At 68.0% G+C, this 112,613-nt stretch carries 107 protein-coding genes, 1 tRNA gene and 3 pseudogenes (2 of these 111 only partly in view); 57 read left to right on the top strand and 54 right to left on the bottom strand.

Annotated elements, in window-relative coordinates:
- Window positions 1-1,182, bottom strand: partial view of an alkaline phosphatase D family protein gene (locus ACYVLQ_RS01885; RefSeq protein WP_460695584.1) — the 5' portion only. It extends 474 nt beyond the left edge of the window; the window shows 1,182 of its 1,656 coding nt (coding positions 1-1,182); the start codon lies at window positions 1,180-1,182; its stop codon lies beyond the left edge, outside the window.
- A gap of 187 nt (window positions 1,183-1,369) precedes the next feature.
- Here ACYVLQ_RS01885 and ACYVLQ_RS01880 point away from each other — a divergent pair, with 187 nt between their 5' ends.
- The gene (locus ACYVLQ_RS01880; RefSeq protein ID WP_460695583.1) at window positions 1,370-2,896 is read left to right on the top strand and encodes a phosphatase PAP2 family protein; all 1,527 of its coding nucleotides are present in this window, start codon (window positions 1,370-1,372) and stop codon (window positions 2,894-2,896) included.
- 129 nt (window positions 2,897-3,025) lie between these two features.
- The gene (locus tag ACYVLQ_RS01875; protein WP_460695582.1) at window positions 3,026-3,709 is read left to right on the top strand and encodes a haloacid dehalogenase type II; all 684 of its coding nucleotides are present in this window, start codon (window positions 3,026-3,028) and stop codon (window positions 3,707-3,709) included.
- A gap of 13 nt (window positions 3,710-3,722) precedes the next feature.
- Here ACYVLQ_RS01875 and ACYVLQ_RS01870 read toward each other — a convergent pair whose 3' ends face one another.
- Together ACYVLQ_RS01870 and ACYVLQ_RS01865 are read right to left on the bottom strand one after the other, a co-directional pair.
- Window positions 3,723-5,225, bottom strand: a complete 1,503-nt coding sequence (locus ACYVLQ_RS01870; RefSeq protein ID WP_460695581.1) for a carboxylesterase/lipase family protein — start codon at window positions 5,223-5,225, stop codon at window positions 3,723-3,725.
- Window positions 5,226-5,483: 258 nt separating this feature from the next.
- Window positions 5,484-5,597, bottom strand: a pseudogene (locus ACYVLQ_RS01865) (LysR family transcriptional regulator); the annotation flags it as partial.
- Between ACYVLQ_RS01865 and ACYVLQ_RS01860 the strand changes: the two are divergent.
- Window positions 5,591-5,902 (top strand): annotated as a pseudogene (locus ACYVLQ_RS01860) (LysR substrate-binding domain-containing protein); the annotation flags it as partial. The pseudogenes ACYVLQ_RS01865 and ACYVLQ_RS01860 sit on opposite strands and share 7 nt — an antisense overlap.
- A 6-nt stretch (window positions 5,903-5,908) precedes the next feature.
- On the opposite strand, the gene ACYVLQ_RS01855 reads toward ACYVLQ_RS01860, so the two are convergent.
- A complete protein-coding gene (locus ACYVLQ_RS01855) occupies window positions 5,909-7,138 on the bottom strand; it encodes a cytochrome P450 family protein (RefSeq protein ID WP_460695580.1) in 1,230 nt (409 codons plus the stop codon).
- Window positions 7,139-7,450: 312 nt separating this feature from the next.
- Here ACYVLQ_RS01855 and ACYVLQ_RS01850 point away from each other — a divergent pair, with 312 nt between their 5' ends.
- The 3 genes from ACYVLQ_RS01850 (at window position 7,451) to ACYVLQ_RS01840 (ending at window position 11,772) form a co-directional block, all read left to right on the top strand.
- The gene (locus tag ACYVLQ_RS01850) at window positions 7,451-9,787 is read left to right on the top strand and encodes a galactose oxidase-like domain-containing protein (protein WP_460695579.1); all 2,337 of its coding nucleotides are present in this window, start codon (window positions 7,451-7,453) and stop codon (window positions 9,785-9,787) included.
- A gap of 96 nt (window positions 9,788-9,883) precedes the next feature.
- Window positions 9,884-10,330 carry a hypothetical protein gene (locus tag ACYVLQ_RS01845; protein ID WP_460695578.1) on the top strand — a complete coding sequence of 149 codons (447 nt, stop codon included), beginning with the start codon at window positions 9,884-9,886 and terminating at the stop codon, window positions 10,328-10,330.
- A 71-nt stretch (window positions 10,331-10,401) separates the two neighbouring features.
- Window positions 10,402-11,772, top strand: a complete 1,371-nt coding sequence (locus tag ACYVLQ_RS01840) for a dihydrolipoyl dehydrogenase family protein (protein WP_460695577.1) — start codon at window positions 10,402-10,404, stop codon at window positions 11,770-11,772.
- A gap of 53 nt (window positions 11,773-11,825) precedes the next feature.
- Here ACYVLQ_RS01840 and ACYVLQ_RS01835 read toward each other — a convergent pair whose 3' ends face one another.
- Both ACYVLQ_RS01835 and ACYVLQ_RS01830 read right to left on the bottom strand, forming a co-directional pair.
- Window positions 11,826-12,149, bottom strand: coding sequence for a hypothetical protein (locus ACYVLQ_RS01835; RefSeq protein WP_460695576.1), 324 nt, complete (start codon window positions 12,147-12,149; stop codon window positions 11,826-11,828).
- Between the two features lie 9 nt (window positions 12,150-12,158).
- Entirely contained in the window at window positions 12,159-13,052 is an 894-nt protein-coding gene (locus tag ACYVLQ_RS01830) for a class I SAM-dependent methyltransferase (protein ID WP_460695575.1), read from the bottom strand.
- Window positions 13,053-13,133: 81 nt separating this feature from the next.
- On the opposite strand from ACYVLQ_RS01830, the gene ACYVLQ_RS01825 reads away from it, so the two are divergent.
- Together ACYVLQ_RS01825 and ACYVLQ_RS01820 are read left to right on the top strand one after the other, a co-directional pair.
- A complete protein-coding gene (locus ACYVLQ_RS01825; RefSeq protein WP_460695574.1) occupies window positions 13,134-13,715 on the top strand; it encodes a TetR/AcrR family transcriptional regulator in 582 nt (193 codons plus the stop codon).
- 28 nt (window positions 13,716-13,743) lie between these two features.
- Complete coding sequence (locus ACYVLQ_RS01820) at window positions 13,744-14,175, top strand: nitroreductase family deazaflavin-dependent oxidoreductase (protein WP_460695573.1); 432 nt, start codon at window positions 13,744-13,746, stop codon at window positions 14,173-14,175.
- 5 nt (window positions 14,176-14,180) lie between these two features.
- Here the strand turns inward: ACYVLQ_RS01820 and ACYVLQ_RS01815 are convergent, their stop codons facing one another.
- Entirely contained in the window at window positions 14,181-14,720 is a 540-nt protein-coding gene (locus ACYVLQ_RS01815; RefSeq protein WP_460695572.1) for a CGNR zinc finger domain-containing protein, read from the bottom strand.
- Window positions 14,721-14,775: 55 nt separating this feature from the next.
- Here ACYVLQ_RS01815 and ACYVLQ_RS01810 point away from each other — a divergent pair, with 55 nt between their 5' ends.
- Both ACYVLQ_RS01810 and ACYVLQ_RS01805 read left to right on the top strand, forming a co-directional pair.
- Window positions 14,776-15,978 (top strand): MFS transporter, encoded by a 1,203-nt coding sequence (locus ACYVLQ_RS01810; RefSeq protein ID WP_460695571.1) that lies wholly within the window; start codon window positions 14,776-14,778, stop codon window positions 15,976-15,978.
- A 175-nt stretch (window positions 15,979-16,153) separates the two neighbouring features.
- A complete protein-coding gene (locus tag ACYVLQ_RS01805; protein WP_460695570.1) occupies window positions 16,154-17,527 on the top strand; it encodes a glycosyltransferase 87 family protein in 1,374 nt (457 codons plus the stop codon).
- Window positions 17,528-17,636: 109 nt separating this feature from the next.
- Here ACYVLQ_RS01805 and ACYVLQ_RS01800 read toward each other — a convergent pair whose 3' ends face one another.
- Together ACYVLQ_RS01800 and ACYVLQ_RS01795 are read right to left on the bottom strand one after the other, a co-directional pair.
- Window positions 17,637-18,140, bottom strand: coding sequence for a hypothetical protein (locus tag ACYVLQ_RS01800; protein ID WP_460695569.1), 504 nt, complete (start codon window positions 18,138-18,140; stop codon window positions 17,637-17,639).
- A gap of 213 nt (window positions 18,141-18,353) precedes the next feature.
- Window positions 18,354-19,028, bottom strand: a complete 675-nt coding sequence (locus ACYVLQ_RS01795; protein ID WP_460695568.1) for a TetR/AcrR family transcriptional regulator — start codon at window positions 19,026-19,028, stop codon at window positions 18,354-18,356.
- 111 nt (window positions 19,029-19,139) lie between these two features.
- Here ACYVLQ_RS01795 and ACYVLQ_RS01790 point away from each other — a divergent pair.
- Window positions 19,140-19,283, top strand: a pseudogene (locus tag ACYVLQ_RS01790) (hypothetical protein); the annotation flags it as partial.
- Window positions 19,284-19,338: 55 nt separating this feature from the next.
- Window positions 19,339-19,680 (top strand): aldehyde dehydrogenase family protein, encoded by a 342-nt coding sequence (locus tag ACYVLQ_RS01785; RefSeq protein WP_460695567.1) that lies wholly within the window; start codon window positions 19,339-19,341, stop codon window positions 19,678-19,680.
- Between the two features lie 175 nt (window positions 19,681-19,855).
- Here the strand turns inward: ACYVLQ_RS01785 and fadD8 are convergent, their stop codons facing one another.
- The 7 genes from fadD8 to ACYVLQ_RS01750 form a co-directional block, all read right to left on the bottom strand.
- Window positions 19,856-21,472, bottom strand: coding sequence for a fatty-acid--CoA ligase FadD8 (gene fadD8, locus ACYVLQ_RS01780; RefSeq protein ID WP_460695566.1), 1,617 nt, complete (start codon window positions 21,470-21,472; stop codon window positions 19,856-19,858).
- 67 nt (window positions 21,473-21,539) lie between these two features.
- Window positions 21,540-22,736 (bottom strand): thiolase C-terminal domain-containing protein, encoded by a 1,197-nt coding sequence (locus tag ACYVLQ_RS01775; RefSeq protein ID WP_460695565.1) that lies wholly within the window; start codon window positions 22,734-22,736, stop codon window positions 21,540-21,542.
- A 29-nt stretch (window positions 22,737-22,765) separates the two neighbouring features.
- A complete protein-coding gene (locus tag ACYVLQ_RS01770; protein WP_460695564.1) occupies window positions 22,766-23,569 on the bottom strand; it encodes an enoyl-CoA hydratase-related protein in 804 nt (267 codons plus the stop codon).
- A gap of 46 nt (window positions 23,570-23,615) precedes the next feature.
- A complete protein-coding gene (locus ACYVLQ_RS01765; protein ID WP_460695563.1) occupies window positions 23,616-24,776 on the bottom strand; it encodes a thiolase domain-containing protein in 1,161 nt (386 codons plus the stop codon).
- Between the two features lie 48 nt (window positions 24,777-24,824).
- Window positions 24,825-25,901: a lipid-transfer protein gene (locus ACYVLQ_RS01760; RefSeq protein WP_460695562.1), complete on the bottom strand. Its 1,077-nt coding sequence runs from the start codon at window positions 25,899-25,901 to the stop codon at window positions 24,825-24,827.
- Window positions 25,894-26,367 (bottom strand): Zn-ribbon domain-containing OB-fold protein, encoded by a 474-nt coding sequence (locus tag ACYVLQ_RS01755; protein WP_460695609.1) that lies wholly within the window; start codon window positions 26,365-26,367, stop codon window positions 25,894-25,896. The genes ACYVLQ_RS01760 and ACYVLQ_RS01755 overlap by 8 nt, the downstream gene beginning before the upstream one ends.
- Window positions 26,367-26,819 carry a Zn-ribbon domain-containing OB-fold protein gene (locus ACYVLQ_RS01750; RefSeq protein WP_460695561.1) on the bottom strand — a complete coding sequence of 151 codons (453 nt, stop codon included), beginning with the start codon at window positions 26,817-26,819 and terminating at the stop codon, window positions 26,367-26,369. Before ACYVLQ_RS01750 ends, ACYVLQ_RS01755 begins: the two co-directional genes overlap by 1 nt.
- Window positions 26,820-27,038: 219 nt before the next feature.
- Here ACYVLQ_RS01750 and betT point away from each other — a divergent pair, with 219 nt between their 5' ends.
- The 5 genes from betT (at window position 27,039) to sigJ (ending at window position 33,635) form a co-directional block, all read left to right on the top strand.
- The gene (betT, locus tag ACYVLQ_RS01745; RefSeq protein ID WP_460695560.1) at window positions 27,039-29,204 is read left to right on the top strand and encodes a choline BCCT transporter BetT; all 2,166 of its coding nucleotides are present in this window, start codon (window positions 27,039-27,041) and stop codon (window positions 29,202-29,204) included.
- 31 nt (window positions 29,205-29,235) lie between these two features.
- Complete coding sequence (locus tag ACYVLQ_RS01740; RefSeq protein WP_460695608.1) at window positions 29,236-30,750, top strand: aldehyde dehydrogenase family protein; 1,515 nt, start codon at window positions 29,236-29,238, stop codon at window positions 30,748-30,750.
- Window positions 30,747-32,297 carry a GMC family oxidoreductase gene (locus ACYVLQ_RS01735; RefSeq protein WP_460695559.1) on the top strand — a complete coding sequence of 517 codons (1,551 nt, stop codon included), beginning with the start codon at window positions 30,747-30,749 and terminating at the stop codon, window positions 32,295-32,297. The genes ACYVLQ_RS01740 and ACYVLQ_RS01735 overlap by 4 nt, the downstream gene beginning before the upstream one ends.
- Window positions 32,298-32,401: 104 nt before the next feature.
- Window positions 32,402-32,599, top strand: coding sequence for a hypothetical protein (locus ACYVLQ_RS01730; RefSeq protein WP_460695558.1), 198 nt, complete (start codon window positions 32,402-32,404; stop codon window positions 32,597-32,599).
- Window positions 32,600-32,711: 112 nt separating this feature from the next.
- Entirely contained in the window at window positions 32,712-33,635 is a 924-nt protein-coding gene (gene sigJ, locus ACYVLQ_RS01725) for an RNA polymerase sigma factor SigJ (RefSeq protein WP_460695557.1), read from the top strand.
- Here the strand turns inward: sigJ and ACYVLQ_RS01720 are convergent.
- The 4 genes from ACYVLQ_RS01720 to ACYVLQ_RS01705 form a co-directional block, all read right to left on the bottom strand.
- Window positions 33,577-34,080 carry an endonuclease/exonuclease/phosphatase family protein gene (locus ACYVLQ_RS01720; protein WP_460695556.1) on the bottom strand — a complete coding sequence of 168 codons (504 nt, stop codon included), beginning with the start codon at window positions 34,078-34,080 and terminating at the stop codon, window positions 33,577-33,579. The genes sigJ and ACYVLQ_RS01720 overlap by 59 nt on opposite strands.
- A 67-nt stretch (window positions 34,081-34,147) precedes the next feature.
- On the bottom strand, window positions 34,148-34,624 hold the full coding sequence (locus ACYVLQ_RS01715) for a carboxymuconolactone decarboxylase family protein (protein WP_460695555.1): 477 nt from the start codon (window positions 34,622-34,624) through the stop codon (window positions 34,148-34,150).
- Window positions 34,625-34,878: 254 nt separating this feature from the next.
- Window positions 34,879-35,874, bottom strand: a complete 996-nt coding sequence (locus tag ACYVLQ_RS01710) for an alpha/beta fold hydrolase (protein WP_460695554.1) — start codon at window positions 35,872-35,874, stop codon at window positions 34,879-34,881.
- 29 nt (window positions 35,875-35,903) lie between these two features.
- Window positions 35,904-36,389: a DinB family protein gene (locus ACYVLQ_RS01705; protein ID WP_460695607.1), complete on the bottom strand. Its 486-nt coding sequence runs from the start codon at window positions 36,387-36,389 to the stop codon at window positions 35,904-35,906.
- Window positions 36,390-36,647: 258 nt separating this feature from the next.
- On the opposite strand from ACYVLQ_RS01705, the gene ACYVLQ_RS01700 reads away from it, so the two are divergent.
- Window positions 36,648-37,220 carry a helix-turn-helix domain-containing protein gene (locus tag ACYVLQ_RS01700; protein WP_460695606.1) on the top strand — a complete coding sequence of 191 codons (573 nt, stop codon included), beginning with the start codon at window positions 36,648-36,650 and terminating at the stop codon, window positions 37,218-37,220.
- An 8-nt stretch (window positions 37,221-37,228) separates the two neighbouring features.
- Here the strand turns inward: ACYVLQ_RS01700 and ACYVLQ_RS01695 are convergent, their stop codons facing one another.
- A complete protein-coding gene (locus ACYVLQ_RS01695) occupies window positions 37,229-38,728 on the bottom strand; it encodes a flavin-containing monooxygenase (RefSeq protein WP_460695553.1) in 1,500 nt (499 codons plus the stop codon).
- Window positions 38,729-38,991: 263 nt separating this feature from the next.
- Here ACYVLQ_RS01695 and ACYVLQ_RS01690 point away from each other — a divergent pair, with 263 nt between their 5' ends.
- The 7 genes from ACYVLQ_RS01690 to acs all read left to right on the top strand — a co-directional run bounded on the left by ACYVLQ_RS01690 (window position 38,992) and on the right by acs (window position 47,325).
- Window positions 38,992-40,191 (top strand): sensor histidine kinase, encoded by a 1,200-nt coding sequence (locus ACYVLQ_RS01690; protein ID WP_460695552.1) that lies wholly within the window; start codon window positions 38,992-38,994, stop codon window positions 40,189-40,191.
- 21 nt (window positions 40,192-40,212) lie between these two features.
- Entirely contained in the window at window positions 40,213-41,001 is a 789-nt protein-coding gene (locus tag ACYVLQ_RS01685) for a LytR/AlgR family response regulator transcription factor (RefSeq protein WP_460695551.1), read from the top strand.
- The gene (locus tag ACYVLQ_RS01680) at window positions 40,998-41,366 is read left to right on the top strand and encodes a hypothetical protein (protein WP_460695550.1); all 369 of its coding nucleotides are present in this window, start codon (window positions 40,998-41,000) and stop codon (window positions 41,364-41,366) included. Before ACYVLQ_RS01685 ends, ACYVLQ_RS01680 begins: the two co-directional genes overlap by 4 nt.
- A gap of 33 nt (window positions 41,367-41,399) precedes the next feature.
- A complete protein-coding gene (locus ACYVLQ_RS01675) occupies window positions 41,400-43,133 on the top strand; it encodes a sodium/solute symporter (RefSeq protein WP_460695605.1) in 1,734 nt (577 codons plus the stop codon).
- Window positions 43,134-43,285: 152 nt separating this feature from the next.
- On the top strand, window positions 43,286-43,642 hold the full coding sequence (locus tag ACYVLQ_RS01670) for a DUF485 domain-containing protein (RefSeq protein WP_460695549.1): 357 nt from the start codon (window positions 43,286-43,288) through the stop codon (window positions 43,640-43,642).
- On the top strand, window positions 43,639-45,267 hold the full coding sequence (locus ACYVLQ_RS01665; protein ID WP_460695548.1) for a solute symporter family protein: 1,629 nt from the start codon (window positions 43,639-43,641) through the stop codon (window positions 45,265-45,267). The genes ACYVLQ_RS01670 and ACYVLQ_RS01665 overlap by 4 nt, the downstream gene beginning before the upstream one ends.
- A gap of 129 nt (window positions 45,268-45,396) precedes the next feature.
- Window positions 45,397-47,325 (top strand): acetate--CoA ligase, encoded by a 1,929-nt coding sequence (gene acs / locus ACYVLQ_RS01660; RefSeq protein ID WP_460695604.1) that lies wholly within the window; start codon window positions 45,397-45,399, stop codon window positions 47,323-47,325.
- Between the two features lie 111 nt (window positions 47,326-47,436).
- Here acs and ACYVLQ_RS01655 read toward each other — a convergent pair whose 3' ends face one another.
- Window positions 47,437-47,904, bottom strand: a complete 468-nt coding sequence (locus tag ACYVLQ_RS01655; protein WP_460695547.1) for a hypothetical protein — start codon at window positions 47,902-47,904, stop codon at window positions 47,437-47,439.
- Window positions 47,905-48,152: 248 nt separating this feature from the next.
- On the bottom strand, window positions 48,153-48,911 hold the full coding sequence (locus tag ACYVLQ_RS01650) for a methyltransferase domain-containing protein (RefSeq protein ID WP_460695546.1): 759 nt from the start codon (window positions 48,909-48,911) through the stop codon (window positions 48,153-48,155).
- On the opposite strand from ACYVLQ_RS01650, the gene ACYVLQ_RS01645 reads away from it, so the two are divergent.
- The 12 genes from ACYVLQ_RS01645 (at window position 48,889) to ACYVLQ_RS01590 (ending at window position 61,786) form a co-directional block, all read left to right on the top strand.
- Window positions 48,889-49,365 (top strand): helix-turn-helix domain-containing protein, encoded by a 477-nt coding sequence (locus tag ACYVLQ_RS01645; RefSeq protein WP_460695545.1) that lies wholly within the window; start codon window positions 48,889-48,891, stop codon window positions 49,363-49,365. The two genes, ACYVLQ_RS01650 and ACYVLQ_RS01645, sit on opposite strands and share 23 nt — an antisense overlap.
- A gap of 249 nt (window positions 49,366-49,614) precedes the next feature.
- Window positions 49,615-50,454, top strand: coding sequence for an alpha/beta fold hydrolase (locus ACYVLQ_RS01640; protein ID WP_460695544.1), 840 nt, complete (start codon window positions 49,615-49,617; stop codon window positions 50,452-50,454).
- A gap of 309 nt (window positions 50,455-50,763) precedes the next feature.
- Entirely contained in the window at window positions 50,764-51,036 is a 273-nt protein-coding gene (locus ACYVLQ_RS01635) for a putative quinol monooxygenase (RefSeq protein WP_460695543.1), read from the top strand.
- 26 nt (window positions 51,037-51,062) lie between these two features.
- Window positions 51,063-51,404: a cupin domain-containing protein gene (locus tag ACYVLQ_RS01630; RefSeq protein WP_460695542.1), complete on the top strand. Its 342-nt coding sequence runs from the start codon at window positions 51,063-51,065 to the stop codon at window positions 51,402-51,404.
- A gap of 192 nt (window positions 51,405-51,596) precedes the next feature.
- Window positions 51,597-51,812: a hypothetical protein gene (locus tag ACYVLQ_RS01625; RefSeq protein ID WP_460695541.1), complete on the top strand. Its 216-nt coding sequence runs from the start codon at window positions 51,597-51,599 to the stop codon at window positions 51,810-51,812.
- A gap of 166 nt (window positions 51,813-51,978) precedes the next feature.
- The gene (locus ACYVLQ_RS01620) at window positions 51,979-55,875 is read left to right on the top strand and encodes a type I polyketide synthase (protein ID WP_460695540.1); all 3,897 of its coding nucleotides are present in this window, start codon (window positions 51,979-51,981) and stop codon (window positions 55,873-55,875) included.
- A gap of 394 nt (window positions 55,876-56,269) precedes the next feature.
- A complete protein-coding gene (gene dpgD / locus ACYVLQ_RS01615; RefSeq protein WP_460695539.1) occupies window positions 56,270-57,079 on the top strand; it encodes an enoyl-CoA-hydratase DpgD in 810 nt (269 codons plus the stop codon).
- Window positions 57,080-57,139: 60 nt separating this feature from the next.
- The gene (locus tag ACYVLQ_RS01610) at window positions 57,140-57,322 is read left to right on the top strand and encodes a hypothetical protein (RefSeq protein ID WP_460695538.1); all 183 of its coding nucleotides are present in this window, start codon (window positions 57,140-57,142) and stop codon (window positions 57,320-57,322) included.
- A 62-nt stretch (window positions 57,323-57,384) separates the two neighbouring features.
- The gene (gene dpgA, locus ACYVLQ_RS01605; RefSeq protein WP_460695537.1) at window positions 57,385-58,443 is read left to right on the top strand and encodes a 3,5-dihydroxyphenylacetyl-CoA synthase DpgA; all 1,059 of its coding nucleotides are present in this window, start codon (window positions 57,385-57,387) and stop codon (window positions 58,441-58,443) included.
- A 113-nt stretch (window positions 58,444-58,556) separates the two neighbouring features.
- Window positions 58,557-59,150: an enoyl-CoA-hydratase DpgB gene (gene dpgB / locus ACYVLQ_RS01600; protein ID WP_460695536.1), complete on the top strand. Its 594-nt coding sequence runs from the start codon at window positions 58,557-58,559 to the stop codon at window positions 59,148-59,150.
- Window positions 59,143-60,504 (top strand): enoyl-CoA hydratase/isomerase family protein, encoded by a 1,362-nt coding sequence (locus tag ACYVLQ_RS01595; protein WP_460695535.1) that lies wholly within the window; start codon window positions 59,143-59,145, stop codon window positions 60,502-60,504. The genes dpgB and ACYVLQ_RS01595 overlap by 8 nt, the downstream gene beginning before the upstream one ends.
- Complete coding sequence (locus ACYVLQ_RS01590) at window positions 60,488-61,786, top strand: aminotransferase-like domain-containing protein (protein ID WP_460695534.1); 1,299 nt, start codon at window positions 60,488-60,490, stop codon at window positions 61,784-61,786. The genes ACYVLQ_RS01595 and ACYVLQ_RS01590 overlap by 17 nt, the downstream gene beginning before the upstream one ends.
- Before the next feature lie 114 nt (window positions 61,787-61,900).
- Here ACYVLQ_RS01590 and ACYVLQ_RS01585 read toward each other — a convergent pair whose 3' ends face one another.
- From ACYVLQ_RS01585 to ACYVLQ_RS01560, 6 genes are all read right to left on the bottom strand, one after another.
- Window positions 61,901-63,076: an aminotransferase-like domain-containing protein gene (locus ACYVLQ_RS01585; RefSeq protein WP_460695533.1), complete on the bottom strand. Its 1,176-nt coding sequence runs from the start codon at window positions 63,074-63,076 to the stop codon at window positions 61,901-61,903.
- Between the two features lie 53 nt (window positions 63,077-63,129).
- Window positions 63,130-64,179, bottom strand: coding sequence for an isocitrate/isopropylmalate dehydrogenase family protein (locus tag ACYVLQ_RS01580; RefSeq protein ID WP_460695532.1), 1,050 nt, complete (start codon window positions 64,177-64,179; stop codon window positions 63,130-63,132).
- Window positions 64,180-64,187: 8 nt separating this feature from the next.
- Window positions 64,188-66,128 carry an aconitase family protein gene (locus ACYVLQ_RS01575; protein WP_460695531.1) on the bottom strand — a complete coding sequence of 647 codons (1,941 nt, stop codon included), beginning with the start codon at window positions 66,126-66,128 and terminating at the stop codon, window positions 64,188-64,190.
- Between the two features lie 37 nt (window positions 66,129-66,165).
- A complete protein-coding gene (locus ACYVLQ_RS01570; RefSeq protein WP_460695530.1) occupies window positions 66,166-67,428 on the bottom strand; it encodes a LeuA family protein in 1,263 nt (420 codons plus the stop codon).
- 205 nt (window positions 67,429-67,633) lie between these two features.
- Window positions 67,634-67,897, bottom strand: coding sequence for a hypothetical protein (locus ACYVLQ_RS01565; RefSeq protein WP_460695529.1), 264 nt, complete (start codon window positions 67,895-67,897; stop codon window positions 67,634-67,636).
- A complete protein-coding gene (locus ACYVLQ_RS01560; protein WP_460695528.1) occupies window positions 67,894-68,115 on the bottom strand; it encodes an SAM-dependent methyltransferase in 222 nt (73 codons plus the stop codon). The genes ACYVLQ_RS01565 and ACYVLQ_RS01560 overlap by 4 nt, the downstream gene beginning before the upstream one ends.
- Before the next feature lie 631 nt (window positions 68,116-68,746).
- Between ACYVLQ_RS01560 and ACYVLQ_RS01555 the strand changes: the two genes are divergently transcribed.
- On the top strand, window positions 68,747-76,984 hold the full coding sequence (locus ACYVLQ_RS01555) for a non-ribosomal peptide synthetase (RefSeq protein ID WP_460695527.1): 8,238 nt from the start codon (window positions 68,747-68,749) through the stop codon (window positions 76,982-76,984).
- A 4-nt stretch (window positions 76,985-76,988) separates the two neighbouring features.
- A complete protein-coding gene (locus ACYVLQ_RS01550) occupies window positions 76,989-77,852 on the top strand; it encodes a methionyl-tRNA formyltransferase (RefSeq protein ID WP_460695526.1) in 864 nt (287 codons plus the stop codon).
- Between the two features lie 19 nt (window positions 77,853-77,871).
- Here ACYVLQ_RS01550 and ACYVLQ_RS01545 read toward each other — a convergent pair whose 3' ends face one another.
- Window positions 77,872-78,885 (bottom strand): aspartyl/asparaginyl beta-hydroxylase domain-containing protein, encoded by a 1,014-nt coding sequence (locus ACYVLQ_RS01545; protein WP_460695525.1) that lies wholly within the window; start codon window positions 78,883-78,885, stop codon window positions 77,872-77,874.
- Between the two features lie 101 nt (window positions 78,886-78,986).
- On the opposite strand from ACYVLQ_RS01545, the gene ACYVLQ_RS01540 reads away from it, so the two are divergent.
- The 3 genes from ACYVLQ_RS01540 to ACYVLQ_RS01530 all read left to right on the top strand — a co-directional run bounded on the left by ACYVLQ_RS01540 (window position 78,987) and on the right by ACYVLQ_RS01530 (window position 81,447).
- Window positions 78,987-79,247, top strand: coding sequence for a hypothetical protein (locus ACYVLQ_RS01540; protein WP_460695524.1), 261 nt, complete (start codon window positions 78,987-78,989; stop codon window positions 79,245-79,247).
- A gap of 107 nt (window positions 79,248-79,354) precedes the next feature.
- Window positions 79,355-80,083, top strand: coding sequence for an amino acid--tRNA ligase-related protein (locus ACYVLQ_RS01535; protein ID WP_460695523.1), 729 nt, complete (start codon window positions 79,355-79,357; stop codon window positions 80,081-80,083).
- Complete coding sequence (locus tag ACYVLQ_RS01530) at window positions 80,080-81,447, top strand: hypothetical protein (RefSeq protein WP_460695522.1); 1,368 nt, start codon at window positions 80,080-80,082, stop codon at window positions 81,445-81,447. Before ACYVLQ_RS01535 ends, ACYVLQ_RS01530 begins: the two co-directional genes overlap by 4 nt.
- A gap of 202 nt (window positions 81,448-81,649) precedes the next feature.
- On the opposite strand, the gene ACYVLQ_RS01525 is transcribed toward ACYVLQ_RS01530, so the two are convergent.
- Both ACYVLQ_RS01525 and ACYVLQ_RS01520 read right to left on the bottom strand, forming a co-directional pair.
- Entirely contained in the window at window positions 81,650-82,459 is an 810-nt protein-coding gene (locus ACYVLQ_RS01525) for a terpene synthase family protein (protein WP_460695521.1), read from the bottom strand.
- A gap of 96 nt (window positions 82,460-82,555) precedes the next feature.
- Window positions 82,556-82,631 (bottom strand) — tRNA-Ala (locus ACYVLQ_RS01520).
- A 159-nt stretch (window positions 82,632-82,790) separates the two neighbouring features.
- Here ACYVLQ_RS01520 and ACYVLQ_RS01515 point away from each other — a divergent pair.
- A complete protein-coding gene (locus ACYVLQ_RS01515; protein ID WP_460695520.1) occupies window positions 82,791-84,197 on the top strand; it encodes an HNH endonuclease signature motif containing protein in 1,407 nt (468 codons plus the stop codon).
- Window positions 84,198-84,253: 56 nt separating this feature from the next.
- A complete protein-coding gene (locus ACYVLQ_RS01510; RefSeq protein WP_460695519.1) occupies window positions 84,254-84,514 on the top strand; it encodes a hypothetical protein in 261 nt (86 codons plus the stop codon).
- Window positions 84,515-84,608: 94 nt separating this feature from the next.
- On the opposite strand, the gene ACYVLQ_RS01505 is transcribed toward ACYVLQ_RS01510, so the two are convergent.
- A complete protein-coding gene (locus ACYVLQ_RS01505) occupies window positions 84,609-85,349 on the bottom strand; it encodes a DsbA family protein (RefSeq protein WP_460695518.1) in 741 nt (246 codons plus the stop codon).
- Window positions 85,350-85,434: 85 nt separating this feature from the next.
- Window positions 85,435-86,667 carry an MFS transporter gene (locus ACYVLQ_RS01500; RefSeq protein WP_460695517.1) on the bottom strand — a complete coding sequence of 411 codons (1,233 nt, stop codon included), beginning with the start codon at window positions 86,665-86,667 and terminating at the stop codon, window positions 85,435-85,437.
- A gap of 125 nt (window positions 86,668-86,792) precedes the next feature.
- Here ACYVLQ_RS01500 and ACYVLQ_RS01495 point away from each other — a divergent pair, with 125 nt between their 5' ends.
- Window positions 86,793-87,470, top strand: coding sequence for a DUF899 domain-containing protein (locus tag ACYVLQ_RS01495; RefSeq protein WP_460695516.1), 678 nt, complete (start codon window positions 86,793-86,795; stop codon window positions 87,468-87,470).
- 108 nt (window positions 87,471-87,578) lie between these two features.
- Here the strand turns inward: ACYVLQ_RS01495 and pgm are convergent, their stop codons facing one another.
- Entirely contained in the window at window positions 87,579-89,213 is a 1,635-nt protein-coding gene (gene pgm / locus ACYVLQ_RS01490; protein ID WP_068027632.1) for a phosphoglucomutase (alpha-D-glucose-1,6-bisphosphate-dependent), read from the bottom strand.
- Between the two features lie 124 nt (window positions 89,214-89,337).
- Window positions 89,338-89,736 carry a DUF190 domain-containing protein gene (locus ACYVLQ_RS01485; protein WP_460695515.1) on the bottom strand — a complete coding sequence of 133 codons (399 nt, stop codon included), beginning with the start codon at window positions 89,734-89,736 and terminating at the stop codon, window positions 89,338-89,340.
- Between the two features lie 1,110 nt (window positions 89,737-90,846).
- On the opposite strand from ACYVLQ_RS01485, the gene ACYVLQ_RS01480 reads away from it, so the two are divergent.
- Complete coding sequence (locus ACYVLQ_RS01480) at window positions 90,847-91,992, top strand: lipase family protein (protein WP_460695514.1); 1,146 nt, start codon at window positions 90,847-90,849, stop codon at window positions 91,990-91,992.
- Between the two features lie 7 nt (window positions 91,993-91,999).
- On the opposite strand, the gene ACYVLQ_RS01475 is transcribed toward ACYVLQ_RS01480, so the two are convergent.
- Complete coding sequence (locus tag ACYVLQ_RS01475; RefSeq protein ID WP_460695513.1) at window positions 92,000-93,409, bottom strand: amino acid permease; 1,410 nt, start codon at window positions 93,407-93,409, stop codon at window positions 92,000-92,002.
- An 83-nt stretch (window positions 93,410-93,492) separates the two neighbouring features.
- Here ACYVLQ_RS01475 and ACYVLQ_RS01470 point away from each other — a divergent pair, with 83 nt between their 5' ends.
- Complete coding sequence (locus tag ACYVLQ_RS01470; RefSeq protein WP_460695512.1) at window positions 93,493-94,443, top strand: FAD-dependent oxidoreductase; 951 nt, start codon at window positions 93,493-93,495, stop codon at window positions 94,441-94,443.
- 65 nt (window positions 94,444-94,508) lie between these two features.
- Here ACYVLQ_RS01470 and ACYVLQ_RS01465 read toward each other — a convergent pair whose 3' ends face one another.
- On the bottom strand, window positions 94,509-96,011 hold the full coding sequence (locus ACYVLQ_RS01465) for an MFS transporter (RefSeq protein WP_460695511.1): 1,503 nt from the start codon (window positions 96,009-96,011) through the stop codon (window positions 94,509-94,511).
- A 114-nt stretch (window positions 96,012-96,125) separates the two neighbouring features.
- Between ACYVLQ_RS01465 and ACYVLQ_RS01460 the strand changes: the two genes are divergently transcribed.
- Both ACYVLQ_RS01460 and ACYVLQ_RS01455 read left to right on the top strand, forming a co-directional pair.
- The gene (locus ACYVLQ_RS01460) at window positions 96,126-96,800 is read left to right on the top strand and encodes a TetR/AcrR family transcriptional regulator (protein WP_460695510.1); all 675 of its coding nucleotides are present in this window, start codon (window positions 96,126-96,128) and stop codon (window positions 96,798-96,800) included.
- Window positions 96,801-96,866: 66 nt separating this feature from the next.
- Window positions 96,867-98,165: a D-arabinono-1,4-lactone oxidase gene (locus tag ACYVLQ_RS01455; protein ID WP_460695509.1), complete on the top strand. Its 1,299-nt coding sequence runs from the start codon at window positions 96,867-96,869 to the stop codon at window positions 98,163-98,165.
- Here ACYVLQ_RS01455 and ACYVLQ_RS01450 read toward each other — a convergent pair.
- The 3 genes from ACYVLQ_RS01450 to ACYVLQ_RS01440 all read right to left on the bottom strand — a co-directional run bounded on the left by ACYVLQ_RS01450 (window position 98,132) and on the right by ACYVLQ_RS01440 (window position 99,778).
- Window positions 98,132-98,851: an alkaline shock response membrane anchor protein AmaP gene (locus tag ACYVLQ_RS01450; RefSeq protein WP_460695508.1), complete on the bottom strand. Its 720-nt coding sequence runs from the start codon at window positions 98,849-98,851 to the stop codon at window positions 98,132-98,134. The two genes, ACYVLQ_RS01455 and ACYVLQ_RS01450, sit on opposite strands and share 34 nt — an antisense overlap.
- A gap of 73 nt (window positions 98,852-98,924) precedes the next feature.
- Window positions 98,925-99,458 carry a DUF6286 domain-containing protein gene (locus tag ACYVLQ_RS01445; RefSeq protein WP_460695507.1) on the bottom strand — a complete coding sequence of 178 codons (534 nt, stop codon included), beginning with the start codon at window positions 99,456-99,458 and terminating at the stop codon, window positions 98,925-98,927.
- Window positions 99,455-99,778 carry an Asp23/Gls24 family envelope stress response protein gene (locus tag ACYVLQ_RS01440; protein WP_460695506.1) on the bottom strand — a complete coding sequence of 108 codons (324 nt, stop codon included), beginning with the start codon at window positions 99,776-99,778 and terminating at the stop codon, window positions 99,455-99,457. Before ACYVLQ_RS01440 ends, ACYVLQ_RS01445 begins: the two co-directional genes overlap by 4 nt.
- A 345-nt stretch (window positions 99,779-100,123) precedes the next feature.
- Here ACYVLQ_RS01440 and ACYVLQ_RS01435 point away from each other — a divergent pair, with 345 nt between their 5' ends.
- Window positions 100,124-100,348, top strand: a complete 225-nt coding sequence (locus tag ACYVLQ_RS01435; protein ID WP_460695505.1) for a hypothetical protein — start codon at window positions 100,124-100,126, stop codon at window positions 100,346-100,348.
- 56 nt (window positions 100,349-100,404) lie between these two features.
- Here ACYVLQ_RS01435 and ACYVLQ_RS01430 read toward each other — a convergent pair whose 3' ends face one another.
- The 9 genes from ACYVLQ_RS01430 to ACYVLQ_RS01390 form a co-directional block, all read right to left on the bottom strand.
- Entirely contained in the window at window positions 100,405-100,980 is a 576-nt protein-coding gene (locus ACYVLQ_RS01430; protein WP_460695504.1) for an alkaline shock response membrane anchor protein AmaP, read from the bottom strand.
- The gene (locus ACYVLQ_RS01425; RefSeq protein ID WP_460695503.1) at window positions 100,977-101,513 is read right to left on the bottom strand and encodes a DUF6286 domain-containing protein; all 537 of its coding nucleotides are present in this window, start codon (window positions 101,511-101,513) and stop codon (window positions 100,977-100,979) included. The genes ACYVLQ_RS01430 and ACYVLQ_RS01425 overlap by 4 nt, the downstream gene beginning before the upstream one ends.
- On the bottom strand, window positions 101,510-101,827 hold the full coding sequence (locus ACYVLQ_RS01420) for an Asp23/Gls24 family envelope stress response protein (protein WP_460695502.1): 318 nt from the start codon (window positions 101,825-101,827) through the stop codon (window positions 101,510-101,512). Before ACYVLQ_RS01420 ends, ACYVLQ_RS01425 begins: the two co-directional genes overlap by 4 nt.
- Window positions 101,824-102,012, bottom strand: a complete 189-nt coding sequence (locus ACYVLQ_RS01415; RefSeq protein WP_460695501.1) for a hypothetical protein — start codon at window positions 102,010-102,012, stop codon at window positions 101,824-101,826. Before ACYVLQ_RS01415 ends, ACYVLQ_RS01420 begins: the two co-directional genes overlap by 4 nt.
- Window position 102,013: 1 nt before the next feature.
- Complete coding sequence (locus tag ACYVLQ_RS01410; RefSeq protein WP_460695500.1) at window positions 102,014-102,520, bottom strand: Asp23/Gls24 family envelope stress response protein; 507 nt, start codon at window positions 102,518-102,520, stop codon at window positions 102,014-102,016.
- A 95-nt stretch (window positions 102,521-102,615) separates the two neighbouring features.
- Entirely contained in the window at window positions 102,616-102,933 is a 318-nt protein-coding gene (locus ACYVLQ_RS01405; RefSeq protein ID WP_460695499.1) for a hypothetical protein, read from the bottom strand.
- Window positions 102,930-103,307, bottom strand: coding sequence for an Asp23/Gls24 family envelope stress response protein (locus tag ACYVLQ_RS01400; protein ID WP_460695498.1), 378 nt, complete (start codon window positions 103,305-103,307; stop codon window positions 102,930-102,932). The genes ACYVLQ_RS01405 and ACYVLQ_RS01400 overlap by 4 nt, the downstream gene beginning before the upstream one ends.
- Window positions 103,304-103,888 carry an Asp23/Gls24 family envelope stress response protein gene (locus ACYVLQ_RS01395; RefSeq protein WP_460695497.1) on the bottom strand — a complete coding sequence of 195 codons (585 nt, stop codon included), beginning with the start codon at window positions 103,886-103,888 and terminating at the stop codon, window positions 103,304-103,306. The genes ACYVLQ_RS01400 and ACYVLQ_RS01395 overlap by 4 nt, the downstream gene beginning before the upstream one ends.
- Window positions 103,879-104,445 carry an RNA polymerase sigma factor gene (locus tag ACYVLQ_RS01390; RefSeq protein WP_460695496.1) on the bottom strand — a complete coding sequence of 189 codons (567 nt, stop codon included), beginning with the start codon at window positions 104,443-104,445 and terminating at the stop codon, window positions 103,879-103,881. Before ACYVLQ_RS01390 ends, ACYVLQ_RS01395 begins: the two co-directional genes overlap by 10 nt.
- Before the next feature lie 170 nt (window positions 104,446-104,615).
- On the opposite strand from ACYVLQ_RS01390, the gene ACYVLQ_RS01385 reads away from it, so the two are divergent.
- The gene (locus ACYVLQ_RS01385; RefSeq protein WP_460695495.1) at window positions 104,616-104,822 is read left to right on the top strand and encodes a CsbD family protein; all 207 of its coding nucleotides are present in this window, start codon (window positions 104,616-104,618) and stop codon (window positions 104,820-104,822) included.
- Window positions 104,823-104,919: 97 nt separating this feature from the next.
- On the opposite strand, the gene ACYVLQ_RS01380 is transcribed toward ACYVLQ_RS01385, so the two are convergent.
- Together ACYVLQ_RS01380 and ACYVLQ_RS01375 are read right to left on the bottom strand one after the other, a co-directional pair.
- A complete protein-coding gene (locus ACYVLQ_RS01380) occupies window positions 104,920-106,083 on the bottom strand; it encodes a methyltransferase domain-containing protein (protein WP_460695494.1) in 1,164 nt (387 codons plus the stop codon).
- 133 nt (window positions 106,084-106,216) lie between these two features.
- Window positions 106,217-107,032 (bottom strand): helix-turn-helix domain-containing protein, encoded by an 816-nt coding sequence (locus tag ACYVLQ_RS01375; RefSeq protein ID WP_460695493.1) that lies wholly within the window; start codon window positions 107,030-107,032, stop codon window positions 106,217-106,219.
- 101 nt (window positions 107,033-107,133) lie between these two features.
- Between ACYVLQ_RS01375 and ACYVLQ_RS01370 the strand changes: the two genes are divergently transcribed.
- Together ACYVLQ_RS01370 and ACYVLQ_RS01365 are read left to right on the top strand one after the other, a co-directional pair.
- The gene (locus tag ACYVLQ_RS01370) at window positions 107,134-107,676 is read left to right on the top strand and encodes a YceI family protein (RefSeq protein WP_460695492.1); all 543 of its coding nucleotides are present in this window, start codon (window positions 107,134-107,136) and stop codon (window positions 107,674-107,676) included.
- Window positions 107,677-107,776: 100 nt separating this feature from the next.
- Window positions 107,777-108,205: a nitroreductase family deazaflavin-dependent oxidoreductase gene (locus tag ACYVLQ_RS01365; protein ID WP_460695491.1), complete on the top strand. Its 429-nt coding sequence runs from the start codon at window positions 107,777-107,779 to the stop codon at window positions 108,203-108,205.
- Here ACYVLQ_RS01365 and ACYVLQ_RS01360 read toward each other — a convergent pair.
- Entirely contained in the window at window positions 108,202-108,804 is a 603-nt protein-coding gene (locus ACYVLQ_RS01360; protein WP_460695490.1) for a dihydrofolate reductase family protein, read from the bottom strand. The genes ACYVLQ_RS01365 and ACYVLQ_RS01360 overlap by 4 nt on opposite strands.
- Before the next feature lie 87 nt (window positions 108,805-108,891).
- On the opposite strand from ACYVLQ_RS01360, the gene ACYVLQ_RS01355 reads away from it, so the two are divergent.
- From ACYVLQ_RS01355 to ACYVLQ_RS01345, 3 genes are read left to right on the top strand one after another with little or no spacing between them, the layout of a single operon-like run.
- Window positions 108,892-109,227 carry an ArsR/SmtB family transcription factor gene (locus ACYVLQ_RS01355; protein ID WP_460695489.1) on the top strand — a complete coding sequence of 112 codons (336 nt, stop codon included), beginning with the start codon at window positions 108,892-108,894 and terminating at the stop codon, window positions 109,225-109,227.
- Window positions 109,224-109,733 carry an SRPBCC family protein gene (locus ACYVLQ_RS01350; RefSeq protein WP_460695488.1) on the top strand — a complete coding sequence of 170 codons (510 nt, stop codon included), beginning with the start codon at window positions 109,224-109,226 and terminating at the stop codon, window positions 109,731-109,733. The genes ACYVLQ_RS01355 and ACYVLQ_RS01350 overlap by 4 nt, the downstream gene beginning before the upstream one ends.
- Window positions 109,730-110,170, top strand: coding sequence for a VOC family protein (locus ACYVLQ_RS01345; RefSeq protein ID WP_460695487.1), 441 nt, complete (start codon window positions 109,730-109,732; stop codon window positions 110,168-110,170). The genes ACYVLQ_RS01350 and ACYVLQ_RS01345 overlap by 4 nt, the downstream gene beginning before the upstream one ends.
- Before the next feature lie 11 nt (window positions 110,171-110,181).
- Here ACYVLQ_RS01345 and ACYVLQ_RS01340 read toward each other — a convergent pair whose 3' ends face one another.
- Window positions 110,182-111,033: a helix-turn-helix transcriptional regulator gene (locus ACYVLQ_RS01340; RefSeq protein WP_460695486.1), complete on the bottom strand. Its 852-nt coding sequence runs from the start codon at window positions 111,031-111,033 to the stop codon at window positions 110,182-110,184.
- Between the two features lie 69 nt (window positions 111,034-111,102).
- On the opposite strand from ACYVLQ_RS01340, the gene ACYVLQ_RS01335 reads away from it, so the two are divergent.
- Window positions 111,103-112,613, top strand: the 5' portion of a protein-coding gene (locus ACYVLQ_RS01335; protein WP_460695603.1) for an AMP-binding protein. It continues 166 nt past the right edge of the window; only the first 1,511 of its 1,677 coding nucleotides appear in the window; its start codon is at window positions 111,103-111,105; its stop codon lies beyond the right edge, outside the window.

Raw genomic sequence — 112,613 nt, 5'->3', positions numbered from 1 at the left:
GCCGTCCCACGAATCGGTGCCCACCGAGATTCCCGGGCCGGGGTCGTAGTCTGATTGCGCCATCGCCACCTGGTTCCCGAGGATCTGCCAGCGGGCGGGCGAGTCCGCGAAGCCGTCGAGCAGCCAATCGCGCTGCCGGGCACCGAGTATGGTGCGGTCGGCGGCGAATCGCTCGGGGCAGTCGTCGACCAGGTTGCCGTCGCCGCACGCCTGCTCGGTGCGGTACTGCCGGGTGTCGAGCATGGTGATCTCGGCCAGGTCGCCGAAGCGGTAGCGCCGATGCAGCCGCATATCGGGCCCCGACGGCAGTTGGGCGAGCCGCAGCGGCTGATGCTCGTACATCGCCCGGAACGCCGCGGCGCGTCGCCGCCGGTACAGCGCCGGGATCCGATGGATATCGATGCCCAGGCCCGGGGAGTCACCCGCCCAGTTGTTGTCGACCTCGTGGTCGTCCATGGTGACCAGCCAGGGGAAGGCGGCGTGCGCGGCGCGCAGCGGCGCCTCGGCCTTGTTCTGCGCGTAGCGCAGGCGGTAGCCGGGCAGGTCGACCGATTCGTTCCAGAACTGCCGGTCCATCGTGGCCCCCGCCCGGCCCAGCATCCACACCTGTTCGTAGATGTAGTCGCCCAGATGTACGACCAGGTCGAGATCCTCGGCGCTCAGGTGCTCGTAGGCGGTGAAGTAGCCGGAGTGCCAGGCCTGACAGGAGGCGAACGCGAAACGCAGGCGCGCGGTCGGGCTGCCCGGCGCGGGGGCCGTGCGGGTCCGGCCGACCGGGGAGACCACCGAGCCCGCGCGAAACCGGTAGAAGTACCAGCGGTCCGGCGCCAAGCCGCGCACCTCGGGATGCACGCTGTGTGCGAATTCACGGGTGGCCACCGCCGAACCGCGGGCGACCACCTGCCGGAAGTGCTCGTCGTCGGCGACCTCGTAATCGACGGTCACCGGCGCCTGTGCCGTCCCGCCGAGCCCGTCCGGCGCGAACGGGTCCGGCGCCAGCCGCGTCCACAGCACCACACCGTCCGGCGTCGGGTCGCCGGAGGCCACACCCAACGAGAACGGGTCGTCGCCGCGCCACCGCGGCGCCGCGAATTTCGCACTGCCCACCGCCGAGACGCCGACGAGCAGCGCGGCCGACCCGGCGGTGCCGAACCTCAGCAACTGCCGCCGCGACAGAACCATAAGCCAGGGTAACCCAACTAGAGAATCCCTCCGATTCGACGGGGGACCTCAGCGATGCCTTTCCTCCTCATATCCCGCGCCCGTCTTTCCGTATCACCTGGGCGCCTGTCTTCCCATATCACCTGTGCGCCTTTCCTTCTCGTATCCCCGAGGGGCTTTTGACCGGGGCGGCGGTACTGTCGGTTCGGTGAGGAAGTGGTTGCGTCGAAAGTCTCGCCGGGTCGGCCGGTTCGACCGGGCCGTCAGCGGTGCGGTCGCGGAGCTGCCGATCTCGACGGTCGACCGCGGCATGCTGCGGTTGACCAGGTCCGCCGACAACGGCGTGCTCTGGCTGGCCATCGCGGCGGTCCTCGCCACCCGCAAGGGCGCCACGCGCCGGGCGGGGCTGCGCGGGGTGGTCGCGCTGGGCGGCGCCACTGTCGCCGCCAACACGTTCAAGACCGTCGTGGGCCGCCGCCGCCCGGCCGCCGAACTGCTGCCGCTGGATCGCCGGCTGATCCGCCGCCCGGCCTCCTCGTCGTTCCCGTCCGGGCACAGCGCCTCGGCTATCGCCTTCGCCACGGCGGTAGCCATGGAGAGCCCGCGCAGCGCCCGGGTGGTGGCGCCGCTGGCCGCCACGGTCGCCTACTCCCGGGTGCACACCGGCGTGCACTGGACCTCCGACGTGCTGGTCGGCGCGGCGATCGGCGGCGGTGTCGCGCTGGCGACCCGACGCTGGTGGCCGGTGCGGCATTCGGACGAGGCGGCGGCCAGCCCGGTGCGCGAGGTGCCGGTGCTGGCCGACGGCAAGGGCCTGGTGATCGTCGTCAACCCGATGTCCGGCGCGCCCGACTACGACCCGACCCGCGACATCTCCCTGGCGCTGCCCGCGGCGACCGTGCTGCGCGCCGAACCGGGCGTCGACTGCGTCGAGCAACTGACGCGGGCGCTGGCCGAGCGCACCGACCGGCCCGCCGCGGTAGGCGTCGCGGGCGGGGACGGCACGGTCGCGGCGGTCGCGGCGGTCGCGCTGGAGCAGGGACTGCCGCTCGTGGTCGTCCCGACCGGCACCCTCAACCATTTCGCGCGCGATGTCGGCGTGTACGACCTGCGCGAGGTCGTGGACGCCACCGGCGCCGGGGAGGCCGTCTCGGTCGACGTGGCGAGCGTGGAGTTCGGCGTCGAGGGCCGCTCCCGCACGCAGTACTGGATCAATACCGCCAGCCTCGGCGCCTATTCGGATCTGGTGCGGCTGCGCGAGAAATGGCAGGAGCGGTGGGGGAAGTGGCCCGCCTTCGCCGCCGCCCTGGTGGTCACGCTGCGGCGGGCCGAGCCGATCCGGATCCGGCTGGACGGGCGGTGGCAGGAGGTGTGGTTCCTGTTCGCGGGCAACGGTTCCTACGATCCGCCGGGCGCGGTCCCCGCGTTCCGCTCCCGGCTCGATTCCGGCCTGCTGGACATCCGCTGGCTGCGCGCCGACCTGAAGTTCTCCCGCACCCGCGCCGCCGTCGCCCTGCTGCTCGCCGCCATCGGACACAGCAAGGTCTACGGCGAGCGCATGGTCCCCGCACTGACCGTCGAACTACCGAGGCAGCAGGCGCTGGCCACCGACGGCGAGGTGATCGGCGAGGCCACGCACCTGCACTTCAGCGTGCCCGGCCAGATCGCGGTGTACCGCCGCGACGAGGAGAACCCGCAGTGGGCGGACCGCGACCGCCCGCATCACCGGCAGTGAGACTCCACGACGCGTGAGGACGATCGAGGGCGGCACCGATGGTGTGCTCCCGATACGCATTGACCCGCGGCGCGATCCCAGGCAGTATTCGTAACCTATTGAACCGGTTACTTGGCGTTGGGAGGCACCGTGGGCGATATCGAGGTCGTCGTCTTCGACGTGCTCGGGACGATGGTCGATGAGCCGAGCGGGCTGCGGGCGGGGATTCGCGAGGCGGTGCCCGCCGCCGACCAGGCGTTCGTCGGCGAGTTGCTCAGCGTGTGGCAGCGGCATGTCGAGCGCGAGCAGCGGCGTATCGCGCGGGGTCAGCGGCGGTATGCCGGTACCGAGATCATCGACGCCGAGGCGGCGCAGCGGGTGGCCGATCGTGCCGGGCTCATCGATCCTGCGGTCATCGCCCGGCTGGCGACCGCGGGGCGGCGGCTGCCGCCCTGGGACGATTCGGCCGACGGTCTCGAGCGGCTGGCCCTGCGCTTTCCCGTCATCGGCCTCTCCAACGCCGGTCGCGTCGCACTACCGCGACTCAACGCATATGCCAGATTGCGCTGGCACCAAGCCCTGTCGAGCGAGACCGTCCAGGCGTACAAGCCCGCGCCGGAGATCTACCAGCTCGCCGTCGACACCGCCGGATGTCCGGCCGACCGCGTACTCATGGTGGCCGCCCACGCCTGGGACCTGCGGGGAGCCCAGGCGAGCGGCATGCGCACCGCCTACGTCCGGCGACCGGTGGGAGACCCGCCGATCGGCTCCGATGTCTTCGACTGGCACTTCGACAGCCTCGACGAGCTGGTCACAACGCTGACGGCCGGGTGATTGCGGCACCTCGCTACCGGTGCCGCGTCGTATGGGCCCGCCGCAGTGCCCGGAGTTCGTCGGCGCGCGGGTCGGCGACCTCGTAGGAGTCGGGGAAGCCGAAGGTGCGGACGGTGCGGGTGAGGGCATCGAATCGCGACCAGCCCGGATCGCCGTGTGTCGCAAAGCGAACCCAGGCCCCGTGCACCTCGTCGGCCAGGCGCTGGGGCGGGTTCGGGCCGGTCAGGGTGTGCGCCGCGGCGAGCTGGTCGAAGACGAACGGCACCTCCATGACATGGCAGGCGCCGAGGTTCTCGATGCCTGAGGGCCACTCGAATTCGTAGACGTAGGCCGGGTTCCCGGCCGTCGCGGTGGCTTCGGCGATGCGCATGACATCGTCTCGGAAGACGACATCGGTGATGACCGCGGCGAAGATATCGGCGGGTGCGGCGCCCGGGCGATTCGCGGCATAGCGTTCGGCGACCGAGGGGTCCAGTCCGTAGCGAGAGAGGACGAACGGCAGGGTCTCCTCGGTGATCCCCGCCGCGATACCCGTCGGGAAGGTGAAGAACCGGAACTCCTCCGCGGTCCAGCCCGCGATCAACGGGACCGTCCGATCCGGTTGCCCCACAATGACTTCCGTCGGCAGGCCCAGAATCAGATCGCCATCGACGACCGGGAAGAAGCTCAGGATGCCGAGCCCGTTGGCGACGACCGAGGGGCCCCACTTCCCGGGGTCCGGATCCGCTATCAGCGCCAGCGTGGTCCAATCCTGCACCGTGCGTAGCTGGTCCGGCGTCAGCTGGCCGAACGCCGCCGCGGTCGGGTCGATTCCCAGCTTCGCGGCGGCGTTCTCGGCGACCTTGCGCGCGTCCTCGGCGGCGGCGACCGCGGAACCGTTGGCGCTCTGCACGATCGCGCGCCGGAACAGGCCGCGGGCGGCGGGCGAGGCGATGAGGTTCACCACGCTCATGCCTCCGGCCGACTCCCCGAAGACGGTGACATTGCCCGGATCCCCGCCGAACGCGGCGACATTCTCCTGCACCCACTGCAGGGCGAAGATCTGGTCGCGCAGACCGCGATTGAGCGGCGCGCCCGGCACGGCAGCGAAACCGGAGATGCCGAGCCGGTAGTTGATCGACACCACCACGACGCCGTCGCGCGCGAACGCGCTGCCGTCGTAGATCTTTCGCGCGTTGGACCCGCGGGCGAAGGCGCCGCCGTGGATCCACACCAGCACCGGGAGTCCCGCGCTGCTGGTGTCGGGTGACCACACATTCACGTTCAGGTACTCGTCGCCGGGGATCCCATCGCTGCCGAGGAGGGCGTGGATGGGCGGTGGATACGGCGACTGCACGCAGGTGGGGCCGTGCGCGAGGGCATCGCGCACGCCGGACCACTCGCGCACCGGCTTCGGCACGTCGAACCGGGCGGGCCCGACCGGCGGCGCCGCGTACGGGATGCCGAGGAAGCTGCTGACTCCGCCCTCGGTCACGCCGCGCACCTTGCCGCCGGTCACCGACACAATAGTTTCCATAGGGACTCCTTCGTCACCCGTTCACCCCGGAGCCGAATTCCGGACACTACTCGACAGTACGGGTTCGGCCCCGGCGCGGCGGCGGGTTCCGGACTGTCGCGGGCCCGCAGCGTACGAGGCGCCGGTGACCATCCCGGCGCTCTCGGTGAGCAGGATCTGTTCGACGACCTGCTGTTCGGGGATGCCCTGCGGGCCGCCCTCCACCGCCGTCACCTTGGACAGTCCCTGGTGCGCGCCGCCCTGCCGCACATGTACGCGCATCGAGTCGATGAAATACACCAGCGGATAACGGGACAGGTCCTCGATGCGCTGCGGGACCCCGTGCTCGACTAGGTAGTCGCGCGCGCCGTACAGGCCCAGGCAGTAGTCGCCTGCAGGTCGACGATCTGGACCTGGCGTCGAGCTTCCCACCCATGATGCGCGAATCCGTCTCGTCCACCAACGTTTTCGTGCACGTCGAGGCGACGCGCGCGGCGGCGGGGCTGGGGCTGCTCCCCTGCTTCATGGCCGACCGCCACGCCGATTTGGTACGGGTGCTGCCCGACGCGGTAGCCGTCCGCCTGACCTACTGGCTGGTCGCCCGCGCGGAAACCCTGCGCAGGCCGGAGGTTTTCGCGGTGGTCGACGCGGTGCGGGCCACGGTGAGCGAACAGCGCGATGTGCTGCTGAAGCTGTGAATCGCGTCAGCCGGTCCGCAGGCGCACCGGGAGTTCCACCAGGCCGCGGATGAGCGCTCCGTGGTGCCACCGCGGTTCGAAGGCCGACTCCGCCAGGGCCAGGTCCGGGAAGCATCGCAGCAGAGCCGTGAACGCGATCTCCGCCTCCAGCCGGGCCAGCGGGGCCCCGACGCAGAAGTGGATGCCGTGCCCGAATGCCAAGTGCCCGCCCGGATCTCCGGCGATATCGAGGTTGTCGGGAGCGCGGTAGCGCGCCGGATCGTGATTGCCCGCGGCCAGCGAAACATAGACAAGCTCGTTCGCGGGGATGTCGACTCCGGCGATCCGCACCGGCTCGCCGGTGTAGCGCACCGTGGCCCAGCCGACCGGGCCGTCGTAGCGCAGGAACTCCTCGACGGCGGCGGGCACGGCGGCCGGGTCCGCGCGCAGCGCGTCGAACTGAGATCTGTTGCGCAGCAAGGCCAATGTGCCGTTACCGATGAGGTTCACCGTCGTCTCGTGCCCGGCGACCAGCAGCAGGAATGCCATCGCCACCAGCTCGGACTCGGACAACTGGTCGCCGTCGTCGCGCACGTGCGCCAGGCCGGACAGCAGATCCTCCTCCGGCTCGCGGCGCTTGGCGGCCACCAGTTTCCGCAGATACTCCGACATCGCGACCGAGGCGGTGTTGCGTTCGCGCACGCCGCCCACCGAGCCCACCAGCACCCTGGTCCACGCCTGGAACTCGGTGCGATCGCCGAACGGTACCCCCAGCAGCTCGCAGATCACGGTGACCGGCAGCGGATTCGCGAAGGCCTCCAGCAGGTCGACCTCGTCCCGGGTGGCCATCTCGTCGAGCAGCGCCGCGGTGATCTCCTCGATGCGCGGCCGCAGCGCCGCCGTCCGGCGCGGCGTGAACGCCTTGACCACCAGCTTGCGCAGGCGGGTGTGGTCCGGCGGGTCACTGTTCAGCATGTGCGCGGACAACGCCTGCGCATCCGCGTTCGCCACCAGCGCGGACTCGCGGCGCTCGTGGAAGATCTCATAGATGCCCGCGGCGCTCTTGCGCAGCCGCGGGTCGCTCAGCGCCGCCCGGCCCTCGGCATATCCGATGATCACCCAGCCGTCGACACCGTCGGAGAAGCGCACCCGGTGCACGGGCCCGCTCTCCCGCCAGCAGCGGTAGTACCGATGCGGATCGGTGTGGAAATCGTCGCCGACCTCCTGGATCCGGTTCGCGACCTCGCTGTCGACCATGCTGTCCTCGCTGTCTCCCGCGCGACCTGTGCGACGGCTGCGCCCGACCGGCTCAGCGGCGCCCCCTGCCCGCCCCAAACTACCGAAATCCGTGCTGTCGCGCCGTTTTCGCAGCTGGCGAACCGGACAGCCAAGCGCACGGCACACCCAAACCTCCCCTCTCGACACAGCTCACCCCTTCCCGGTACGCCTCGTTGATTTCCGGCATGCTTTAAGCCGGAATCCACTGGCACACTCGCGGGTTCCGGACCAAAGTGGGTGGATTCTCGTAGATCGCTCGACGGGGAAGGCGGGGAGGGTCAAACTGGCGGCGTGGCAGGACAATTCGTGCCGATCCCGGACTGGATGTCCGACCAGAACCAGGACTGCGGGGTCGCGATCGCCGATATCGGCGGCGACGGCGCCCCCGACGTCGCGGTGCTGCGGGTCGACGACCTCGACGGCCAGAATGCCGGGTACTACCGCATCGGCACCGCGTTACCGGCCGACGGCGATGTAAAGTCCTGGGGCCCATGGCTTTCCGTACCGGAATGGTGGGGTTGGCAGAACCAGGGCGCCGGGATAGCGATCGCCGACCTGAACGGCAGCGGCCGCCCGGACCTGGTGGTGTTCCTGGTCGACAATCCGGCGGGCCAGAACCAGGGATACTTCCGCATCGGGCGCGACCTCGCCGTCGACGGCACCGTGACCGGCGGCTGGACGCCGTGGCAGCGGATTCCCGACTGGTACGGGTGGGAGAACCAGGGCGCCGACATCTGCCTGACCACCATCGACGGGCAGGCCGCGCTGGTGGTGTTGACCGTCGACAACCCGGTGGGCCCGAACGCGGGCCGTTTCCGCCTGGCCAAGGGACTCACCGCCGAGGGCGCGGTGGCCGAATGGACCCCGTGGGTCGCGGTCCCCGACTGGTGGGGCTGGGAGAATCAGGGCGCGGGCGTCACCGCCGCCGATCTCGACGGTGACGGCCGCGCGGAGCTGATCGTATTCACCGTCGACCACCCGCAGCAGGGAAACGCCGGGATGTACACCATCGGCTGGGCGCTGGACGGCACCGGTCACTGCGTCGACGGATGGAGCACCTGGTCCGCGGTTCCCGGCTGGGGATTCTTCGAAAACCAGGGCGCGGCAGTGGCTCTGCTGCCCACCCCGGGCGGCCCGCCGGAGCTGGTGATCGCCACCGTCGATCACCCGCAGGGCGGTAACACCGGCTTTCTGCGCGTCGTGGAGCTGGATACCGACCTGGCGCAGGCCCCCGCCGAGGGACTGTGGCGCATTCTGGATTTCGACACCGAGATCAATCCGGTGCACGCCGCCCTGCTGCACACCGGTGACGTGCTGTTCTTCGCCGGTTCCGGCAACGACGCCGACCGGCTGGACGCACGCGAATTCCGTACTCGCGTCTGGCATTACCCGAACCCGGGGCTGAGCGCGCCCGAGACGCCGATCGATATGTTCTGCGCCGGGCACACATTCCTGCCGGACGGGCGGCTGCTGGCCGTCGGCGGGACCGAACGCTACGACCCCTTCTACGGCCTGCGCGACGCACTGCTGTTCGATGTCGCCGAGCAGGCCTGGAAGGTCCTGCCGGACATGGCATTCGGGCGCTGGTACCCCACGCTGGCGGAGTTGCCGGACGGCAATGTGGTCGCGACCTCGGGCCTCGGCGACGACAACTTCCTGTCGCAGGTCCCGGAGCTGTTCGACACCGCGACGCAGACCTGGTCGCAGCTGCCGGTCCCGGGGCCGATCCCGATGTACGGCCACCTGGTCCTGCTCGACGACGGACGGCTGTTCTACACCGGCGGCCAGCTGGGCGGCAACAACGGCATGCGCCCGTCGGTCTGGGATCCCGCCACCGGCGCGGTCACCGTGGTACCCGGACTGACCGACCCGGAGGCACGAAACCAGTCCAGCAGCGTGCTGTTACCCCCGGCACAGCGCCAGCGAGTGATGATTCTGGGCGGCGGCGGGTACGACATGCACTCGGGCGCAGCGGTTCTGGACGACACCCGGATCGTCGACTTCGGCGCACCCACCCCGGAATACCTGCCCGGGCCGCCGATGCACCATGCCCGCATGCATCTGAACGCGGTGCTACTGCCGGACCGGACGGTGCTGGCCGCGGGCGGCTCCGGGATGGAGGAGATGGCCGATATGGCTCCCTCGCACGCGGAGATCCTCGACCCCGAGACCGGGACCTGGACCGCCACCGCGCCGGAACGTGTTGTCCGCCTGTATCATTCGGTCGCGCTGCTGACGCCCGACGGCAAAGTGATCACGGCGGGTTCCAACCCGGCCCGCAAGACCGAAGAGTTGCGCATCGAAATCTACTGGCCGCCATATCTTTTCCGCGGCGCGCGCCCCGAGCTGACCCTGGCGTCCGACACCGTCACCTACGGCGCGGAACTCACCGCCACGACGACGGGCACGCTGCGCGACGCCTGCCTCGTGCACCCCAGCTCGTGCACCCACTCCACCAACAACGACCAGCGCCTGGTCGATCTGCCGCTCGCCGTCGCCGAGCCCGGGTCCGTCACCCTGACGCTGCCGTCCAATCCGGCCCTGGCCCCGCCCGGCTGGTACCTGGTCTTTGTCGTCGATACCGACGGGGTGCCCTCGGTGGGGCGCTGGGTGCGCCTGACCTCGTAGCGGCCCGAATCGCCGAACGACACCCGGTCAGCGTACGAATTGGCGTCATCGCGGCAAATCGGCGCACATCGGGCGCCGCGAGCAATACCGTGGAGTATGCGCACTTTCGTACACTTGGTGCTGTTCGCCTGCGCAGTGGCGATCGCCGCCGGGACGTTCGGCCCGCTCGTCGGCTCGGCCGAGGCCCGCGACGTGCAGTTCGCCGATCTGCGTGACGGCTTCGCCGCCGAGCAGACCCTCGACCAGATCGCCGGTCAGAACACCTCGATCCAGTCGTCGCTGGCGATTTTCCTGCTCGTGATCGCCGCCGTCGTCCTGCTGGCCGCGCTGTTCGGCTCGCGTGCCATCGGCTGGATCGGAGTACTCGGCGGTCTGGTCGTGCTCGGCGTGGTCGGCTGGCGGCTGGACGAGCGGTTCGGCGACCAGCTGCGCGACGACTACCGCGATCTGTTCGGCGGCGCCTGGGGCCTGTACGCGATCGGCGGCGGGCTGCTCGTCGCACTGCTGGCGCTGCTGGTTCCGCGCGAGCGCGCGGTGCGATAGGCGAACGCCGAACCACGCCGAGGCACGTGGGAGCCTGGAACAGTCAGTCACAGAACCGAAGGAGAGCGCGCATGTCGACCGAGACCGTGGACGCCGTGGTGATCGGGATGGGCCCGGGTGGCGAGGATGTCGCGACGCGGCTGGCCACGGCGGGGCTCGCGGTCGTCGGCGTGGAGGGCCGATTGGTCGGCGGCGAGTGCCCCTACTACGCGTGCGTGCCCACCAAGATGATGGTGCGCGCGGCCGAGACACTCGCGGAGGCTCGACGGGTCGGCGAGTTGGCGGGTTCGGCGCAGGCGCACCCGGATTGGCGGCCGGTGGCCGACCGGATACGCGACGAGGCGACCGACAACTGGGACGATACGGTCGCGGTCGAACGCTTCGAGAAGGCCGGTGGGCGGTTCGTGCGCGGCTGGGGCCGCATCAGCGCGCCGGGCGAGGTGACGGTGACCACCGCCGAGGGCCCCCGAGTTTTCCGGGCCGAGCGGGCGATCGTGCTGAATCCCGGTACGGCGCCGGCGGTTCCGCCCATCGAGGGCCTCGCCGATACACCCTACTGGACCAACCGGGAGGCCGTGACCACCACAGCGGTGCCCGAGTCGCTGATCGTGCTCGGCGGCGGTCCCGTGGGAATGGAGTTCGCTCAGATCTTTTCGCGTTTCGGCGCGGACGTCACGGTCGTGGTGCGGCACCGCATCCTGCCCAAGGAGGAGCCCGAGGCGGCCGACCTGCTCGCCGAAGTCTTTGCCGAAGAAGGGATTTCGATCCGCTCCGAGGTGGATACCACGCGAATCGAGCATGACGGAGAGCGGTTCACCGTGCACCTGGACGCGGGCGAACAGCTGCGCGCGCGGCAGGTGCTGGTGGCCACCGGCCGCCGAACCGACCTGGCGGCGTTGGGAATCGGCGCGGTCGGGCTGGACGAGTCCGCCCGCGGCATCGAGGTCGACGAGCATCTGCGGGCCGCCGACGGGGTGTGGGCCATCGGCGACATCACCGGCCGCGGCGCCTTCACGCACATGTCGATGTACCAGGCCCGGATCGCGGCCGCCGATATCCTCGGCGACACCTCGGAATCCGCCCGCTACCACGCGGTTCCCCGCGTCACCTTCACCGATCCCGAGGTGGGCGCGGTCGGCATGACCGAGGCTCGGGCGCGCGACGCCGGTCTGACCGTGCGCACCGGCGTCACCGACCTCGCGGCCTCCACCCGGGGCTGGATACACAAGGTCGGTAAAGCCGGGCTCATCAAACTGGTCGAGGACGCGGACCGCGGCGTGCTGGTCGGCGCGACCTCCGTCGGCCCGCAGGGCGGAGAAGTGTTGAGCGCCTTGGCCGTTGCCGTGCACGCGGAGGTCCCCACCCAGTCCCTGCGCCGCATGATCTACGCCTACCCCACCTTCCACCGCGCGATCGAAGCCGCCCTCGACTCACTGGCGTGAGAGCAGCCGGGCTCCCGGTACGACCCGGCAAGCGGGACCCGCTGCGGCGTGGCCTACTTGGCCGCTACGGCGGACCAGCCGTTGTGCGTGGCGGACGTCCCCGGAGCCACGCTCGCCACGGGGTCACCGGTGCAGTCCTTCGAGGCGTACACCAGGAAGTCTCGCCTGCTCCGGTTCTCGATACGGATGTCACGCGGGAAACCGCTGGCCCAGCACGAGTCCAGGTCGCTCAGCTCCAGCGTGTCATCGATGATCACCACCTCACGCCCGTCCCCGAACCCCGCCGAGCCGCTGGGAGCGGCGGAAACGAGGGGCGCCGCCACGGACATCGCGACGACGGCGAGAGCGCCTACCACAGAACACATTCCAAGTTTCATGGGATGACCCTATAGGCTCGCGCTCCGGCGGGACACGGTCGGTCGCCCGGTGCGCACGGCGGTGACCGCCACGGTCGCGTAGTGCATCGTGAAGCTGCCGCCGAGGGCATCGATCGCGCCGCCGGCGGCGGACAGTACGACCGCCAGCTGGTCGGGAGGCAGGGTGGTGAGGGTGCCGTGGGTGGGCATCTGGTCCAGCCACTCGTCGCGGGTGTAGGTCCGCTCCCAGTCGAATCGCCACTGCTCGGAGGCGCCGAAATCGCCCGCGGCCCGCATCCCGTCGACGGCCTTGTCGAAGATCGGCTGATAGGCCTCCACCATCGTCCGACCGGCCGCCACGGACTGCCGCATCGCCCGCACGTCGACCGGCGAGTCGGGCACCGCCCGCTCGAAGGCGTCGACGGTCGCGGCCGTCACCTCCTCCGGGGCCTGGAACACGTGCCAGAACACCGCCAGCCGACCACCCGGCCGCAACACCCGCGCCGCCTTGGCCGCGCCCAGTCCGGGATCCACCCAGTGCCAGGCGGTTCCGGCGACGACCGCGTCGAAGTCCCGGCCCGCCGGATCCCACTCCTCGAACGTCGCCACCTCGGCCTCGACCCCGCTGCGCCGCGCGAACTCGGCCATCCGCACATCCGGTTCGACCCCGAGCACACGACAGCCGAGCACCTGGAACTGCCGCGCCTCGATCCCGGTCCCACAGCCGACGTCGAGGACATCGAGGCTGGGAACGGAAGCGGTGTTCGCATCGCGGTCCGGCGTGGCGGCGATGATGCGTGCCAGGAGGGCGTGTGGGTAGGGCAGGCGGGTGCGGTCGTAGCGTTCGACATCAGCGCCGAAGGATTCGGCCATCTGCCGGGCGCGATGCGGCTCGGTGGCGGGTTCCGGGGATACAGTGGGCATGCGCCCACATTAAGTGGGCGGATGCCCACTCGTCAACCCGTGGTTGTCGCCAACCTCGGAGTAGAAGGAGAGATACGCGCTATGCCGACCGGAGTCGCCCTCCGCGATGTTCGCGAGCAGCTGTTCGACGCCGCCGAACGCGTGCTGCTTCGAGACGGCGCGAGCGCCGTGACCAGCCGGGCGGTCACCGCCGAGGCGGGCTGCGCCAAGGGCGTACTGCACCGGCACTTCGAGGATTTCGACGCCTTCCTGGCCGAACTGGTACTCGACCGCACCGAGCGGATGCGCGCCCGGGCCGCCGTCCTGCGCGAATCCGCGGGCGCCGCAACGGTTGTCGACAACCTCACCGAGGCGCTGGTGGCTGTCTTCGGCTCGGTGGCCGTGGCGATCGTGCCGCTGGTCACCTTCCGGGACGAGTTGCGCGCCCGGCTACGCCGGGCCGGGGCGACCGGCCTGCCGGTCCTGTCCGAAGCCGGGGCGATGATCGCCGAATATCTCACCGCCGAGCGCGATCTGGGCCGCATCGCGGCCGATGCCGACGTCGACACCCTGGGACTCTCGCTGATCGGCTCCGGCCATCTGGTGACGGCGGGCCACGGAATACCGGACCCCGAATCCGTCCGCAGGATCGTGACCACGGTGATCGGCGGCTGCTGTTCGTGACGCGGTGCGCTGCCGTATATTTCGCGACATGCCCAGTGATGCCCAGCTGAAGGTTCAAAACGCCCTCCACCGCGCGCTGCTCAAGGTCAGCGGCGGGCGGCTGGGCCGGACCGTCGTGGGGATGCCCGCCCTCGAACTCACCACCATCGGCCGCAAGTCCGGCGAGCCGCGCCGGGTCATGCTGACCGCACCGATCATCGACGACGACACGATCGTGATCGTGGCCTCGCGCGGCGGCGATCCCACGCACCCGGCGTGGTATCTGAACCTGCGGGACAACCCCGCCGTCGAGGTGTCGATGCAGAGCGGTCCCCGGCGGCCGATGACGGCGCGCATCGCCACCGAGGAGGAACGCGCCGCGCTGTGGCCCCGCGTCGTCGAGGCATTCCAGGGCTACGGCGACTACCAGCGCAAGACCACCCGCGAGATTCCACTGGTGCTGTTGACGCCGAAAGGCTGAGGCCCTCAACTCCTGCGACGGAAGGCCCGCACCTTCGCTCGGTTGCCGCAGGTCTCCATCGAGCACCAGGTCCGTGACCTGTTGCGCGAATGGTCGTAGTAGGCCCAGCGGCAGTCGGGGTTGCGGCACGCCTTGAGCCGATCCCAGGTGCCGTCCGCCGTCGCGGTCACCACGATCGCCAGCAGGCGCGCGAGGGCGGCGTCGGCCGACTCCGGATCGCGCGGCACCAGCCGTGCCGCGCCCGCCACCGACCGCATCACCAGCGGCAGTTCTCGTGCCAGGTCGTCCAGATCGCCGATGTCGGCGCCGGGGTCTTCCCGGCCGATCAGCAACGCCCGCAACCCTTCTCGCACACGGACCGCCCGCCGCAGGTCGGCGTCGCGCACCGGGCGGTCCGCGGCCAGCAGGTCCCGCTCGACCAGCCAGCGACGTAGTGCGCCCGCATCGGCGAGGTCGTCGGTGCCGTACACCAGGCTGCGCGTATTGATCAGGTCCTCCACCCAGCGCAGCGGCGGCGGCGCGGTCGACGGATCCCTCGAATGCATACCCCATCGTAACCATCTATTGACATATACCGGTGTCGTAACCAGCATTGGTTGTATGACGGTTACAGCCCGAACTCCTTCCGAGACCGCCCGGCGCGGCGGCTGGCTGGCGGCGCTGTTCATCGGCGCGTTCGCCGTGGCCTGCACCGAATTCGTGCCGGTCGGCCTGCTTCCGCAGATCGTGGACAACCTGCGCGTCAGTCCCGGCGCGGCCGGTCAGCTGGTGACGGCGAACGCCCTTGCCCTGGCCGTCGGCGCGCCGGTGCTCGCGGCGGTGTTCGCCGGGGTCGACCGCCGCCGCGTGCTCGTATCGACCCTGGCGGTTTTCGCCGCGGGCCACGTCGTGGCCGGACTGGCGCCGAACTATTCCGTGCTCCTGGCCTCCCGCCTGGTCAGCGGGGCCACGATGGGCCTCTACCTCGCGACCGCCATCGCCACCGCCGCCCGGCTCGCCCCCGAACCCCGCCGCGCCCGCGCGATCGCGACCATCGTCGCCGGTGTCAGCACCGCCACCGCGCTCGGCGTGCCGGTCAGCACCCTGCTCGGCCAGGGCCTGAGCTGGCGGCTCGCGCTCGGCGGCCTGGCCGTGCCCGCGCTCGTTGCCCTCGCGCTGAACCACCGCTTGCTGCCGTCGCTGAGCGGCGACGAAACCCATTCGCGGCGAGAGCGATTCGCCGCACTGCGCGCCCGCCCGGTGTTGCTCGGGCTCGCCGCGATCGTGCTGTTCTGGGGAGGCTCGTTCACCGTATTCACCTATCTCGCACCGCTTTTGGATACCCGCGCGGGACTGGGCGGCGCGGCGGTCACCGGCGTGCTGTTCCTCGCCGGGCTCGGGGCGGTGGCGGGCAATCTGCTGGGCGGGCGGCTCGCCGACGCGTGGCCCCGCGCCGCCCTCGCGGGTACCGCGACCGTGACCGCGGCGGCTCTGCTGGTGACTCTGCCGGCCACCTCGTCGGCCGTCGGAGCGGTTGTGCTCGTGGCGATCTGGCAGCTCGCGGCCTGGTCGTTCGTGCCCGTGATCCAGTCCGCGCTGTTCCGCGCCGCGGGGCCGGGCGGCGAGCTGGCGCTGTCGTTCGCGGTGTCCGGATTCAATATCGGCATCGTCCTCGGCGCGGGCCTCGGCGGCGTGGCCATCGACCGGGCGGGCCTGTCCGCGGTGGCGGCCCTCGGCGGCGGGCTGTCGGTAATGGCCCTTGCCCTGGTCGTCGCGCTGATCCGCGCCCAGCCGGAGCCGCTCGCACGAGGCGATGCGGTCTAGCGTCCCGACGTCGACACCTTGCGACGGCAACCGATGGCAGAGACGAGGCCATCGGTACGCGCGGACAAACAGCGGCCCTGCTCGACGATCCGCGCCCGCACCGGCTGGCTGGCGCCTGCGGCCCCACTGCCACTACCGTGGGGCCGGTTCGGAGCCCCGATCGTTGGGAGTGAGCGTGTCGGTATCGACGATCGAGGACGCGGCGACGCGGTCCTCGACCGGCGTCGTCCCGCAGCGCCGCCCCCTCCCGGCCGCGGCGGTCTGGACGCTCCTGGTGTTGGGCGCGGTGGCGGGCGGCTATTACGTCAAACAGGTCATCGAGGCACCGCCGATCCTGCTGCACCTGAAGGATCTGGGCGTCTACCAGATCGCCGCGAATCGCGTGGTCGATGGCGTCTCCGTCTACGACACCCCGCTGCTGGGCAATACGCGCGGCGTCTGGGAATTCGTGTACACCCCGTTCGCCGCGCTGGTGTTCCTGCCGCTGGTGGCGCTGCGCGGCGACCTGTTCACCTACGCCGGCGCGTTCGGCGACTTCGCGATGCTCACCGCGTCGTGCTGGGCGGCCTTGTCGATGCTCGGCTACCGGCGCGACCCGCGGCTGCTGGTGACGGGAGTCTCGGCCGCGGGCCTGCTGGTGTGGTGCGAGCCGGTGCGCGAGACGATGGCGTTCGGGCAGATCAACATCTTCCTGCTGCTGCTCGTGCTGGCGGATACGGCCCTGCCCGACTCCTCGCGATGGAAGGGCGCGCTGACCGGGATCGCGGCCGGAATCAAGCTGACCCCCGCGTTCTTCGTGGTCTACTTCCTGGTCACCCGGCGGTACCGCGCCGCCGCCACAGCCACGGCGACGTGCGTCGCGACCGTGCTCCTCGGGCTCGCGGCGCTGCCGAAGGATTCGCTGACGTTCTGGGGCGGCGCGTTCGCCGATCCGACCCGCGTGGGCGTGCCGGAGAATCCGCAGAACGAATCGCTGCGCGGGATGGTCGCCCGGACCATCGGCGTCGCGGGCACGCACCAGGTGCTCTGGCTGCTCGGGGCCGTCGCCGTCGCCGGGATCTGCCTGGTGCTGGCGCGGCGGCTGTCGCTGACCGGGCACGAGCTGCCCGCCGTGGTCCTGGTCGGCCTCACCACCACCGCGGTATCGCCGTACAGCTGGCTGCACCACTGGGTCTGGCTCGCACCGCTGCTGATCTACCTGACCGACCTGGCCGCGCGCCGCCGCGGACTCGCCGCACCGCTCGGCCTGGCGGTGGCGCTGGTGATCGCGTCGGGCGGGGTGCTGTCCTTCTACGACCCGACCATGAGCAGCATCATCGCCCTGCCCTCCCGCGCCCACCTGGGAGTCTTCTATCACAACGCCTACATCTGGCTGACCCTCGCGCTGTTCGTCGCGGCGGCTGTCTACCTACGGCGTGCGCACCCCGCCATCCCGCCACGACACTCCGTCATCCCGGCACGCTTTTCGCCGGGATCATCGCCCGTGGATTCCGGCCAAAAGCGTGCCGGAAATAAGAGTGAATGCGAGCGTGCCCGAAATAAGAAGTGAATGCGAGCGTGCCCGAAATAAGAAGTGAATGTGGGCGTGCCGGAAATGAGAGTTGATGTGCCACTGGAGGGCATGCGCCGGACTGGCGGGTCCGCTGCGGGCGTGGCGGTCACCTGATCGGCTGGGTGATGCCGTTGTGTTCGTCGTTGACCAGGTGGAATGCGGTTGCCAGGTCATCGATTACCGCCTGCCACGCGTCCTGGCTGCCGATGCCGTGGGGGTCGCGGGACAGGGCCAGCAACGCGGTAGCGGCGTCGACCGCTTGCACGGCGGCGGCCAGCAGCGCGGGGATCGGATCCGGTCCGCTGCGGGACACGAGGGTCGCGATGCGGTCGCGCAACCAGCGAGCATCGAACTGCGCCTGCTCGGACAGGCCCCGTTCCCCGGGCACGGCGGGCGCGACGGTACTGGCGGCCGACCACCGGCGCTCGGTCTCGCCGAGCGGCGCCGCCACGATCACCTGCCGTAATTCATTGCTGATCACGCGGTGCAGCAATCCGGCCAGCTCGGCATGTTCGACCGACGGATCCGGCGCTACCCCGCCGGTCGTCACATCGTTCGCGCCGACCTGCAGAACCGCCAGCACCGCCCGCAACTGCGCAGTCGTCGCCACACGACCCCCTCGTGTACCCGCTCTCCGGTCGGAGACCGATGTCGTCCCGTTCACCGCGACACGGACGGATGGGATCACCAGCCCGAACCGCCATCGCGCTCACGCGGGCATACTCTCAGCAATCAGAGGGGTTGTCTATCGGAATCGAACGCGAATCCCATAATCTGGACCAACTGCCGATATCGGCGGCAACCGTACAGCCGCAGGATGCGCTCAGGGCGAAGGTGGACCCGCGAGGATGGCGGTGACCACGTCCACCAGCTCGGCGAGCACCTGGTCGGGTTCGAGCTGCACACCGGAGATCGCGAGCAGGTCCTGTGTCTGGTGTAGGTCGCCCAGCACCTGGAAGGTCAGCGTCATGGCCTGGGCCAGCCGGAAACGCATTGTGCCCGAGGGTAGTTCGGGAACCGCGCGGCCCAGCAGCGACATGAACCGCACCGCCTGATCGGCGAAGCCGTCGGCCACGACGGTCAACGCCGGGTGTCCCCCGCCGACGATCCCCGCGATGAACTTCACCCAGGACGCCCCCTCGCCCGTGGCCATCTCCCACACCGGCAGCACGAACGCCTCGGCGAGCCCGCGCGGGGAGACGGCGCCCGAGCTCTCCATCTCGTCGAGCAGCGCGCCGCGCCGGGCCGCGACGACGTCGCTGCGCCGCCGTATCAGCGTCTCGATCAGCGCGTCCTTGGAACCGAAGTGATAGTGCACGGCCGCGACATTCGCACCGGCCGCGGACATCACGGCGCGCAGCGAGACGCCGTCGATGCCGCGCTCGGCGAACAATCGCTCCGCGGCCAGCACCAGCCGCCGGTCCGTCGGCATGGCCAGTTCCTCGTCGCTGACGCGAAGTTCGGTTCCGCCGCTCGCTGCACTCGTCACGTGGCGCATTGTAATCACCTGCGGACGTGCACCGTTCACGATCTCTATCAAGTGATGTAATCAATTGATAGCGTGCGTGCCGTGAGCACCACCGCCTCCGCGCACGACCTCGCCGACCTGATGAGCCTGGTAACCGGCGACCGCACCGCTACGGTGCCGGTGGTCGAGGTCTTCTCCGGCGAACCGGTGGCCCAGCTGCCACAGTCGGCGCCCGCCGATGTCGACGCCGCGTTCGCTCGCGCCCGGGCCGCGCAGGCCGAGTGGGCGCGGTGGCCGGTCCGGCGGCGGCTGGCCGTGTTCGAGCGGTTCCACCGCCTATGTGCACGAGTCCGTCTATCCCGCCTTCCGGGACCGGTTCGTCGAGCGGGTGTCGGCGCTGCGGGTCGGGCCCGGCTACGGCTTCGATGTGGAGATGGGCGGGCTGGTGTCCGCGGATCAGCTGGATCGCGTTGCGGCACAGGTGAATCAGGCCCGGGGCGACGGCGCGCGGGTGCTCACCGGCGGGCGGGCCCGCCCGGTCGTCGCGCTCTATTCGTTCTCGACCGTGGACGAGGCGGTGGCGCGGACCAACGACACCCGCTTCGGGCTCAGCGCGAGCGTCTGGGGGCGGGACCTGTCCGCCGCCGGGCCGTCGGGGTCCGTCTCGCGGCCGGACACGTGAACGTCAACGACAGCGCCGCCCTCGCCTACGCCGGAAAGAGCGCTCCCTCAGGCGGTTTCAAGGCCTCCGGGCTGGGCGTCCGCGACGGCGACGCCGGGCTGCTGAAGTTCACCGAGTCCACCAATGTGGCCACCCTGACGCGCCAGGTACTCGGGCCCGAGCCCGGCGTCTCGCTTCAGGATTCGCTGAGTGTGCCCAGGTGCTCCGCCGCGAGTACTCGGACGGCCTTCTTGTCCGGCTTGCCGAGGCCCGTCAGCGGGAGTTCGTCGACGACGATGACGTGCTTGGGAACCTGGACGGAACCTTTGCGCTGTTTGACGGTTTCCTGGATCTCGGTGGTCACCGTGGCGACGGCGGCGGGATCGGCGGCCGTCTCCGGCGTGAGCACGACGACCGCGGTGACGGCCTCGCCCCAGCGCGCGTCGGGCACCCCGACGACGGCGACGCTGCGCACCCGCTCATGTTCGGAGACAACGTCTTCCACCTCCCGGGGGAAGACGTTGAACCCGCCGGTGACGACCATGTCCTTGCTGCGGCCGACGATGTGCAGGAAGCCGTCGTCGTCCATGCGGGCCAGGTCGCCGGTGCGCAGCCAGCCGTTGCGGAAGGTCTCCGCGGTGATCTCGGGCAGATTCAGGTAGCCGCCCGCCAGCAGCGGCCCGGCGACGCCGATCTCGCCGACCTCGCCGGGGGCGACGATATTGTCCTCCGGATCGAGCAGTTCGACGCGCAGTGCCACCGACGGCCGCCCGCAGGAGCTCAGCCGCTGCTCGTCGTGTTCGTCCTTGCCGAGGTAGCTGATCGCCATCGGGGCCTCGGACTGTCCGAAGTACTGCGCGAAGATCGGCCCGAAACGGTCGATGGCCTGCCGCAGGCGCGTCGGATCGATGGCCGAGGCCCCGTAGTAGACGGTCTCCAGCGAGGACAGGTCGCGGGTCTCGATGTCCGGGTGGTCGAGCAGGGCGTAGATCATCGACGGCACCAGCATGGTGGCGCTGATCCGGTGTTCCTCGATGGCGCGCAACACTTCTCCCGCGTCGAAGCGTGGCACCACCACGCACTGTCCGCCCAGCAGCACCACCGGCAGGAAGAACGCGGCGCCCGCATGCGACAGCGGCGTGCAGACCAGGAATTTCGGCCGCTTCGGCCACTCCCACTCCGACAGCTGGATCTGCGTCATGGTCGCCATGGTGAGCGCGGTTCCGATGACGCCCTTGGGTTTTCCGGTGGTGCCGCCGGTGTAGCTGATCGAGATGACGTCGCCGGGCAGCAGTTCGGCGGCCACGACCGGTTCCGGCTCGAACTTGTCGGCGGCGGCGAGCAGATCGACGCCCACATCGGCCAGTTCCTCGGGCACCGGGCCCAGGACCAGCACGCGGGTCAGTTCCGGCACACGGTCGACCAGTTCCCGGGCGCGCTCGACGAAGGCGGGCACGGGGTCCAGCACCAGGGTCGTGATGCCCGCATCCGACAGCACGTAGACGTGATCGTCCAGCCCGCCGATGGGGTGCAGCGCTGTCCGCCGATGCCCGCGCACCTGCCCCGCGCCGATGGTGAACAGCACCTCGGGGCGATTCAGCGCGAGCACTCCGACCGGGGTGCCGGTGTCGACCCCGTGTGCCGCGAACGCGGCGATATAGCGGCTGATCGCGTCCAGCACCTGCGCGCCGGTCAAGACGGTGTCACCGAGCGTCAGTACCGGGACATCGCGATGGCGACGCAGCCCGGCCACCAGACTGTGGCCATTGTGCACAGGCAGTCGCAGCCGAGTATCGGGATCGATTGTGGTCATAGGTAGTTCAGCTCCAAGCTTCATCGATCGACATTTTCCGCCCCTCCCGACGCGCCTTCCTTCCCTGTCATGTGAGCGAAGGGGCGGCGTACAGGGTGACGACGCAGGCGCCGCCGAGGCCGAGGTTGTGCGCCAAGGCGATGCGGGCGTCGGGGACCTGGCGGGCCCCGGCCGTTCCACGCAGTTGCCAGGACAATTCCGTCGCCTGGGCCAGGCCCGTGGCGCCGAGCGGGTGGCCCTTGGAGATCAGACCGCCGGACGGGTTGACCACCCAGGCGCCGCCGTAGGTGGTGGCGCCGGATTCCACCAGCGCACCCGATTCGCCCTCGCCGCACAGGCCGAGCGCCTCGTAGGTGATCAGCTCGTTGATCGAGAAGCAGTCGTGCAGTTCGATCACGTCGACATCCGCGATGGTCAGGCCTGCGGTGTCGAGGGCGCGCCGGGACGCGGCTCGGGTCATCGGCGCGCCGACGACGTCGATCATCGATCCGGTGTCGAACGCGGACGTGTCGTCGGTGACCAGTTCCTGCGCCAGGATCTCCACGGCCTGCGCCTCGAGCCCATGCTCGCGGACGAAGTCCTCGCTCACGAGCACCGCCGCCGCGGCGCCGTCCGACATGGGCGAGCACTGCGAGCGGGTGAGCGGGCCGTGCACGGGCCGGTCCTCGAGCACCTGCTCCAGGGTGTACGCATTCTGGAACTGCGCCAACGGATTTCGGGTCGAATGCTCGTGGTTCTTCACCGCCACCCGGGCCAGCTGCTCGGGGGTGGTGCCGTAGCGCTTGCCGTGCTCGACCGCGGCATTGCCGAAGAACTGCGTCGTCATCGGGGCGGCGCCGAACTCGTACTGCGCGGACATGACGCGCAAGTGATGATCGACGGTCGTGACCGCGGGCTTGATCGCCGGACCCGCCATCGCCTCCTTCGTCATCTGCTCGAACCCGACGGCCAGCGCCACCTCCGCCAGCCCGGCCCCGACCCACTCGCGGGCCAGCAGCAGCGCCGTGGAACCGGTGGCGCAGTTGTTGTTCACGTTCGCCACCGGGATTCCGGTCAGCCCGATGTCGTAGAGGGCCCGCTGCCCGGCGGCCGACGGCTGGAACACATAGCCGACCGCGGCGCGCCGCACCCGGTCGTAGCCGATGCCCGCATCGCCCAGCGCGCCGCGGACGGCCTCGCCGACCATCTCGGGGTAGGTCCACTCGCGTGAGCCGATCTTCACGAACGACGTCATCCCGACGCCGACGACGAATACCCGCCGCATGCTGTCTCCTGTTCCGGTACGCCGGTGTCTCATTGCCCGGTGAACCTCGGTTCTCGCTTCTCCACGAAGGCCTTTCGGCCCTCGCGCGCGTCACCGGAGGTGAGCACCTCGCGGACGAAGCGGCCCTCGATCCGGCGGGCGTCCTCCTCCGGCAGCCACCCGCTGGCGAGCAGCGACGCCTTGGCGTGCCGCACCGCCAGGGGCGAGTTGCGCGCGACGCGGTCCGCGAGCTCGCGTGCCCGGGCCAGCCCGCCTCCGGCGGGGACGACATGCCCGACCAGCCCGAATTCGTATGCCTCACGGGCGGTGAGCGGGTCGCCGGTGAGGATCATCTCCACCGCCTTGGTGTACGGGATCTGCCGCTTGAGCCGCACGGTCGACCCGGCGCCGGGGATCAGCCCGCGCCGCACCTCGGGCAGTCCGAATGTGGCCTGTTCCTCGGCGACGCGAATATCGGTCTGTTGCAGCATCTCCAGTCCGCCACCCAGACACGCGCCGTTGACCGCGGCGATCAGCGGCTTGCGCAGCGGTGCGGTGAGCAGCAGGCCGCGGCCGATGGCGGCCGGATCGTAGTCGGCCCGCCCGCGCCCGCCCGTCATCCACCCGTCGCCGAGATCGCCTCCGACGCAATAGGTATCGCCCGCACCGGTCAGGATGGCCACGCGGACCTCATCATCGGCGTCGATCTCGTCCCACGTCCGGGCCAGCAGATTGATCATCGCCAGATCCAGGGCATTGTGCCGATGGGGGCGGTTCATGGTCACCACTGCCACGGGTCCGGTGCGTTCGACGAGAAGCGGCTCACCCGGCCCGAATTCCGCCGCGGTGCTCACATTTCCGCCCTTCCCCAGCCCATCGTCGCCGAACAGACAGCGCCGCTCATGACCTGGGCCGTTCGCTGCCGACCACCCACAGGGCGTGGAACTGCGAGGCGCCGCCCATGGCGTGGCCGATGGCGCGCCGGGCGCCGGGGACCTGGTGTTCTCCGGCCATCCCGCGCACCTGCAGGGCGGCCTCCAGGAAGCGCACCAGACCCGTTGCGCCCGTGGGGTTTCCGGACAGGACGCCCCCGGAAGGGTTCACCGGCAGTCCGCCCTCGAACCGGGTGGTGCCGTCGTCGACCAGCTTCCAGCCCTCGTGCAGGGCGGCCAGGCCGATGTTCTCCATCCACATCGGCTCGTACCAGCTGTAGGGGATGTACAGCTCCGCGGTGTCGATCTCCCGTGCGGGATCGGCGATCCCGGCCTGCCGGTACGCGTCGGCGGCGCATTCCGCGCCCGCGCGCGGGTTCACCTCGTCACGCCCCGCGAAATGGCCGGTCTCGGTGCGGAAGGACATCCCGTGGATCCACGCGGGCGGATGCGCCGGGCTCCCGACGTCCCCGGCGCCGGTCAGCACGATGGCGGCGGCGCCGTCCGAGGACGGGCACGACTCGAGGTATCGGATCGGGTCCCACAGCATCCGGGACTCCCGCACCTTCTCGACCGAGACGTCCGGCATGTGCACGTGCGCATAGGGATTGCGCAGGGCGTTGCGCCGGTGATTCACCGCCACCTGCCAGCCGATGTGCTCGGGCGCCCCCGACCGGCGGATGTACTCGCGGATGACGGGCGCGAAATGCCCGCCCGCCCCGGCGCCGAGCTTGGCGCTGAACGGCAGCCCACGCGACAGCGCCCAGGTGAAATTGCCTTCGGACTCTTTCGAATACGCCGCCACCAGCACCCTGCGCGCCAGACCCGCCTCGATCAGGTGCGCGCCGTAGATGGCGGCGTGCCCGCCCACGCTGCCGCCGGTGAACACCCGCGTCACCGGAAGTCCGCGCGCACCGAGCGCTTCGGCGAGATACAGCTCCGGATTCATCACGCCGTCGAACAGGTCGGGCGTCTTGGACAGCACGATCGCGTCCACGTCACCCAGTTCCAGCCCGGCGTCGGACATCGCGGCCGCGACCGCCTCGCGCACCAGGGCCCCGATGGTCACCTCGCGGCGCTTGGCCTGCTTGCCCTGCCCGATGCCCACCACCGCGATCGGCTCACTCATGGCGCCCGCCTTCCGAATCCGCACCCGTCCCGATTCCGGGCCCGGCGCTCATGCGCGGTCGCCTTCCAGGAGACAGACCAGATTCTGTTGCAGCGCTTGGCCGTTCGTCGCGTGCGCGAGGGCGAGTCGGGCGCGGCCGGAATGGATCTCGCGGGCCGCCGCGCCGATGCGCAGCAGGCCGGTCGCCGTCGCCGGCCGACCGGCGAGCGGCCCACCCGACGGATTGATCGCCGTCGCGGCGCCCAGGCCGAATTCGCGGACCAGCAGCGGCTCCTGCGCGGAGTATTCGACGTGCAACTCCGCGACATCGACCTCGCCGGGCCCGAATCCCGCTGCCCGACCGGCACGTTCGGCCGCGAGAGCCGCGGACGGGGCGCGGGTGAGATCCCGAGATCCCGGGTAGTGCGCGTCCATTCTGTGGTCCATCCCGCGCACCCAGGCGGGCCGCTCGCAGAGACCCCGGGCGGCGTCGCCCGCCGCGAGCACGGCGACGGCGGCCGCGTCGCCGATCGGCGAAATATCATGGCGCCGTAGCGGAGAGGCCACATACGGCGCCGACAGCAGCGACTCGGCATCGTGGTCACCCGACACCTGCGCGTAGGGGTTGGACCGCGCATCCGACAGGCTGCGGGCGACGATGCGCGCCATCTCGGCCTCGGAGGTCACCCCCGCCTGCACCAGCGCACAGGCCTGCACCCCGGCGATCGCGTCCTGGTGCGGCCGCAACGGCGTCAGGTAGTACGGATCCAGCTGCGCGGGCACGACCTGGTCCAGATCGCCGGGGAGCGAACCCCTTCCGATGCCGTACACCAGCGCGATATCGCCCTGCCCGAGTTGCAGCCAGGTCCATGCCTCGTAGAACGCCCACGCCGCATCCATTTCGACATGCGACTCCGCGATCGGGGGCCAGGCGCCGGCAGCGTCGAGCGAATCGATGTAGGCGAAGGTGCGGCCCTCGTGGAAGTCGTGGCTGCCGGAGCAGACGAAATCCACTCGGTCCCGGTCGAGTTCGACGGCGGCCAGCGCTTCCCGGATCACCGGCAGCAGGATGCCCGCCATATCGTCACGCCGGTTGGCGGCCAGGCACGGCGACTGGGCGAAGGCGACGACGGCTGTCTCACGCATGCCGCACCCCCGCCGTGGGCCGATAGTGGCTGATACTCATCCACGAGGGCTCCAGATCGCCTTCCGCCCATACGGGTTCGACCTCCATGCCGATGTGCACGTCGGCGAGATCCACCTCACGGATCAGGTGCATCAGCCGAGTGTCGGCGCCGTGCGGCTGGATGTAGCCGACAGCGTAGGGCGGATCGATCTCCTGCCCCGGGAACGGAAAACTCACCACGCAGAAGGTCGAGACGGTACCGCGGCCGTCCAGCTCCGTGGGGGCCTCCAGTTCCACGAGGCAGCGGGCGCAGAACTCCGGCGCCGGGAGATACACATGGCGGCACGACGGGCAGGTGCGCGCGAGGAGCTGGCGCCGGGCCAGCCCCCGCAGGAAGGCCGAGCGACCGGTCCCCGCGACGAAGGTGTACTCCATCCGCAGGGGCGTCGGCATCAGCCGAACCGGTTCGGGCAGTGGGGATTTCATCACGCGGTCGCCTCCGGTTCCCAGCACGCGAGATCCCCCATCTCGCCGCGACGCTCCGCCGCCCAGCGCGCCCGCACCCGCAGGCCCCGATGGATTCGCGCCGGATCTCCGCCCACGTCCAGCGCGTGGAAGAACGTGCCCTCGGCGCCGTCGACGGCGATCAGCGCCCAGGCGAAGTCGCGGTCGACCGGATCGCCCTCCCGGTGCGGCACCCACGTCCACGATTCGACTGCCCCCACCGGGTCCAGTTCCACCAGCCCGACGGTCTCGCGACCGGTCACCGGGTCGAATTCGGCGGGCGGGCAGACCAGGGTGCCGCGGTCGGTGCGCGCACCGATGAGCCGCCGCTCCCGCAGCCCGCCGAGAAATGTTCCGACGATCGGCCCGACCGTTCTCTCGAGCGGGAACTCGATCTCGTACGGCGCGCACAGGCTCTCCGCGTCATCAGCCATTCGGCAGCTCCCTTCCTCCACGGGAGTCTGCCGCAATCAATTGATTGAATCAAGTGCTTGAACCTCTATTACAGTCAGCCCGCAACGGAGGCTGTGGCGGATCCCGTGACAGCCCGCGAGCTTCGACCGCTTCGTCGGCGGGCCTCCGGGGCGGGGACACGCTCCGCGATAGCTCGCGCCTCGGACCTCCACGGGAAGATCACGACTAGCGTTCACCGCATGAGTGGTGTCAGCGATCCGCCGGACCCGGACAACACCGCGACCGCACACACCGACACCGGCCCGCTGCATCCCACGGCGGACCGCAGCGCGGTCAACAAGCCCGTGTTCATCGCGGCCGCGGGCATCGTCCTCGCCTTCGCGATCTGGGCGCTCATCTCGCCGGAAAGCGCCGAAACCGTCGTCGGCGAGGTCAAGACCTTCATCTCGACCTGGTTCGGGTGGTGGTATTTCGTACTCGGCACGCTCCTCGTCGGCCTCGTCGTATTCCTCGGCGCCAGCAGATACGGCAACTTCCGGCTGGGGCCGGAGGAATCCCGCCCCGAGTTCAGCCTCTTCACCTGGACGGCAATGCTGTTCGCCGCGGGCATCGGCATCGACCTGATGTTCTTCTCGGTGGCCGAGCCGGTCTACAACTACATCAAGCCGCCCGTCGGCCCGGCCGAGACCAACGACGCCGCCCGCGAGGCGGTGACCTGGACGATCTTCCACTACGGCGTCACCGGCTGGGCGATGTACGCGCTCATGGGAGGCGCGCTGGCCTACTTCGCGTTCCGGCGCAATCTGCCGCTCACCATCCGGGCCGCGCTGCACCCGGTCTTCGGCAAGCGCATCCACGGCCGCTGGGGCGACGCCATCGACGTCGCCGCCGTGCTGGGCACCATCTTCGGCATCGCCACCTCCCTGGGGATCGGTGTCGTGCAGCTCAATTACGGCCTGCACGAGATGTTCGGCATCGCCCAGGGCAAGGCGGCGCAGATCGGGCTCATCGCGCTGTCGATCGTCATCACGACAATCTCGGCGACGACGGGTGTCGACAAGGGCATCCGGCGGTTGTCGGAACTCAACGTGATCATGGCGATCGCGCTGCTGATCTACATCCTGGTGGCGGGCCGCACCGACTTTCTGCTCAACGGGCTCACCGTGAACACCGGCGACTACATCTCGACCTTCCTCGATCGCACGCTCGACACCTTCGCCTGGGACCGCAATCCGGAGACGGCCAACCAGCCGAGCGCCTGGCTCGACTCGTGGACGCTGTTCTTCTGGGCGTGGTGGGTGGCGTGGGCGCCGTTCGTCGGCCTGTTCCTCGCGCGCATCTCCCGCGGCCGCACACTGCGGCAGTTCATCTTCGGGGTGCTCGTCGTACCGTTCAGCTTCATCGTCATGTGGATCTCGATCTTCGGCAACAGCGCGCTGGACGTCGCCCGCGGCGACAAGGAGTTCGCCACGACCACCGCCGAGCGGGCGGAGGTCGGCTTCTACTCGCTGCTCGAGCAGTACCCCGGCGCGCCGCTGCTGCTCGGCATCGCGACCTTCACCGGTCTGCTGTTCTATGTCACGAGCGCCGATTCCGGATCGCTGGTGATGGGCAACTTCACCTCGCGGCTGCCCGACCCGATGGCCGACTGCGCGACCAGCACCCGCATCTTCTGGTCGGCGGCGATCGGCGTGCTCACGCTGTCGATGCTGTTCGCCGGGGAGGGCGGATCCATCACCACGCTGCAGAACGCCACCATCATCATGGGGCTGCCGTTCTCGTTCATCCTCGGACTCATCGGCTTCGCGCTGCTGCGCTCCCTGCACACCGAGTCCTACAAGCTCGACAGCTACCGCACGACGCTGCCGAAGGCGATCGCGGCCGGGCGCGGCACCGGGCACGGCAACTGGCGCCGCCGGTTGCTGGCGACCACCCAGTACCCCGGGGCGACGGCGACCCGGAAGTTCGTCACCAACACCGTCATTCCGGCGGTGCGCGAGGTCGCCGACGAGTTCACCCGCACCGGATTCACCGCGACGGTCGACGAATCCGGCCGCAGCGAGGGCATGCCGTCCCCGACCCTGCTCGTCGACCAGGCCAGCGACCCCCGCTTCGAATACTGCGTCTGGCCGGTGTCGGCGCCCGCCCCGACCTACGCGGTGCTCGCGCAGCGCTCCGCCGACCGCTACTTCCGCTGCGAGGTGTACCTGGCCGAGGGCTCGCAGGGCTACTCGCTCAACGGGTACACCCGCGAGCAGATCATCGGCGACATCCTCGACCAGTACGAGCGCCACCTCGCCTACCTGCACCTGCGGCGCTCCGCGACCGACCACTACGAGCCGAACCCCGACGATGCCGAAGTGACCGACAGCGATCCTGAAGGGACACCGACTGCACATGAGTGAGCGCAGCGAGCGAACATCGACGCAGGCGACCATGAGCGAAACCCTCTACATCGACGGCGCCTGGCGCCCCGCCGCATCCGGCGCGACCCGCGAGATCCGTTGTCCCGCGGACAATTCCGTCGTCGGCATCGTGGCCGAGGCGGACGCGGCCGATACCGAGGCCGCCATCGCCGCCGCCCGCCGCGCCTTCGACGGCGGGCCCTGGCGGCAGACCGCGGCGGCCGAGCGCGGGGATCTGCTGCTGCGGGTCGCCGCCGCGATCGACACGCGGCGCGACGAATTCGTCCGCGCCGAGACCCTCGACACCGGCAAGCGCCCGTACGAATCGGATATCGACATGTCCGATATCGCGAACTGCTTCCGGTACTTCGGCAAGCTGGCCGCCGAGGACGCCGGGCGCGTGGTCGATGCCGGGTCCCCCGATGTCGACTCCCGGATCGTGTACGAGCCGGTCGGCGTGTGCGGGCTGATCACCCCGTGGAACTATCCGCTGCTGCAGGCGGCGTGGAAGGTCGCGCCCGCGCTGGCCGCGGGCAACACGTTCGTGCTGAAACCCGCTGAGCTGACGCCGCATACCGCGATCCTGCTGCTGTCGGTGCTGCACGATCTCGAGGTGCCGCCCGGGGTGGCCAATCTCGTGCTCGGCGCGGGCGCCACCGCGGGCGCGCCGCTGTCGGCACATCCCGATGTCGACCTGGTCTCCTTCACCGGTGGCCTGGTCACCGGCAGGGTCATCGCCCGCGAGGCGGCGGCGACGGTCAAGAAGGTTGCGCTCGAACTCGGCGGCAAGAATCCCAACGTCGTCTTCGCCGACGCCTGCGATACCGACGAGCGGCTGGCCGCGACGGTCGACAACGCCCTGAACGCGGCGTTCCTGCACTCCGGCCAGGTGTGCTCGGCGGGCGCCCGGCTGGTGATCGAGGCGTCGGCGCACGACCGCTTCGTCGACGAGCTGGTGCGGCGCGCCGAGCAGATCCGGATCGGCCTGCCCTTCGCCGAGGGCACCGAGACCGGCCCGCTCATCTCCGCCGCGCACCGGGACAAGGTGCACGCCTACGTCGAACAGGCGCGCGCCGACGGCGCCGTCATCCGCACCGGCGGCGCGTTCGCCACCGGCGACCAGGGGTCCGGCGGCCTCGACGACGGCTGGTTCTACCTGCCGACCGTCATCGACGGCGCCACCCGTGCGATGGCGTGCGTGCACGACGAGGCGTTCGGGCCGACCGTGACCGTCGAGACCTTCACCACCGAGGACGAGGCCGTCGCCATCGCCAACGACACCGAATACGGCCTGGCGGGCGCGGTCTGGTCGGCCGATGCCGCGCGCGCCCGCCGCATCGCCGCCCGGCTGCGGCACGGCACGGTGTGGGTCAACGATTTCGGGCCCTACCTGCCCCAGGCCGAGTGGGGCGGATACGGGCGGTCCGGTGTCGGCCGCGAGCTGGGACCGTCCGGGCTGCACGAGTACCGCGAGGCCAAGCACGTCTACGAGAATCTCCGGCCGGGTGTCACCGGCTGGTTCGCCGAGCGAGGGGAGCAGAAGTGACCGAGCACTACGACTACGTCGTCGTCGGCGGCGGCTCCGCGGGTGCGGCCGTCGCGTCCCGGCTGTCCGAGGATCCGTCGGTGACGGTCTGCCTGCTCGAGGCCGGGCCCTCCGACGTCGGTGACGAGGCGATCCTGCGACTCGACCGCTGGATGGAACTGCTCGAGTCCGGCTACGACTGGGACTATCCGATCGAACCGCAGGAGAACGGCAACTCGTTCATGCGGCACGCCCGCGCGAAGGTGCTCGGCGGCTGCTCGTCGCACAACAGCTGCATCGCGTTCTGGGCGCCGCGCGAGGACCTCGACTCCTGGGAACGCGACCACGGTTGCGCCGGTTGGGGTTCGGACTCGGTGTACCGGCTGTACCCCCGGATCGAGACCAACGACGCGCCCGGTGACCATCACGGCCGCAGCGGGCCCGTGCACATCATGACGGTGCCGCCGGACGATCCGTGCGGGGTCGCCGTGCTCGACGCGTGCGAGGCCGTCGGGATCCCGCGGGCCGAGTTCAACTCGGGGCGCACGGTCGTCAACGGCGCCAACTTCTTTCAGATCAACAGCCGCGCGGACGGTACCCGCTCGTCCTCGTCGGTGAGCTACCTGCACCCGAATCTGGACCGGCCGAACCTCACCGTACGTACGGGCTCGTGGGCGAAGCGGATCATCATCGAAGACATGCGCGCCGTCGGCGTCGAGATCACCGACAACGCGTTCGGCCGCTCCACCCCGATCGCGGCCGATCGCGAGGTCATCGTCTCCGCCGGGGCCATCGACTCGCCGAAGCTGCTCATGCTGTCGGGCATCGGACCGGCGGACCACCTGCGCGAGAACGAGATCGACGTGCTGGTCGACTCTCCCGGGGTCGGCGCCCACCTGCAGGATCATCCGGAAGGCGTCATCGGTTTCGAGACGAAGCGGAAGATGTTGCGCCGCTCGACGCAGTGGTGGGAGGCGGGCATCTTCACCACCACCGTCGACGGGCTCGACCGGCCGGACCTGATGATGCACTACGGCAGCGTGCCCTTCGATATGCACACGCTGCGGCAGGGCTACCCCACCGCCGACGAGACCTTCTGTCTCACACCGAATGTCACCCACGCCCGCTCCCGGGGCACGGTCCGGCTGCGCTCGCGCGACTTCCGCGACAAGCCGCGCGTCGACCCGCGCTACTTCACCGATCCCGAGGGTCACGATCTGCGCGTGATGATCGCCGGGCTGCGTAAGGCGCGCGAGATCGCCGCGGCCGCACCGCTTTCCGATTGGGTGGCGCGCGAACTGTATCCGGGGCCGGACGCGCAGACCGACGGCGAGCTGGCCGACTACATCCGCCGCACCCACAACACCGTCTACCACCCGGCGGGAACGGTCCGGATGGGTGCCGTCGACGACCCGATGAGCCCGCTGGATCCGCAGTTGCGGGTGAAGGGCATCGACGGCCTGCGCGTCGCCGACGCCTCGGTGTTCCCCGAGCACACCACGGTGAACCCGAACATCACCGTGATGCTCGTCGGCGAGCGCTGCGCCGAACTGGTCGCCGCGCGCTGACCGGTGATGCGCCCGAGCACCGCCGAGGCGGCACCGATACACTGGCGGCCGCTCGAAAGATGCTGAATGCCAACGTATAGCGATCAACAGGTGATGTGACGGCGATGGGCGAGACAAGGACCCCGGTCCGCGTACAGATGCGGTTCGCGCACGGCGGAGTCGTGCTCCGCTATCGCGCCACCCCGACCATCGCGGCTCGCCTGGCGATTGAACTCCCCCAGCACGGCGTCGACGTCCACATCGACGACGAGGTCACCGATCTGCTGGCCGATCTTCCCCACCCCGAACTGTGGTCCTCATGACTCCACCACGCCCGTAGCGGTCAGGTTGCCCCGCCGGGCACCGATCTCACAATCCGGGGTGCTGTCTCGTCGTACAGGTGCGGACAGACAACCCAAGAAGGGCGGCGGGACCATGACCACCCCATCGGCATCGAACGACGGGCTCGATCCGGGCCTGAGCGCGATCATGAGCGAGCGGCGCCAGCTGATCAATGTGGCGTACCGGCTGCTCGGCTCGCTGTCGGAGGCCGAGGACGTGGTGCAGGAGACCTATGCCCGCTGGTACGCCATGTCCGAGTCGCGGCGGGCCGCCGTCGAGTCCCCGGGCGGCTGGCTGACCACCGTCGCCAGCCGCATCTGTCTCGACCTGTTGCGCTCGGCGCGGGTGCGCCGGGAAAGCTATGTGGGCGAATGGGTTCCGGAGCCGCTGCCCGAGAGCACGGAATGGCGCGCCGGGGCGGGCGGCGCCGATCCGGCCGACCGGATCACCCTGGACGAGTCGGTCACGATGGCCTTCCTCGTCGTGCTCGAATCGATGACCCCGGCCGAACGCGTCGCGCTGATCCTGCACGACGTCTTCGGCTACTCTTTCGCCGAGGTGGGCGAGATCGTCGGCCGCTCCCCGGCGGCGTGCCGCCAGCTGGCCGCGTCGGCCCGCCGCCGCACCCGGGCGGCGGGCGACCCCGGCGCCCCGGCGTCCGAGCGCGCCGAGGTCGTCCGGGAGTTCAAGCGGGCATGGGAGGCTCAGGACCTCGAGGGCCTTCTCGGCCTCCTCGACCCCGACGCCACGGTGGTCAGCGACGGCGGCGGCCTCGTCCGGGCGGCGCTGCACCCGGTCGAGGGCAGCGAGCGGATCGCCCGCTACCTCCTCGATCTCGCCGTCCGGGTGCCGGGCATGACGATCCTCGATCGCACGGTCAACGGCCAGCCCGGCCTGGTGCTGCGGCACGGGGGTCGCACGGTGACGGTCATGGCGTTCGACATCGCCGACGGCCGGATCAGGCATATCTGGGGAGTCCGCAATCCGGACAAGCTCCGGCCGTGGACGGCGAGTTGATCAGGCGTCCTTCGCGATGACCACGTCGACGACCACGCCGTAGTGGTCGCTGGGCCACACGCCGTCGGCGGGCCGATCGAAAGCGAGACTCGCGGAACGGATCTCGCGGCAGCGGCACCTCGGCCGCCAGTGTGCACCAGGGCACGTCGGCCGCGCCCGCCACGCGCAGATCCAGGACCTCCACCACCCTGTGGGGCCAGCGCGAGGCCACCGCGTTGCCGCCGTAGCGGTCCGCGAACGGCGGCGTATACGCCATGACCTCGGACTGATGGGTGCCGCGCAGGCCGGTACCCTCCAGCAGTTCCGCGAGGTGCCGGGTGTCGACAACCTCCTGCAGCGCAACGAGATCCGGTTCGAGGCGACGCAGCTCCCGGTTGAGCGCGCCGAGCCGCCGGGGATCACCCTCCCGGCTCTGCACATTGATCGTGACTATCCGCAAACGCATGTATTACTCCAGAGATTCGACGGGACGACGCCCGGGCACCGGTGGACGATGCCCGAGCGTCACGGCGCTAGACGACGTACTGCCCCGCTCTGTATTCGCCCCCGTGCTGCCGGGTGATGACATTGAGTCGGTTGAAGGCGTTGATATTGGCGATGAGCGCCACCAGCGCGCCGAGCTGCTCCTCGTCGTAGTGCCGCACCGCGTCCGCCCACACCTCGTCGGACACTCCCCCGGCGCCGTCGGCGAGCCGGGTGCCCGCCTCTGTCAGGGCCAGCGCCGCGCGCTCCGCGTCGGTGAACACCGTGGCCTCGCGCCAGACCGCGACCAGGTGCAGGCGCCCCGCGGTCTCCCCGTCGGCCGCGGCCTCCTTGGTGTGAATATCGACGCAGTGGCCGCATCCGTTGATCTGGCTGGCTCGCAGCCGCACCAGTTCCTGCGTCCGCCGCGGCAATGCCGTGTCCCCGAGCGCCTTGCCCGCGGAGACGAGATATTTCAGCGACCTGGCCGCCACCGGATTGTCGAACAGATTCATACGGGCTTCCATGCCGGGCTCCTTGCCGTTGTGACGGGATACATTCCTCCGACGAGAGAACCCGGCCGGGTGTGAGGCGTGCGCGACGCGGGTCGTCACCGACCTCAGGGTCGAGGTCGAGTATCTGGTGAAGGAGGACGAGGGCCACGGGTTCGTGAACCCGGACAACCGGATCGACATGTTCCGTGCGGTCGAGCGGTTCCTCGCAACACACCTGGGCGGCGAGCGATGACGCCCGCGAGTCGTGTTGCAGCGTCCGCGCGCGGTCACCCGTCGAGGAATCGGGACAGCTCCGCGGTGACGAACCCGGGGTTCTCCTCGACGAGCCAGTGCCCCGCGTTCGGCACGTCCACTGCGCGCACAATATCGGTCATGCGCGGGGCGGCCGTCGCCCGGACCGCGTCGATCTGTCCCTGTGCGCTCATGAGCAGGGCCGGGACGCGCACCGGCGCCGCCGCCGCGGTGTCGCGAACGTCCTTGTCGAGGGCACGGTAGAGCTCGAAACCGCCCGAGAGGACCTCGGGCCTGCTGTAGGTCCGCGCGTACTCGTCGATCTCGGCGGCGGTGAACGGGGAGCGGTCCGAGGTGCCGCCGAAGGCCGTGCCGCCGAAGGAGACCTGGGGGTAGAACAGCGCCAGGTACTCGCGGACGTCGTCGCCCACCACCGCCTCGGGTACCCGCCGCTGCGAGTGGAAGGCGATGTGCCAGCTCATCGTGCGATACGTGGCCGCGTCGATCCCCGGCCCGGGCAGCGGCAGGTCCAGATAGGCGAGAGCGGCTGTGTCGCCGGGGAATTGGCTGGCGTACTGGAAGGCGACCGCGGCGCCGAAGTCGTGCCCGACGACGCGGGCGTCGCGGATCCCGAGCCGGTCGGCGATCAGGGCGTGCACGTACCGCGCCAGGGTCGCCTTGTCGTAGCCGGTCGGCGCGCCGCTGCTGTCGCCGAGTCCGGGCAGGTCGACGGCGTAGACGGTGTGGCGTTCGGCGAGCGCGGGCATGATCGGCCACCAGCCGTACCAGGTCTGCGGCCAGCCGTGGATCAGCACCACCGGGCTGCCGCTGCCGCCCTTCACGTAATGCATACGGACGCCGTCGATCTCGGCGAACTCGTGCCGGAAGGCGCTGTCGAACTTCGGATCGCCCTGGGTGGCGGCGGCGTAGGGCGGGACACCGGCGGCGGTCGGTGTGGAGCAGGCGGCGTTGCCGACCGCGAGCAGCAGGGCGAGTGCGACGGTCGCCGCCGTGCGATGTTCGGTAGTCATATGTTCCTGTCCTCGAATGACTTTCGGGCTCAGCGCCCGGTCGTGCCGTCGATCAGTTCGCGGAGGATGTCCGCGTGACCGGCGTGGCGGCCGGTCTCCTCGATCATGTGGGTGAGTGCCCAGCGCACGGTGGGCGCGGCGCGGCCCCGCCGCGGGAGCGGCGCGCCGAGATCGGCGCATCCGTCGAGCACCGCGTCGGCGCGCTCGACCGCCTCCCGGTAGCGGGCAACGACCTCGGCCACACTGTCCTCCGGTGCGGCGCGAAAGGTCGCGGGCCAGTCGACGACGTCGTCCCCGAGGAATATCGCGCGTTCGACAAAGGTCAGGTGCGTGAGCAGCCCGAGCAGGGTGGTGCCCGAGGGCACGGCGGCGGATCGCACCTGCGGTTCGGGGGCGCCGTCGACCTTCGCGGCGATCGAGGCGCGCAGGTAGTCCAGGAAACCGCGCAGGACCTCGGTCTCGCTGCTCCCGGTGCGGGGCGGCGGGGTGTCGCGGCGCCACCTCCGCCGGGCCAGCCACAGCGCGTCGCCGCCGTCGCCGCAGCCGAGGTCCAGCGCGTCGCCGCCGGACAGCTCCGAAACCGCCTCTACGAGACGGATATTCGGCTTCGGATCGGTGGCGGCCGGTCGACCGGCGTAGACCCCGTCCCAGAACGCGACCGCATCGGTGGTGCTCATCGGACTCCTTCCGTCGGGAACTCGCCCAGTCTCGACGGAATCGATGCGATCTGGCACGCAAACTTGCCGTTCTGGCAAGGTGGAGTCGTGGACCACATGACCGAAGAGGTGCTCGACGCCGTGGGCCCCCGGCTGCGCGCGCTGCGCCGCGACCGCGGCATCACCCTCGCCGCCCTCGCCGCGACGACCGGGGTGTCGGAGAGCACCCTGTCCCGGCTGGAGAGCGGGCAGCGCCGCGCGACCCTGGAGTTGCTGTTACCGCTGGCCCGCGCCTACGACGTCCCCCTGGACGAACTGGTCGGCGCCCCGCGCACCGGGGATCCCCGGATCCACCTGAGACCGATCCATCGCTACGGGATGACCTTCATACCGCTGTCCCGGCGGCCCGGCGGCATCCAGGCGTTCAAGATGCTCATCCCGGCCCGCCCGGAACCGCTCGAACCGACCCCGCAGACCCACGACGGCTTCGAATGGCTCTACGTCCTCAACGGCCGCCTGCGGCTGGTGCTCGGCGAACGCGATATGACGCTGCCGCCGGGCGAGGCGGCCGAATTCGACACCTCCCTGCCGCACTGGCTGGGCAGCGCCGACGGCGGCGCGGTCGAACTGCTCATCCTGTTCGGCCTGCAGGGGATGCGCGCGCACGTGCGCGCCGACACCCACCGATAGTCCCGCGATTACCGGTTCGCGCCTGTGACAACCGAATTCGGCTGCCGGACCACCCGGTGGTCCGCGAGGTCCATCCGGCGCGTGCGGCGCGTGAACTGAGCCGCGAAGCCCGGCCAGAACGCGAAGACGCGGCCCGTCCGGCCCATGAAGTAGCTGCGGCAGCCGCCCGCGGCCCACACCGACGCGCTCAGCTCTCGGTCGAGCCGGGCGTTGAACGCGGCCTGCACCTCCGGCTTCACATCGATGCTGCCGATCCCGGTTCCGGTGACCTTGTTCAGCGCGTCGACGATGTAGGCGAGCTGCGCCTCGATCGTGACCACCGCGGAGGTGTACGGCACGGAATTCGGTCCCAGGAGCATGAACAGATTCGGCAGCCCGCTGACCATCGTGCCCAGGTACGCCTCCGGATCACCGGCCCACAGCTGTGCCAGGGACTTGCCGTCGCGGCCGACGATGCGTTCGCCGATGGGGTGATCGCTCACCCGGAATCCGGTGCCGTAGATGATCGTATCGACCGGGTGGTGCACACCGTCGGCGGTGACGATGCCCGTCGCGTCGATCCGGTCGATGGCGGAGGTGACCACCTCCACGTTCGGCTGGACCAGCGCCGGATAGTAGGTGTCGGAGAAGGTCGGCCGCTTGCAGCCGAATCGATACGTCGGCGTCAGAGCCTCCCGCAGCCGCGCGTCGCTGACGCTGCGGCGAATATTGCGGCGGGCCGATCCTTCCAGTCCCGCAAGCAGATTCGGATGCCTGGCGAACAGCGGCACCAGCGCCTCGAAGATCGTGGCGAGCATCCGGCGGGCCGCTCGCTGCACCGCGGGCACCCGCCGCCACAGGGCCCGCACCCGCGGGCTCGTCGGCTTGTCCATATTCGGGGCGACCCAGATCGGCGTGCGCTGGAAGACCGACAGGCGCCCGACCCGCGGCTGGATCTGCGGGATGAACTGCACCGCCGAGGCGCCTGTGCCGATGACCGCCACCCGGCGGCCGGTCAGGTCGTGGTCGTGGTCCCAGTGCGCGGAATGGAATGCGGTCCCGGTGAATTCGTCGATACCCGGGAACTCCGGCACCGACGGCGCGCTGAACGGGCCGAATCCGGCCACGACGAACTGCGCGTGCACCTCACCGGCATTCGTCCGCACGATCCACTGCTGCGCATCCTCGTCCCAGAGGCAGTGCGCCACTTCGCAATCGAAGCGGATATGGGTCAGCACCCCGAACCGTTCGGCGGTCTGCCGCAGGTATGCCTGGATCTCGGCCTGCAGAGGGTAGAACCGGCTCCACTCCGGGTTCGGCGCGAACGAGTACGAATACAACGGCGACGGCACATCACACTGCGCACCCGGATACGTGTTGACCTGCCACGTCCCGCCGACATCCGATTCCCGTTCCAGCACAACGAAATCGGTGAACCCGTTCTCCCGTAGCCGGATCGCCGCCCCGAGCCCCCCGAACCCTGCCCCGATCACCACCACCTGCACCCGATCCGGAATCCCTCCGGTCATTGTGCGTATCCGTCCGTCGAGTGAGGTGTGCCAGCCATGCGGTAACCGTACGGGCTGCGAACCATCCCGGCCAACCGACGCCGTACCCACCATTCGCCGCGGGCGAGTCCAGTTGCGTCCCGAGCCGACGCACCGCCACGAGCGTGAGCCGCGCCTTCTCGAAGACACTTCCCACGATCCGGCTCGACACTGCCGGGTGAATGCCCGAGGCCGCGCGATAATCGGCGGATGGTGTTCTCACGGCGTCGATGCCGGAGCGTCCGATGACGGCCGCTGTGGTCGGTGGTCTCGCCGCGGCGGGTCTGGTAGCCGGTGCGCTGCTGTTGTGGGTGCGCACGCGGCGGATGGTGTCGACGCCCGCGGAGCGGGCGGTGCACACCGCGCTGCACACGGCCTCGCTGGCCGCGGTTCCGTTGCGGCGCGGGCTGACCGAGGAGGCGGCGCGGGAGGCGGCGCCGCATCTGCGGGCGCTGACCGGAGCCACCGCGCTGGGCATCGCCGATGCCGACGGCACGGTCCTGGCGTGGGAGGGGCCGCACGCCGATCTGGCGGATGAATTCACGGCCGCGGCCGGGCGGGCGATGGCGGGCGAGCGGGCGGTGCTCGTCGCGGGATCGGAGAACGGTGAGCACGCGGGGCGGACCGTGGTCGCCCAGCCGCTTCTCATCGAGAGCACGGGCGTGGCCGGTGCGCTGGGCGTGGTGATCGCCGGATCGCCGGGGCCGGGCCAGCTCGGTGCGGTGGCGGAGGTGGCGCGGTACGCGTGCGGTCAGCTCGAATTGGCGGAGCTGGACGCCTCGCGGGCGCGGCTGGACCGTGCCGAAGTGCGGGCGCTGCGGGCGCAGATCAGCCCGCACTTCATCTACAACGCGCTCAACACCATCGCGTCGTTCGTGCGCACCGACCCGGATCGCGCGCGCGAACTCGTCCTGGAGTTCGCCGATTTCACCCGCTACTCCTTCCGGGCGGCGGGCGAATTCACGGTGCTGGCCGACGAATTGCGCAATATCGAGCGCTATCTCGTGCTGGAGCAGGCGCGCTTCGGGAACGCGCTGCAGGTGCGGCTGCAGATCGCGCCGGAGGTGCTGGGCGTCACGCTGCCCTTCCTCGCGTTGCAGCCGCTGGTGGAGAACGCGGTCCGGCACGGTCTGGCCTCGAGTCGAGGCGGCGGGACCGTCGTGATCGTCGCGACGGATGCGGGCACCGATTGTGTGATCAGCGTGGAGGACGACGGAGTGGGCATGGATCCCGATCTGCTGCGTTCCGGCGCCCTCGACGCGGTGGAGGCCGGGGCGGGTCCGGCAGGATCCGGCGAGGCCGTCCATATCGGGCTGGCCAATGTCGACGATCGGCTGCGCTCGGCCTTCGGCAACGACTACGGCCTGGTCGTCGAGACCGCACTCGGCGCCGGGACCAAGGTCAGCCTGCGACTCCCCAAATTCCGCGCCGGGATCAAGGCGTGACCCACATAGGATGACCGTGTTGTGACGTGGACCATCGAAGAGGCGGGCGGCGCGCTGCGGGCGCTGGCCGTGGACGACGAGAAACCGGCTTTGGACGAGTTGGTGTATCTGCTGCGCACGCAGCCGGAGGTCGGCGAGATCCACGCCGCGAGCGACGCGACCACCGCCCTGCGGCTGCTGCGGGCGCATCCGGTCGACGCGGTGTTCCTCGATATCAACATGCCCGGACTGGACGGCATGGAGCTGGCGGGCATACTGTCGGAGTTCGCGCATCCTCCCGCGGTCGTCTTCGTGACCGCGCACGACGACCGCGCGGTATCCGCGTTCGATCTCGGGGCGGTGGACTATCTGCTCAAGCCCCTGCGAGCGCAGCGCCTCGCCGAGGCGATGCGGCGTATCGTCGCCGCGCGCACCCCGGCGGGCTCCCCCGCGCGGACGGATCCCAACGAGGTCATCCCGGTCGAACTCGGCGGGGTGACCACGCTGGTGCCCCGGTCGACAGTGAGCTGGGTGGAAGCCGACGGCGACTATGCGCGCCTGCACACCAGCACCGGCTCGCATCTGGTGCGAATTCCGTTGTCGGCGTTGGAATCCCGATGGGAGAACGCGGGATTCCTCCGGGTACACCGGTCCTATCTGGTGGCGTTGCGCCTGGTGACGGGGCTGCGCACGACCGGTACCGCGACGGTGGTGTGCCTGCGCGCCGAGGGCAACGCCGCCGCGGTGGAGCTACCGGTCAGCAGGCGTCAGGTGCGCGAACTCAAGCAGCGCCTGGTACACGGGCCGCGGCAGAACTGGACCACCCGGTGACCGGCCCGGCACACCGTCCGGTCCGGCAGCGGGTGGTGCTGGCCGAGCGGCGCGGCGCCCGCCGGGTCCGGACCCGGGTCGAGGTGGCCGAGCAGACCGAGATCGGCGCGGCGCTGATCAGTGGACTGGTCCGCGCCCAGCTGGGTCTGGCGCTGCGGACCGGCCTGGTCACGGTGCTCGTCCTCGGGTCGCTGCCGCTGCTGTTCCGGATCGGCGCCCTCGGATCGATGGTCGTGCTCGGCGTCCGGCTGCCCTGGCTGCTGCTCGGCCTCGCCGCCTATCCCCTGCTGTTCGTCGTCGGCCGGATCTACATCCGTTCGGCGGAACGCAACGAGACGGACTTCCTCGAGCTGGCGGAGGACTGAGGTGACCCGAGCGTGAACACCGTGACATCGCCGATGCTCACCGTCGCCGCGCTGATGCTGGCGGCGCTGGCCACGGTCGCCATCGGCGTCTACGGTGTGCGGCTGGCCCGCACGACATCGGACTTCCTGGTCGCCTCCCGCAGCGTCGGCCCGCGCTGGAACGCCGCGGCCATCTCCGGCGAATACCTCTCCGCCGCCTCGTTTCTCGGGGTCGCGGGCCTGATCGCCAAGTTCGGCGCGGACGCGCTGTGGTATCCCGTCGGCTTCACGGCCGGATACCTGGCCCTGCTGCTGTTCGTCGCGGCGCCCCTGCGGCGGTCGGGCGCCTATACCGTGCCCGATTTCGCCGAGTTCCGGCTCGGGTCGTTGCGGTTGCGCCGACTCGCCGCGGTGGTCGTGGTGCTGATCTGCGGGGTCTACCTGATTCCGCAGTTCCAGGGCGCCGGGCTGACACTGCGCATCCTGCTCGGCGTGCCCAGTTGGGTGGGCGCGGTGGCGGTGGGGGTCATCGTGATCGCCAATGTGGCGGGCGGTGGAATGCGCTCGATCACCTTGGTCCAGGCGTTCCAGTACTGGCTCAAGCTCACCGCGGTCGCCCTGCCCGCACTGGTTCTGCTCGGCCACTTCCTCTCCGCCGACCGCCCGCTGGGCACGGCGGCTCCCCCGGTCGTCACCGAGCGTACCGCGGTCGACATCACCACCGATGTGGCGGTGCAGATCGGTGCGGCCCAACAGGTTTCGATCACGGGAACCCTCGACGGGCAGGCCGTCGACGGTCCGGTGCGGCTCACTCCGGGAGAACACGATCTCGCGTCGGGGACACGGTTGATCCTGGAGGCGGGCGATGCCGTCCCGATTGTCGCCGGTGCTCCGGCGGACGGCGACGCCTGGCTCTCGCCGGGCGGCGGATTCGGTGGGAATCATGCTCTGTACCAGGTGTATTCATTGATCATCGCGACCTTCCTCGGGACCATGGGCCTGCCGCACGTGCTGGTGCGCTTCTACACCAATCCCGATGGTCGCGCGGCCCGCACGACCGCGCTCGCGGTCATCGGCCTGGTCGGCGTCTTCTATCTGTTTCCCACGCTGCTCGGGGTGTTCGCGCGGTTGTACGTACCGCAACTGCTGATCACGGGCACCTCCGACGCGGCCGTGGTGTTGCTGCCCGGTTCGGTGCTGTCAAGCGTGCCGGGGCAGCTGCTGGCGGCGCTGGTCGCCGCGGGGGCGATGGCGGCGTTCCTGTCCACGTCCTCGGGCCTGCTGGTCAGCATCGCCGGTGTGCTGAGCACCGACATGCTGCGGGGGCGGATCCGCGACTTCCGGCTGGCCGCACTCGTGGCCGGGTCGGTGCCGCTCGGTCTGTCGGTCACGGTCGCGTCGCTGGATCTGTCTCGCACAGTGGCACTGGCGTTCTCGGTCGCCGCCTCCACCCTGTGCCCGCTGCTGGTGCTCGGCATCTGGTGGCGCGGACTGACCGCGGCGGGCGCCGCGACCGGGCTGATCGTCGGCGGCCTGACGGCGGGCGGGGCCACCGTGGTGTCCGTGCTGGGCGGCGTGTCCGGCGACCTCCTGGGCGGCTGGCCCGCGGTCGTGCTCGGCTATCCCGCGGCGCTCAGCGTCCCCCTGTCCTTCGCGGCGATGATCCTGGCCAGCCTGCTGACCCGACGTCAGGACACCCGGACGGTGGCACGCATTTTCGTACGGCTGCACGCACCCGAACGAATGGGCATGGGCGCCGATCGAGAGCGCGCGCTGCGCCCCGACTGAACGATCCCGCCGTGGCCGTTCGTCGCGCCCAGCCGACCGCTCACCGCACAGTCGGCCACCTTCACCGAGTGACCGCCGCCACACCGATACGGCTGCCCGGTCGGCTGGTTAGCGTCGAGGACAGTAAGCCCCGTCACATGCTAGGACGACCGATGACCGACATCGACACCTCCGCCGCGCCGCCGCAGCGGATGCCGAGTGCCGAAGAATTCGAGACCATGCAAGCGAGCCCGCAGTTTCAGGAACTCCGGAACCGGTTGCGCCGCTTCGTATTCCCGATGACCGCACTGTTCCTGCTCTGGTATCTCGCCTACGTGCTGCTCGGCGCCTACGCGCACGACTTCATGGCCACCGCGGTGTTCGGTGATATCAATATCGGATTACTGCTCGGCCTGGCGCAATTCGTGTCCACCTTCGCGATCACCGGGCTCTACGTCCGGTTCGCGGGCAGGCACCTCGACCCGCGCGCGGCCGCCATTCGCGAACAGCTCGAAGGAGGGCGAGCGTGAACGAGACGTACCTCGCCGCCGCCGCGGTCGGCAATCCGGCCGCGAATATCGCGATCTTCTGCGGCTTCGTGGCGGTCACCATGGTCGTGGTCATCCGGGCCAGCCGCAACACCCGCACGGCCGCCGACTACTTCACCGGCGGCCGGGGCTTCTCCGGCCCGCAGAACGGCATCGCCATCGCCGGTGACTACCTCTCCGCCGCAAGCTTTCTCGGCATCGCCGGGGCCATCGCGGTGTACGGCTACGACGGGTTCCTGTACTCCATCGGATTCCTGGTGGCCTGGCTGGTGGCCCTGTTGCTGGTCGCCGAAATGCTCAGGAACACCGGCAAATTCACCATGGCCGATGTGCTGAGCTTCCGGCTGAGGCAGGGGCCGGTACGCACCGCAGCCGCTCTGACCACGCTCGCGGTGTCGCTGTTCTACCTGCTCGCCCAGATGGCGGGCGCCGGGGGCCTGGTCGCGCTGCTGCTCGACATCTCCAGCAAGACAGGGCAATCCGTCGTCATCGCCGTGGTCGGCGTGCTCATGATCGTGTACGTGCTGGTCGGCGGGATGAAGGGCACCACCTGGGTACAGATCATCAAGGCCGTCCTGCTGATCGCCGGCGCGGCTCTGATGACCGCCATGGTCTTCACGAAGTTCGGATTCGACTTCTCCGGCATCCTGCGCTCGGCCCAGGACGCGGTCTCCGGCTCGTCGAACAAGGCGGTGGCGTCACGTGACGTGCTCGCCCCGGGAGCGCAGTACGGCGGCAGCGCCACCTCCCAGCTGAACTTCGTCTCTCTCGGTATGGCACTGGTATTGGGCACCGCGGGTCTGCCGCATGTCCTGATGAGGTTCTACACCGTGCCGACCGCGAAGGAGGCGCGCCGATCAGTCGTGTGGGCGATCGGACTGATCGGCGCGTTCTACCTGTTCACCCTGGTACTCGGCTACGGCGCCGCCGCCATCGTCGGACCCGACCGGATCCTCGCCGCAGCCGGTGGGCAGAACTCGGCCGCGCCCCTGCTGGCGTTCGAACTGGGCGGGGTGATCCTGCTCGGCGTCATCTCCGCGGTCGCCTTCGCCACCATCCTCGCCGTGGTCGCCGGTCTGACCATCACCGCCGCGACCTCATTCGCGCACGACATCTACGCGGGAGTCATCAAGCGCGGCAAGGTCGACGAGATCAAACAGGTGCGGGTATCCCGGATCACCGCCATCGTGATCGGGGTGTTGTCGATCGGCCTCGGCATTCTCGCCAACGGCCAGAACATCGCCTTCCTGGTGGCGCTGGCCTTCGCGGTCGCCGCGGCGGCGAATCTCCCCACTATCGTGTATTCGCTGTTCTGGCGGCGTTTCAACACCACCGGCGCGCTGTGGAGCATGTACGGCGGGCTCGTCTCCACCATCGTGCTCATCGTGTTCTCTCCCGCGGTGTCGGGAACGAAATCCTCGATGATCCCCGGCGCCGACTTCGACTGGTTCCCCCTGTCCAACCCCGGAATCGTCTCCATCCCACTGGCATTCGCGCTCGGCATCGTCGGCACCCTGCTCGGCAAGGACGACGAACCGAGCAAGGCCGCCGAGATGGAGGTCAGATCCCTCACCGGAGTCGGGGCCGAGAAGGCCGTCGCGCACTGACGGTCTGGACCCGCGACGGTGCATGGACCGCCTTGCACACCAACAACTTTGGATAGGAGCCGCACTTTGCCTGGCGCAGCCATCGACCGTGACGGGAACGACTTCGATTCCGCGGCAACCACACTCACGGTGACCTCCCATCCGCCGAGTGCGGAGTTCGCCGCCGCTGCCAATGCCGATGCGTCGCTGTACGATCGGGCCGCCGCCGACCGGGACGCGTTCTGGGCCGAGCAGGCCCGCCGCCTGTATTGGCATCAGCCCTTCACCCGCGTCCTGGACTGGGACGACGCACCGTTCGCGCGCTGGTTCGCCGACGGGAAGTTGAACGTCGCCTACAACTGCGTGGACCGGCACGTACTCGACGGCCACGGCGACCAGATCGCCATCCACTGGGAAGGCGAGCCCGGCGACTCCCGCGACATCACCTACAGCGACCTGCTGGCCGAAGTGTCCCGCGCCGCGAACTATCTCACCGAACTGGGCCTGGAAACCGGCGACCGCGTCGCCCTCTACATGCCGATGGTGCCCGAAGCCATCGTGTCCATGCTCGCCTGCGCGCGACTCGGGCTCACGCATTCGGTGGTGTTCGCCGGCTTCTCCCCCTCCGCCCTGCGCCAACGCGTCGACGACGCCGAAGCACGCCTGGTGATCACCACCGACGGACAATGGCGACGCGGCACCGCCGCGCCGCTGAAACAGGCCGTGGACGAGGCACTGTCCACCAGCGGACACAGCGTCGAGCACGTCCTCGTGGTGCGGCGCACCGAGATCGAAGTGCCGTGGACCGCGGGTCGGGACCTGTGGTGGCACGAGACCGTGTCGCATGCATCACCCGAGCACGAGGCACAAGCGTTCGATGCCGAGCATCCGCTGTACATCCTCTACACCTCCGGCACCACCGGCAAACCCAAAGGCATCCTGCACACCTCCGGCGGCTACCTCACCCAAACCTCCTACACCCACCACACCGTGTTCGACCACAAACCCGGCCGAGACGTGTACTGGTGCACCGCCGACATCGGCTGGGTCACCGGACACTCCTACATCGTGTACGGGCCACTGTCCAACCGCGCCACCCAAGTCATCTACGAAGGCACCCCGAACCACCCCGACGAACACCGACACTGGCAGATCATCGAAAAATACGGCGTCACCATCTATTACACCGCCCCCACCCTCATACGCACATTCATGAAATGGGGCCGCGACATCCCCGCCGCCCACGACCTGTCCAGCATCCGCCTCCTCGGCTCCGTCGGCGAACCCATCAACCCCGAAGCCTGGCGCTGGTACCGCGAAGTCATCGGCAGCAACACCACCCCCATCGTGGACACCTGGTGGCAAACCGAAACCGGCGCCATCATGATCTCCCCCCTGCCCGGCGTCACCGCCACCAAACCCGGCGCCGCCATGACCCCCCTACCCGGCATCTCCGCGAAAGTCGTCGACGAACAAGGCAATCCGGTGCAGCTCGGCGAGACCGAAGCCAACGGCTACCTGGTCCTCGACCAGCCCTGGCCCTCCATGCTGCGCGGCATCTGGGGCGACCCCCACCGCTACAAAACCACCTACTGGGACCGCTACGCCACCCACGGCTGGTACTTCGCCGGCGACGGCGCCAAACTCGACACCGACGGCGACCTCTGGATCCTCGGCCGCATCGACGACGTCATGAACATCTCCGGCCACCGCATCTCCACCGCCGAAGTCGAATCCGCCCTCGTCGGCCACCACGACGTCGCCGAAGCCGCCGTCGTCGGCGCCACCGACCCCACCACCGGCCAAAGCATCGTCGCCTTCGTCATCCTCACCAGCCAAGCCACCCACACCGGCCAACACCTCATCGACCAACTCAAAGCCGAAGTCTCCCGCGAAATCTCCCCCATCGCCCGACCCCGCGAAATCCACACCGTCCCCGAACTCCCCAAAACCCGCTCCGGCAAAATCATGCGCCGCCTCCTCCGCGACATCGCCGAAGGCCGCGAACCCGGCGACACCTCCACCCTCGTCGACCCCAACATCTTCGAAACCATCCGAACCCGCAAAGCGGGCCGATAAACACGGGATCGAATCGTTCCTGCGCGGGGAATCACCACGATCTCCCGCAGCACCCGCCAGCTAATCGCGGCCTACCTCGACCCGCTCAGCACCGTCCTGCTCGCCAACCGTTCACTGCGCCATGCGATCCCCGCTATCGTTGGCGCCATGACTGATTCTGATCCGTCTGACCTGCGCAACCGAGCTACTGCGGGCGATGCCGATGCCGTTTCCCAACTGATCGAAGTGGCTGTCGAGCGCGGCGACATGGCTGAGCTTCAGCGACTCGCGAACGCGGGAAACTCCGATGCGACCGACGAACTCGTCCAACTCGCCGCCGAACGCGGAGACATTGCGCAGCTGAAACTGCTCGCGGCGGCGGGGAATCGTGACGCGACCGACGAACTCGTCCAGCTGGCATCGGAGCGCGAAGACGTCGAGGAACTGAGGAGGCTGGCAGCGAGCGGGAACCGCGACGCCGCCGACCTCCTTGACGAGCTGGCGGATGACGGAGACGAGTGAGACGATGCGCGGCAAGACATGGATACCCGGCCCACCCGCTCCCACAGCCAACCGATCGGTGATCTCATGAATGCCCATCTGGCTCAGGGCAATGCCAACCAGGCGCTGGGCCTCATCCTTCCCCGGCCGCGCCCGAAGCGTTAGGAATTCCAAGAACGAGTCTCGTAGCCACGTGTCGAGTTTCGATAATGCCAGGTTTCCGCGCTGTGAGGACCTGGCTGAGACGCTACAGATCGCAGTCGTCGAAGCAGCACTGGAGCCGCGTGGTGGTGTCGTCGGTACCGCCAGTGACCGTAGGACGGGACACGTACCTCGTCTCAACAGCTCTACTTTGAGCGAGTGGCTGCCACGACGAATATCGGTACCGCCAGGAACAGTCTGCCTGTCTCTGCTCGATCGGCCTGCTCGGCGATCCAGGCATCGATGTGGTCGCGCGGGGCTACGCCGGCGGCGTAGGCGGCCTCGGCGATTCCGGTCGGCAGCGCCAGCAAGGCCGTGTCGGTGAAGACGCCTGTTCGCACGTCAACGGTGACGTCGGTGAACTCTGTGTCGAGCAGCATGTTTCTATAGCGGCGGGCGCTGCGTGGGCTGGCGATGGTATCGGCGCGGGCGTGCACGATTCGGCGGGTGAGTTCGGGGTCGTCGGAGTCGATCACGAGAGTGTCCCAGTCCTGGCCCATGAGCACGAGACGGCCGCCGGGTGCGAGCACTCGGCGCGCTTCACGGACGGCTCGCGCCGGATCAGTGAGATCGTGCAAAACCTTGTCCGCTCGGTACCCAGCGGCCACGCCGTCGGCGAGTGGTAGCTCGCAGGCGTCGCCGACACGGAAATCGTTGCCGGGCCAGCGCGATCGCGCGACGGCGATCATCTGTTCGTTCAGGTCTATCCCCAGGCCCTGAGCGCCGCGCTCGGCCAGTTCGGCGACGGCGCGGCCCGCACCGCAGCCAACGTCCACGACCAGTTCGCCTGGCCGCACACGGAGGAGTTCGTAGGAGTATTCGCGCAGTTCGGCCGCGCCGGGCAAGGCGTCGACCTGGTCGAGGACGGCGCGCAGGGCTTCGATGCCTTCGGTATTGGTGGCCATACCCACGATGGTGCGACTTAATGGTTACATGAAGTCAAGCGTTGCCGAGGTAATGACGATCGGGCAGGTGGCGGAGCGCTTCGACCTGGCGACGCATGTATTGCGGCACTGGGAATCCGAGGGTCTGCTGACACCGGCCCGTGCTGAGGGTTCGCGGCGGCGTTATGGTCCCGAGGATCTGTACCGAGTGGCGCTCATCCTGCGGGCAAAGTCGGCGGGTTTCACGCTGGACGAGATACGGAAGATGCTGTCTGCACTGGATCCGGTGGCGCGGCGTAGCGTCCTGCGCCGCCATCACACGATCCTGTCCCGTCGCATTGCCGAGGCGCAGGCGGCCCTGGACCTGATCGAGCGTGTGCTGGGTTGTGATCACGACGATTTCCTGAAATGCCCGAATTTCCAGGCGGCGATCGCCGAACAGATCGATACCGAGCAACCCTGCCAAAGCGGTTGACGCGCCGGGAGCGCCTTGCCGGTAATCTTCGAGACCGTCGTCGATCCCGGTCAGCCGATGCTGTCGCTTCTTCTGATCCGCCGATTCCACTACGGATTCGAGTGTCTCCGACATGGTCAGGCTTCCTGCCGAACCATCGAGCCCGGCTCATCGGACCAAGGCCGGATCCACTGGAGATCACCCTCCCGTGGTCTTCATGCGATGGTGAATCGGCCGTGACGGTCGACCGTTCGAAGAGAGGTGACACCTGTGCGAGAGTGGATGCTGAAGTACAGCTTCGAAAGCTCACTGGGTGAGGTCCGGTGGGGGCGGCGAGGTGATCCGGATGCGGCGCCCGTGGTTCTGCTTCACGGGACTCCCTTCTCGTCGTTCATCTGGCGTGATATCGCCGCCGCGTTGGCGGTGCGCCGGTCGGTGTACGTATTCGATATGCCCGGGTATGGCTCTTCGGCCCGTTTCGAGGGGCAGGATCTCTCCCTCGATGCGTTGACTGGGGTATTCCTGGAGTTGCTCGGGCACTGGGGGTTGCCTTGCCCGGATATCGTCGCGCACGACTCCGGTGGCGCGGTCGCGCTCGGCGCGCATATCGACCGCAATGTGGCCTACCGGCGTTTGGCTCTCGTCGATGCGGTCTCCCTGCCGCCGTGGGGGAGCGAGTTCTTCGCGCTGGTCGGGGAGCACACCGAGGTATTTCAGCACCTGCCGGCGCCGCTTCACCGGGCGCTGTTGCGCGAATACGTCGCCACGGCCAGCTCTGCCGGACTGCGCGCCGAAGTACTGGACGCGTTGACTGCTCCCTGGCTCGGCGCCGAGGAACAGGGTGCTTTCTATCGTCAGCTCACCCAACGCCGCGCGGATCAGACCTACACCGATCGCATCCACAGCGGCTACCACACCATCGAGATCCCCGTCCTCGTGTGCTGGGGCGCGGACGACACATGGGTACCGGTCGAACGCGGCCGCGAACTCGCCGACCTGATCCCAGGTGCGGAACTGCAGGTGATGGAGGCAGCGGGTCACCTGCTACCCGAAGACCGGCCCGCCGAACTCACCGGCACCCTGCTCGCGTTCCTGACGAACGAACCCTGAGCCGCGCCCGAGCGCGGGGCTCGACGTCGGCACATTGATGAGGAAAACGCACACGATACTTGCCATCGTCTCGCGCGACCTCCACCGCTCGAGCGGGCCAATCCGAAGACGCTGGAACACAAGCCAACCCAGTTCACTCCGGTCTGACGAACGTACGGAAATCCCCCCGACACCGCATGGAACCACCGTTACACGGCACTTTGTTCTCGATGGCTCGGCTACAGCCGCTACTTGACCTAAACCACAGTAGAGGTTCTACGATCCCGGTCCATTGACCGGAGTTCGTCCTCGAGAGCTGAGGAGCAGACAATGATCGTCACCATCGCCCGCGTTACCGACCTCGATCGGTTCCTCGAGGTCTTCGAGACCATCGGTACGCAGAAGCGGAAGGAGCACGGCTGCCGAAGCGCCCGGGTCTATCCAGACCCTGACGACTCACACCGGGTGTGGTGCGTCTTCGACTGGGACGCAAAAGATTACGACAAGTTCCTCGCAGACCCCGAAATCCCCGCCATCGCAGAACAACTCGGGCTCCAGGCACCGCCAGTACACGCGACCCTCGCGACCGAGCTCGACGCCTGACCCCCACGTGGAAGAAAGGTTCCGCCATGGCCATGACACCCTCGCGAGCCCGCAAGTTCAGCTCGAAGATCGGCGCCGACACCGTCCGCTTCGGCGACCGAATCCTCATCGCCCCCGCTCTCGACAAAACGGCCGGTGAGTCGATGAGCGCCTACACGGCGTTCCTATCCGCCGGTGCCCGCGCCGACCTGCCGGCCCCCTACGCGGAGGTCTGGGTGGTGCTCGACGGAACGCTACAAGTGGGCGATGAGAGCGACGCCGTGACGGTAATCGCAGGCGACTTCGTGCACATTCCGGAACACACGCCCGGGAGCGTCAAGGCCCTCGAAGACACCACAATGGTTTGCGTGTCGGTGCCCCCTCATTGATCGAGGCTGTCATCGACCATCTCGCCCAGATCGTGCGCGAACCGATGCCCGATACCTTCCCCCGCGTCACTGACCGATGCGGTCGCGGGCCGGGCCCCACCCCGGGCGTCGACCTCACACGAGCTGCCGCGCCGGTCCTCGATCAGACACCCGACAGACGAATCCGGTTTAGTCCGTGTTCCACCGAAATTGATGGCCCACGCTCGCGATTCGGCACGCAGCTACGGCAAGTCCGACCCGATCGATGCCACCCCGAGGCACGGGATCTGCTGGCCCGGCGCAAAGGCCAAAGGCGACGGCGGAATGGAAGCACTCCGGATCCTCGAGCGCCGGCTCTCCGACGTCGTTTACCGCGCCATGATCGCCGACCTCGACCACCAATCGGCCGAAACTCCTATCGCGGCTTGACACAGAAGCAATTGACATCCCGGCTGTTCGTGTGTCGTAACGTGGTTTCACGATGTTTCTATGCACTGGAACCTGTTGCAGGATATTGTATGGCTTTGGCCCGATTGCTGGGCCTGTTGTGCTGTAGTGCCGTGGCGAGCTCGAGCTGAACGGAAGAGGAACATCCGTGACGACCACCGAGGACGACCCCGTCCGGCGCCAGCACGAGGTGGCGTCGGAGCTGGAGGATGCCCGTCGTCGACTTGAAGAAGGGGAGCGGCGATCATCTGAACCTGTTGCAGTTGTGGCGATGGCGTGTCGCTTTGCGGGTGGGCTGGATTCGCCGGAAGCGTTGTGGGGTTTGGTGGATGCCGGTGCGGATGCGGTGGGGTCCTTCCCGGCGGACCGTGGTTGGGGCCTGGATGATCTGCAGCTGCCTTCGTTCCCGGACGGGGGGTTCCTTTCCGATGCAACGGGTTTCGATGCGGAATTCTTCGGCATCTCGCCGCGCGAGGCGTTGGTGATGGACCCGCAGCAGCGGCTGATACTCGAGGTGTCCTGGGAGGTCCTGGAGCGCGCTGGTATCCGGCCGGAAGCGTTGCGGGGCACGGCGACCGGTGTTTTCGTTGGGGCGTATTGGCCAGGCTACTTTCATCCGGGCTTCGTGGTGCCGGACGAGAGTGCCTTGCATCTCGCCACTGGTGTCTCGACGGCGGTGACATCCGGACGGGTGTCGTACTTGTTCGGGTGGGAGGGGCCCGCAGTCACCATCGATACCGCTTGTTCGTCGGGGTTGGTTGCGGTGCATCAGGCGGTTCGGTCGGTTCGTTCGGGGGAGTGCGATCTCGCCGTAGCAGGGGCGGGCACGGTGGTGAGTTCGCCGTTCACTGTGGCGAGTTCGATCGCGGCGCCGACTTCGGCTCCGGACGGCCGGTGCAAGTCGTTCGCGGAGGCAGCCGACGGTTTGGGGTGGGGTGAAGGTGTAGCCGCTGTGCTGCTCGAACGACTGTCCGACGCTCAGCGCAACGGGCATCCGGTCCTGGCGGTGATCCGCGGCAGCGCGATCAATCAGGATGGCGCTTCGCGCGGCTTGACGGCGCCGAGCGGACGAGCACAGCAGCGGGTTATTCGTGCTGCGCTGGCGGATGCGCGGTTGAGCGGCGCCGAGGTCGACGTGGTGGAGGCACATGGCACCGGCACCAAGCTGGGTGACCCGATCGAGGCACACGCGTTGCTGGCGACCTACGGACAGGATCGTGCCGACGGCAGGCCGCTGTGGTTGGGGTCGGTGAAGTCGAATATCGCTCATACACAGGCGGCTTCGGGGCTGGCCGGTTTGATCAAGCTGGTGATGGCGATCCGGCATGGCGTGCTGCCTGCGACATTACATGTTGACGCGCCGTCCTCGCGCGTCGATTGGTCGTCCGGCAATGTGCGGCTGCTGACCGAACCGGTTGTGTGGGACGGGAATTCGGAGCGGATCGGCGCGGTGTCGGCCTTCGGTTTCAGCGGCACGAACGCGCATGTCATCGTGTCCGCGCCCCCGGATCCCGAAGTGGCCGACGATCGCCATGACGACGACGCGGCACGAATGCCGGTGGTGCCGTGGGTGATTTCGGCTCGCAGCCCGGCGGCCCTGCGCGCGCAGGCGGCGCGATTGCGCGAATGGGTATCGGCTGATTCGCCACTCGATCCGACGGATGTCGGCTGGTCGCTGGTTGCGACGCGGTCACTGTTCGAACACCGGGCGGTGCTGCTCGGGACCGATCGCGCGGCATTGGTCGAGCAGGCCGACGCCGTGGCACAAGGTGCTGCCGAACTCACAGGGGCTTGCGCTGTTTCGCGCGATGTCGGTCGACCGGTTTTCGTGTTTCCAGGGCAAGGCGGCCAGTGGGCGGGCATGGGACTCGAGTTGCTGAAGTCGTCACCGGTGTTCGCTGCGGCGATGGCCGACTGCGACCGGGCGCTGGCGCGGTGGGTGGATTGGTCGGTGCCCGACGTGCTACGCCGGGCCCCCGGCGCCCCGCCGCTGGAACGGACCGACGTGCTCCAACCGGTGCTGTTCGCGGTGATGGTGTCCCTGGCGAAGCTGTGGATCTCCTACGGCGTGGTTCCCGGCGGGGTGATCGGGCATTCCCAGGGCGAGATCGCGGCCGCGCACATTGCGGGCGGGTTGTCGCTCGACGACGCGGTCCGGATCGTTGCGCAGCGCAGTCAATTGATGGTCCAAGGGGAGGGCCGGGGAGGGATGCTGTCGATCCTCTACCCCGCCACCGAGGTCGAACGACGGCTGACACGGTTTGGCGACGACCTGTCGTTGGCGGCGATCAACGCACCCATGGCGGTCACCGTCTCGGGAACATCCGCGGCGCTCGACGAGTTGACCGCCGAACTCGAGGCGCTCGGCGCCCGCGTCCGGCCCGTGCGCGGAGCTAAAGGCGCGGGGCACTCCGCTCAAGTCGACGCGCTGCGCCCGGACATCCTGACATCCCTGGCCGCAATCGCCCCGGAATCGTCGGAGGTCGCGTTCTATTCGACAGTAACCGGCGACACAGCCGACACGGCGGGGCTGGACGCCGAATACTGGTTCCGCAACGCACGCCGGACCGTACTGTTCGAACCCGCCGTGCGCGCTGCACTGGCACACGGGCACCAGGCATTTCTGGAAGTCGGCCCACACCCGGTGCTCGTCGCGGCCATCGACGCGATCACTGCCGACTCCACCGATGTGGTGATCGGCAGCTCACTGCGACGCGATGACGGGGGATTGCGAAGGTTCTTCCAATCGGCGGCGGAGCTGTTCGATGCGGGCGTGGATGTCGATTGGACGGCGGCATTCCGCGGAATCCCGGTCCGCCGCGTCGATCTGCCGACCTATCCGTTCCAGCGCAGCCGGTATTGGCTGCCGGACGCAGCGACCTCTGGCACTGCTGGGCGACCGCGCAGCCAGCCTTGGCCGACGCCTGCTTCGACAGTCGCTGCGGACACGCCGGACGGGCGGCCGTATTTGATAGACACGTTGACCGGACAGTCGGCAGTAGAGCAGGAACAAACATTGCTGGAGTTCCTCTGCGCCGAGAGCGCTTCGGTGCTCGGCTTTGGAGCGGATGCGACGGTGGAACCCACCCGGCCATTCCTGGAGATGGGTTTCGATTCGCTGATGGCCATGCAGTTGCGCAAACACGTGGCCGCTGCCACCGGACTGGAACTCCCGGCCGCGCTGGTCTTCCGGTACCCGTCTCCGATCGAGCTCGCCAGGCACCTGAGCACAGTACTCGCCGACACGGCGCAGGCAAGCTCGGAGCCGACCGCGACGCAACCGGTCGACGCCACGAATCTGACGATGGATATGGACGCGTTGCTGCGCACCGCCGCCGCGCGGCCGATCCTCACCCGCGTAGACGAGTCGACGGCGCTTCCGAAACCGTTGCGGCTGACCGAAGGCCCGGATGTCCCGGTACTGGTGTGTCTGTGTCCGTTCGTCGTCCAGGCCGGGCCGCACCAATACGCGCGGTTCGCCGCATCGTTCCGGGACACGCGGGAACTGTGGGTGGTGCCGAATCCGGGATTCGCTGCCGGAGAGCCACTCCCGGCCAGCTGGGATGTGCTGACACAAATCCAGGCCCGGGCTGTCCTCCACTGCGCCCGGGGCAGACCATTCGTCGTGCTCGGTTTCTCCTCCGGTGGCTGGATCGCCGACAGTGTGGCGGCCCATCTGGAAACCATCGGTTCTGCCCCGGCCGCTGTCGTCCTGCTCGATAGCTTCGCCCGCACCATCGAATTCGATGCGGTAACGCTCGCAGCGTTCACGCACCTGCGCACCGAACCGCAGGAGTTCATCGACATCGGCAACGGAGAACTCGTGACCACGGCCTGGTACGTGCGTGCCTTCGAAACATCGCCGACACCGTCGATCGCAACACCGAGGCTGCTACTGCGAGCCAGCGACCATCCAGCTGACAATCGCATCGCCCCACCCCCGGACGTCGACGACATCATCGCAGTTCCCGGAAACCACTTCGCACTGCTGGAACAACACGCCGACCTCACCGCGAGCACAGTCGAATCATGGCTGACACGTTGAACCGCCCAGGGCATGCGCCAACGGGGCGGTCCGGTGTCGGCTGCCAGGTAGAAGGGCCACTTCGGAGCCGGTTTGCCAGAAGAGGGGTTCTGGCGCACAAAGCGTCGTTGGTCCTCCGCAATACGGCAACCTCGCGGCGCAGCGCCTTCAGCTCCTCGGACTCTGGCACGCCCGCCGACGGCTGATCGGCGGGCGTGCTTCCTCGGTCTTCTCGACCCAGTCACGGGCTCTGACGAGGACGTCCGGCTCGCGAAGCGCCGGCATCACCTCCACCGCCAGCGATTATCCTTATGCGGGCATTGCCGTCAGCCACATGCGGCGGACGCGAAATGATCGGTTAGCTGAGCTGATCGGCTGTGGGCCAACGACTTCGACGCAGACATATGATGTGGCCATGGATTTCCAGGCCATCCGCTACGAGAAGATCGGTCGAGTAGCGCACATCACGATGCAGCGTCCCGAAGTGCTGAATGCGATGAATTCCCAGATGCACGAGGAATTGAGCGTGGTCTGGGACGATTTCGACGACGATGACGAAACTCGCGTGGCCGTCCTGTCCGGCGCGGGCGACCGAGCGTTTTCCGTTGGCCAGGATTTGAAGGAGTCGAGCGCACAGGCGCCCACCACTTTCGGCAGCTACGGAAAGCCGGGCTGGCCACGACTGACCGAACGCTTCGAGCTGTCCAAACCGATCATCGCCAAGGTACGTGGATATGCTCTCGGCGGCGGCTTCGAGCTCGCGCTGGCCTGCGACATCATCGTCGCCGCCACCGACTCCATGTTCGGACTGCCAGAGGCGACGCTCGGTCTGGTGCCCGGCGCGGGCGGCGTATTCCGGCTGTCTCGGCAGCTGCCATGGCACACCGCGTTGGGACTGCTCGTCAGTGGCCGGTCGCTCGCCGCGCCGCGCGCGTTCGAGTTGGGGCTGATCAATGACGTCGTGCCGCCGGACGAACTGGATGAGTGTGTCGCCGGCTGGGCCACCGATATCGCGCGGTGCTCGCCGCTGTCTGTTCGCGCCATCAAGGAGGCTGCCGTCAAGGCCGAGGGCAGGCCGCTGGCAGACGCATTCGCCACGCGCTATCGCTGGGAAGAACGCCGCGCGGCCAGCCAGGATCCGATCGAAGGACGACGTGCCTTCCGGGAAAAGCGTGAGCCGTGCTGGCGCGAACCGCCGGAGAACAATCAAGGCTCCCGGGGGTGACCAGCGAGGCCGGCCCGGACCACCGGTCCATCTCGGCTGAAACCGGCCCCGAGTCGGTAGATGGCGGACTCGAAACGGCTCCCGCGCATCCTGCGGACGTCCGGGAGCGCCGGTGACAACCTTGTCGAGTGCGTCGGGCAGCAGGTCTGCGTGGCGAAACCGTTGAACGCCAAGAACATCGGGGACAATTCCGTTCCCAACCGTGGGCAGGCCGCGCCACCGGGAATCGACACATCGAGCTAGGCTCCGCGAGCGACGATCCACTGGGTCCGATCGTGCCCGAGCCGGGCTCCCCGAGAATGGATATGATCACCATGGCCTCGCGAATTCTTGGTGTCGGAACGGCAGTCCCACCGACCTCCTACTCTCAACAAGAATTGCTGGACAGCTTCGGCATCACCGATCCACGTGTGCGCTCACTGTTTCTCAACGGCGCTATCGAACGACGCAATGTGACCCTGCTGCCGCGCACCGCGGGCCGCCGCACCGAAGAGACGCAGCGTCAACTATTGGACAAGCATCGGACCATCGGTACCGCATTGGGGCGTGACGCAGTCCTTGCCTGCTTACGCAAGATCGGTGCGACACCTGCCGATATCCGGCACCTGTGCTGCGTGACCAGCACCGGCTTCCTCTCCCCCGGCTTGGCGGCCTGGCTCGTTCACGACCTTCCACTCGATCGACATTGCCACCGACTGGACGTGGTCGGCATGGGCTGCAACGCCGGCCTCAACGCACTCGCCTCGGTAAACACCTGGTCCCGAGCACATCCCAGCGAGTTGGCCGTGCTGGTGTGCGTGGAGGTGGCGTCCGCCGCCTATCTGCACGACGGCACCCTCCGGTCCGCCGTCGTCAATAGCCTCTTCGGCGACGGCGCCGCCGCAACAGCGGTCATGACCCGCTCGGACCATGAAACCGTTTCCGCGCCTTCTATTCTCGGATTCTCCAGCATGATGATTCCGGAAGCGATCCATGCGATGCGTTACGACTGGGATGACAGTCACGGTAAGTTCAGCTTCTATCTGGATCCGGATATCCCGTACCTGATCGGCGCGCACGCAGAGCCGAGCCTGACCCGCCTACTCGATACATTCGCCCTCCGGCGCCACGACATCGCGCACTGGATCGTGCATTCCGGCGGCAAAAAGGTCATCGATTCCATCCGGGTGAACCTGGGATTGACCCGATATGATCTGCGGCACACCACCGCCGTCCTGCGTAATCACGGCAATCTGTCCAGCGGTTCGTTCTTGTTCTCGCTCGACCGGTTTCGCGAGGAGAACATCACGACGGCCGGAGAGTTCGGCGTAATGATGACAATGGGCCCTGGGACCTCGATAGAGATGGCCTTGATCCAGTGGTGACGGAGAGACCGAGGTGCGGGGTGGATGTGATCCAATCTGTGGCGGAAACGGGCGACGCGACCACATTGACAGTCCGACTGGATCAGACGAGATCATTGAGCGATCTCACCGAAATGCTGCTCGCCGTCACGGCCCGGCTGGCTGCCGAAACACATTTGACCAGTGCGCTTTTCGTCCTCGACGATCCCACTCAGGCTGAACTGCCCGGTTACCATGTGGCGGATATCCAAGAAGTACGGCGGTGGGAGCGGGCGGTCCGTAGGCTCGAGCAATCGAATGCCCTGACCCTGACGGTCGTGCGAACGACGTGCCGCGGCCCCGGGTCGGACATCCTGCTCGCCGCCGACTACCGGATCGGCACCCCCGAGGCACGACTACTGTTCGCAACGGGAGACGGCCACCTGTGGCCGGGCATGGCGCTCTACCGTTTGGTTCGACAGGTTGGCCAGGGCGTTGTCCGGCGACTGATGATCCGCGGCGCGACGCTCAATGCGAACGACGCACTCGAACTCGGTGTGCTCGATGAGCTGGCGGCCGATACCGAGGCGGTCGCCAAGCGGGTAATCCTCGGTGCGAGTCGGCTTTCCGGGCCCGAACTGGCAGTCCGCAGGCAGTTGATACACGAATCCGTCTCCGCTGAATTCGACGATGCGCTCGGCGTCCATCTGGCCGCGTGTGACCGCGAGTTGAGGCGCCGCCATGGGTAAGCCGAAGTCTGCGCCAGATTTCGTCGGCGACCTCGACCTCGATGCGACCCGCCTGGCGGAGTTCGTCGCGGGTTGTGAGGCGGTCATCGCCAGCTTTCCGTCGAAAGCCCAGCGCTCCGTTGAAGCGCAGCGTTCGGTGGATCAGGCATTCGCGGCCGCCAGGACGGCGCGCCGAGCGTTTCTGGCCAGATACGTGGATCCGGTGTACGACGCGTTGACCGCGCAGCTGACCTGTCATCGACGCCTACCTGAACTGATCCGTGCTGCGGCAGAGCGTTTTCCAGGCCTGGTGCCGACCGCCGCCAGCATGGCCGAAGAGCGCGGTCGCATTCAGGCCGAACGCGACGGACGAGAGACCGACCAGGCGATCTTCTGTGCGGCAATACTGCGTTCCCCGCGATCGGGTGCCCACCTCATCGATGCGATGCGCAGGCCGACCATGGGAGCGCTCGATCTGCTCGACACCTTTCGGTGTGACGGCAAGGTCGAGTTACCGACGGTCGCCGTCGAACGGATCGGGTACGCCGCGTATTTGACGTTTCGTGGCGGACATCCGCTCAACGCGGAGAGCGATCAGCTCGTCGCCGACACCGAGACGGCCGTGGACCTCGCGCTGCTCGACGACGACGTCCAAGTCGGCGTCTTACGCGGCGGGCCGAGCAGCTCGCCGCGATACCAGGGCAAACGCGTGTTCAGTGCGGGAATGAACCTCACCGATCTGCGCAACGGCGGAATCTCGTTCGTGGACTTCGTACTCGGTCGCGAGCTCGGCTTCATCAACAAGATCATGCGCGGCCTCGTCACCGAGCACGATGCCGGTACTTCGACCGCTACCGGCCCGCTGGAGAAGCCATGGATCGGTGCCGTCGACGCCTTCGCCATCGGCGGAGGCATGCAATTGCTGTTGGCCATGGATCGCGTCATCGCCGAGGAAGGGGCGTTCTTCAGCCTCCCGGCGGCCGAGGAGGGCATCGTTCCCGGACTCGCCAATCTGCGCCTGACGCGGGCGGTCGGCAGCCGACTCGCGCGCCGAATCATTCTGGGCGGCCTGCGGGTAGCGGCAACCGACCGGAACGCAGCGCTGATCTGCGACGAGGTGGTCGCTGCGGAGCGGATGGATGCCGCGATCACGACCGCGGTAGCGGATCTGTCCGAGCCCGCCGTGGTGGCCAATCGCCGGATGCTGACACTGGCGGAGGAACCGGTCGACGTGTACCGGTGCTATCTGGCCGAATTCGCAACAGTTCAGGCGGAGCGCACATACAGTGCCGACGTGCTGGCCAACGTGGAGCGACGCTGGCAGGAATCGCGCAGGCGCGAGCGCGCGGGAGGCAACCATGCAGTTGGCACGTAGCGTGTTGCACGAGTCGCTCCGCGATCCCGTGCTCGGCTCGGTAAGCTTCCTCAACGAGATCATGTCCCGGTATCCCGAGGCAATCTCCTTCGCGCCGGGAGCCCCGCATCCCGAGTTCTTCGACGACCTCGAACCACAGTGTCATGTCGAGCGTTTTCTCGAGCATGTGCGGCAAGACCGAGGCTACAGCCGAGAAAGGGCCAGGTTACTGCTGTTCGAGTACGGTCCGAGCCGCGGCATAATCAACGACATAGTGGCTGAGACGCTGCGGCACGACGAAGGCATCATCGCCGATCAGTCCGAGATCGTGATCACCGTCGGCGCCCAGGAGGCACTGTTTCTGGTGCTGCGGGCGTTGTCCACCACGTCGGCGCGGACAGCGGTGGCGGTCGCCAACCCGTGCTATCCGGGCATCGTCGGCGCGGCGCGGATACTCGATCTGCCCGTCGTGCCGATTCCCGAATCATCGAACGGCATCGACATCGATCGGCTCGCCGAAACATGCTCCGCTGCAGCATATTCCGGGCAGCCCATCCGGATCTGCTACGTGGCGCCCGATTTCGCCAACCCTGGCGGGAGCCGGATGCCGGTTGCGGCACGGCGCCAGCTGATCGAACTGGCCGAGCACGCCGACTTCGTTCTCCTGGAAGACAACCCGTACGGGTTCACCGCTCTCGGACAGGAGGTGTTGCCGCCGCTCAAGGCACTGGACACGAAGGGACGCGTGATCCACGTCGGGACGTTCGCCAAGACGTGTTTTCCCGGCGCTCGCGTTGGATATGTGATCGCAGGCCAGCAGGTGGACGGCGGTGGATCGCTCGCCGCGGGGATCGCAGCACTGAAGAGCATGGTCACCGTCAACACAGCCCCGCTCGCGCAGGCGGTCGTCGGCGGCATGCTGCTCGCGGACGGCCGCACGCGAGCCGAGCAGAACCGGCAGAAAGCCGCGCGGTACCAACGCAATCTCGATTGTCTGCTGTCCGCGCTCGACGCAGGCACGCGCGGCTGGCCCACGATCGAGTGGAATCGACCGAGCGGCGGATTCTTCGTCATCATGCGCCTTCCGGTGCGGGCCGACCTCGCACTCCTGGAGAGGTCAGGGTCCCGGTACGGCGTGCTGTGGACACCGATGGACCAGTTCTTTCTCGACGGGAACGGCAGCCACCGACTGCGCTTGTCGTGCAGCTACCTCGACGAAGCACACATCAGTAGCGGGATCGCGCGGCTGATCGTGTTCCTCGAGAACGAGGTCCTAGCCCACGCACCCCGGTGTCCGACGTGAATGGCCGGGTGTGGCATCTGAGCGCGAACGGATGGCCGGCGAGTCCTACTCCGCTGCCGCACAGGCTGATCCGCAGTCATAGACAGTCGGGACCGGTCGTCACTGCGTGGCCCACTATGACCTGTCGCGGCCACCGCGCTGACGACCGCCGAGCACGGCGGCCAAGCGCTCGACTCCTTCCCGGATCTCTGTGGGATTGTGCGCGCTGAACGACATCCGAAGTGTCGACGAATCAGCGGCGCCGGCGTAAAAGGGAGCCCCGGGCACATAGGCGACCCGCTCGGCTAAGGCAGCAGGGAGGAGGGCGGTGGTGTCGACACCGTCGGGCAGCCGCACCCATAGGAACATCCCGCCGTCCGGACGGCTCCAACTACTGCCGTGCGGGAGCGCCCGGGAGAGCGCATCCAGCAACGCGTCACAGCGTTCGCCGTAGAGGACACGGGCGCGGGCGATCCGCGCCTCCAAATCGCTCGTGGCGAGGTAGGCCGCCGCGGCGGCCTGGTCGATCGTCGAGCTGTGCAGGTCGATCGCCTGTTTGACGACCGCGCACGCCGTGCGCACCGGGGCGGACGCGCGCATCCAGCCTAGGCGCATCCCGGGCGCGAGGATCTTGGACAAGCTGCCGAGCAAGATGGTTCGGTCGGCGGCCTCCGGGTAAGAGGCGAGCAGCGGCAACCGTTCACCGCGAAACCGTAACTCTCCGTATGGATCGTCCTCCACGACCCACATGCCATGTGCGGCGGCGATTCGCGAAACGGCGGCACGTCGGTCGGCCGGTAAGGTATGACCGGTGGGATTCTGGAAAGTCGGCACTACATAGACCATGCGAGGCCGATGTTCGGCGACGAGTTCCCGCAGCGCCTCGACTACCATGCCGTCACTGTCGGTTGGTACCGGGACGACCCGAGCGCGCATCGAGCGGAACACCTGCAGCGCCGCGAGGTAGGCGGGGTTCTCGACGAGAACGACATCGGCGGGCTCCAGTAATGCGGCCGCCAGCACGTAGAGGGCTTGCTGGGCCCCGGTAGTTACCAGCAGATCGTCTGCGACCGTGGGGAGTTGGGCGCGGGTGAGCAACCGCGCGATGGCGTCACGCAGTGCCGGATCGCCATCGGTCACCGAGTACTGCAACACGCGCGAACCTGCTTCGGACAAAACCTGCTCGTAGGCGGACCTGATGCCATCGACGTCGAACAGTTCGGGTGCCGGGAGCCCGCCGGCGAAGGAAATCACATCCCGCCGCGAAGTCAGCGCGAGCGAATCACGGACGATGGCGCTCGCGGTTCCCACCTGGCCGGATCCCGTGGCGGGAGCGATACGACTGTGCATGAGTTGCCTTCGAGTCACGTGGTGGTGGCGGGGCCGTCCGTCTGGTCCGCATCGCCGCAGAGCTGGGCACCGAGCAGATCGATCACCGCGGCCATGCAGCTCTCGGTGGTGCCGCACCCACCTAGGTCGGGCGTCGCCCGCTTGGTAGCGGCAACTCGGAGGACCGAATCACGCAAGAGGACAGCCTCTTTGCCGTAGCCCATATGATCGAGGGCCATGGCGAGCGACATCGCCGCCCCGACAGGATTGGCGATCCCCTTACCGGCTATGTCCGGCGCACTGCCGTGCACCGGCTCGAACAACGCGCAGCCGGTCTCCGGGCAGAAACTCGCGCTCGCCGCAAGACCTAAGCCGCCCATCAGTGCGGCGCCGATATCACTGATGATGTCGCCGAATAGATTCGGCGCCAGCACGCCCTCGTACTGCGACGGATCGCGGACCAGGTGGTAGCAGAACGAGTCGACGTACTCTTGCCCGGCCGTCAGCTGTGGGAAAGCCGCCGCTTCGGTCTCGAAGACCTCTTGCCAGAGACGTCCGGTGTTCGGTACGGCGTTGGATTTGTGTACCAGGGTCACCTTCGTGCGTCCGGTGTCGGCCAGTCGCCGCATTCCGAACCGAACGAATCGCTCCACTGTCTCTTGGGTATAGACGCACTCATCGATGGCGACGCTGACCGAGCCGCGGCGCGTGATCGTTCCGCCGACTCCGACGTAGAGCCCCTGCGTGTTCTCGCGGAACAGATCGATGCGGCCGGTCGGCAAGTCGAGCGGACGGTAATTCACGTAGAGGTCGAGTCCGCGACGTAGTCCGAGCAGAATGCTGCGCCCGTGCGCCATATCCGGAATCCGCGGATCACCCAGCGCGCCCAGGAGTATCGCGTGATACTCTGCGGCAAGCGAGTCCAGAGCGCCGTCCGGTAAGCCGACGCCTGTCGCCAGCCATTCGTCGGCACCCCAACCGAATACGTCGTGCTCGATCCCCAGTGCGCGGGCTTCGTTGAGGAGGGTAAGCACCGGCAGCACCGCGCGGATGACCTCGGAACCGATTCCGTCGCCCGGAATCACCGCGAGCCTCATCGGTTTTCGCTCGCTTCCCCAAGCATCGCCGCGACGGAGCTGAGCCGTCCGGCTATCGCGGTGGCGGCCACCACATATGGCGACGCGAGATACACCTGCCCCGGCCCCGAGCGCCCGGGAAAGTTTCGGTTCTGGGCACTCACAGTGACCTCGGCGGAGCTTTCCGATACTCCGGGTCCGGCATTGATGCAAGCCCCGCACGATGGCGGCAACACGGTCACCCCGACAGCGGCGAACAACTCCAGATAGCCGCGAGCGGTGACATATCGCATGACATCCTCGCTGCCGACCTGGATGAACGCCTGGACGCCGGCGGGCACAGATGCGCCGTGCTCACGTGCTCGTGCGAAAACACTGGCATACATGTCCATGTCGTGCGCCTTTCCCCCGGTACACGAGCCGCCGTAGACCTTGTCTACGGGCACCGCATCGCGAATCGAGGACAGGGGAACCGAGTTACGCGGGTCGCCGGGGAGCGCCACCATCGGCTCGATGGCATCGAGCGCGAGTTCCACGACATCGGCATACCTCGCGCCGACGTCGGAAACGACAAGCTCGCCACAATCCGTCCGTCGGCGCCGCGGCCGCCCTGCCAGGTACTCACGAGTCCGGGCGTCCGGCTCCACCAGTGCCGTCATCGCGCTGGCCTCGACCGCCATGTTGCACAGTGTCGCTCGTTCGTCGATGCTCAGCCCGGCGACACCGTCGCCGCCGAACAGCAGAACCTTTCCCAGCGACCGGCCGCCTCGGATCTGTGCATGGGCGAGGAGCGTGAGCATGACGTCTTTCGCGCATACGCCTGGGCGCAATTGCCCCCGCAGTTCAATCCTGATCACCGCGGGGACCTTGACCAGTATCTCGCGGGTATACCACGCGTTGGCTATGTCCGTCGCGCCGACGCCGAAGGCGAACGCGCCGACCGCTCCGGCCGTACAGGTATGGCTGTCCGTGCCGATGATCACGTCGCCGGGCTCGGCGACATGCTCCACGATGTAGTTATGGCAGATGGCCCGGCTGCCACCGGACTGTCCTGGTCCGATGAAGTTGCCCCGGCTGCTTGTGGCGAACTCCTTCTGCCGCTTGCGCAATGTGTTGACGCGCCCGATCAGATCCGCGCCGTCGGCGCGACGGCTCAGTACAGATTCGGCGAGAGAGAGATGATCCTGGAAGTAGTAACAGGTCTCGGGTTGCAATGGGCTTGCCGCCGCTCCGAATTCCAGGGTGAACATCTCCGCGGCCATCGGCGTCACGTACTCGTGCGAAAAACGGATGTCGGTCGCCACGAAATACGACTCACCGACGGTGACCGCACTGTCAGGCGACTGGCTGTTGCGCGGTGAGAGCCGGCTCTGCAGCACCTTCTCGACCGCATTCAGCGGACGAGGCGGGGCGAACCGCGGCGCTATCGGCGTGGCGCCGGCTGCGGTGCTCGCGCGATTGAAACCGAAGAGCCCGCCGAGATCGATGATGGCTCTTTCGATCTCGTTGGCTCCGCCGGTGAACAGCTCGAGCGGCAGCGTTTCACCGGCGAGGATGGCATCGAGCAGTGCGAAATCGGTGCACGTTACGATGCCGATGTTGCGGCAGTTCTGCTCGTAGATGCGCTCGAACGAGCGGGCGAAAACCAGCTCGACACCCGCGTACTTCTCCGCGAGCGCGGCATGCTCACGGGACGAACCGCACCCCTTGGCCGCACCGCTGACGATGATCTGCGGGCCGAACGCACGCACCGCTCCCCGGGTAACCTTGCGCTCACGCAAGCCGAGATAGGCGAAATCACCGAGTTGGTCGTCGTACCAGTAGCAGCACCAACCGGGAATCATCTCATCCGTGGAGATATTGTCGCGCAACGGCTTTCGCAGAAGCTCCGGCGGGCTCAGCGGACTGTCACCGGCCAGCTGCGCAGCCACCAACTCGGCGTCATCGGTGATGATCAAGACTTTGCCGTGCAGTCGGAACGATTTCGCGCCCTGTTCAGTCTGTCTCCGCAATGATCTGCCTTATCAATTCATCGGTCAGTGGCGCAGTGCTCCGCTTGGCGTACCGGAGGATCTCTGCGACCAGAACCGGGTTTTCACCGACACCGTTCGTGGCCAGCCAGTAGCGAACATTGCTGGCCCCAGAAGAGGAGTCGATGACGACTTCTTGCCTCCGGCCGAAAAGGCTTGCCGGGACGCTGGAATACACCGTGTCCTTGGCCAGCAGATCGCCTTTGGTATGGGCCTTGAGGATCGCGGCTGCGTGCACACCCGCGCTTGTTTTGAAGACATCGCTGCCCATCGCAGGATAGTTGCGCGGTATGGCGGTGCCCAGCACCTCGGACGCGTACTCGCAGTATTTCCGCAACGCGGCGAGGTCGTAGTCCGCCTCCTCGTCCAGGTGGCTGTTCACGATCAACTGGTCTAGCGAGGCGTTGCCGGTTCGCTCGCCGATCCCCAGGATGGTGCCGTGCACCCGGACACAGCCCGCCGACAGGGCGGTGAGCGAATTGGCCAGGGCGAGCCCACGATCGTTGTGCCCATGCCATTCGAAGTCCGCCGGATGCTCATGTTCGGCGAAGTAACGGGTTGACCATGTGATAAGCGCCTCGGTGCCGCTCGGCAGCGCGGCGCCGACCGTGTCGCACAAACACACCCGCCGGACCCCGACGTCGATCGCGATATCGTAGATCTGCCGGAGTAACTGCGGCGGGCATCGAACGGTGTCTTCTAGAACAAGAACGACATTTACTCCGTCCTGGCAACAAATCCGCACCGAATTCTGAATATTGCGCCGGATGGAACCGATATCCCAACCCTCGATATCCTGACGAATGGGGCTGACTCCGATGAATATGTAGGCGTCGACCGACACACCGGCTGCCTGCGCTACCTCGCAGATTGCACCGACGTCTGCGACGTGCGTACGCCCGGCGTAGCCCTGGATCATATCGTAGCCATTAGCTTCGATATGTCTCGCGATCTCGATGCATTCTTTCAGAGCGTCGCCACCGGCACCGGGAAAGCCGAGGTCGGCGGCTCCGATACCCACTGCGACGGTATGGTCGACCAGGGTGAGCTTCTGCGCTAATGTCGGATTCCGCACGTTGGGTGCCTGTAGCCCATCACGGAGCGTTTCGTCGAAAAATGGTTTACGGCCCCTGCTGTTCCACGCACTGGCCATTGCCGGCGCATTCCAAGTGGACCAGGTGTCTTTTCCGATGTCGACACCGTCGGAGTTACGGATAAGATTGTACATCGGTCCGCACACCCAGCCTCCCGGAACTGATCCCCGGCAGACCAACCTCCCGACCAGGATGACCAGCTCCGCCAACGATTACGTGAGATGTCCAGCGTAGTCAGGCAATTCACGCGATCGTGCAGTGCCATTCCCGCTGCTGAGAAAGGCCAGGCGGCGAATCGGCCGACGCCGCTTGATGAGCCACAATGTCGGCCACGACTGGTCAGATCGGCTTGCGCACCAGGATCAGCTGGCAGTCCGGCAGATTCGGCGGCACCAACCGGACCACCTCGAACCCCGCCTCGCTGAAGGCTTTTCGCCAGCCGTCCGCGGTGAGCAGCGACTGCGCCATGAGTGCCTGGGTGAGCGAGTACTCCGGTGTCAGCACCTCGGCCACATTCTGTTCGGTCGCGGGCGGGATCTCCTCGGCGGTGAGCATGTGCGCGCCGGCAGGCAGCCGTTCGCAGAGCCCGCGCAGATAGTTCACCAGCACGTCGTAGCCGTGCTCCAGGACTTCGTGCAGGAAAAGAGCGTCACGACCAGTTGTACCGACTCCAGCAGCGGAGTTGTGGCGACCTCGACCCCGTCGGCCTTGTGAATAGTGATGCGGTCGGCCAGCCCGGCCTCGGCCACCTCCCGGAGAGCCTCGGCGCATGCGGCCGGGCTGATGTCCACCCCGACCCGCGGCCGCCACTGGCCTGACACGCCGCGATCAGGAAATGTGCCAGCGCGGTGCCGACCGCGACCCACCGCACGTCCCGATCGATGTCCGAACCGAACGTCCGCTTGCCGACCAACGAGTCGCCATAATGATGCAGTGCATCGCCGTAGCCACCGGACAGCCAGATCAGATAACCGCGGTCGGCGTACAACTGACGGCCGGCCTCGGTGAGCACGTATCGGTCACCGTCCTCGCGAATGACGATGTCGCGCTGGGCCATCCCGAGAGATGCGAAAACCGTGCAGGTTACGTGGCCGCGCAGGTAGTCGAATGCGCGCCGTTGGGAAATGTGCTGGATCATGGCTGTTTCGCGATCGTCCGAATGATGGATACCCCGCGTGGATCATCCAGGTCGAGCGTGCGCCAACCTTCCCGACAGTGAGAAACCCGCCCCGCAGACTGTCGACGCGCTGCTTCCCAGCCTCGAGCACACCCACGTTGTCCACGTGTTCCGCTCGGGTTATCGTCCTCGGCTAGCACCAATCACCTTGGCAGCCAGTCATCTCGGTGGCCCGCCCGGCAACCAGCGGTCAAAGCTGCTGTGCCGATGGGCTTTTGCCCTGTCGGCAACCGAGCCGTGGCAGCGACGACACGCGCGCAAGGGGTATCGAGATCATGAATCCGCAATCGGAGCCCGCGCTGCCGGAAACCGAGCGAATCCAGGTGGACGCCTTCGGCAATCGAGCGAACCTCGATGCTGCCGGCCAGGATCTCCGTTCGCTTCCCCAGTTGTTCGCGTCCCAGGTCGCGCGCACACCGGACAACCGAGCGGTGGTGTTCGGGGGCCAGTCGTGGAGCTATCGCGAGATCGACGAGCTGTCTTCTCGCTTAGCACATTTTCTGATCTCGCGGCAGGTCCGCCCCGGTGATCTGGTCGGTGTGCTGTTGCCGCGGTCTTGGCACTGGATCGTGGCGGTGTCGGGAATTCTCAAGGCCTGCGCCGCCTACGTACCGGTCGACCCGGATTACCCTGATCACCGAATCGCCTTCGTGCTGCAGGACACCGCGGTCAGCGCCGTGGTCACCACGGCGGCACTTGCCAGCCGCCTCGAATCGCTGGTGCGGCCGACCGCCCGGGGGTCTGTTCCTCTCGTGGACGTGTCCGATCCGGAGATCGGTCGCCGACCGAGCACCGCGCTGCCCTACCCCGCACCGCAGCAACTGGCTTATCTGATCTACACCTCTGGAACGACCGGGCAGCCCAAGGGGGTCGCCATCCCGCACGCCGGCGTCTGCGCGGTCATCACCTCGCACACCCGGCGACTGCACATCGACGGTGACAGCAAGGTGCTGCAATTCTCTCGATTGGTCTTCGACGCCTCGGTGCTCGACATGTGGTCGGCGTTACTGAGCGGCGCCACCGCGGTGGTGCCCACCGAGGAGCAAGCACGACCGGGCCCCGACCTGGCGCGCTTGATCGCGCGGCACCAGGTCACGCACGCGCATCTCACCGCATCCACCATCGCCGTACTGAGCCGGCAACAGTTGGCCGGCCTGACCCTGGTCGTCGGCGGCGAGACATGCGGCGCGGAGTTGGTCGACCGATTTGCGAACGACCGTGTCATGGTCAACGCGTATGGCCCTACCGAGACGACGGTGTACGTGTCGATCACCAAGCCACTGACGGCGGGGTCTGGAACACCGTCGATCGGATCGCCCGTGCCCGGAGTCACGCTGGCGGTGCTCGATGCTTCCCTACGCCGAGTACCGATAGGGGCGGTCGGCGAACTGTATGTCGGGGGTCACGGTGTGGCCCAGTGCTATTGGCGCCGCCCCGGCCTGACCGCCGCACGGTTTGTCGCGGATCCGATCGGCGCATCCGGTGGCCGGCTGTACCGCACAGGAGACTCGGTGCGCTGGAACCGGGCCGGCGAACTGGAGTACATCGGCCGCGTCGACGACCAGACGAAGATCCGCGGGTTCCGCGTCGAACCAGGAGAGGTCGAAAAGGAACTGGCCGCACATCCGGGAGTGGCGCGCGCGGTCGTGCTGGCCCGCGAGGTCCGACCTGGCGACAAGCAGCTGGTCGGCTACGTTGTGGCAGCCGCGGACACCGAGGCAGGTGCGGTCGACGCGGTGGCGCTCCGTCGCCATGTCGCACAACGATTGCCGCAGTTCATGGTGCCGTCCGCGATCGTTTTCGTCGATCACCTCCCGGTGACGATCAATGGGAAGATCGATCGGCAGGCCCTGCCGATGCCGGAATATCAGGCCGGGACGCGATATCGCGCGCCGGAAACCGCTGCGGAAGCAGCTCTGGTACGACTGTTCGCGGAAGTGCTCGACCACGAGCAGGTCGGCATCGATGACGACTTCTTCGAACTCGGTGGCCACTCGCTGGCAGCGACACGGTTGGCGAATCGGATTCGCGCGGTACTCGGCCGGGAACTGCCGATCTCCGCAATCTTCGACGCCCCCACTGTGGCAGGGCTTGCAAGAACGCTTGTCACAGGGTCGCGGCCGCGCCCTCCGCTCACGCCCATGCCGCGGCCCACAGTCGTACCACTGTCCTACGCGCAACGCCGCCTGTGGTTCCTGCACCGGCTCGAAGGTCCGTCGCCAACCTACAACATCCCCTTTGTCTGGTCGTTGACCGGGCCGCTGAATGTGCCCGCTCTGCGGGCGGCGATCCTGGACGTGGTGGCGCGTCACGAATCGTTGCGCACGGTGTTTCCCGAACTGGACGGGGTCCCCCGCCAGCAGGTCGTTGACGTCGACCAGATCGAATTCGGTTGGACCATAATGGACTCGAGTGGGTGGGACGATCATCGAGTGGCCGGCGAGGCCGCCGACATCGTCCACCACCGGTTCGATCTCGCTGTCGAAATACCGTTGCGCGCGCAGGTCTTTCGGCGCAGCGACACCGCGCATGTGCTGGTGATGGTGCTGCACCATATCGCCGCAGACGGCTGGTCGGGGGCGCCACTGGTCCGGGACCTGGTCACGGCCTATCGCGCGCGCCGCCACGGCCACGGTCCTCAGTGGGCCCCGCTGCCTGTTCAGTACGCCGACTACACGCTCTGGCAGCAGCAACTCCTGGGTTCGGCTACGGACCCGAACAGTCTGCTGACCACCCAAACAGCATACTGGCGAACCGAATTGGCTTCGGCACCCACCGATTCGGTGTTGCCGGCCGACCGGATACGGCCCGCCACGCAGTCGTATCGCGGTGATACCAGACCGTTCGTGTTGGACTCGCGACTACGCAGTGAGATCCTCCGAATGGCCCGCGATGCCGGTGTTTCGGCGCCGATGGCACTACAAGCAGGCCTGCTCGTATTGCTGCATCGGTTCGGCGCGGGCACCGATATCGTGATCGGGTCGCCCATCGCCGGACGCTCCGATCAGGCCGTCGATGATCTGATCGGGTTCTTCGTCAACACCTGGGTGCTACGCGCAACGCTCACCCCGGACCTGTCGGTGTCCGAACTCCTGGCCCAGATCAAGCGCAAGGCGTTGAGCGCCTACGAGAATCAAGAAGCCCCCTTCGACGTCCTGGTGGAACAGCTCAACCCCGACCGGTCCGTGGCCAGACACCCCGTGTTCCAGACGATGCTTGTTTTTCAGCATGACCCAGTCGGCGATTTCGAGTTGGAAGGGGTCGCGGCAACCCCGCTTCCGATGTACACCAGCACTTCCCGTTTGGATTTGTCCTTCGTAATCGACGATCACGGTGATCGCGGCGGCTGGGCCGCCCGCATCGAGTACGCTAGCGACCTGTTCGACCCGGCGACCATCGACATGTTCGCCGCGCGATTCCGCCAAGTGCTGGCCCGTATGGCCGCGGTTCCGAGTACCCCGATCGGGGCGATCGAATTACTCGACGAACGCGAACAGCGCCGACTGGACTTATTCGGCAATCGCGCGGCGCTTCGGACCGAAGCAGGCAGCACCGCATCTATACCGGAACTGTTCGCCGCGCAGGCGGCGCGGACGCCGGAAAACGAGGCACTCGTATTCGACGGCCGAACATGGACGTACCGGGAACTCGACCGCATGTCAGCGCGATTGGCGCACCGGCTGATCGGATACGGCATCGCTGCCGGAGATGTCGTTGGCGTTCTGTTGCCCAGAACGGCCCACAATTTCGTTGCGGTGCTCGCCATCTGGAGGATCGGCGCGGCCTACACTGCGATCGACCCCGCCTATCCAGATCACCGAATCTCATTCGTTTTCGACGATGCCGGCGTAGCGACAATCGTCACCACGACAGAGTTCGTGAGCCGAGCATCAGCGCTGCTGCCGAAGACCTCGCACAATGATCGCCTCGTTATCGACGTCCACGATCCGGTTGTCGAGAACCATCCCGACACCGCTCTTCCGTTTCCCGATGCTCGGCAAGTGGCCTACCTCATCTACACCTCGGGCACCACCGGCGTCCCGAAGGGGGTTGCGGTGTCGCATCGGGGGGTGGTCGATCTTGTCGTTGCCCATGTCCGGCATCTCGGTGTCGGTGGTGGAAGTCGGGTGCTGCAGTTCGCTCCGTTGGTTTTCGATGCGTCGGTGATCAATATGTGGTCGGCGTTGTTGTGTGGTGCGGTAGCGGTGGTGCCCACCGAGGAACAAGCGCGTCCGGGTGCGGAGTTGATGGAACTCGTTGCGTGCCAGGGGGTTACTCATGTTCATGTGACGCCCTCGACACTTGCGGTCTTGTCCCCGGATGGCTGGGATGCAGTGGAGTCGGTGTTGATGGGCAGTGAGGCGCTGCCTGCGGGCTTGGTCAAGCAGTGGGCCGGGCGGTTCCCGATGGTCAATACCTATGGCCCGACCGAGACGACGGTGTATTGCACCGTCACCGGCGAGTTGTCCACGGGTGCGGGCACGCCCTCGATTGGTTCACCGATGCCGCATGTGGCGCTGTTTGTGTTGGATGCCCGGTTGGGGCGGGTGCCGGTGGGGGTGGTCGGCGAGCTGTATATCGGGGGTTCTGGTGTGGCGTTGGGGTATTGGGGCCGGCCAGGTTTGACATCGGCCAGGTTCATCGCCGATCCATTCGGTGGTGACGGTGGTGGTGGCAGGTTGTACCGCTCCGGTGATCTGGTGCGGTGGAATCGGGTGGGGGAGTTGGAGTTCTGTGGCCGAGTCGACGACCAGATCAAGATCCGCGGGTACCGTATCGAACCCGGCGAGATACAAGCCGTCCTGGCCACCTACCCCGGCGTGAAACAAGCAGTCGTAGTCGCACGCACCGAACAACCCGTCGAACAACAACTCCTCGCCTACATCGTCACCGACGCCGCCGGCTGCGGAGTCGACATGGTTGCACTGAAACGCTTTACCGCGCAACGACTACCGGGGTTCATGGTCCCCGCGTCGATCACGGCTCTCGACGCGATACCGGTCACCATCAACGGCAAACTCGACATCTCGGCCTTGCCCGCCCCGCAGCACCTGCCTACCGCCCAGCACCGATCACCCCATACCATCCGCCAGCAATTATTGGCCGGACTGTTCACCGAAATCCTCGGACACGACCACATCGGTATCGACGACGACTTCTTCGAACTCGGCGGCCACTCACTCGCGGCAACGCGCCTCGTCAACCGCATCCGGACAACACTCGGGGTCGAAGTACCCATCCGCCAGATATTCGACACTCCCACCATCACCGGACTCGCGGCCAACATCGACGCCAGCCTGCGACCACGCCCACCACTGGTCGCCCAGCAACGGCCAGAACATGTCCCGCTCTCCTTCGCACAGGCGAGATTGTGGTTTCTTCATCGGTTGGAGGGGCCGTCGGCGACATACAACATCCCCATGGTCTGGACACTGAGCGGAACACTGGACGTGGCCGCCCTGCGGGCCGCGGTGACAGATGTGGTGGCCCGCCACGAGTCGTTGCGCACGGTTTTCACCGAGGTGGACGGCGTGCCGCAGCAACGGGTTCTCGACGCCGAGGGCATCGATGTCGGGTGGCAGGTGGTGGACGCGACCGGCTGGGGCACCGGGCGGCTCTCGGCGGCGATTCTGTCGCTGGCCCGATACGAATTCGATCTGGGCACCGAGGCACCGGTACGGGCAAACATATTGCGGCGCAGCGATACTGAGCATGTGCTGGTTCTACTGGTACACCATGTCGCCGCAGACGGATGGTCCTCGGTGCCGTTGCTGCGCGACCTCGCTCGCGCATACCGGTCACGGGTTCGGCACCAGGCTCCCCGGTGGGCGCCGCTGCCCGTTCAGTACATCGACTACGCCCTGTGGCAGCGCGCCTTGCTCGGATCGGAAACCTGCTCAGGCAGCGTGCTTTCGGCGCAGGTCGAGTACTGGCGTGCGGAGTTGGCGGGCGCGCCGCAGTGTCTGGATCTCCCCATCGATCGACCACGGCCGCGGGCCGTCTCCTACCGGGGTGACACCACCACCTTCGTGATCCCGCCGGTGCTGCGGACCGGCGTCCGGCAACTCGCACGGCAGCAAGGCGTGACGGTGTCGATGGTGTTGCAATCGGCGTTGGTTGCCCTGTGGCATCTGCTGGGAGCTGGTGACGACATCGTGATCGGCTCCCCCATCAGCGGACGCACAGACGAGGCCGCCGACGACTTGGTCGGATTCTTCGTCAACACCTGGGCGCTGCGCACCCAGGTCACCGCGCCGCTGGCGTTCTCCGACCTGCTCGCCCAGGTCAAGCGAAAAGCCTTGGCCGCCTATGAGAATCAAGACGCTCCGTTCGAATTGGTGATCGAGAAACTCAACCCGGTGCGTTCGGCTGCCCATCATCCGCTGTTCCAGACCATGCTGGTCTTCCAGAACAACGACGTCGCCGACATCGACATTCCCGGCATCGTCGCAGCCAAGATACCGGTGTCGGCCCGGGCTTCCCGGCTGGATCTGACCGTCACCGTAGAGGAGAGCGGCGACCGACTCGGCTGGCCTGTAGCGATCGAATATGCCGAGGACGTGTTCGATCGGGTGACCGTCGACGTACTGGCAGCACAATTCGTGCGCGTACTCGAAGCCATGGTCGCCGATCCGAGCGGAGCGGTGGGCGCCGTCGACCTGCTGGACGAACACGACAAAGATCAACTGGACGCGTTCGGCAACGGTGGCTTGCCGATCGTTGGTGACGATGTGTCGATTCCGAAGTTGTTCGCGGCCCAAGTCGCGCGCACGCCCGAGATCTGCGCAACCACATTCGAGTCCCGCTCGTGGACGTACGCGCAACTGGATGCCGAATCCGGCCGCTTGGCTACGCGTCTCGTCGCCGCGGGCGTGACACCGGGCGCACGCGTTGTGCTCCTGCTACCGCAATCGGCTAGCACCGTATTCGCCATCATGGCAGTACTGAAACTCGGCGCGGCATGCGTACCTATCGATGTGGCGTACCCACCGGAACGCATCCGCTTCGTCCTGCAAGACGCGACGCCTTCGGCGCTGATCACCACCGTCGATCGCATCGGTCAGGCCGAAGCGCTGCTGCAAGACAGCGCGGTCGCGACTGCCGTCGTCGACGTTGCGGATCCGACTACAGCCACGCTGCCGATCACGCCAGGCCTGAACGTCCCTGCCGAGCAGGTGGCGTATGTCATCTACACCTCCGGCACGACCGGCACTCCCAAGGGCGTGGCGGTCACCCACGCCAACATATGTCAACTGTTCACCGCTTTGAGCCGTCGAAGGGAATTCGGGCCGGGCCGGGTATGGACATCAACTCACTCGTACTCGTTCGACGTATCGATATGGGAAATACTGGGGCCGTTGCTCCACGGCGGACGTGTCGTCGTGGTTGCGGAGCCGGTCGTGAAGTCGCCACAGGATCTTGTCCGGTTGGTCACAGCTGAACGCGTGACCTTCTTCAGTCAGACTCCCTCCGCATTCGACGCGCTCCAGTCGGCGGCCAAGGAACTGATCGATACCCCGTTCGAGACGCTCGACACGATCTTTTTCGTGGGTGAAGCGTTGACACCGCACCGGCTGCGATCGTGGCTACCCGCCCATCCCGAGGTGCGGTTGTTCAACATGTACGGCCCGACCGAGACGACCGTGTACGCGACATGCCGGGAGATCGGTCCGGCCGACATCGACTCCCCCGCCAGCCCCATCGGGGGGCCGCTGGCCGGAGTGACATTCCATGTACTCGATGCCGGGTTACGTCGGGTGCCGATAGGAGTCACCGGTGAGCTGTATGTAGGCGGTGTCGGCGTCACCCAGGGATATTGGGCGCGCCCCGGCCTGACCGCGAGCAGGTTTGTCGCAGACCACGTGGGAGGCTCCGGGCGACGGCTGTATCGAACCGGTGACCTGGTGCGCTGGATTCGTTCAGGTGACCTGCAGTTCCTGGGACGAAATGACGACCAGATCAAGGTGAGGGGATTCCGCATCGAACCGGCGGAACTGCAGTCGGTGCTGAGTTCGCATCCCGACGTCGCACACGCGGCCGTCGTCGTCCGCGAGGAGCCGCCCGGAGACCGGCGACTCATCGGATACGTGGTCCCCGTCGATATCGGTCGCGGAATCGACGAGTCCGGACTCCGTCGGCACGCGGCAAGCCAGCTCCCGAAATTCATGATGCCCGGCGCGATCGTGGTGCTGGATGCGATGCCGCTGACGGTGAACGGAAAGCTGGACCGCCGCGCGTTGCCCGCACCGCGATATCAGTCGAATGGGGAGTATCGAGCGCCGGAAACGGCAACACAGAAAGCGGTGGCCGATCTGTACGGCGAGTTGCTCGGGATCGACCGGGTGGGTGCCGACGACGACTTCTTCGGCCTGGGCGGGCATTCGTTGTCGGTGGTGCGATTGACGGCGGCCATCCGACAATCGTTTGGCGCCGACATCCCGGTTCGGACGATATTCGAAGCGTCCACGGTTACCGAGTTGGCCGATGCCATCGACGTCACCGGCCAGGGGTGATCCCGTGGCCGATCGTCTTCGGATAGTCATCGCCGCCCGCGGCGCGAAAGAGTTCTCGCTGCTGCGCGAGGCCTGCGAACAGGCTGGGCACCTCCCGGTCGCCTATGCGTACAGCCGCTCGCGAAGGCCTGGCACAGCACCGGCGCCCGGTGGTGCCGGGACCATAGTCGAGATGCTCGAGTCCGCACCACCAGGAATGGATTTCCTGCTCCCCGGAACGGCTTCGGGTCTGGCCGGCATACTTGCCGGTTATCACGCGGATCTGCTTCTGGTCTGCGGGTTCAACTGGCGCATACCAACTTCCGTACTACAGATACCGACGCACGGGGCGCTCAATATCCACCCTTCGATGTTGCCCAAGTACCGCGGACCCGAACCCATCCACTGGGCTATACGCAACGGCGACACCGAATTCGGCATGACGCTGCACCGGATGGACGCAAATTTCGATACCGGCAACATCATGGCGCAACAGGACGGAATACCGATCGACGACGAGCCGACGCCGGAACGGCTCTGGCAGCACATGGCACCGGTGATGCGAAAGCTGCTGTGGCAGAGCCTCGATCGCGTAATCGACGGCGATCCCGGCGAACCGCAAGACGAGGCCCTGGCATCTTATGCGGGGCCTATGGAGCCCGAGTTCGGCCGCATCGACTGGCGGCACTCCGCCCGCGACATACACAATCAAGTTCGCACATTTCAGGCGATGCGGGCCGGATCCGGTCCGGTCGCTCAGGTGGGCGGGCGTTGGCTGAAGGTGCTACGCACCCGGCGCTCGCCTGGCACCGGCCCGCGTGTCGAATGCTCGGACGGGCCGCTGTGGATCGTCGAACACGTCACGGCCCCACCCCCGGACAGCCGGTAGTGTCGGGGGCACACGGCTCTCAGCAGTTCGGATCCGTCCGATCGGTCGTCCTCGACTCGAGCCGACGATGGCCGAAGCGACATTCCAGCATGATCGCACTTTCTTCCAGGACGATGGTGCGTTGATCACTCCAACCAGAGAACCGAAACCGGTTCTCCCCCAACGGAGTCATCGCAAGCACGTAACCTCTCGCAGTCTTCATGCAAACGTTGGGGCCGATCTTGCCCAGCTCGACCGATGTTCGCGGGTCCGGGGTTTCCAGTGGAATATCGTTGGGAAAATTCAGGAATGAGCTCGGGATATCGAACCTGCGTGCACCTGCCCATGGGCCGCCGTCGGCATCAACCGCAGCAAAGCGATTGAACAAAGCGCCGTGATCCTCGAAGAGTTTGTGAAATTCTGCTGGGAACAGCTGAATCAGATCCGAGGTCACCAGGGCGTCGACGACCAGGTGCACTCGCACCTCGCTACCCCTGTTCTCTACCCTGTGCAGGCGACCGAAATCTCCGTACCAGAGCTCACCGGGTGCCCAGCAGTGGCGAACGCCATCAAGAACAAGCGTAGCGTCCGGGTTCGTCAACACTGGGATGTGCAGCCGACAGAAACCGCGGCGGACATCGTATTTCGGATCACAGTGCTCATCCGAAGACGCGCCAGGACCGAGAGCCATCAATCGCACAGCGTTTAGCGGCGCCGGAATCGCGGAGACGACTTCGCGCATATAGGGTAGCCGATGCCACCATATGGTCGGCGCGTATCCCTGTCCCTCCGGTCCGCCCGGATCCGTGCGGTCCGGATCACCGCCGATACTCCACAGCGGAAGCACCCGCCAATCGAGTTCGGTGGGTGCGGTGACGGCGTCCAATTCCTGTTGTCCATCGATGTCGATGACATGAGTTCGCTGCTTCTGCCAGGAGGCAGCGGAGACCGAGTCGAGCTCGTCCGCCAGTCGCACTCCATCGATGCGGCAATCGAGTTCGACGGCGGCAGGGACTCGGGAAACTTCCGAATATGTAGAAGGAAGAGCAGTCATCGTATGACCTCGCAAGAAACGTAGAGCAGGCGCGGACCAGCCAGGATTCGACTCGCTGTTCGACCGGCGAATAGACTTCGTACTACTGCCCGTCCAGCGTCATGGATTGTGGCATCGGCAAGCGCACATCGCATCACCTCGAACCCCTCACTGTTGGGAAGACGATCGCCAACCGTATCGAGATATACCTGCCGGAGATGGGTTTCGTTTCCGACATCGTGACTTCAGTTGCGGTACTTGTCAATTCAGCGGACAAACCGATCCGGGGCATTCCCACCGGCTGGGAGGTCCACAGCTTTGACAGCCCTGGAGCCGACCACGAGGATGACGAAAAGACCCGCGTAGCCATTGGTTCGCGCTAGAAAGGCAGCTCGGTGACATCAACCGACTCAGCGATAACGACAATTTCTCCGCTGCACCCTCGCGACAGCAACAATCCCGACACCCTGATCGAATATCTGCGATCTCCGTGGTACCCACTGGTCGCCGAGCTGCACGACATCATTTCCACCGAGACGGTCCGCTACGCGGGATCGCATGGGCTCAAGAACTTGTTCCTTGTCTATGCGATGGCCCCGGCCGCCGCCATCCTCGATCGAGTGGGCGATCGTTTGATCCAAGGCCGAGGCGACGTGTCGCATCTGGTCAGGATGACCGATCGGTCGATGGCTTCGCACGGCTCACCTTCGACGAAGCAGTTGCGATGGTGGCCGATGTCGACGATGCAGTGCGCGGTGACGCCGGTTCGCGAACACTCACCCGCAGCGGTGAACGGGTCTCCGAATTCGTATGGGTTCATCATTTCGACAGCTCGACGGTGCCGTTTTATCACGCCTTCGGTGATGAGCACGGAACGACAGCCAAGTGCGCGGACCTCTACTTCGGAATGGGCGAAGTGTTCGGCTCGGGTGAACGGCATGCCGAAGTCGCCGATTTGCGCAGATCCATGGCGCTGCACGGTGTCGACGAAGCCGACTATGCGTGGTACGTCCGCATGAAGACGGAAATTCCTATGTTGACATCGGGATTCGGCATGGATATCGACCGGTTCCTCATGTGGGTGCTCAATCACCACGACATCCGCGATATGCCGTTGATCTCCCGCATCGATGAACCGCCGTCATGGCCGCCGGCGATCATTCGCCCCCAGCCGTGTACAGATCTACTGAATCCATATCGAATAAGGAGATGCGCGTGAGCATCGTCTATGAATTGCAAGCCGAATGGGACCTGGCACTGGTCGGAACATCTCGGGGCCAGGAAGAAAGCAGGCGTCAGGCGGCGGAGTTGGATACTGCGCTCGCCTCCGGCGAGTATCGTTCGGCCGCGGGCCCGATACCGCTGCGACCGGTTCTCCTGCCCGCGGCAACAGTGCGGACATTGACAATGCTGTCCCGCCATTTGCTTCGCTTGATCGAATCTATCTGCACCGAACGCGCAAAAACACCGGCGGAGCTGGCCGAGTTGCTCGGCTATCGACGTCCGCCTGCTTCGATGTTGACGGACGACCCGAAATGGAATGCGACGGCGTTGGACATGGCCAGGCCGGATATCATCATCAGCGGCGGCGTCGCACGTTTCGTCGAATTCAATATCACCAGTGGTATCGCCGGACCGGAGCACATGACGAGGCAGGATCGATTCTTCATGAACAAGCTTCGGGCCTTGCATAGCGATATTGCCGCAAAATTCACCGTGCCCGATAACTTCACAGCACGTCGCGAAGTCATCTGGAAAGCCGCACAAGCATACAGCATCCAGCATCCTCGGGTGTGCCTGCTCGGCTGGAGCGACGAAGGTCTCGGTTCCCGGGATTATTTCTCGGAAACAATCGAAGATTTCAACAATCATGGCATTTCCTGCGATTTCGCCATTCCCGACCAGCTGGACTCTTCGCCTACTGCGCTGACCCACGACGGCAAGCCGATCGACATCGCATATCGGACCTTCGCGTATACCCACGAGAGCGCAAAGCGGGTGAATTGGGATATCAGCCCCTTGCGCCATGCCATGCAGGCGGGTACCGCGATTACCCTGACTCCCGAGCTGGCGGATCTCTACTCCAGCAAGAAAATCCTGGCCTGGCTGAGCGAATCGGCGGGCTCACTGCCCGCCGCGGACCGAGAGTTCGTGCAAACACATGTTCCGTGGAGCCGAGTGATCGCGGATACGAAAGTATGGTGGCGGGGCCGGTCGCGCGACCTACTTTCGCTGCTCATTGACGAGCAAGACCAGTTCCTTCTCAAACCCCATGCTCAGCTCGGCGGGCACGGGGTGCTAGTCGGACGGGCGACACCGCCCGGCGAATGGCGAACTGCGGTGACCTCCGCGGCCATCCGAGGCACACACGTTGTGCAGGAGTTCTGGCCACCCGATCCGATCGAAGTGCCGATCCACCGACCGGCCAGTGGCAGTACAGAACTCGTGCGAGCGGCAGCTGTCGTCAGCCCGGTACTGTTCGGCGGCAAGCTCAGTGGCGTCCTGGTACGGCACACCGACGCGCCGGAGTCCCCGATCGTGAATAGCGCGAGCGGAGTGAGCAATACGTGCTGGTTCGTCTGAGCACCGAGAGGTTACGTCGACACCAGATCTCCTGGTGCGAGGGGCGCCGTGAATCGCATCAAAATGCTCAAAGAACCAGGTTCGGGCGGGCCAACTTCGACCGTCAAGGAACTCCTACGGATACGGCTTCGGCACGTGAACACCCCTCCGGGACCACTTCCCGGCAAGCCAGACCGATGTCACCTATCCGTGCCCCAATGCGTCATTGAATTGATGTTCCCTGCCCCTGGATATAGCGAGGGAGCGTCTTCACGAGGAGGACGGAATTGGCTCGGAGCTCTTCCAAGAGATTTGCATATCGGCGGGTTGCTGTCCCGAGACCTATGTGTGGTAGCAGTTCCCTCAATGCAATGAACGAGGTGACGTGATGGCGCGCCATTCGCATTGCTCGACCTAGCGACTCCAACGGGGAGAGTCCCTCAAATTCTTGGAGAACTATCAGACAGTTCATGACCTGATCGTCAGCGCCTTTGCCGTCAGAATAGAGGTCGTTGACGATGGTGATGTAGTCGCAGGCGTGGTCGGTCAACTGCTGGATCGCCGGATGCTGGCTGGGGTCATCGATGCCACGAAGCATGCGCTCCAGGGCAATTATAACCGAAATCGGTAGATAGCGGCGAAGGGGAGATAGATGTCCGGGTTGGGGGGTTCCCCGCGTGATGTATTCAGATTCCCACACTTGAGCGTGTAGGTATTGCATTAACGCGAGGTGTAGCTGATTGATGTCGTGTCCAAACAGGCCTGGGGCGTGATGCCAGAAGAGTTCGAGCAGTCCGAGGGTTGGATTATCCGTGTCGTCCCGATATGCATCGCCGGTCAAGATTTCTGTTGCTCGAGTAACAAATCGGAAGAGCTCGTTATTATCGACCCGGTCGCCGAGCATGTTGCTGAAGTGGTCATCGGAGATTAGATATAGACTGGCGAACTGCGCGTGCAGGAGCAGACCGTCGGGGTTCCCTCCGGGAAGACACAGATCGCGCCCATTCCCCCAGATTCGCGCGCGTGAGGCCATTTCCTCCAGACCTAGGCGTCCCATCTGGCAGCGGAGCTGTCGTCGGAACTATCGTTAACCGACGTGCGAGAAGGGTCGAATAATCTGCATTCTTCCTGGTGGAGCTAAGGGGACTCGAACCCCTGACCCCCACACTGCCAGTGTGGTGCGCTACCAGCTGCGCCATAGCCCCGTGTTCAGTTTTCGGCCCGCTGGGGGTGTTCCCCTTCGGCCTCAACGAAGTTACACCACGCCTGCTCATGGGACCAAATCGCCTGGGTTTGCGGGCTGGTGGAACTGGTGTTCGAAAGGTAAGCTCGAACACATGTTCGACAGCGGGGATCTTCAGACGATGAGTGACGAGGGGCTGATCGACGCACTGCGGCGGGCACATGGGGCGTCGGCGTTTGCGCAGGCAGCAGAGGTGTTGGCGGTGCGTGAGCTGTATCGGCGCCAGCGCGCGGCAGAACAGGAGCCCGGCGGTGGGCCGCGCGGCGGAGAGTTCACGGCGACCGAGGCCGCTGTGGCGGTACAGATCTCGGAGCAGGTGGCGGCGGCGCTGATCGATATCGGGCTGGCGCTGGATGTGCTGCCGCGCACCCGGGCGGCATTCGCGTCGGGCCGGATAGACCTGGCACGAGTGCAGGTGATCGCCGACAACACCCGCGATATGCCCGCCGAAGTGCTGGAGGAGCTGGAGGAGAAGCTCATCGAGGCGGCCGCGCGGTCGGCGCCCGCCCGGCTGCGGCAGATCGCCCGGCGGTGGGTCGCGAAGCTGGACCCGGAGGGCGAGCAGCGGCGGCGCGAACGACGCGAGGGCGACCGGGACGTGCGCATCAAGGCCGTGCAGGACGGCATGGCGGTATTCGACAGTCTGCTGCCCGCCGCGGACGCACAGACCGTCGCCATGCGGCTGCGGGAGATGAGCCTGCGGGTGTGCGAGGCCGATCCGCGCACGATGCCGCAGCGGCGGGCGGATGCGCTCGTCGCCCTGGCCGACGGCACGGGGGTGCTGCGCTGTGCGTGCGGCCGCAGGCAGTGCCCGGCCGAGCCCGCCGTGGCAGCGACGCCGCGCCGCCCGCTGATCCAGATCGGCGTCCCCGCCGACACCCTGCTCGGCGGCGGGAATCACCCGGCTTTCCTGGCGGGTTACGGTCCGCTCGATGCCGATCTCGCTCGCAGAATCGCCGAACACGCACAGTTCCAAGTGATTCCGGAACGCACCGACGATCCGACCACCACGGAGGAGGCGATGCGCGAGGAGCCGGCGGCGTGGGTGGATCGCGAGATCCGTGCCCTCGACGGGCTGTGCCGGTTCCCCGGCTGCACGATGCCCGCGGCGGAGTCGGCCCTGGACCACACCGAGCCGTTCGACCCCGCACATCCGGGCCGCGGTGGCGCGACGGTGATGGCGAACCTGGCGGTGCTGTGCTCCCGCCACCACCGCCTGAAATCACTGGCGGACAAGGGAAGACAACGCTGGGACGTGCGCCGCACACCCGGCGGCGGGCTGCAGTGGACGAGTCCGGCGGGAGACGTCCACACCACCGTTCGCGAGGGCTCCCGATACTTGTTCCCGCACACCGACGACGAGGCTCCCGACCTCGAATGGCCCTCTCCCACAACACCTGTGGACCTCCCCCACCCGGCCTCGGTCGATCTCACCTACCCGTTCGAGCACGCCTTCGCGCACGGGCACCTTGCCACCGTGCCCCCCGAGGACGATCTGCCCGATCGCACCGAAAAGGCAAGCCACTGAACACTATTGACCGGGTATGCCCCGCCCACCACCGACCCACGAGGACACGGCACGTCATGAAACCCCCGGACCCGCCTCCGGCTCCCACGATCATCGACGTCGGCGTGGAACGCGAGCGCATCGCGGCCCTGGAACAGATTCGCCGGCGGCTGGAATCCGAACTCGACAAGACCGATGCCGGATGCGGTTACGCGGCGATGGCCCGGCAACTGCGCGACACCGTCAACGCCATCGCCGACGCGCGCAACCGCATCTACGAAACCCTGCTCGGCGACGAACTCGAGCCGAACGAAGCAGAGCCGCCCGACCTCGAGTAACCCACACACAACCTGCAGCCTGCAGCACGGTACTCGGGGGACCCGCCCCGGGCGGCATGGGGATCCCGCCCGGGGCAACGGGTCGCGAGGCCGGTCAGCTCGCGACCTTGGCGACCCACTCCTGATCGTTGACGTCGACCTCGGACCCACCGTCGAACACCGTCGGCGTGCCGACCTTCCCGCCCAGTGCGGACTTCAGCGCCGTCAGCGCGGCCTCGGCGTGATTGCGCGCCGAATCGACCCGCTGCCCCTTCCCGATGCACTGCAGCACGGATTCGGGCGCGCCCGCCTCCTTGGCGATCGCCGAGAGCTCATCGTTGCCGAGGTCGCCACCGTTCTCGCTGGGCTGCTTCGTGGTGAACAGCAGCGCGTGGAACTTCGAGTACACCGGACCGTCCCCCGCGTCGGCGACACATTCGTTGGCGGCCACCGCGCGCGTCGAGTAGTCCTTACTGCCCGACTTCGAATCGAGGAAGTTCACCAGCCGGTACCGCACGGCCAGCTTGCCCTCGTCGATCCGGTGCGCGATCTCCTGGCCGTAGATGTGCTCGAGCGACCCACAGGCCGGGCACATCGGATCCTCGTAGATATCGATCGTCTTGGCGGCGTTGGGTTTACCGAGCACGATCGCCCCGTCGGAATCCAGCAGGGCGTGCACGGCCGGATCGTGCACCGGACCGTATCCGTCGTCGCGCACCGACAGGCTGGTGTCGCTGTTCCAACGCACGAACAGCACGACCATCACCGCGATCACCACCAGGGCGACGGCCCCCAGGGCATAGCTGGTGCGGCTGTTCATCGGTCGCGGCGTGTACTTCGGTCCGGAGGAGTTCACGCGTCCACTCTGCCAAAGCAGGGGCCGCGACCCGAATCGAACGCGTGTCGACACGGCCGCAATGACCCATTTGCGACGCGAGAGGTCAACGCGACCCGCTGCCCTCGCCCGCGGGGACGGCATCCAGCACGGCCCGCCGCCGCATCGGCTCGGGCACCATCGCCCATCCGGCCGCGGCCACGACCAGCAGCGCGCCGGTCACCGCCAGCCCGAATCCGAACGAGATCCGTTGCGCGAGGGCGCCGACCACCACCGGCCCGAGCACGGTGCCGAGATCGGCGGCCATCTGAAATCCGGCCAGCACCGGCCCGCCGCGCCGATTCGGCCCGATGATGTCGGCGACGGTCGCCTGCTGGGACGGCGTGAACATCCCCGACCCGAGCCCGGCGACGAACGACGCCGCGAGCAGCCAGCCGAGATTCGGCGATATGCCGAGTCCGACCGTGCCGAGCGCGCACACCAGCGTGCCCGCGATGAGGAAGGGCTTGCGGCCCCACCGATCCGACAGTCGGCCCGAGAGGAACAGCACGCCCGCGTTCCCGGCCGCGAACGCCGTCAACACGATGCCCGCCGCACCTCCCGACTCGCCGAGCACCTCGACCACGAGCAGCGGCACCAGCGCCATCCGCACCCCGAATACGGCCGCCCCGTTGGCGAAGTTGGACCACAGCACCGCCCAGTAGGCGGGGCGCCGCAGCGCCTGCCGGAAGCTCATGACCCGCACCTCGCCCGGGACCTCGGGCGCCGCCAGTGTCGAATCGCGCAGGCTCCAGTACACGACGGCACTGGCGATCAGCAGCGCTACGGCGTAGATCACGAACGGCATCCGCAGCCCGAGCCCGGCCAGGAGTCCGCCGATCAGCGGCCCGCCGAGCGATCCGAGGAGGAAGCTGGTGGACCACAGCCCCGAGATCCGGCCGCGCTCTCCGGCCGGTGACATGCGGATCACCAGGCCCAGCGAGGACACCGTGAACATGGTCGACCCGATGCCGCCGAGCGCCCGCAGCACGATCAGCTGCCAGTAGCCCTGCGCCAGCGCACACGCCCCGGTCGACACCGCCACGATCAGCAGCCCACCCAGATACACCCACCGCTCCCCCAAGCGCTGCACCAGGCGCCCGCTGACCGGCGCGAACAGCAGCCGCATCAGGGCGAAGGCGCTGACGATCGCCGAGGCCGCCGCCACGCCGACCCCGAAGCCGCGGGCGTACTGCGGCAGCACCGGCGCCACCAGTCCGTAGCCGAGGGCGATGATGAACGCCGCGCCGATCAGCACCCAGATCTCGACGGGCAACCGCCCCGGTCTACTTGCGCTCACCCGTTACACCCGTCCTGCACGACTCACCACAACATATTCCGCCGGGGAGAACTTCCCACAGCGATGAATTCTCCCGGGTCGTCCGGTCATCACTGATACGGACCCTGACCGAGGGAGGATTCATCATGCCCATCCATGCAGTCGGCACCCGCGAGCAGTGGCGATCGGCCTACGAGAAGCTGCGCGCGGAGGAGAAGGAACTCACCCGGCGCACCGACGAGATAGCGCGGGAACGGCAGGCGATGCCGTGGGTGCCGATCACGAAGAAGTACCGCTTCCAGACCAACGCGGGGGAGAAGACGCTGGCGGAACTGTTCGACGGGCGCTCACAGCTGATCATCCGGCACTTCATGCACGGCCCGAAGACGCCGCAGGGATGCCCCGGATGCACCTTCGAAACCGATAATCTCGTCGGCGCGGTACCGCACCTGGCCCATCGCGATGTCACCTTCATCCTGGCCTCGCGCTCGCCACTGGAGGTCCTCAACGAGTACAAGAAGCGCTTCGGCTGGGACATCGAATGGGTGTCGATAGGCGACAACGGCTTCAACGAGGACTTCTACGAGTACATGCACATCCCCACGCCGCGCCGCGATCAGCCGGGCGGGGGCAGCATGCTCGACGTCATGGAGTTGATGGCGCTGAGCAGCTTCGCACTGCAGGGCGGCGTCGTCTACCACACCTATTCGACCTACGACCGGGGCACCGACGCACTCAACGCCACCTGGCAGCTGCTCGACCGGGCGCCGTACGGCCGCGGCACCGGGTTCGACAACTGGCCCCGCAAGCGCGACGAGTACTGACCGGCAGGGGTGAACTCAGGGGGATGGCGAGGCGGAGCCTGCGGAGCCGGGGTGGGTAAGCTCAGGGGGATGGCGAGGCGGAGCTTTGCGGAGCCGGGGTGGATAAGCTCAGCCCAGCGCCCGTCCGACGACTTCCTCCGCGGCCGCCTGCACCTGCGCCAGATGTTCGGATCCCTCGAAGGATTCGGCGTAGATCTTGTACTTGTCCTCCGTGCCGGACGGCCGCGCCGCGAACCAGGCGTTCTCGGTGGTCACCTTCACCCCGCCGAGCGCCGCGCCGTTCCCCCGGGCGCGGGTCTGGATGCCGGTGATGGCCTCGCCCGCGACCTCGGTGGCGGTGATGTCGTCGGGCGTCAGCGCCGCCAGGCGCGACTTCTGCGCGGCGGTGGCGTTGGCGTCGATGCGGGCGTAAGACGGGCTGCCGTAACGCTTTTCGAGCTCGGCGTAGCGGGCCGAGGGGCTCTGCCCGGTGACGGCGGTGATCTCGGCGGCCAGCAGCGCCAGCAGAATGCCGTCCTTGTCGGTGGTCCACACCGTGCCGTCGTGCCGCAGGAAGGAGGCGCCCGCGCTCTCCTCGCCACCGAAAGCCAAAGAGCCACTGAATAATCCGGGCACGAACCACTTGAATCCGACCGGCACCTCGTGCACCTGACGGCCCAGCACGCTGACCACCCGGTCGATCATCGAGGAGGTCACCACCGTCTTGCCGATCTTGGTCAGCGCATCCCAGCTCATCCGGTTCGCGATCAGATATTCGATCGCGACGGCCAGGAAGTGGTTGGGATTCATCAGGCCCGCGTCGGGAGTCACCACGCCGTGCCGGTCGGCGTCGGCGTCGTTGCCGGTGGAGACGTCGTAGTCGTCGCGGATGGCCACCAGCGAGGCCATCGCGTACCGCGAGGACGGGTCCATGCGGATCTTGCCGTCGCTGTCGAGGGTCATGAAGCGCCAGGTGGGATCCACGAACGGGTTGACGACCTCGAGTTCCAGGTCGTAGCGCTGCCCGATCTCCTCCCAATAGTCGACGCTGGCCCCGCCCATCGGATCGGCGCCGAGCCGAATTCCGGCGCCGCGCACGGCATCCAGGTTCAGCACGTTGGGCAGGTCGGCGATGTAGTGATCGAGATAGTCGTAGCGTTCGACGCTGGTGTCGAGGGCGTGCTGCAGGGTGGTGCGCTTGACCCCGGCGAGACCGCCGCGCAGCAGTTCGTTGGCGCGGTCGGCGATGGCGTCGGTGGCGACCGTATCGGCCGGGCCGCCGTGCGGCGGGTTGTATTTGAAGCCGCCGTCGCGCGGTGGATTGTGCGACGGGGTCACCACGATGCCGTCGGCCTGGTGGCGGGTGCCGCCCCGATTGTGCCGCAGCACGGCATGACTCAGCGCCGGTGTGGGCGTGTAGCGGCCGCGCGCGTCGACGATGGCGGTGACCTCGTTGGCGGCCAGCACCTCGAGCGCCGTCGACCACGCGGGCTCGGAGAGCGCGTGGGTGTCGCGGGCCAGATACACCGGCCCGGTGATGCCGCGGGTGGCGCGGTACTCGACGATGGCCTGCGTGATCGCCAGGATGTGCGCCTCGTTGAACGCGCAGTCCAGGCTCGAGCCGCGATGCCCGGACGTGCCGAACTGCACCAGCTGCGACGGCTCCGAGGGATCGGGGATGCGGCTGTAATAGGCCGTCACCAAGTGCGGAAGGTCTACCAGATCAGTGGCCCGCGCCGGTCGCCCGGCTCGATCATGGGCCATGGTCGGGCCTCCCTTCCGTATCGGTGCCGTCCGGCTGGGGCTGGTCATCACGATCACGACGTTCCCCGCTGCCCGTCCAGGGGGTTTACCGTATCGAACGCCACCGACACGTCCGCTACCTGCATCATCGGCGCACCCCGGAGTCCCACACCTGCACCGGCGACAGCGCCGTCGTCCCGGAATCGAACAGCTCGGCGTTGGCGGCGACGAAATCCCGCAGTCGTTCGGCGTCGTCGACGACCATCACCATCACCGGCAGGTTCTCGGCCAGGTCGAGCATGCGGGTGGTGTGGATCCGGGAGGACACGCCGTACCCCTCCACGCCGCGCCACACGCTGGCGCCGGCGAGTCCGGCATCGCGGGCCCGGCGCACGATCTCGTGATAGCGGGGCCGATGCTTCCAGTGGTCGTCCTCGCCCAGCAGCACCGTCAGCCGGGCCGCCGGCCGCCACCGCGGATCGGGCTGCCACGCGTCGGCTTCCGTGACGATCTGCACCACCGGATCCATCGGTGCCTCACTCATCACCTGCCCCCAATCGTCGTGCCGTTCCGTTGTCCATCCTGCCGCGCCGACCCACGACACGACCGCACCCAGCGCAACCACCATCCCCCGCGGGTCCGTGTAGACCGCCCCCCGGCGCACCCGATTCGAGCAGTTTACGAACCTCGCCGGCCTCGGTCGGCAAGTGGTGAAACCACCCAGCACACCGCCGCCGCGCGGCGGCCGCCGCCTGCGCACCGCCCGCCCGGCGGCGTCGTGCGGCATCGCGGCGACGAGCACCGCCGCTGCGGCGGCGTTCGCCCCAAGAGTGGTCCAGAGTATCGGATTCGCTTGTGGCGGGCAAAGACTCACACCACCGAACGTGGGCGCACCCGGGGTGCCCACCGGGCGCACCGGCGACTCCCTCCGCATAGGCGCCGGTTCGCGAATCCACCTGGTAACCCTCCTGCCCGAGACCGAAACCTGTCGAGCCATGCTAACTGCCAGCGATCGCGCGGCAGTCGGCGCGCGGCCGCCGTACCGGTCACCGCCGGATATCGCCGCGGGACCGGTGCGGGTCGCCGAGCACCGGCCGACGCGAGCCTCCGGCTCATCGAGAGCATCGGCGTCCGGCGGCGATGCGGGGACCGCATCGGTCGGGTGCGACAGATAGTGACCGGCGAACCGGCGCGGCACTCTGCAGGATGCCCCGCCGACTGCTGTAATAACCCTGCCCGGCGCGCTAGCCAATCATTTGCCAATCACCGCCCGGGCGGCCGTTCGCACACCCCCGGCACGCGCTGTGTTCGATGGCGAGGCGCCGAAACGGCTTACTACGACCTTCCGCTTCACCCGACCGCGCATCGCTCGATCGGCATTCCCCGCGCGAGCGTGCGGACCTGCTCGTTACGACACCAGGAGCGACCGATGGCACTACGCCGGGCAAGAGGTCCGTGGCGGAACCGGCCGGAACCGAGCTCGTCCGGCGATCGAGGCTCGGCCGTCACGGCGAGCCCGGCCCCATTCCTTCCGACGCCGGATCGGGGAGCCGCAGCCACCCGGCCGGTCGGGGGACCTGCTCAGGCAGGACCGCGGCGCGTCCGGTCACGACGTAACCTGCGCTGCTCCGCAACCGTTCTCCTCGCCATCCTGGTGTCGGCGTGGGGCACCGGGTGTGGCGCCCCCGCCGCCCGGGCGGCGGTGTTCCCGATCCCCGACCCGGACGCCTTCTACTGGGCCCCACCGAATATCGCCGACTATCGGCCGGGCGATGTGGTGCGCAGCCGGACCGTCCCGGCCCCGGGATTCCCGGGCGCGACCGCCTGGCAGCTGGTCTACCGCTCGACGAACTCCGCCGACGCGCCCATCGCCGCCGTCACGACGGTGCTGGTACCCGGCGGTGGCGGCAGCCGCCCGCTGGTGTCGTATCAGCCGTTCGTGAACTCGCTCGGCCTGCACTGCGCGCCATCACACAGCCTGTTCGACGGTGGGCTGCGCGAGTCGGCGGCGCTGAATCTGCTGCTGGCCCGCGGCTGGGCGGTGGCGGTGCCCGACCATCTCGGCCCCGCCAGTTCCTACGGCGCCGCGCGGCTCGGCGGGCGGCTCACCCTCGACGGCGTCCGCGCGGCGAAACGCTTCGGGCCCACGGGGCTGGCCGACAGTCCGGTGGGATTGGCGGGATACTCCGGCGGCGGCATGGCGACCGGATTCGCGGCCGCACTCGCCCCCGAGTACGCCCCGGAGCTGCCGATCGTCGGCGTCGCCATGGGCGGGGTGCCGGTGAATATCGGCAAGCTGGCCCTGGACGTGGGCGCGACGCCGAATCCGTTGTTCGGCTTGGGATTCGCGGCCGCGGTCGGGCTGGAGCGCGAGTACCCGGACGTGATGTCGCTGGACGCCCGGATGACACCGGCGGGCCACGACCTGCGCGGCCGCATCGCCGACGCCTGCACCGACGAGATCATCGGCGCCGCCGCCAACCGCAGCTTCGCGGAGTTCTTCGTCGGCGGGGTCGACGATGTCAGCGGTGCACAGGTCGGCGTCCTGCACGAGAACAGCCTGGAGACGTTCGCGGGCGTGCCGCGCGCCCCGGTGTACCAATGGCACGGCGGGGCGGACGTCGTGAACCCCTGGCTCGCGCGCGATGTGGCGGGACGGTACTGCGCCTCCGGAACCCCGGTGCTGTTCGAGATCATCCCGGGTGCCGACCACGGCGCCGCCATCGCGCCGGGGTCCGCCAACGCCTTCGGGTACCTCGGCGACCGCTTCGCGGGGCTCGCGCCCGCGAGCAACTGCTGACGGGCGGCTACCCCGACGCGGTACGGACCGGGTCGGTACGGCGGCGCCGCCGGAGAAACCAGCCGCCGACCAGCACCGGAACCATGATCACGGGGACGGCGACGATGGCGCCGCGCTGCTCGATCCCGCCGCTGCTCGCCATCAGCACCACCACACCGGCGAGGAACACCAGGGTGGCGATGCTCGTGTACGGGGTGCCGATCAAGCGGAACGCGGGCCGGGCCGCGAGCCCGTTGCGCCACCACCGCCACAACTGCAGCTGGCACAGCACGATCGCCGCCCACGCCGTGATCACGCCCAGGGCCGACATATTGAGCACGATCTCGTACGCCCGCTCGGGCACCACGGCATTGAGCCCCACGCCTGCCAGAGCTATCGCGCCTGTGGCCAGAATCCCCACGTACGGCACTCCCTTCGCCGACAGCGTGGCGGCGCGGGCCGGGGCGCTGCCGTTCATCGACAGCGAGCGCAGGATCCGGCCGGTCGAGTACAGGCCCGCGTTGAGACTGGAGAACGCTGCCGTCAGCACGACCAGGTTCATGACCGAATCCGCCCCGCCCACACCGATTTTCGCGAAGAAGGTGACGAACGGGCTCTCCCCCGCCCGGAAGACGCTGTGCGGCAGCAGCAGGCTGAGCAGCACCAGCGACCCGACATAGAACACGGCGATGCGCGCGATCACCGAGTTGATCGCCCGCGGCATGATCTTCTCCGGTTCGGCCGTCTCGCCCGCGGCCGTGCCCACCAGTTCCACTGCGGAATAAGCGAATACGACACCGGTCGTGACGATGACCAGTGGCAGCAACCCGGTCGGGAACAGCCCGCCGTGATCGCGCAGGATCACCGGGCCGGTGCTCTCGCCCGCTATCGGGAAGCGACCGACCAGAAATACCGTGCCGATGATCAGAAAGCTCACCAGCGCGACCACTTTGATCAACGCGGCCCAGAACTCCAGCTCACCGAACCACCGCACCGATACCAGATTGATGGCCACCACCACGACCAGGGCTATCAGCGCGAGAATCCACTGCGGAATCGACCGGAAGGCCGACCAGTAGTGGACGTAGGTGGCGATGGCCGTGATATCCACGATGCCACTCATGCACCAGTGGAAGAAGTACATCCACCCGACCGCGTAAGCCAGTTTCTCGCCGTAGAACTCGCGGGCATAGGAGACGAACGAACCCGACGACGGGCGGTGCAATACCAGCTCACCCAGCGCGCGGAGCACGAAGAAGACGAATACGCCGCATACGGCGTACACCAGCACGAGGCCGGGTCCCGCGTCGGCCAGCCGACCACCGGCGCCGAGGAACAAGCCGGTCCCGATGGCGCCGCCGATCGCGATCATCCGCAACTGCCGCGGCCGCAGACTCTTGTGGTACCCGGCGTCCTCGTCCCGCAGTACGTCGGTCACAGCGCCTCCAGCGTCGGCCTACCTTATCGTCATGAAATGTACCGTTAAATGTCGGCACGTTCAATCCTGGTATCATAGGGCTCGTGCGCGCAGTGGTGATCGGGTCCGGAATCGTCGGCCTGTCAACGACATTCGAGCTGTTACGGCGCGGCTGCGAGGTCGTGGTCGTGAGCGCGGACGAGGTGCGGTCGACGACATCGTTTCTCGCCGCGGCGGTGTGGTTCCCGACCGCGGCCGGGCCCGCCGACCGCGTATCCGCCTGGGGCGCCGAGACCTTCACCCATCTGGAACGGCTCGCACGGGACGCGGTGCCGGGCGCTCGGATGTGCAAGTCGCTCACCGTATATCGGGACGAACCGGAGATCCCGGCCTGGGCCGGAGCCGTCGGAGAGTTCCGGCGCGCCCGGGCCGACGAACTCCCGCCGCACTATCGGTCCGGTTTCCGGTTCACCGTCCCCCTGCTCGAGATGCCGATCTTCCTGCCGTGGCTGGAGTCCCAGGTGCGCCGGGGTGGCGCGCGGTGGGTGCGGCGCACCATCCGGAAACTGGACGAACTCGACGATCTGGCACCCGACGTCATCGTCAACTGCGGGGGCCTGCGCGCCGGGCCGCTGGCGGATGACACGACCGTGTACCCGATCCGCGGTCAGATCGTGCGCGTCACCAACCCGGGCCTCTCGATGTCGGTGCGCGACGAGGCGCATCCCCTCGGGCGCGCCTACGTCCACCCCCGCGCCGACGACTGCATCCTCGGCGGCACATTGGAGGTCGGCGCCTGGGATCGCACCCCCGATCCGCAACTGACACAGTCTATCCTGCGCCGCTGCCGCGACCTCGTACCGCAGTTGGCCGACAGCACGGTGCTCGAGACGTTGGTCGGGCTGCGACCGGGCCGCACCGAAGTCCGCCTCGAACTCGTCCGCACCGACTCCGCGCCGGTCCCCGTGATCCACAACTACGGCCACGGCGGCTCCGGCGTCACCATCGGCTACGGCTGCGCGCGCGAGGTGGGCGCTCTCGTCGACACGCTGTGAAATACGCTGTGCCCCCGCCCGATTCGTTCGGGCGGGGGCACAGCGTGCTATTCGATTGTGGGCACTCAGTGCGCCATCACCGGCTCACCCTCGGCCGGAGCCGGGACGGTGTTCGGCATGAGCACCGCGGCCAGCACCGCACCGACCACGAAGATCGCCGTGGCCCACCAGAAACTGGTGGTGTAGCTCTCGATCATCGACTGCGCGGCGTTGACCGGGTTCGGCTCGCGGCCGGTCATGTAACTCGAGGCCGCCGACGAGGCGATCGTGCTGAGTAGCGCGGTGCCGATCGAACCGCCGACCTGCTGGCTGGTGTTGACCATCGCCGAGGCCACACCCGCGTCCTCGTGCTGCACACCGGCGGTCGAGCCCTGGAACGCGGTCGACATCGAACCACCGAGGCCCAGGCCCAGCAGGATCAGCGCGGGCAGGATGTGCGTGGCGTACCCGGTGTCCAGGCCGATCTGCGTCAGCCAGGCCATGCCGACCGCCGCAACCAGGAAGCCACCGGCCACGGTCACCTTCGGTCCGACCTTCGGCAGCAGCAGCGAGGGCACCGTGGTGGACGAGGCGACCATGCCCGCCACCATCGGCAGGAACGCGACGCCGGTCATGATCGGCGAGTAGCCCAGGGTCAACTGCATGTAGTAGGTCAGGAACAGGAAGATCGCGAACATCCCGATGCCCATGACGAACACGGTCATATAGGAGCCGCCGCGGGTGCGGTCCAGGATGATCCGCAGCGGCAGCAACGGATGCGCGACCCGGGTCTCCAGCCATCCGAACACGCCCAGCAGCACCGCGCCACCGATCAGGAACAGCAGCGTGACGCCGTTGGTCCAGCCGTGCGATTCGGCGTGCGAGAAGCCGTACACGATGCCGAACAGGGCGGCGGTCACCACGACGGTGCCGGGAATATCCAGCTTGGGCCGCTGGGTGGTGACGTGCTTGGCCAGCAGCAGCACCGCGCCGATGAGCGCGACCGCGGCGAAGATCAGGTTGACGTACATCACCCAGCGCCACGACGCCCACTCGGTGAGCGCTCCGCCGAGCAGCAGGCCCAGCGCACCGCCGGTACCGGCGACGGCGCCGAAGATGCCGAAGGCCTTGGCCCGCTCCGCGGGCCGAGTGAACGTCACGGTCAGCAGCGACAGCGCGGCCGGCGCCAGCAGCGCACCGAACACGCCCTGCGCGACACGCGCGGCGACCAGCATCTCGAATCCGGTGGCGGCGCCGCCGATCGCGGAGGCCACGGCGAAGCCGACCAATCCGACGATGAAGGTGTTGCGACGTCCGAACAGGTCACTGAGTCGCCCGCCGAGCAGCAGCAGGCTGCCGAAGGCCAGGGCGTATCCGGTGACGACCCACTGCCGGTCGCCATTGGAGAAGCCGAGGTCGGCCTGCGCCGCGGGCAGCGCGATATTCACGACGGTCGCGTCGAGCACGACCATCAGCTGGGCCACGCCGAGTACGGCGAGCACCCACCAGCGCATGGCATGCGAGCCGCGACGGCCCGCGTTCGACGACGAGGTCGCCGCTTCCTTTTCCAGGTCGATCGCGGTAGTCATGGGTCCCCTTGTCCGGTGACTTATGCGGAGGACTCCCCTCCGCTTCCTATGAAAGCTACCACCATAACGGAGAGAATGCCTCCGCTTAATCCCGATACTTGCTACCATGAGGGTGTGAATCGCGCCACCACCATGCCCCCACCTCGGCGTCTGCGTGCCGACGCCGCCCGCAACCAACAGCGGATCGTCGAGGCCGCGCGCGGACTGTTCGCCGAGCGCGGGCTGGAGGTCACCTTGGACGACGTCGCCGAGGCGGCGGGCGTCGGCGTGGGCACCGTGTACCGGCGCTTCTCGAACAAGCAGGAACTGATCCTCGAAGTCTTCGAGCAGACCGTCGCGGCCATGGCCGAGGCCACCGAGCGGGCCAACCGCAACCCCGATCCCTGGGCGGGGGTGGTGGAGTTGTTCGAGTGGTCCTGCCAGCACTTCGCCGACAATCGCGGGTTCAGCGAGGTGATGCTCGAACTCCCCGACGCGATGGAGCGTTTCGCGTCGGTGCGCGACCGGATCAAGCCCTCGGTCTCGCGGCTGGTCCACCGCGCCCATTCCGCCGGGGTGCTGCGGGAGGGCATCGAGGGGTCGGACTTCTTCGCGATCATCAATATGGTCGAGTCGATCGCCACCTTCGCCAAGCCGATCAACGACCAGGTGTGGCGGCGCTACCTGGAGATCGCGCTGGACGGGATCCGGGCCGACGGCGCGCCGCGCATGCCGCTCTCGGTGCCGCCACTGAGCGACGACGAGGTGGACCAGGCCAAGGCCGAAACCTTCGCCTGCCGCCGCCGGTAATTACCCGGCCGACACGAAAACGCAATCGGTAGCGCACGTCACACTCCATGGCCTAAAGTTGGTCATATGACCAATTCGTGGGTGAACTGGGCCGGGGATCAGCAGTGCGTACCGGCCGAGATCGCCGCGCCCGGTTCCGCCGAGGAGCTGGCCGAGCTACTGGAGCGCGCCGCGGGCCGCGGACAGACCGTACGGGTCGCGGGCGCCGGGCACTCTTTCACCGATGCGGTGCTCACCGACGGCATGCTGCTCACGATGTCGCGGCTCGACCGCATCCTGCAGGTCGACCGCGCCGCCGGGCAGGCGCGCGTGGAGGCGGGCGCCACCCTGAACGAGTTGAGCAACGCACTGCACCCGCTGGGCCTGGCCTTCCCGAACCTGGGCGATATCGACGTGCAGACCATCGCGGGCGCCACCGCGACCGCCACGCACGGCACCGGCGCGGCGCTGCAGAACATCTCGGCCGCACTGCATTCGGTGGAGCTCATGCTCGCCGACGGCAGCCGGGTGGAGCTGAACGAGCAGACCGACCCCGACGGCTGGCGCGCGGCGCGGGTGAATGTGGGCGCGCTCGGCGTGGTCACCGCCGCCACACTGCAATTGGTGCCGTCGTTCGTGCTCGAGGGCATCGAGCGACCGGTACCGGTGGAGGAGGTCCTGGCCGATCTCGACGGCCACATCGACGGCAACGAGCATTTCGAGTTCTACATGTTCGCCCACAGCCCGCTCGCGATGACCAAGCGCAACAACCGGATCGAGGTGCCGGAGCAGCCTCGCGGCAAGGCCGTGGACTGGTTCGCCGACATCCTGGTCTCGAACTACACCTTCGACGCGCTGGCTCGACTCGCCCGTCGTGTCCCGCAGCTGATCCCGTGGCTGCAGCGCGGTGTCGCACACGCGGGCAGTTACCGCCGTCAGGTGGACCGCTCGTATCGAGTGTTCGCCTCCCCCAGACTGCTTCGGTTCACCGAGATGGAATACGCCATCCCGCGCGAACATTCGGCCGACGCCATCCGCGAGATCAAGCAGCTGTCCCAGCGCTTCGACACCCCGATGCCGATCGAGGTGCGCTGGGTAGCGCCCGATGACGCCTTCCTGTCTCCGGCAGGCGGCCGCGACACCTGCTACATCGCCGTGCATCAGTACCGCGGCATGGCGTACGAACCGTATTTCCGTGCGTGCGAGGCGGTTTTCGACACCTACGGCGGCCGCCCGCACTGGGGCAAGCGCCACTTCCAGACCGCCGACACCCTGCGCTCGCGCTACCCCGAGTGGGTGAGGTTCCAGGAGGTCCGCCGCCGGTTGGATCCGAAGGGCCGGTTCACCAACGCCTACGTCGAACGGGTACTCGGCCCCGTCGGCTGATCCTGGCTCTGCTCGCGCAAACGCAATTCCATTGTGACGGGGATGGTTTCGACCTCGAGGGCCTGGCACAGGCGAGGTACGGCGTGGTCGAGGATGCGGGCGCGCAGCGCACCGATATCGGCGTCCGAGTCGGCGACCACCGCGAGGTGCAGTGCGGGCGCGCGGCCCGGGCCGGACAGCCAGGCCGCGGCCGACCGCACGCCGTCATAGGTCTCGAGATCGGCGGCCACCGGCGCCGCGACCGTCACCGATGTCAGCACCGTGCGGTCCGCGGAGTCCGGGGTGCGGGCCCGCCAGCGCACCGGCAGTGGCGTCCGGGTCACCTGCGCGGTGGCCCAGCGCAGGCAGGCCAGCCCGGCGGCACCGGCCGCCAACACGACCACCCACAGCAGCCAGGCGGGCGGCGCGGCGCGCGGGGCGAACACCGGCGAGGCACCATCTACCCAGCTCAGGCGGTCGAAGTGGGCAGCGAGCGCATAACCGCCCAGCACGATCAGCCCGGTCCCGATCTCCGCGAGCAGGACCCGGTTCAGCCGAGCGGGCGGCCGACGCCGAATCACCGGCCGCGCGCCGCGATGGTCAACCCGCTCGCCGCGGACAGGCGCCGCCGCGTTTCGGCGAGCATCGCCGAGAGCCGACGAATCCCGTCCGTCCTCCGCGAGGGCCATCTGCTTCGCGGCCCTCACCGCAAACCCCGATTCCACTGCGCATCGCCACCGATCGGCGAACACCGCGGCCGTCGCGCCCGCTTCGCCGCGTTCACCGCAGGCTCCTCGCGCGGCGCAGCCGGGTCGATACCCGCGGGGCCGGATGCGTGCCTATGCGGGCGACCCGCTCGTCCACCGCCGCACACACGGCCTCGGGGAGATCTGCGGGGTGGGCGTGGCGGGTGCGGGCCGTGATACGAATCGCCCTGCGGTGCAGCCGGACTCGTGCCGACTGCACGCCCTCCACCGACTGCGCCGCCTCGCGCAGGGCGGCGTGCAGGCCGCGGCGGAATACTCCGGCGGAGATCTCGTCGTCGGCGGCCAGGGGCACGACGACCGGGCGTCCGGGCAGCACGCCCAGCGCCAGCAACAGCAGCCCGGCCAGTACACCCGCCACGCCCGCGACGGCCACCCACGATCCCTCCCAGGCGGTTTCTCGCAGCCGGTTGACGATGCTGTCGTAGGAGACGAATTCCTTTGCGCCGGTGAGGCGTTGGACCAGAGACAGCACCACCACCGCGCACACCCCGAGGAGGGACAGCGCCACCGCCGCCGCGGGTACCGCCCGGGACGGCCGCCGCTTCACCGTGCTCTCCCCGGCAGGTCCGCCACGTCGATATCGAACCGCCGCACCGGGACCCCGACCCGTTCGCGCATCCGGCGCAGCACGTGCTCGCGACACACCGTGGTGACCTGCCAGATCGGCATCGGATAGTGAATCGGCAGCCGCAGTGACACCACCGCCGTGCCGCGGGAAAGCTTGACCTGGGCCTGGACCTCGCGGGCGACGCCGGTGATCTCCCGTGCGGCCGCCGTCACCACCGCCCGCACGGCGTCGGCGTCGTCCGCCTCGACGGGCCCGGGCGCCGCGCTGGCGGGCGCGATCGCGGTCATCGTGCTCGTCATGCTCTCCTCCCGATTCGGTGTGGATCGGCTCGCTTCCCCCGGGATAGCGCAACACTAGCTGGTACACAATGCCGAAGGCCGGTGTACGCGCCGGGCCTTTCCGCCGCGTCGACAGCGCCACCGCCTTACCCCTGGTAGTCGCGCATCATTACGGCATCTTCGATTGACATCGACGAACGACGGTGGTCACGATGAGGGACGCGCAACCGTTGACCACATGGTTGCCAGCTGATTCAGGTTGCCGATGAGCCGCCGTATACGGCCCGGCAGCGCTGTACGACACGAGGGACGAGCATGTCCCGATCGCAGTTCGGACGCGAGTGACCTACCGACACGGAGGTTCGCATGTCTGACCGCTCGAGCGGCCGCAAACCCGGCCAGATGGCAAACAGGACCAAGAAGGGCATGAAGGACCAGGCCGAGCGCACGGAGCGCGGCGTGGACCGAATGGCCGACGAAATGAAGCGCGAAATGGACCGGATGGGTTCCGGCATGAAGCGCGGGGCCCGCGCGGCCGAGGACGAAATCGAGGAGTCCGGAGCGAAGAGGAAGGACAAGCTCGCCAGGTAATTCCGCGTCGGCTCGCGGCACCCGCTGCCGCGAGCCGACGCGTGGTCAGGCCCTCGTCACCGCGCCCGCGCGAGCCGCCCGCGGTCCGCCAATCGCCATTCCATTGTCACCGGGATGATGTCGACCTCCAGCGCTGCCCGCAGCCGGGCCACGGCATGGCCGAGAACACGACGGCGCAGCGCGGTCAGGTCGGCGTCCGGCTCGGCGGTCACCACCAGATGCAGTTCGGGCGCTCCGGACGGGCCCGACAACCGGGCCGTCGCCGAGCGCACCTGTGGATAGGACTCGATATCGGTCACCAGCGGTGCGGCGGCGGTACGGGAATCGAGAACCGTGACGCCCGCGACGCCGGGCGCGCCGATCCGCCACGAGGTCCGCCGCGGCAGGCGGGTGGCCTGCGCGGCCAGCCACCGCAACGCGGCCAGGCCGATCAGTACGGCGCCCACCGCGATCGCGACCAGCACCCAGTCGGGCGGCGCCGCGGTGCCGGGCACCAGCGCGGCGTTCGGATCCGCCCAGCGCAACCGGCCGGACCAGGCCGCGATCGCACATCCGCCCGCGACCGCCAGCGCCAGCCCGAGCGCCGCCAGCACCGTCCGATTCAGCCGCGCCGGGCGATTGGCCGTACTCATGGGGTTCCTCCCGTCTTGGCCGGACGCGCGCGGGCGGCGACCTCGCGGCGCACCCCGGGAGCCACCCGGCTCAATCGTTCGTCGACCGCGGCCCGGATCGCGGCGACCGATTCCTCCGGCGCCCGTCCGGTACGCGCTCCGATTCGAATCTTTTTGCGCCCCAGCCGCACCCGCACCGAATCCACCTCGCCGACCGAACCCGCCGCATCCCGTACGGCGGCGCGCAGGCTGCGCCGCGCGATACCCGCGGCGACCTCGTCGCCGGATTCGACCGGCACCACGACCGAGCGGCCCGGCGCCAGTGCCAGCACGAGCAGCAGCACGCCCGCCAGCGCCGCCGCGATACCGGCGCCGAGTACCCAGCCGCTCCCCCAGCGGGTGTCGTGCAGCATGGTCGCCACGTCGTCGTATGGCACCAATTCTCTTGTGCCGCTGAGCTTCTGAATAGCCGAGACGGCGACCACGACACTGCTGGCCAGCACCGACAACGCCACCACGATCGCCGGGGCGACGCGGCGCGGACACCGCCTCATCGCACCCTCCCCGCCACCGCGCCGATCGCCAGGGCCGACACCTCGATATCCACCCGCGACACCGTCAGGTCCGCCAGTTCCCCGGTGCGCCGGATCAGGTGGTCCCGACAGGCGTCGGTCACGCGGGCGACCGGCTGCGGATACTCGACCGGCAGCCGGACCCGCAGCGCGGCGGAGTCACCGGCTACCCGGGCCGTGACCTGGACATCCGGCTCGACCCCGGGCACCTCGCGCGCGGCCCGCGCGGCGATCCGGCGCACCGCGCGCTCGCCCACCACGGTCGTCCCGGGCAGTTCGGTGATCGCGGCCGTCATCGCCCACTCCGATCCTGGACCGACCGAACCAGTCCCGACAGGTCGACGTCGCCGTCGAGCCAGCGGCCGATCAGCAGGCCGAGCCCGCCGAAGACCAGGACGACGAAGAACGCCCCGAATCCGCCGAAGGCGGCGGCGAATCCCAGGGCCAGGCCCGTCATCAGGCAGATCGTGGTCGCGCTCATCTCACTGCACCCGGTCTCGGCTCGGCGGCTGCTGGTCGTCGTCCTCGCCCTCGATGTACACGTCGTTGACGTTGATGTTCACTTCGACGACCTCGAGCCCCGTCATCTGCTCGATCGCGGTGATGACGTTGCGCCGCACCGCGCGTGCCAGATCCGCGATGGCGACGCCGTATTCGACGACGATATCCAGGTCGACCGCGGCCTGCCGCTCGCCGACCTCGACCGAAACCCCCTGTCCCACACTGGCGGACGCACCCGGGATGCGATCGCGCAGCGCGCCGAACGCCCGCGCCGCGCCGCCGCCGAGCTCGTGCACGCCGCGCACCTCGCGGGCGGCCAGCCCCGCGATCTTCTGCACCACGGCGTCGGCGATCGTGGTGGTGCCCTGATCGGTCACCAGTGCGCCGGGGCGACCGCCGCCGTTCCGGTCGGCCTGCGTGGACTCGGTCGCCTCGGTGGGCTGCGCCGACTTCGTGTTCCCTGCCGACTTCTCTGTTGCCGTGCTCATCACAATTCCTCCGATTCCCTTGCGGTACAGCGGATAACGACGCTGTACAGGTTCGACACGGCGCCGGACGAATCGTCACGGCCGCGCGGGGTGATCTAGGTAACTGCCGATTCGCCGAATGCCTCGGCGTCGAGTTCGGTGACGACTATCCGCAGGGACGCCGATGCCCGGTCCGTCTCCGCGAGCACTCCCCGGACCGCGGTGGCGAGCTTGTCCACACGCGGCTGCAGCGGCAGCGCGGTGGCCGCGACGCGAATCTCGACCGCCGAGCCGCCGATGTCGACGGCATACCGACTCCCGCTGAGCGGCAACCATTTCGCGTTCTGCAGTCCGATCGGCGCCGCCGGTCGCAGACCCTCCACCGATTCGATCGCGTCCACAATGGCATCGATCAGATCCTCCTCGGCTCTCACGGCTGCCCCGGTTCGATATCGAGCACGGTCACCACGACCTCGTCGACGGCCACCCCGGTTTGCTCGGCCACCATATGGGCGACCTCGCGCTGCACCGCCTGCCCGACCGCGCCGACCTCGACGCCCGCCGCCATCGTGAGGTCCACGTGGATTCTCAGCCACTGCCCGGCCCGCCGAACGCGCACACCGCCCGCGGGGGCGGGCTCCTGGCCGGTCCACAACTGCCGACCCGAGCGCGCCAGCTGTCCGACCAACCCGAGCACGCCGGGCTCCAGCCTGCGCACCCCGGCGACCGCGGCGGCGGCGCGGGCCGCCACACCGGCGATCACCGCGTCGCCGACCACGATCTCGGTGGCCGGCGCGGCGGCGCTCACCGCTGCTCCTCGTAGATGTCGACGACCGTGATATCCAGGCGACCCAGCAGCAGCCCGATCCGCGCCGAGGCCGCCGTTCGCACTCGATCCCGCACCCGCGGCACCAGTTCCTCGACCCCCCGGCCGCCCAGCCGCACCGCGATCGTCATCTCGACATCGACGATGTGCTCGCCGTCCGGTCCGGGTTCGGTGCTCCGCACCAGGCAGCCGCGGGCCCGCACACCGTCGACGGTGTCGGCGGCGTATCGCAGCACCACCGCGACGGCCTGCTCGCTGACCTCGATCGACCCGGGGTGCGGCGTCGGCAAGGTAAGGGTGCGGCCGCGCCGTCCCTCCGCGCGCACCGCGGACATGATGCGGCCGAACAGGTCCGGCGGCGGCGGATCCGGTTCATCTATGAGTTCGCGGGTCGCCCCGCGCAGCATGAGCAGGCTGTCCCGCGCGGCCGCACAGTGCGCACACGTGCGTTCGTGTTCGTCGGACAGTCCGGCGTCCATCGCGTCCAGCCGCTCCCACACCCGCTCCAGGCCGCGTCCGCAGGGGAGCAGATAGTCGCTCTCGGTGCTCTGGCTCACCGCCATGGCTTCATCACCTCCGCCAGTTGCGCTCGGGCCCGTGCGATCCGTCCGCGGACCGCCGTGGAGTTGGTGCCGACGGTCTCGGCGATCTCGTCATAGGACCGGCCGTGCACCTCTCGCAGCAGCCAGCACGCGCGCTGTTCGGGCGTCAACCGCTGCAGTGCCGCGACGAGAGCGGCCATCTGGCCGTTGACCTGCGCCGCATGCTCCGGATGAAGGTCGGTCCGCGGCGATGCGGTCGTGTCGGGGTCGACGTCGGCGGACAGCTGCCGCGACCTGATCACGTTCAGGCAGCGATTGGTGGTCGTTCGATACAGCCATCCGGCGAACGCCGAATCGTCCTGCAGCTGACCGATTCTGCGCCACGCGGTCAGAAATACCTCCTGGGTGACGTCCTCGGCCTCGGCCCGGTCGGCCAGCATCTTCGCGGCGAGCCGGAACATCGGCCCCTGGTAGCGCAACACCAGCTGCTCATATGCCCGGACATCGCCGTCACGCGCCCGCCCGGCCAGGGTCGCGTCGTCCAGCGCTGCCTCGGGCGCCGTCGCCGTCGTGGTCACACAGCACCTCCTCCGCTGCTCCTACTGTCGACACCAGGGAGCTGGAACCGTCACGGCCGATTATCCGTGATCGTTGTCTCATCGGTTGCTGCGTGACATTACCGAGCGCCGGCGGGTCTCTTCCCCGTGCGCCGAAACGGCGCCGATCCTTTCCACAACGGAGGTTGGCCATGTCCCTGAACGACAAGATCAGCAACACCGCCGACGACCTGAACGGCCGGGCGAAAGAGGCCATCGGCCAGGTCACCGATGATGACAAACTGCGCGATGAGGGCAAGCTCGACCAGATCGAGGCCGGGGCGAAGAAGGCGGCCGAGGATATGAAGAACGCCGTTGGCGATGTCGTGGGCAAGGTGAAGGACAAGTTCGGCAAGTAGTCAGCGGATTCGCCCGCAGTTCGCCATGAACTGCGAACTGCGGGCGAATCCCCCTGCGCTCGCGCGGGCACACCGAGCAGCCCCTGAGCGGCTACCATCACACGCCGCGACAGCTCACCGACGCCGCACCGGTACGACGCCCGCGCTCCCGACGAGCCCCGGCGGTCCCCTCGCGCACGAGCCGCACGATGTGCGCCTGTTGGCCGGATACCCGGACTCGCTGGACGTGGGCGGGAACGAAACCCGCCGCGATCGCCGTGGCCAAGAGTGCGCTGTCCGGGATCAGCAGGACGGCTGTGCCGCCGGGAACGAGCACCCGGCACAGTTCCGACCACAGGAGCGGCGGCTCGTCGACGAGCAGTCCCCGGGGCGCCACCTGCCCGCCCCATGGCGGGTTGCAGAGGATGCGGTCGATATCGCCCCGTGCGATGGGGAGGTCTCCCGCATCGCCTCGGCGAACGTCGATATCGCCGGGAGGCACCTCGACATCGCCGCGTCGAGCCGCAACGGCTGCCGCGGCATTGATCCGCGCCGCCCGCACCGCCGCGGCATCGCGATCGAGCCCGCGAAACGAGGCGTCCGGCCGCAACCCGGCCGCCTCGATCAGCAGGGTGCCCGCACCGCAGCAGGGATCGAGAACCTTGTCGCCGCTTCGGATTTCGGCCAGCTGAGCCATTGCCGCCGCCAGCGGCGGATGCAGCGTGCCGGGGACCGACCGCCGCTTGTAGGTCCGGCGATGCAGCGGCCGGTCGGCGACGCGGAGCAGCAGCCGTGCGCGGGCGCCGTCCAGCGTCAACCGCCAGCCGCTGTACTCCGTCGGCGGGACGCCGTCCCGCCGCGATCGGTAGCCGACTCCCCACCGGCGGGCCAGCGCCCGGCCTACCGCATCCTCCGCGTCGTACCGGGTGAAGTTGCGGCCGCCGAGAAACGACGCCGAGACGTCGACGCCGCCGCCGAGATCCGCACGTCCGCCGCAACGGCGCCGCCACTCCAGCAGCGCCGTCGCGTCGACCATCGCGCACAGGTCATCAAGGGCCGCAACCGAATTCCGAGCCGATCCGATATCCGGGCCGCTGACGGCCTGCAGCAGCACATCGTCAGCGGTGCGCAGCCGCAACACCGCGGGCGCCGGGTGTCGGGGCCGGAAATGCACCTCTCGGTGCCCCATCTCGACCACCGGCCCGACCCCGAGACGCAGAATCTCGGCCGCCACAACGGTTTCCACACCGCGAATACACCGCGCCACCAGGCGGATGTCCATGAATGTCGTTCTCCCACAGCGAAGCCCGGGACGACGCCGCGCCGCCCCGCATCGCCGGACAGGGGAATCCTCGCTGCGCCGGCGGACCTCAGCGCAGGGGGAAGAAGAACATCATGCGGGGTATTTTAGCCGACTATTCGTTCACCAGGCGCAGGGCGGGGCTGCGGTCGCGGCGGCGGTCGACCAGCCAGACCTGCACGGTCTGATCCTCGGCGGGATTGAGCGTCTCGATCTCGACCTCGACCTCTCCCCGCTGCGGATGCGCGATATGTACTGTGCCCGAACGGAAGTCGATGACCCGATGCTCGCGCCAGCGGCAGGCGAACTCCGGGAACCGCTGCAGCCCCTCGACGACCTGCGCGAGCCGGGCCTCCTCGGGCCACCGCGACCGCGCGGTGCGCAGCGCGGAGACCATCATGTCCGCCGCCGTGGGCCAGTCGTGCCAGAGCCGGGCGGCGTCCGGGTGTGCGAAGACGTACGTGGCCAGATTGCCCTCGGACTCGTCCGCGAACAGGCCCAGGGGCCCGGCGAAATCGCGCCAGGCCGCATTTCCGGCGAGGATGTCGAGCCAGCGGCCCAACACGAAAGCGGGAGTCGGGTGCATCGCGTCGAGCACCGCCTGCACGGTTTCGGACACCTGCTCCCGCGCCTGGCCCGCCGACGGACACCCGGTGTCCAGCCCGAGCGCCAGCTTGCCGAAGTGATGCCGCTCGACGGCGTTCAGCCGCAGCGCGTCGGAGAGCGCGCCCAGCACCGCCATGGAGGGATTGGTATCCCGGCCCTGCTCCAGCCGGGCCAGGTAGTCGACGCTCACCCCGGCGAGCGCGGCGACCTCCTCCCGGCGCAGTCCGGGCGTGCGCCGCCGACGACCGGCGGGCAGGCCGACCTCCTCGGGCTGCAGCCGGGCCCGCCGGGCTATGAGAAACTCGCCGAATTCGGAACGCGCCACGTCACCATCCTGTCCGATCCCGGGGTCGTTATCCGCGCCCTGCCAGTGCCAGGATAGCGGCGGTGTGGCTAAACGGACCGCAGTCCGGAAATCTTGTCGGCATGACGACTTCCGAACAGACCACCCTGAAGGCCGGCTCCTGGGAGCTGGACACCAACCACTCCGCGGTCAACTTCACCGTCAAGCACCTGGGCATCTCCAAGGTCCGCGGCCGATTCAACAAGTTCGAGACCGGCTTCGTGGTCGACGCCTCCGGCGCCGCCGCGATCGAGGCGACCGTGTACCTCGATTCCTTCGACACCGGCAATTCCGGACGCGACGAGCACGTCCGCAGCGCCGACCTGCTCGATGTCGAGAAGCGGCCCACCCTGCACTTCAAGGCCGTGGAGCCGATCCAGGTGGCCGAGGACTTCGAGGTCACCGGCGAGGTCACCCTCGGCGGTGTCACCAAGCCGATCACCCTCGACGTGGAGTGGGGCGGCGTCCAGGAATTCCAGGGCGACGGCAAGCGGCACGCCGGATTCAGCGCCACCGGCACGCTCAAGCGCAGCGAGTTCGAGGTCGCGGCCGGGATCCCGGCGGCGATGCTCAGCGACAAGATCGCCATCGAGCTCGACATCCAGCTCATCGAGCCGCAGGACTAGCCGACACCGAGCTACGCTCGCGACAGCAGTGATCACCGGTCCGGACCGAACGTCCGGACCGGATCCGGCGCCGGTACCCGATCCACGAAAGGGAGATCCGATGAGCAGCTCGAACGACTGGAACACCGGGATCATCGAGGAATTCCGCGCCAACCACGGCAGGGTCGGCGGCCCGTTCGAGGGGGCTCCGATGGCCCTGCTGCACCATCGCGGCCGCAAGAGCGGACGAGAATTCGTCACGCCGATGATGTATCTGCCCGCCGAGCGGGATCCGGAGACCGTCTACGTCTTCGCCTCCAAGGCAGGCGCCCCCACCAACCCGGACTGGTACTACAACCTGACCGTATCGGGAAAGGCCGAGGTGGAAATCGGCACCGAGCAGTATCCGGTGACCGTCGCCGAGATAACCGGCGACGAACGCGACCTGATCTACGCCGAACAGGCAAGCCGGTATCCCGGCTTCGCCGAATATGAGGAGAAGACCGCGGGCATCAGGACCATCCCGGTGCTCGCACTGCGCCGGGTCTAGCCCGCGCGACGATAGATCAGGTGTGTCACGCCGGTTCCCTCGATGATCTCGGCCAGGTCGAAGCCGATCGGCGCCGCGTCCCCAAGCCCGGTCAGCATGGGTGTACCGGCGCCGAGAACCACCGGCACGACGTCCATCCGCAGCTCGTCGAGCAGACCGGCGCGCAGCGCCTCGGCCACTGTGCCGCCGGGGCCGACACCGACATCACGATGCCCTGCCACCTCACGGGCCCGCGCGATCGCGTTCTCCACTCCATCCTCGACGAACGTGAACGGCGTCGCAGCTGCCTCCCAGTCGGCCGGCGGTGGACGATGGGTGACGACGAACACCGGCACGCCGCTCGGGTGCCGCCCATTCCAGCCCGCGGTGAGGTCGAACAGGTTGCGGCCGACGACACAGGCCCCGATCCGCTCTTGGAGTTCGCGCAGGTACCGGGCGGTCGCCTCGGAGGTGCGGTAGGTCAGCCGGTCCGGATCGGCCGTGGGGGTGGCGACGGCGCCCGCCGTACACCATGCGAACAGCCGGTCGAACCCGGTCTGGCCAGGCCCGGAGATGTACCCGTCCAGCGAGACCGACGCCTGTGTGAAAACTTTTCCCATAGTGCCCCCGGAGCGTTTCGCGATATTGACAAAGCGAACTCTAGCACATATAAAACCATCAGGTTATAAAACCGGAAGGTTATAGATATGGTTGCAAGTGACACGCTGGACGCGACGTTCGCGGCACTGGCCGACCCCACCCGGCGGGCCATCCTGGCCCGGCTCGCGACCGGTGATGCCACGGTCACCGAGCTGGCCGCGCCATTCGCGATGAGCCAGCCGGCCATCTCCAAACACCTGCGGGTGCTCGAGCGAGCGGGCCTGGTCAGTCGCGGCCGCGAAGCGCAACGCCGGCCGTGCCGGCTGGTGGCCGAACCGCTCAGGACAGCCACGGACTGGCTGGCCGACTACCGCGACTACTGGGAAACGAGCTACCAGCGACTGGATGCCCTGCTGAGCGACCTGCAGGACGGCGAAACATGACATCTCCGCACCCCGGTCTCGGGCTGCGGGTCGTCGCGTCCGGGAGCACCGACCTCGTCCTCACCCGTACCTTCGCCGCTCCCGCGCCGCTGGTCTTCGCCGCGCTCACCCAACCGGAGCTGCTCCGCCGCTGGCACGGCGCCCGCGGCTGGCAGCTCACCGGCTGCGAGGTCGACCTGCGCCCCGGCGGCGCCTGGCGGTTCGTCTCCACCGGCCCGGCTGGCGCCGAGATGGAACTCCATGGACTGTTCCTCGAGGTCGTGCCGCCGGTGCGCCTCGTACAGTCCGAGATCCACCGTGACTGGGCCGACGGTCACGCACTGGTCACCACCGTTCTGGACGAGACAGACGGACGCACCGCCATGACCGTCACCGCGCGCTATTCCTCCTCCGAGATCCGCGACGCGTTAGTGCGCAGCCCGATGGAACTCGGCGCGGGCGAAAGATACGACTGTCTTGCCGCCCTCCTCACCACCACCCTCATCCACGAAAGGCACCGTCCATGACCGACACACCCAGCCCCGCCGACGAGATCTCCGAGGACTCCGGCAACCCGCCCGTGCCGCCCGGCACGCTATTGCTGGAGCTGGTACCGGTGCCGGTCACCGATATCGAACGGGCAAAGGCCTTCTACCAGGACAAGCTCGGGTTCCGCCTCGACGTGGACGTCAACCCGAAGCCCGGTATCCGCATCGTCCAACTCACCCCGCCCGGTTCGGCATGCTCCATCACCCTCGCCGAAGGTCTCCCCACCCTCGACATGCCCCCGGGAACACTGCGCGGTCTGCACCTGGTGGTCGCCGACATCGAGGCGTCCCGCGCCGAACTCGCCGCCCGCGGCGTCGAGATCAGCGAGGTCGAGGACCTCGGCGGAGTGTTCTACGCGTACTTCGCCGACCCCGACGGCAATACCTGGTGCCTACAGCACATGCCCTGGCGTTAGGTTCGGGGACGCTACGGCAGCAGACCCGACCTCCGTGCGCGGACGACGGCCTCGTGGCGGGTGTGCGCGCCCAGCTTCGTCATCGCGCTGCGGAGATAGCTCTTGACTGTTTCCGGGCGCAGCGAAAGACGCTGTGCGGCTTCGGCATTGGTGCAGCCGAGCGCTACGTGGGCGAGGACGTCCAGTTCGCGGGGGGCCAATATCGGTGCGGCGTCGGAGATCTCGGGATCGGACATGAGGCGGGCCAGACGTTCGGACAGGTCCCGCAGCCGACCCCGGGCCGCCGCGTCCGAGACCATCTGCGCGATGCCCCGGACCTCGGCGTGAATATCCCGAAGCTGTTCGGCGACAACGGCATCCACGGGGCTCGTCGGCGCCGACAACGCGGCCTCGTGCAGGCGCAGGCGGCGGTCCACCTCGTCGCGAATGGCCAGCTCGACGGCCAGCCGCCGACCGGCCTGCACCGCCAGATCCGCGGCCCGGTCGCCGATCGGCCCGGCATCGCGGCTCGCGATGTACAGCACCGCGCGCGATTCGCCGCGCACCACGACCGGCACTCCGACGACGGCCCGCAACCCCTCCATCAGCACCGGCGCGTCGTAGTGGTGGGTGATCGTCGAGGCCACGCGGTAGTCGGCGACCGACGTGGGCCGCTTGCTCGCCACCGCGGCGCCCCCGACGCCGGACGACGGCGACACCGCCAGCCCCCGCATGGCGCTGGTGCGGGTTCCGAGGAATTCGCTCAGGATCAACGTCTCCGCGTGGACCTGGCCGCCGAAGACCACCGGCATTCCGGATACGGCCGCCACCTGACGCATCTCGGCGCGCAGCGCATCGGCGTCGCGGGGACGCAGAAGATCCATTTCGGTACCCCTTCCGGGGGTGGCGGGCGGGGGAATGTGACCTGGATCCTAATCGGTGTGAGTTCGCAGATGGGCCGGATCCGACCGGCCGCCTATTCGCACGGGGCGTGGGACACGACGCTGCTCGGCGACACGATCGGCGCCAACCTCGATCGCACGGTCGCCGCGCACGGCGATCGCCTCGCGCTCGTGGACCGCGCCGCCGGGGTGCGGTGGACCTACCGCGAGTTCGCCGTCGAGGTGACCGCGGTCGCGCTCGGGCTGCTCGCCGCCGGGATCGCCAAGGGCGACCGGGTCGGCATCTGGGCGCCCAATCGCGCGGAGTGGACGCTCGTGCAGTACGCGACCGCGAAGATCGGCGCGATCCTGGTGAACATCAATCCCGCCTATCGCGCGTACGAGCTGCGATATGTGCTGGGGCAGGCCGGGATTCGGCTGCTCGTCGCGGCGCGGGAGTTCAAGGGCTCGGACTACGCGGCGATGATCGACGAGGTGCGGCCCGAGTGCCCGGACCTGACCCGCGTGGTGCTGCTCGACGGTGACGAGTGGGCCGCGCTGCTGGACTCCGGCCGCGCGGGCGATCCGGCGGCGGTGACCGCGGCGCAGGCCGCGCTGTCCCCCGATGATCCGATCAACATCCAATACACCTCGGGCACAACGGGATTCCCCAAGGGCGCGACGCTGTCGCACCACAACATCCTGAACAACGGCTACTTCGTCGGCGAACTGTGCGGCTATACCGAGACCGACCTGATCTGTCTGCCGGTGCCCTTCTACCACTGCTTCGGCATGGTGATGGGCAATCTCGCCGCCACCAGCCACGGCGCGGCCATGGTGATCCCGGCGCCCGCCTTCGACCCGCGCGCCACCCTGGAAACCGTCGCCGCCGAGGGCTGTACGTCGTTGTACGGGGTGCCGACCATGTTCATCGCCGAGCTGGCCGAACCGGATTTCGTTTCCCACGACCTATCCACGCTGCGCACCGGGATCATGGCCGGATCGCCGTGTCCGGTCGAGGTGATGAAGCAGGTCATCGAGCGCATGGGCATGCGCGAGGTCTGCATCTGCTACGGCATGACCGAAACCTCGCCGGTGTCCACCCAGACCCGCCGCGACGACACCCTCACCCAGCGCACCGCGACCGTCGGCCGGGTGGGGCCGCATCTGGAGGTGAAGATCGTCGATCCGGTCACCGGACTGACCGTGCCGCGCGGCGAGCCCGGCGAACTGTGCACGCGCGGTTACTCGGTGATGCTGGGCTACTGGGACGAGCCCGAGAAGACGATCGCGGCAATAGATTCCGGCCGGTGGATGCATACCGGCGACCTGGCCACCATGGACGACGACGGTTATCTCGCGATCACCGGGCGGATCAAGGACATGGTGATTCGCGGCGGTGAGAACATCTATCCGCGCGAGATCGAGGAGTTCCTCTACACCCACCCAGACATCCTCGACGCGCAGGTGGTCGGCGTACCCGATCCGAAATACGGCGAGGAGCTGGTGGCGTGGGTCCGGATGCGCGAGGGCGCACCGCCGGTCGACGCCGCGGCGCTGCGGGAGTTCTGCACCGGCAAGCT

It is taken from the genome of Nocardia thraciensis (genome assembly GCF_054782435.1).
The sequence above is the reverse complement of the archived record's forward strand: the minus strand, read 5'-3'. Positions and strand labels throughout refer to the sequence as shown.

What these genes read in the sequence shown, in the direction of transcription:
- ACYVLQ_RS01870 (WP_460695581.1), bottom strand. Translation starts at nt 5,225, where the DNA reads ATGGAAACTATTGTGTCGGTGACCGGCGGCAAGGTGCGCGGCGTGACC.
- ACYVLQ_RS01855 (WP_460695580.1), bottom strand. Translation starts at nt 7,138, where the DNA reads ATGGTCGACAGCGAGGTCGCGAACCGGATCCAGGAGGTCGGCGACGAT.
- ACYVLQ_RS01845 (WP_460695578.1), top strand. Translation starts at nt 9,884, where the DNA reads ATGCGCACTTTCGTACACTTGGTGCTGTTCGCCTGCGCAGTGGCGATC.
- ACYVLQ_RS01840 (WP_460695577.1), top strand. Translation starts at nt 10,402, where the DNA reads ATGTCGACCGAGACCGTGGACGCCGTGGTGATCGGGATGGGCCCGGGT.
- ACYVLQ_RS01835 (WP_460695576.1), bottom strand. Translation starts at nt 12,149, where the DNA reads ATGAAACTTGGAATGTGTTCTGTGGTAGGCGCTCTCGCCGTCGTCGCG.
- ACYVLQ_RS01830 (WP_460695575.1), bottom strand. Translation starts at nt 13,052, where the DNA reads ATGCCCACTGTATCCCCGGAACCCGCCACCGAGCCGCATCGCGCCCGG.
- ACYVLQ_RS01825 (WP_460695574.1), top strand. Translation starts at nt 13,134, where the DNA reads ATGCCGACCGGAGTCGCCCTCCGCGATGTTCGCGAGCAGCTGTTCGAC.
- ACYVLQ_RS01820 (WP_460695573.1), top strand. Translation starts at nt 13,744, where the DNA reads ATGCCCAGTGATGCCCAGCTGAAGGTTCAAAACGCCCTCCACCGCGCG.
- ACYVLQ_RS01815 (WP_460695572.1), bottom strand. Translation starts at nt 14,720, where the DNA reads ATGCATTCGAGGGATCCGTCGACCGCGCCGCCGCCGCTGCGCTGGGTG.
- ACYVLQ_RS01810 (WP_460695571.1), top strand. Translation starts at nt 14,776, where the DNA reads ATGACGGTTACAGCCCGAACTCCTTCCGAGACCGCCCGGCGCGGCGGC.
- ACYVLQ_RS01795 (WP_460695568.1), bottom strand. Translation starts at nt 19,028, where the DNA reads ATGCGCCACGTGACGAGTGCAGCGAGCGGCGGAACCGAACTTCGCGTC.
- fadD8 (WP_460695566.1), bottom strand. Translation starts at nt 21,472, where the DNA reads ATGACCACAATCGATCCCGATACTCGGCTGCGACTGCCTGTGCACAAT.
- ACYVLQ_RS01775 (WP_460695565.1), bottom strand. Translation starts at nt 22,736, where the DNA reads ATGCGGCGGGTATTCGTCGTCGGCGTCGGGATGACGTCGTTCGTGAAG.
- ACYVLQ_RS01765 (WP_460695563.1), bottom strand. Translation starts at nt 24,776, where the DNA reads ATGAGTGAGCCGATCGCGGTGGTGGGCATCGGGCAGGGCAAGCAGGCC.
- ACYVLQ_RS01760 (WP_460695562.1), bottom strand. Translation starts at nt 25,901, where the DNA reads ATGCGTGAGACAGCCGTCGTCGCCTTCGCCCAGTCGCCGTGCCTGGCC.
- ACYVLQ_RS01755 (WP_460695609.1), bottom strand. Translation starts at nt 26,367, where the DNA reads ATGAAATCCCCACTGCCCGAACCGGTTCGGCTGATGCCGACGCCCCTG.
- ACYVLQ_RS01750 (WP_460695561.1), bottom strand. Translation starts at nt 26,819, where the DNA reads ATGGCTGATGACGCGGAGAGCCTGTGCGCGCCGTACGAGATCGAGTTC.
- betT (WP_460695560.1), top strand. Translation starts at nt 27,039, where the DNA reads ATGAGTGGTGTCAGCGATCCGCCGGACCCGGACAACACCGCGACCGCA.
- ACYVLQ_RS01740 (WP_460695608.1), top strand. Translation starts at nt 29,236, where the DNA reads ATGAGCGAAACCCTCTACATCGACGGCGCCTGGCGCCCCGCCGCATCC.
- ACYVLQ_RS01730 (WP_460695558.1), top strand. Translation starts at nt 32,402, where the DNA reads ATGGGCGAGACAAGGACCCCGGTCCGCGTACAGATGCGGTTCGCGCAC.
- sigJ (WP_460695557.1), top strand. Translation starts at nt 32,712, where the DNA reads ATGACCACCCCATCGGCATCGAACGACGGGCTCGATCCGGGCCTGAGC.
- ACYVLQ_RS01720 (WP_460695556.1), bottom strand. Translation starts at nt 34,080, where the DNA reads ATGCGTTTGCGGATAGTCACGATCAATGTGCAGAGCCGGGAGGGTGAT.
- ACYVLQ_RS01715 (WP_460695555.1), bottom strand. Translation starts at nt 34,624, where the DNA reads ATGGAAGCCCGTATGAATCTGTTCGACAATCCGGTGGCGGCCAGGTCG.
- ACYVLQ_RS01710 (WP_460695554.1), bottom strand. Translation starts at nt 35,874, where the DNA reads ATGACTACCGAACATCGCACGGCGGCGACCGTCGCACTCGCCCTGCTG.
- ACYVLQ_RS01700 (WP_460695606.1), top strand. Translation starts at nt 36,648, where the DNA reads ATGACCGAAGAGGTGCTCGACGCCGTGGGCCCCCGGCTGCGCGCGCTG.
- ACYVLQ_RS01695 (WP_460695553.1), bottom strand. Translation starts at nt 38,728, where the DNA reads ATGACCGGAGGGATTCCGGATCGGGTGCAGGTGGTGGTGATCGGGGCA.
- ACYVLQ_RS01690 (WP_460695552.1), top strand. Translation starts at nt 38,992, where the DNA reads ATGACGGCCGCTGTGGTCGGTGGTCTCGCCGCGGCGGGTCTGGTAGCC.
- ACYVLQ_RS01675 (WP_460695605.1), top strand. Translation starts at nt 41,400, where the DNA reads ATGCTCACCGTCGCCGCGCTGATGCTGGCGGCGCTGGCCACGGTCGCC.
- ACYVLQ_RS01670 (WP_460695549.1), top strand. Translation starts at nt 43,286, where the DNA reads ATGACCGACATCGACACCTCCGCCGCGCCGCCGCAGCGGATGCCGAGT.
- ACYVLQ_RS01655 (WP_460695547.1), bottom strand. Translation starts at nt 47,904, where the DNA reads ATGGGCATTCATGAGATCACCGATCGGTTGGCTGTGGGAGCGGGTGGG.
- ACYVLQ_RS01645 (WP_460695545.1), top strand. Translation starts at nt 48,889, where the DNA reads ATGCCTTCGGTATTGGTGGCCATACCCACGATGGTGCGACTTAATGGT.
- ACYVLQ_RS01650 (WP_460695546.1), bottom strand. Translation starts at nt 48,911, where the DNA reads ATGGCCACCAATACCGAAGGCATCGAAGCCCTGCGCGCCGTCCTCGAC.
- ACYVLQ_RS01635 (WP_460695543.1), top strand. Translation starts at nt 50,764, where the DNA reads ATGATCGTCACCATCGCCCGCGTTACCGACCTCGATCGGTTCCTCGAG.
- ACYVLQ_RS01630 (WP_460695542.1), top strand. Translation starts at nt 51,063, where the DNA reads ATGGCCATGACACCCTCGCGAGCCCGCAAGTTCAGCTCGAAGATCGGC.
- ACYVLQ_RS01625 (WP_460695541.1), top strand. Translation starts at nt 51,597, where the DNA reads ATGGCCCACGCTCGCGATTCGGCACGCAGCTACGGCAAGTCCGACCCG.
- dpgD (WP_460695539.1), top strand. Translation starts at nt 56,270, where the DNA reads ATGGATTTCCAGGCCATCCGCTACGAGAAGATCGGTCGAGTAGCGCAC.
- ACYVLQ_RS01610 (WP_460695538.1), top strand. Translation starts at nt 57,140, where the DNA reads ATGGCGGACTCGAAACGGCTCCCGCGCATCCTGCGGACGTCCGGGAGC.
- dpgA (WP_460695537.1), top strand. Translation starts at nt 57,385, where the DNA reads ATGATCACCATGGCCTCGCGAATTCTTGGTGTCGGAACGGCAGTCCCA.
- dpgB (WP_460695536.1), top strand. Translation starts at nt 58,557, where the DNA reads ATGCTGCTCGCCGTCACGGCCCGGCTGGCTGCCGAAACACATTTGACC.
- ACYVLQ_RS01595 (WP_460695535.1), top strand. Translation starts at nt 59,143, where the DNA reads ATGGGTAAGCCGAAGTCTGCGCCAGATTTCGTCGGCGACCTCGACCTC.
- ACYVLQ_RS01590 (WP_460695534.1), top strand. Translation starts at nt 60,488, where the DNA reads ATGCAGTTGGCACGTAGCGTGTTGCACGAGTCGCTCCGCGATCCCGTG.
- ACYVLQ_RS01570 (WP_460695530.1), bottom strand. Translation starts at nt 67,428, where the DNA reads ATGTACAATCTTATCCGTAACTCCGACGGTGTCGACATCGGAAAAGAC.
- ACYVLQ_RS01555 (WP_460695527.1), top strand. Translation starts at nt 68,747, where the DNA reads ATGAATCCGCAATCGGAGCCCGCGCTGCCGGAAACCGAGCGAATCCAG.
- ACYVLQ_RS01545 (WP_460695525.1), bottom strand. Translation starts at nt 78,885, where the DNA reads ATGACTGCTCTTCCTTCTACATATTCGGAAGTTTCCCGAGTCCCTGCC.
- ACYVLQ_RS01540 (WP_460695524.1), top strand. Translation starts at nt 78,987, where the DNA reads ATGGATTGTGGCATCGGCAAGCGCACATCGCATCACCTCGAACCCCTC.
- ACYVLQ_RS01525 (WP_460695521.1), bottom strand. Translation starts at nt 82,459, where the DNA reads ATGGCCTCACGCGCGCGAATCTGGGGGAATGGGCGCGATCTGTGTCTT.
- ACYVLQ_RS01515 (WP_460695520.1), top strand. Translation starts at nt 82,791, where the DNA reads ATGAGTGACGAGGGGCTGATCGACGCACTGCGGCGGGCACATGGGGCG.
- ACYVLQ_RS01510 (WP_460695519.1), top strand. Translation starts at nt 84,254, where the DNA reads ATGAAACCCCCGGACCCGCCTCCGGCTCCCACGATCATCGACGTCGGC.
- ACYVLQ_RS01495 (WP_460695516.1), top strand. Translation starts at nt 86,793, where the DNA reads ATGCCCATCCATGCAGTCGGCACCCGCGAGCAGTGGCGATCGGCCTAC.
- pgm (WP_068027632.1), bottom strand. Translation starts at nt 89,213, where the DNA reads ATGGCCCATGATCGAGCCGGGCGACCGGCGCGGGCCACTGATCTGGTA.
- ACYVLQ_RS01485 (WP_460695515.1), bottom strand. Translation starts at nt 89,736, where the DNA reads ATGAGTGAGGCACCGATGGATCCGGTGGTGCAGATCGTCACGGAAGCC.
- ACYVLQ_RS01465 (WP_460695511.1), bottom strand. Translation starts at nt 96,011, where the DNA reads ATGACTACCGCGATCGACCTGGAAAAGGAAGCGGCGACCTCGTCGTCG.
- ACYVLQ_RS01455 (WP_460695509.1), top strand. Translation starts at nt 96,867, where the DNA reads ATGACCAATTCGTGGGTGAACTGGGCCGGGGATCAGCAGTGCGTACCG.
- ACYVLQ_RS01440 (WP_460695506.1), bottom strand. Translation starts at nt 99,778, where the DNA reads ATGACGAGCACGATGACCGCGATCGCGCCCGCCAGCGCGGCGCCCGGG.
- ACYVLQ_RS01435 (WP_460695505.1), top strand. Translation starts at nt 100,124, where the DNA reads ATGTCTGACCGCTCGAGCGGCCGCAAACCCGGCCAGATGGCAAACAGG.
- ACYVLQ_RS01430 (WP_460695504.1), bottom strand. Translation starts at nt 100,980, where the DNA reads ATGAGTACGGCCAATCGCCCGGCGCGGCTGAATCGGACGGTGCTGGCG.
- ACYVLQ_RS01425 (WP_460695503.1), bottom strand. Translation starts at nt 101,513, where the DNA reads ATGAGGCGGTGTCCGCGCCGCGTCGCCCCGGCGATCGTGGTGGCGTTG.
- ACYVLQ_RS01420 (WP_460695502.1), bottom strand. Translation starts at nt 101,827, where the DNA reads ATGACGGCCGCGATCACCGAACTGCCCGGGACGACCGTGGTGGGCGAG.
- ACYVLQ_RS01415 (WP_460695501.1), bottom strand. Translation starts at nt 102,012, where the DNA reads ATGAGCGCGACCACGATCTGCCTGATGACGGGCCTGGCCCTGGGATTC.
- ACYVLQ_RS01410 (WP_460695500.1), bottom strand. Translation starts at nt 102,520, where the DNA reads ATGAGCACGGCAACAGAGAAGTCGGCAGGGAACACGAAGTCGGCGCAG.
- ACYVLQ_RS01395 (WP_460695497.1), bottom strand. Translation starts at nt 103,888, where the DNA reads ATGGCGGTGAGCCAGAGCACCGAGAGCGACTATCTGCTCCCCTGCGGA.
- ACYVLQ_RS01385 (WP_460695495.1), top strand. Translation starts at nt 104,616, where the DNA reads ATGTCCCTGAACGACAAGATCAGCAACACCGCCGACGACCTGAACGGC.
- ACYVLQ_RS01380 (WP_460695494.1), bottom strand. Translation starts at nt 106,083, where the DNA reads ATGGACATCCGCCTGGTGGCGCGGTGTATTCGCGGTGTGGAAACCGTT.
- ACYVLQ_RS01370 (WP_460695492.1), top strand. Translation starts at nt 107,134, where the DNA reads ATGACGACTTCCGAACAGACCACCCTGAAGGCCGGCTCCTGGGAGCTG.
- ACYVLQ_RS01365 (WP_460695491.1), top strand. Translation starts at nt 107,777, where the DNA reads ATGAGCAGCTCGAACGACTGGAACACCGGGATCATCGAGGAATTCCGC.
- ACYVLQ_RS01360 (WP_460695490.1), bottom strand. Translation starts at nt 108,804, where the DNA reads ATGGGAAAAGTTTTCACACAGGCGTCGGTCTCGCTGGACGGGTACATC.
- ACYVLQ_RS01355 (WP_460695489.1), top strand. Translation starts at nt 108,892, where the DNA reads ATGGTTGCAAGTGACACGCTGGACGCGACGTTCGCGGCACTGGCCGAC.
- ACYVLQ_RS01350 (WP_460695488.1), top strand. Translation starts at nt 109,224, where the DNA reads ATGACATCTCCGCACCCCGGTCTCGGGCTGCGGGTCGTCGCGTCCGGG.
- ACYVLQ_RS01345 (WP_460695487.1), top strand. Translation starts at nt 109,730, where the DNA reads ATGACCGACACACCCAGCCCCGCCGACGAGATCTCCGAGGACTCCGGC.
- ACYVLQ_RS01340 (WP_460695486.1), bottom strand. Translation starts at nt 111,033, where the DNA reads ATGGATCTTCTGCGTCCCCGCGACGCCGATGCGCTGCGCGCCGAGATG.